We start from the raw sequence: 112,018 nt of genomic DNA, 5'->3' as shown, positions 1-112,018 counted from the left end.
AATCCGGATTTGGAAATCCAGATCGTTGCCTTGCCGCGCGTCTTCAGCCTGTCAAAGCGCGAAGCCGATCTCGTGGTTGCGGTCAGCCCGCCAACGGCGGGGCGGTTGATGGTGCAAAAGATCACAGACTACAAACTGCACCTTGCGGCGGCGCGCTGGTATCTCAAGTCGCATCCGCCAATCACGTCGCTTGACGATCTCAAGGATCACAAGATTATCGGTTACATTCCCGACATGATCTTTGACAAGGAGCTTGATTACCTCAGCGAGATCGGTGTCGAGAAACCCTCGATCGGATCAAACTCCGTTTCCGTGCAGATCAACTGTGTCCGGATCGGCGGCGGTGTGGGAATCGTCCATGACTTTTCGCTACCCTTTCACAAAGGGGTTAAGAAAATCCTGACGGACCAGTTCAGCCTGACGCGCGGATTCTACTTGGTGCGCCACGAGGATGACAAGCGCCTTGAACGGCTCAACCGGTTTTCTGAGGCATTGTGTAACGGCATCCGCGAAGAAGTGGCGCGGTTGGAAGGGGGAACTTGACATTCCCGATTCTTGCGACGACGCTTGGGTTTAAGCAATATTCTTAATACGGGAGGATCGAATATGCTGGTTCATCAGATTCTGAAATCCAAAGGGGATCAAGGGGTTGTCACCGTCAAGCCCGGTACCTCGGTATCTGATGCGGCAAAGATCCTTGCGGAGAAGCGCATCGGTACCGTGGTGGTGTCGGAAAGCGGCAAGACGGCTGACGGCATCCTGTCCGAGCGTGATATCGTCCGCGAGCTGGCTGCGCGCGGTGCGGGGTGCATGTCGGACAAGGTGGACGACTACATGACCACCGAGCTTGTGACCTGCGCGATGGGTGATGATGCGACGTCTGTCCTTGAAAAGATGACAGAAGGCCGGTTCCGCCACATGCCTGTCCTGGAAGGCACGGAGATGGTGGGGCTGATCACCCTTGGCGACGCGGTCAAGGCGCGCCTGAGCGAATTGAAGATGGAAAAAGATGCCCTTGAAGGCATGATCATGGGGCACTGACCCCAGGTTTCTTCCCCCGTCTCATCCGTAAGACTACGGGTGAGACATTCCGGCCCTTGCATTTCCCCGCGCAATAATGTTGCGTACGCGCGAGCGACAAATTGTGGAGTGTTTCCATGCGTGTAGGCCTGTATCCCGGAACTTTCGATCCGATAACCCTTGGTCATATCGACATTATTCGCCGTGCTTGTGCGCTGGTGGACAAGCTGGTCATCGGGGTGGCCATCAACCGCGACAAGGGGCCATTGTTCACGTTGGAAGAGCGTGTGGCGATGGTGGAGGCGGAATGCGCCAAGCTTTCGGCCGAGACAGGAACCGAGATTGTCGCGCATCCTTTCGAGAACCTGCTGATCGACTGCGCCCATGACGTCGGGGCCCAGATCATCGTCCGCGGCTTGCGTGCGGTGACGGATTTTGAGTATGAATATCAAATGGTTGGCATGAATCGTGCGCTGGACGACAGTGTCGAGACCGTGTTCCTGATGGCCGACCTTCAGCACCAGGCGATTGCCTCGAAGCTGGTGAAAGAGATTGCCCGTCTGGGCGGCGACATTTCCAAGTTCGTGACCCCGCCCGTGAAAGATGCGTTGTTGGAGCGGTTCGGCTGAAACCCTCTTTGAGCAATGCAAAACCTGACAAACCCCGCCGGTTCGAGCGGGGTTTTTCGTTTCTGGCGACTCGGAATATGAACGTGTTCCAGGCGCGAAAACCGACGTCGGTGCAACGTCGGTATTACGTCGGTATTGCGACGGTGCGGTATCGGAAAACCCACCCGTTGCCCCATCGTGCGCAAGTGGCAACGGTTAAGGCAAAATGAACCGCCGGACGCTTGCCCAAACGGCCGGATCGGCTAGGGTGCCTGCAAATCCAGTTTCAGGAGATGCGGTATGAGTGGTTTGTTGGCGCTGTTGGATGACGTGGCAAGCATTGCCAAGGTGGCGGCAGCCTCGATCGACGACGTGGCGGCAGGGGCGGCCAAGGCCAGCGCCAAGGCTGCGGGGGCCGTGATCGACGACGCTGCGGTGACGCCGAAGTATGTGCAGGGGTTCGAAGCCAAGCGCGAATTGCCGATCATCTGGAAGATTGCCAGGGGATCGATCAAGAACAAGCTGCTGATCCTGCTTCCGGCGGCGTTGATACTGGCGAACTTTGCGCCCTGGCTGATTGCGCCACTTTTGATGCTGGGCGGGGCCTACCTGTGTTTCGAAGGCGCGGAAAAGATCGCCCATGCGCTGTTTCACAGCGACGCGGGCCATCATGTCTTTGAGGAAGATGATGTGGAAGGTGATCCTGCACACCTTGAGGAGCAAAAGGCGGCGGGGGCCATCAAGACCGACTTTATCCTTTCGGCAGAGATCATGACGATCATCCTGTCCGCCATCCCGGCGAGCAATTTCTGGATGGAAGCGGCGACGCTGGCGGTTGCGGGTGTGGGGATCACGGTTGTGGTTTATGGCTCGGTGGCGCTCATCGTGAAGATGGATGACTTTGGTCTGTGGGTCTATGCCAATGGCAAACTGTCGATAACCCGGACGCTGGGGCGCTGGCTGGTGCGGGGGATGCCCTATTTCATGAAACTCCTGACCATTGTCGGCACGGCGGCGATGCTGTGGGTTGGTGGGTCTATCGTTGTGCATGGTTTGGAAGAGCTGGGCTTTGGCTGGCTTGGTCATCACATCCACGACTGGGCCTATGCGGCGGGCCACATGGTGCCGGCCTCCTGGGAAGGGTTTGTCGAGTGGACTTCGAAGGCGGCGATGGACGGGGTGTTTGGTCTGGCGCTTGGGCTGGTGCTGATCCCGGTGGCCACCAAGGTAATCGTGCCCGTGTGGGGCGCGGTGTTCGGCAAGGCGGACAAGGCGCACTGAGCCTTACCTGTCCGTCCGAACAGGGAGAGAGCAAGGCAATGGAACAGGTTTCCGGCAGGTGCCAGTGCGGCGCGGTTTCGGTGGTGGCGCAAGGCGATCCATCGCGGGTCGGGATCTGCCATTGCCGAGATTGCCAACGACATCACGGTGCGCTGTTTTACGCGGCGGCGATATTTCCGGAAGACGCTGTGCAGGTGCGGGGGGAGACACGTGATTACAAGGGACGGCATTTCTGTCCGCTCTGCGGGTCTTCGGTTTTTGCACAAAGCGGGGATGAGATCGAAGTGCATCTCGGCATCCTGGAGGATGCCGATCATCTTGTGCCGAGCTATGAATGCTGGACGACGCGCCGCGCACCCTGGCTGCCGGAGTTTTCCGGTATGATCGGGTACGACAGGGACCGCGACGGCTACGGGTAGGGATCAGCCGAGGACGGTGCGTCGGTGGTCGGGGGCAAGCCGTTTCGAAACGGCTTGGCAAGGCCTTTGCAAAGGCCTTGTGACCACGAGGGATCAGCCGAGGACGGCGGGCCAGTTGGCGTGTCCCTTGGCGATGTTGCCGGGGATGTCCTGAAGCCAGAGTTCACGGGCACGCAGGTTGGCGTTGAGGTAGAGCTTGCCTTCGTAGACCGTCCAGGCTTCGGGTTTGGTCGGGGCGAGATAGCCCTTGGAGGCGGCATAGGCGCAGTAGCCGCCAAAGACCGGGGCATAGGTTTCAGGCGCTGCTTTGAAGGTCTTGGCGTTCTCCGCACTGGCGAAATGCCAGTCGGCGCCGTTCCAACTGACCTTGTGCGCCGAGTTGCCTTTCACGGGTTTGCCGTCGGTGAAATAGGCAACCGGATCATATCCGTTGATGGCGTTGGGGTTCTGGAAGACCTCGGGCTCGCGGGCCAGGGCGGCGTGCGGGGCAAGGGTCAGTGCAGCGGGGGCGGCGGCAAAAAGGCCAAGGGCGGCGCGGCGTGTCAGCATGGTGTTTCTCCTCTCGTTTGAAAGAAAGATACGATGATGCGGCGGCGCTGTAAGCCCGGCTGACCGTTGTGTGATGGCGGCGTGAGGTGGTGTGAGGCGATTGTAACAATCGGGGGCCGGTGCGGTGGCCGATGAAAAAAGGCGCCCCGGAGGGCGCCTTTTGAAAGCGTGTTGATCCGGGCGATCAGGCCAGCAGCGCCTTGACCTTTTCGGCCACGTTGGCGGCGGTGATGCCGAACTTTTCGAAGAGTTCGCCAGCCGGGGCCGAAGCACCGAACCGGTCCATGCCGACAAAGTCGGATTTACCCGGCTTGGCGCGTTCACCCAGCAGCCATTGATCCCAGCCCTGGCGCACGGCGGCCTCGATGCCGACGCGTACGGCGGCACCGGCAGGCAGAACCTTGCGGCGATAGCCTTCGGGCTGCTCGGCGAAGAGTTCCATGCAGGGCATGGAGACCACGCGGGTGCCGATGCCTTCTGCTTCGAGCAGGGCCTTGGCTTCCATCGCGATCGACACTTCGGAGCCGGTGGCGATCAGGATGGCCTGACGTTTGCCTTCGGCTTCGGCGAGGACATAGGCGCCCTTGGCGGTGAGGTTGACGTTCTTGGCCTCGGTGCGCACGGTCGGCAGGTTCTGACGGGTCAGGGCAAGAACCGAGGGGGTCTCTTTCGAGGTCAGGGCGATTTCCCAGGCTTCCGCGGTTTCGGCGGTGTCGGCCGGACGGAAGACATAGGTGTTGGGGGTCGCACGGCAGATGGCCAGGTGTTCCACCGGTTGGTGGGTCGGGCCGTCTTCGCCAACGCCGATCGAGTCGTGGGTCATGACAAAGACCGTCGGGATCTTCATCAGGGCCGCGAGGCGCATCGAGGGGCGGGCATAGTCGGTGAAGCAGAAGAAGGTGCCACCGTAGGGGCGGACACCACCGTGCAGCGCCATGCCGTTCATCGCGGCGGCCATGCCGTGTTCACGAATGCCCCAGTAGACGTAACGGCCCTTGCGGTTGTCGGTGTCGAATACGCCGAGACCTTCGGTCTTGGTGTTGTTCGAACCGGTCAGGTCCGCAGACCCGCCCACGGTTTCGGGCATGATCGGGTTGACCGCGGCCAGAACCATTTCCGAGGATTTGCGGGTCGCGACCTTGGGTTGCTCCTCGGCCACGGTTTTCTTGAGGGCCTTGATGACCGACGAGAGCTTTTTCGGGGCCTCAAGGGCCAGTGCGCGGTTGAAACGTTTTTGTTTCTGTTCCGAGATTTCCGCGAAGCGGGCTTCCCATGCGGCGCGTTCTTCACCGCCGCGGGCGCCGATGGCTTCCCATTGTGCCTTGATGTCAGAGGGGATTTCGAACGCGCCGTAGGTCCAGCCGTAGGCTTCCTTGGCGGCTTTCATCTGGTCTGCGTCGGTCAGTGCGCCGTGGCCCTTGGAGGTGTCCTGTGCAGCGTGACCCAGCGCGATGTGGGTCTTGCAGGCGATCATCGAAGGTTTCTTCGATTTCTTGGCTGCTTCGATGGCGGCGTCGATGGCCTCGGGGTCGTGGCCGTCGATATCCTGAACGTGCCAGCCCGACGCACGGAAACGCTGCAACTGGTTGGTGCGGTCGCTGAGTTCGACGGTGCCGTCGATGGTGATATTGTTATTGTCCCAGAAGACAACCAGCTTGCGCAAGGCCTGGCGGCCGGCAAGGGTAATGGCTTCCTGGCTGATGCCTTCCATGAGACAGCCGTCACCGGCGATCACGTAGGTGAAGTGATCAACGACTTTCTTGCCGAACCGGGCACGCTGCATTTCTTCGGCCATGGCGAAGCCAACGGCATTGGCGATGCCCTGACCCAACGGACCGGTGGTGGTTTCAACACCGTCCAGCAGGAAGTTTTCCGGGTGGCCCGCGGTGAGGGCACCCATCTGGCGGAAGTTCTTGATCTGGTCGAGGGTGACCTGCGCGTCGCCGACAAGGTGCAGCAGCGAGTAGATCAGCATCGAGCCGTGACCGGCCGACAGGATGAAGCGGTCGCGGTCGGGCCAGTTCGGGGCCGAGGCATCGAACTTGAGGTGCTTTTCAAACAGCACGGTTGCAACGTCGGCCATGCCCATCGGCATACCGGAGTGACCAGAGTTGGCGGCGGCCACGGCGTCCAGTGTCAGGGCGCGGATGGCGGCGGCTTTCATCCAGTGTTCAGGGTTCTTTTCGCGAAGTGCGGCGATATCCACGGCGGTCGTTCCTTTGAAAAGTCGCTCAGTTTGATTGCTCAATACCAGCCTTGGGGCCAAGATCAAGCTTGCTCACACTCTGTTTCCCGCCGAAGGGGGCGCAATTTGCGATTCCTTTGGATAGAATTGGCAAAACACAGTCATATGGCGATTCGTGTGGCGTTTGGTGGTGGTTCGTGACATTGAGCGAAACACCCAAGAACGGCGAGACCGCACAGAACGGTCCGCAAGGAAAGGATGAGGCTCATGAGTGAGATCAGCGATCTGGAAAGCAGGATCAGCGCCGCGATGGACCGGATCGGTCGCGGGCTTGAGGCCCTTTCGGCAACGCCCGATCCGATGCCTGAGGTCGATGACCGCAGCGCGGAAGTCGAGGCGCTTCAGAAATCTCTCGAAGACGAGAAAACCGCGAATGCCCAGCTGGAAGAACGGCTGTTGGCGTTGACGTCCCGGCAGGACGAGTTGGAAGCCGAGCTGGAAAAGGCAAAGGCGGATACCTCGGCGGCGGAGATTGCGGCACAGGTGGCCGAAGGGGCCGCTTCGGAGGCGCGCGAGGCGCTGGAGGCGGCAAATGCCAAGACCGAGGAGGCCGAAGCCGCGGCCGAGAAGGCAGCGGAAGAGGCCAAGGCGGCAGCGCCGACGGTGGATCTGGAAGCGGATGGCAAGTTGCTGGAGCAGCTGGCCGGACGCCTGCGCCGTCTGCGTCAGACCAGCCGGATGCTGCGCGCCAGCAACCAGGAGTTGCGTGATGCGGCGCAGAAGGCAGCGCCCGAGGCGTTGATCAGCCTGATCAACGAGTCGCTGAAGGCGGAACTGGCAGACCTCAAGGCGATGCGCTCTGCTGAACTGATCGAGATGGACGTGATCGCCGGGACCCTGCGCCCGATGCTTGAACAACCGGCCGACGTGGCCAAGGCCGAAGGAGACGCGTGATGCCTGAAGTCGAAATTCATATCGGTGGCCGGACGTTCGAAGTGGCCTGTCAGGAAGGCGAGCAGCACTTTCTGCAATCGGCGGCGAAGATGCTGGATGACGAGGCACAGGTGCTGACCACCCAGATCGGCCGTATTCCTGAAGCGCGGATGCTGTTGATGGCGGGGCTGATGCTGGCGGACAAGACCGCGGGTCTTGAGGATCGGCTGCGGGATCTGCAATCGAAGATGGATGCACAGACCGCCGAGCTTGAGGCGCTCAAGACTGCCGGACCGGAAAAGGTTGAGGTGGCGGTCATTCCGCGCGAGGTGAATGATACGCTGGCCGAACTGGCTGCGCGGGCCGAGGCGCTGGCGGAAACCGTTGAAGAGAAAGTCGCGGGCTAAAGCCAAGCGACTATTCTGAAAAGAAAAAGCCGGACCTGATGGTCCGGCTTTTTTATTGGGTTTGATCCTCGGGATCAGGCGTTGGCCGCGCGGATCTGATCGGCGGCTTCCTTGTTGTAGGCTACGCCGTTTTCGTCGAACATGCCGTCGAGTTCGCCCGAGAGGGTCATCTCGGTGATGATGTCGCAACCGCCCACGAATTCGCCTTTGACGTAAAGCTGCGGAATGGTCGGCCAGTCGGAATAGTCCTTGATGCCCTGGCGGATTTCCTCGTCGGCGAGAACGTTCACGTCGGTGTATTCCACACCCATGAAGTTCAGCACGCCGGCCACGCGGCTGGAGAAGCCACATTGCGGCATTTCCTTGGTGCCTTTCATGTACAGCACTACGTCGTTGCTTTTGACGGTTTCGTCGATGCGGGTCTTGGCGTCGCTCATGTTGCGTTTCCTTCGTATGTCCTTGGGCGCGTGGCCCATCGCGTTTTCAGCGGGTTTGCGCGGGACCCGCTTTGACTTTGGTCAACCGATCAGGGTTTGTCGCGCTGATCGGCGGCTTTGCTTCCCAGATAGGCCGTTACCCCGGCGGCGACAACCACCAAGAGGATCACGAGGCCCGCACCGAGAAGCAGGCCATCCATCAGTCCGGGGCCTTGGTGGTCAGGGCCAGCGCGTGCAGGGCGCCACTGTCGATGGCGGATTTCACGGTGGCGTTGACGGCGCGTTGCTGGGCAACGCGGCTCATGCCGCGAAAGCTCTCGTCGATGACTTCGGCTGAAAAATGCGCTCCGTCGTCACCCATCACGGTGATCTGGGCGTTCGGGAAGCCCTCGCGGATCATTGCTTCGATATCAGAGGCAAGCATGGCCATGAAATTCTCCTAATGGTCTTGTCCCTAGATGTAGGGCTGTGCGGGGGAACGTGCAAGCGTGATCAGCCCTGCCATTCGTCGCGCAGCATGCCATAGAGATGCAGGTCGGTGATGACGCCGTCGGGGCGTTTCCAAGTGGCGCGAATTCGGCCTTCGTGCTGAAAGCCTGCGCGTTCATAGGTGCGGATGGCGCGGGTGTTTTCCGGGGCGACATCAAGCCAGACGCGGTTCTTGCCAAGGGTCGAGAAACCGAAGGCTTTGAGATCGGAGAGGAAGGCCTGTCCCAGTCCGCGATCGGTGTGCAAAAGCGCGAGGCGGCGCAGTTCGGTCTTTTCGGACGGGTTGGTGAGTTGGCAGAACAGGGCAAAGCCCGCAGCCGCGCCGTCGGCCTCCCAGATCAGGAGGGCGCTGTCGGGGCTGTCGATGTGGGCTTGCAGCTCGGCGTCGGTTTCGTCGGCGATGAAGGCCTGATTGGCGGGATCGCCCGCGATCTGGTGGATCAGCGGGAAATCTTGCGGTGTCGCGGGGCGCAGGGTGGTGTGCATCAGAGGCTTTCTGGAAGGGGGACGGAGAGATAGACGCCGAATTCCTGACCGATGTCGGCGCTGACGCGGGCGTGGACGGCGCCCTGACGATCGAGGAACCGCTGTTGGTCGTGAACCGGAAAGATGCCCTCGTGCCAGATATTGGCGTGGATGTAGAGCCCTTTGGAGCCGTCACACCAGAAGGCCACCACCTTGTCCGGTGTCAGGTCATCACCGGGCAGGGCCAGCGGGACGACAAAGGGTTTGCGTTCGAGCGGGAAGAACAACTGGCCGCCGTCGGGGTGGTAGTTCATGTGCCACAAAAGGATGCTGTCGCGCGGCGCGGTCTGGGTGTCGGTGCGCGCCTGTTGCGGGTCGGCGGACCAGCCCAGAACGTATTCACCGTTCACCGCTTCGTTTTCGCCGTAGAGGACATCGCCTTTCCAGTCGCAGCGGAAGGTGCCTTCGACCCAGCCACCTTCGTCGCCGGTGCCTTCGTCGACCGGTCGCCAGCCCTGTGCCGGCCAGCGGGTGATCTCGATTTCGAAGCCTTCGGGGTCGTCCACGAGGTAGCCATAGCCTTTGAGGGCCTCATCGGTGGCTTGGACAATCGGGACGGTGTGCAGGGGCAGGGAGGGTTTTTCGGATGCGTCGAACATATAGACGGGGGTGTTCATCGCGTGGCTCCGTTCGTGGTTGTTGGTGTCGTGTGAGCCTAGGGGGGCTGCGTGACAAAACAAAGACAAAGTGGTCTGGCCTTGGAATTCTCTTTTCCAGACAGAAAATAACGGGGTGTAGCGCTGCCACAAAGAAAAAGGGCGCACCAGATTGGATGCGCCCTTTGGAAGTGATCTGGCGGGGTTTGCCTTAGGCGATGGCCTCTGCAAAGGCACCGCGGAAGGTGGCGGCCAGTTCGGCCAGAGGCGCGGACGCGCCGCCGAAGGAAACGCTGTCGCCCGAGAACTTGCCGACGCTGGACACCGGTACACCGGCCTGACCGGCGGCGATCATCAGTGCCTCGGCCTGATCGAAGTTGCAGGCCACGAGGTAACGGGCCTGATCTTCGCCGAACAGGGTGGCGGTGTCGTCGCTGTCGATCTGGACGCCGACGCCGGCCGCTTCGGCCATTTCGAAGGCGGCGAGGGCAAGGCCACCGTCGCCAAGGTCGGTGCAGGCCTTGATCATGTCACGGTTGGCGCGGATGAATTCGCCGTGCTTGCGCTCGGTTTCAAGATCCACGGCGGGGGCGTCGCCTTCCTCGCGGTTGAAGACCTCGGCAAGAAGCGCCGACTGGCCAAGGTGGCCGGTGGTTTCGCCAATGAGGAGCGCAACGTGGCCTTCGCGGGCTTCGCCGTTGATCGGCTCTTCGTCGGCGGCGATCAGGCCAACCGCGCCGATGGTCGGGGTCGGCAGGATGGCCGAGCCGTCGGTCTCGTTATAGAGCGATACGTTGCCCGACACGATGGGCATATCGAGCGCGCCCACGGCTTCGCCGATGCCTTTGATGGCGCCGACGAACTGGCCCATGATCTCGGGCTTTTCGGGGTTGCCGAAGTTCAGGTTGTCGGTGGTAGCCAGCGGCTTTGCACCAACGGCCGAGAGGTTGCGGAAGGCTTCGGCCACGGCCTGTTTGCCGCCTTCAACCGGGTTCGCCTTGACGTAGCGCGGGGTCACGTCGGAGGTGAAGGCCAGCTTCTTGTCGGTGCCGTGGACGCGGATGATGCCCGCGCCCTGACCCGGCAGGCGGGCGCTGTCGGCCATGACCATGGTGTCATACTGTTCGTAGACCCACTGTTTGCCGGCATAGTTCGGCGAGCTGATCAGGGCCTTGAGGCCGTCGATGGCGTCGATGGAGGGCACGTCGCCCAGCTCTTCTGCGGCCGGGGTTTCGACCCACGGACGATCGTATTCGGGGGCGCGACCGGACAGCGGCGACAGCGGCAGGTCGGCTTTGACCTCGCCGTTGTGCATGATCAGGAAGCGGTCTTCGGCGATGGTTTCACCGACGATGGCAAAGTCGAGGTCCCATTTTTCAAAGACGGCGCGGGCTTCGGCCTCAAGCTCGGGCTTGAGAACCATGAGCATGCGCTCCTGGCTTTCCGACAGCATCATTTCATAGGCCGTCATGTTGTCTTCGCGCTGCGGCACGTCTTCGAGGTTCAGCTTGACGCCGAGTTTGCCCTTGTCGCCCATTTCCACGGCCGAGCAGGTCAGGCCTGCGGCGCCCATGTCCTGGATCGAGATCACGGCGCCGGTCTGCATCAGTTCCAGCGTGGCTTCCATCAGGCGTTTTTCGGTGAAGGGGTCACCCACCTGAACGGTGGGGCGTTTTTCTTCGATGGTGTCGTCGAATTCCGCCGAGGCCATGGTTGCGCCGCCCACACCGTCACGGCCGGTTTTCGCGCCGAGGTACACCACGGGCATGCCGACGCCGGAGGCCGCCGAGTAGAAGATGCCGTCGGTCTTGGCGATGCCTGCCGCGAAGGCGTTGACCAGGCAGTTGCCGTTGTAGGCAGGGTGGAAACGGACTTCACCGCCGACGGTGGGAACGCCAAAGCAGTTGCCGTAACCGCCGACACCCTCAACCACACCGTTCACCAGCTGGCGGGTTTTGGGGTGTGCGGTTTCACCAAACGACAGCGAGTTCATCGCCGCGATCGGGCGGGCGCCCATGGTAAAGACATCGCGCAGGATGCCGCCAACACCGGTGGCCGCGCCCTGGTAGGGTTCGATGTAGGAGGGGTGGTTGTGGCTTTCCATCTTGAACACCACGGCGTCGCCATCGCCGATGTCGACAATGCCCGCGTTCTCGCCGGGGCCGCAGATGACTTGCGGGCCGTCGGTGGGCAGGGTGCGCAGCCATTTCTTGGAAGACTTGTACGAGCAGTGCTCGTTCCACATGGCCGAGAAGATGCCGAGCTCGGTAAAGGTGGGCTCGCGGCCGATGATCTCGAGGATCAGTTCGTATTCATCGGGCTTCAGGCCGTGAGCTTCGATGAGATCGGTGGTGATGGCCGGTTCCTGCATGTCGCGTAGATTCCCCAAGAAAACTTTGGGCGTCTCTTAAGGGAAAAGGTCAAGCGGGGAAAGGGGGCGTGTGTGGGCTGCGGCATGTTATGCAGGGGGATGGGCGTGCGGCACATCAGCCTTTCACCCTGCGGGCAAAAAAAAGGCCGAGCAATAAGCTCGGCCGAAGTCCAACAGGGAGGTATGAAGATGATGCGCAAATGTGCAATCACCGTCTTCGAGAGATGAAATAGGCGGCGGTTTGGAATCATTCAAGAAAAACAATGTCGCACCTGCAGCATGGCCGCTATGCAGCCAGTGCATGACTTAGAGTTTTCCCTGATCTCTCAATTGCTTGCGATGTGCAATGATCTCTTCCTGGACGAAGTCGCGGAAGGCCGCGATGCGCTTGGATTGGCGCAATTCCTCGGGATAGGCAAGAAACACAGGGATATCGCCAGATTCAACCTCGGGCATGACGCGCACAAGATTCGGGAAATCGTGGGTCACATAGTCGGGTAGAACACCAATGCCGAGGTCGTGCAGAACCGCCTGCAGCACGCCGAAGTAGTTGTTCACATAAAGAACCGACGGAATGTCGTGGCTGAGCAGGTTGCGTACGAAGTTGGAGCCGGAGCTGACCTGCGCGGAATTCTGGTTCTGGCAGATCAGGCGGTGATTGGTCAGATCCGAGAGCTGTTCAGGGGCAGGCCGGCCCGCAAGGTATTCGGGGGTCGCATAAAGGCGCATGTGCACGCTCATCAGGCGCTTGCGGATGAGATCGGCCTGCGAAGGTTCTTTCATGCGGATCGCCACGTCGGCCTCGCGCATGGGCAAATCGAGCACCTTTTCCTCGAGCATCAGGTCGATGTTGAGGTCGGGATACTTTTCATAGAGGTGCGGCAGGCGCGGGGCGAGCCAGAGCGTGCCGAAGCCGATGGTGGTGGTCACGCGCAATTCGCCAAAGACTTCTTCCTCGGAGTCGCGAATGCGGGCGGCGGCGGCATCCAGGCGTTTGATCATCGCGCTGGTGGCGTCGAACAGGAGTTCGCCCTGTTCGGTGAGAATCAGTCCGCGGGCATGGCGGTGAAACAGGGTGGTGTTCAGGCTTTCTTCAAGCGCGCGAACCTGCCGTGAGACGGCAGATTGCGACAAATGCAGCGTGTCACCCGCATGAGTCAGGCTGCCCGCATCGGCAACCGCATGAAAGATTCTGAGTTTGTCCCAATCCATATCCGCAACTTTCGCTTCCCTGAATCCTATCTAGGCGAAACCATCGAAAAACGGAACCGGACTTCCGGAAAATGGTGTTGGAGTGATGTAAAAATTCCTTGTTAGGTAAGAATTGATGACCTAATATTGACCTATATTGGAAGTAAGAGAAAGTCTGGCGAGGGGAGGCGCGTGATGAGTATCCAGCACGTATCACTGAATGACCGGTTTGACCTGGAGAAGTCCCAGGTTCTGTTGAATGGCACCCAAGCGCTTGTGCGTCTGATGCTGATGCAAAAGGCGCGCGATGGCGCGGCGGGGTTGAATACCGCGGGGTATGTCACGGGTTATCGCGGATCGCCGCTTGGCGCGGTCGACAGCCAGATGATGCGGGCCGAGAAGGAACTCAAGGCGGCAGACGTCCTGTTCCAGTCGGGGTTGAACGAAGACCTCGCGGCCACGGCGCTCTGGGGCTCGCAGCAGGCAGAGTTGCGCGGCGAGGGCAAATTCGACGGTGTTTTCGGGCTTTGGTACGGCAAGGGGCCGGGCGTTGATCGCACCGGTGACGTGATGCGCCACGCCAATATGGCAGGCACCGCCGCCAATGGTGGTGTGCTGATGGCGATGGGCGATGACCACACCGGCGAAAGCTCGACCGTGCTGCACCAGTCGGAATGGGCGCTGGTGGATGCCTATATGCCGGTCGTTTCTCCGGCGGGTGTTCAGGAAATTCTGGATTACGGTCTTTACGGGATCGCGCTGTCGCGGTTTGCCGGGGTCTGGGTTGGCCTCAAGACCATGAAAGATACCATCGAGGCGACCTCGGTGGTGAATGGCGATCCGCACCGCCTGTCGTTTGTGACGCCGGAATTCGACATGCCGGACGGAGGATTGAACATCCGTCTGGCCGATACGCCACATGCGCAAGAAACGCGGATGATCGATTACAAGCGGTTCGCGGCTGAGGCGTTTAGCCATGCCAACAAGATGGACAAGCGCGTCTGGGGCAAGCCTGGGGCCAAGATCGGCTTTGTTGCGGCGGGCAAGAACTGGCTCGATCTGGTACATGCGCTGTCGCTTCTGGGGATTGATGAAGACGAGGCCGAACGCCTTGGCATCACCACCTACAAGATCGGTCAGACCTTCCCGCTGGATATGAAGGGCTTCAACGATTGGGCGGAAGGCCTTGATTTGATTGTGATTGTTGAAGAAAAGCGTAAGCTGATCGAGGTCCAGATGAAAGAGGCGATCTTTGATGATCGCCGAGGCCGCCGCATCTATGGCTGGTACAAGGGCGGCGCCGGCCTGATGGGTCGCGAAGAGCTTTTCCCGACGCGCGCGGCGCTTGATCCGATCATGATCGCTGAGAAACTGGGCGAAATCCTGATCGAGGAAGGGCGTGGAACAGACGCGGTGAAGGCGGGCCTTGCCACGATCACCGAGGCCAAGCGCGCCGACAATGCCGAGGAAATCGCGACGCGTATTCCGCATTTCTGTTCGGGCTGTCCGCACAATTCGTCGACCAAACTGCCGGAGGGCAGCCGCGCCTATGCCGGGATCGGCTGTCACTACATGGTGCAGTGGATGGATCGCGAGACCACCGGTTTCACCCATATGGGCGGTGAAGGGGCCAACTGGATTGGCGAGGCGCCGTTCTCGAACCGCGATCACGTGTTCCAGAACCTTGGCGATGGCACCTACAACCACTCGGGCGTTCAGGCGATCCGCGCGGCCCTCGCCGCTGGCACCAACATCACCTACAAGATCTTGTTCAACGACGCGGTTGCGATGACCGGCGGTCAGCAGAATGATGGCGATCTGTCGCCCCAGCGCATTGCCGATGAAGTGCGTGCGATGGGTGTGCAGCATGTCGCCGTGGTCTATGACGAGAAAGAAGACATCGACCAGTCGGCCTTCCCGGCGGGCATGGAGTTTCACGAGCGTTCCGAACTGATGAGTGTTCAGAAGAAATATCGTGAAATCAAGGGTGTGTCGGTCATTGTTTACGTGCAGACCTGTGCCAATGAAAAGCGTCGCCGCCGCAAGCGCGGGGCTTTTCCCGACCCAGATCGCCGCGTGTTCATCAATACGGATGTCTGCGAAGGCTGTGGCGATTGTGGTGTTCAGTCGAACTGTATCTCGATCGAACCGGTTGAAACCGAACTGGGCCGCAAGCGCAGCATCAACCAGTCGTCCTGCAACAAAGACTTCAGCTGTCTGAACGGATTCTGCCCGTCCTTCATCACGGTGGAGGGGGCGAAGATCCGCAAGGAAGCCACCGCAAGTCTCGAGATTGCGGACCTGCCGGAGCCGAGCATCGGCAAGATCGACGGCACGCATAATGTGGTGATCACTGGTGTTGGCGGCACCGGCGTGGTGACCATCGGCGCGGTGCTGGCGCAGGCGGCGCAGATTGATGGCAAGGCCGCGGGCATGATGGAGATGGCCGGTCTGGCCCAGAAGGGTGGCGCGGTGCATATCCATTGCCGCCTGGCCGAAACGCCCGAAGACATCAGCGCGATCCGTGTTGCGACCGGGGAATGTGATGCGCTGATCGGAGGCGACCTTGTGGTGAGCGCAGGTGCCAAGACGCTTGGCCTGACTTCGACCGGGCGCACCGGTGCGGTAGTGAACAGCCACGAGATCATCACAGGCGAGTTCACGCGCGATACGGAATTCAAGTTGCCTACCAGTCGCTTGGAGGTCTCTCTTGAAGCGCGTATTCGCGACGGGCTGACCATGTTCGATGCCTCCGAACTGGCGCGGGTTGTGATGGGAGATTCCATTTTCTCGAACATGATGATCTTTGGCGCGGCCTGGCAGAAGGGCCTTTTGCCCCTGAGCCTTGAGGCGATCCGTGCGGCGATCGAGCTGAACGGGGCGGCGGTGGAACGCAACCTGCGGGCCTTTGAGGTTGGTCGTTGGGCGGTGGAACATCCGCAGGAGGCCGCCAAGATGGTGGTGCCGAATGTGGTGGCGATGCCGAAGAGCCTTGAAGAAAAGATCGCCTTCCGCGCCGATCATCTTGTCAAATACCAGGGCAAGGGGCTGGCCAAGAAGTACCGCAAGCTGGTGGACAGCATCGAGGATGCACGTCTGAAAGAGGCGGTGGCCTTGGGCTATCACAAGCTGCTGGCCTACAAGGACGAATACGAGGTGGCGCGTTTGCATCTGGAAAGCCGTGCCAAGGCCGAAGAGGTGTTCGAGGGCGATTTCAAGGTGAAATACCACCTTGCGCCGCCGCTCATGTCGAAGATGGGGCCGAATGGCCGTCCGCTGAAGACTGAATATGGCGCGGGCATGGAGCGCTGGTTCCGGATGCTGGCCAAGATGAAACGTCTTCGCGGCACGCCGCTGGATGTGTTCGGACGCACCGAGGAACGCCGGATGGAACGCGCGCTGATCAAGCAGTACGAGGGCGACATCAAGGCGGTGATCCGCGATCACGGCGCAAATGCACCGGATGCGGCTGTGGCTCTGGCGGAACTTCCGCGCCAGATCCGGGGCTTTGGTCCGGTGAAGGCCGCGAATGAGGCCAAGGCGGCAAAACGTCGTGAAGAGCTGTTGATTGCTCTCAAGACAGGCGAAGACTTGCCCAAGGCGGCGGAATAAGGCGCACCCGGCAGCAAACTGTTGCTGCCGGGTAATATGTTTGTCGCATTCGTGTCATACTGACTGGTCAGAGGCCCTGAACCTTCTTAAGACACCGGCAAACCGGAGAATGCCGCCATGAGCCGCCAAAAAGAGCAAAAACACGTCGCCCGCGAAATCAGCTATGCCCATTCCGCCAGCACCAAGAGCGGGCGGGCGATGATCCGCGTGATGGAAAACGCCACGGGCCGTATCGGGCTGATCAAACGCGCGAAGGGCTATGAGGAAGAGGTGGCCGCGGGGCGCGATTTCTGGGCGGTGATGAAGGAACGCTATGGTCTTGAGCTGGACGTGGTGGGCGGCTCTCTCGACAATATTCCCAAAGACGGCCCGCTGATCGTGATTGCCAACCATCCCTATGGCATTCTCGACGGGTTGATGCTCGGCCATATCCTGAGCGAGACGCGGGGTGATTTCCGCATTCTGGCGCACCAGGTGTTCCGCAAGGCCGAAGACCTGAACCGCATCATCCTGCCGATCTCGTTTGACGAGACCAAGGAAGCGGTGAAGCTCAATCTCAACACGCGCAAGGTCTCGCTCGACTATCTCAAGGCGGGGGGCGCGATCGGGATTTTTCCGGGTGGGACGGTGTCGACGGCAGAGAAACCCTTTGGCAAGCCGCTTGATCCGGGCTGGCGCGGGTTTACGGCGCGGATGGTGGCGAAATCGGACGCCACGGTTGTGCCGATCTTCTTTGACGGCACCACCAGCCGCCTGTTCCAGGTGGCCAGCCACCTGCATTACACGCTGCGCATGGGCTTTTTGATCCGCGAGTTCAAGAAACGCGTCGATACGCCGGTGCGGGTGGTGATCGGCAATCCGATCGCGCAGGATCTGATCCGTGGAAAGGCCAAGGACACCAAGGCGTTGATGGATTTCCTGCGGATGCAGACCTATGCGCTGTCACCGACGCCGATCCCGGCCAATGGCTATGGGTTCGAGTTCGAGGACAAGTACCGCGCCTGACAGCTGAGTGCTTCGAGTTCCGCAGGTAAAATCGCCCAGTTCGTCGGAAACGGGGGATTTGCTGTCGGGGGTGAAAGGCCTTATGGACTTCCAGAAGCGGCAAATCTATCTTCGGGCCAAGGAACCGGCCCTGATTTTGCGGGTGAGTCCGCCGGGCGGCAAGGGCTGGTACAGCATCGAGGCGACAAGACAATGGCAGTAGGGATTTTCGACAGTGGCCTTGGCGGGCTGACGGTTCTGGACGCGGTGACCAAGCGGTTGCCGGATGTGCCCTTCGTCTATTTCGGTGACAATTCGCACGCGCCTTATGGCGTGCGGGATGCCGATGATGTCTATAACCTGACCACCGCCGCGGTTGAGCGGATGTGGGAGGCGGGCTGTGATCTCGTGATCCTTGCCTGTAACACCGCCAGTGCGGCGGCGTTGCGGCGGATGCAGGAGAGCTGGATTCCCAGCGACAAGCGGGTGCTTGGGGTGTTTGTGCCGCTGATCGAGGCGCTGACCGAACGCAGCTGGGGCGACAACTCGCCGCCGCGCGAGGTCGAGGTCAAGCATGTGGCGCTTTTTGCGACGCCGGCCACCGTGGCGAGCCGTGCCTTCCAGCGCGAGCTGGCGTTCCGCGCGATTGGTGTGGATGTCGAGGCGCAGGCCTGTGGCGGGGTGGTGGATGCCATCGAGGATGGTGACATGATCCTTGCCGAGGCGCTGGTGCGCAGCCATGTGGACGCCTTGCAGCGCAAGATGCCCGATCCGCAGGCGGCGATCCTTGGGTGTACCCATTATCCGCTGATGCACGACACGTTCCAGGACGCCTTGGGGCAGGATGTGAAGGTCTATAGCCAGGCCAATCTGGTGGCAGAGTCGCTCGCCGATTACCTGCAGCGCCATCCCAAGATGATTGGGGAGGGGACGGACTCGATGTTCCTGACAACCGGTGATCCGGCCAAGGTGTCGAACCGGGCAACTCAGTTTCTCCGACGAAAAATCACCTTCCAGAAGGCGTGACAAAACGCGCCTCTCGCATTTCCCAAGTCCAAGAACTACATTTCGCCCCGAAGAGGGGCTGCGCGCACATGAGCGTGCCTGAGAAAGGAAGAGGTCCGAAATGACCCACAAGATCGCTATTCTGGGAGCCAGCGGATACACCGGTGCCGAGCTGGTCCGGCTGATTGCCACCCATCCGAACATGGATATCGTTGCCCTGTCGGCCGACCGTAAGGCCGGCATGGAGATGGCGGCCGTGTTCCCGCATCTGCGTCACCTTGATCTGCCAACCCTTTGCAAGATCGACGAAATCGACTTTGACGCGGTGGACCTGTGTTTCTGTGCTTTGCCGCATGCCACCAGCCAGAAGGTCATCAAGGCGCTGCCCGGCAACGTCAAGGTTGTCGACCTGTCGGCGGACTTCCGTATCCGTGATCCGGAGGAATACGCCAAGTGGTATGGCGGTGAGCATGATGCCATCGAATTGCAGAAAGAGGCGGTCTATGGCCTGACTGAATTCTACCGCGACGAGATCAAGGATGCGCGTCTGGTGGCGGGCACGGGCTGTAACGCGGCGACCGGGCAGTACATCCTGCGGCCGCTGATTTCGGCCGGGGTAATTGACTTTGATCATATCATCCTCGACCTCAAGTGTGGTGTATCGGGCGCGGGCCGGTCGTTGAAGGAGAACCTGCTGCATGCCGAGTTGAGCGAGGGCTACCATGCCTATGCCATCGGCGGCACGCATCGTCACCTTGGCGAATTCGACCAGGAGTTCAGCCTGCTGGCTGGTCGGGATGTGCGGATCCAGTTCACGCCGCATCTTGTTCCGGCGAACCGCGGTATCCTGGCGACGGCCTATGTGCATGGGGATGCGCAGGCAGTTCACGACACCCTGGCCGCGGCCTATGCCGACGAGCCCTTTGTCGAAGTCTTGCCGCTGGGTGAAGCCCCGAGCACGAAACATGTGCGGGCCTCGAACTTCTGCCATCTTGGCGTTGTCGCGGACCGGATCGAAGGGCGCGCGATCGTGGTCGCGGCGCTTGACAACCTGACCAAAGGCTCGAGCGGGCAGGCCTTGCAAAACGCGAACCTGATGCTCGGCGAAGAGGAGACGACGGGTCTGATGCTGGCACCGGTCTTCCCGTAAGGAAACGGACCCGAAAGGGATTGAAAATGAAGAACCTGAAGAAGAAACGTCGTGTCCAGGTGATCCTGGTGGCTTTCCTGGCCCTGGCGATATCGACTGCGCTGATCGGCTATGCGATGCGCGACGGGATCAACTTTTTCCGCTCGCCCAGCCAGGTGGCGGAAGAACCGCCCCAGCCGAACGAGGTGTTCCGGATTGGTGGTCTGGTCGAAGATGGCACGCTGGTGCGTGGCGAAGGCGAGACAGTGCGTTTCAGCGTGACCGATGGCGGTGCGTCGATCCCGGTTGAGTACACGGGCGTGTTGCCTGACCTGTTCGAAGAGAACCAGGGCATGGTGGGTACCGGCAGCTATGTCAACGGGGTGTTCGTGGCCAAGGAGATCCTTGCCAAACACGACGAGACCTACATGCCGAAAGAGGTTGTGGACGCGCTGAAAGAGCAGGGCGTTTACCAGGAGCCCGAGAGCTAAGCCTTTCGCATCGCTTTGAAATTCTGCACCCCGTGGCGCCAGGCTGCGGGGTGTTTTCGTTGTGGCGTACGGTGGGGTGAGGCGGCGTTAGGGGCGGTGTGGCAGCCTTTTGGCCTGGAGGTGGGCCATGTTGGATGTGACGGCGATAGCGCGTGAAATTCTGGAACGGGAAGGCGGGTATGTGAACGATCCCGATGATCCGGGCGGGGTCACGAAATACGGGGTGACGGTGCATACCATGCGTCGGCTTGGACTGGATCTGGATGGGGACGGCGATGTTGATGCGCGCGATGTGCAGCGTTTGAGCGTGGAGCAGGCCGAGGATATTTTCCTTGAGCATTACTTTCACGGTCCGGGCATTGCCAAGCTTCCTCCGGTGCTCTGGGCCGGGGTGTTCGACATGTATGTTAACGCGGGCAGCAATGCGGTGAAGATATTGCAGCGGCTGTTGGGCGAGATGGGCTGGCCCGTGTCTGTGGATGGGGTGATCGGGCCGGTGACGCTGCGGGCGGCGGCAGAGGCGGCAGCTGCGGCGCCGGACCACATCGCCGATGCCTATGCGGTGGCGCGGCGTAGTTACTATTTCCGACTGGCAGACCGTCGACCTGCCTCGCGTAAATACGCGCGGACGCGGGCTGGCGGCAAGGGCGGGTGGATCAAACGCGCCGAGGATTTCATGGCACAGCGGTACCGGATGAGTGACGCGGCCTTTCAGAAGAGGGTGGCGGCATGGGGTTGATCGCGCGGATTTTCGGAGTGTTGTTCGGCGGGGATCGCAACGTGGTGCGCGAGACGGTCGAGGTGTTTCGCGAAAACGCCGAGGCGGGGGCCGAGCGTGGCGTGCATGTGCAACTGGCGGCGATGGCGGCACAAAGCGCCGAGTTTCGCCAGACCGGTCGGTCGCGGTTTGACCGGATCATGGATGCGGTGAACCGCCTGCCGCGCCCGATGATGGCGCTTGGCTGTCTTGGGCTTCTGGGGGCGGCGATGGTTGACCCGGTCTGGTTCAGCGCGCGGATGGCGGGAATCGCCCTCGTGCCCGAGCCGCTTTGGTGGCTTTTGGGGGTGATCGTCAGCTTCTATTTCGGGGCGCGACATCAGGCCAAGGGGCAGGCGTTCCAGGCGTCGATTGCCGAGACCATCGCACGGGTGCCGGGCGTGGTGGAAAATATCAAACAAATTAGGATATTGGACGAAGAGTCTGTGCCAGATGACGGGAACCCGGTGCTGGCGGACTGGCGGAAAAATCAGCGTCGCTAGCGCAGAAAAGTGAAGAGGTATTTGACTTAAAGCATTTGCCCCCGCGTGCGCGCGAACTATACATCAGCGCATGATTACAGAGCTTGGCCACTTCGCCCTTATCCTCGCCGCCCTCACCGCACTGGTGCAGGCGGTGGTTCCGTTGATTGGTGCCTATAAACGCTGGCCCGGCTGGATGGCCGTCGCCGAGCCGGCCGCAGGCATGCAATTCCTTCTCACGGCTTTCTCGTTTCTCGCGCTGACCTATGCCTTCGTGGTCTCGGACTTCTCGGTGCAGCTTGTGGTGAACAACTCGCACTCGCTCAAGCCGATGCTCTACAAGGTGTCGGGCGTCTGGGGGAACCACGAGGGATCAATGCTCTTGTGGGTGCTGATCCTGACGATCTTTGGCGCGACGCTGGCCTGGCGCGGGGGCAACCTACCGCCGACGCTTCGGGCGCGGGCGCTGGCGGTTCAGAGCTGGGTGGCGCTGGCGTTCTTCGCCTTCATCCTGTTCACCTCGAACCCGTTCCTGCGCATCGGGATGCCGCCCTGGGACGGGCGTGACCTGAACCCGCTGCTGCAAGACCCCGGTCTCGCCTTCCACCCGCCATTCCTGTACCTCGGCTATGTCGGCCTTTCGATGGCCTTCAGCTTTGCCGTTGCCGCCCTGATGGAAGGGCGCGTTGATGCGGCATGGGGCCGTTGGGTGCGCCCCTGGACGCTGGCGGCATGGGTGTTCCTGACCATCGGGATCGCGCTTGGCTCGTGGTGGGCCTATTACGAACTGGGCTGGGGCGGTTTCTGGTTCTGGGATCCGGTTGAGAACGCCTCCTTCATGCCGTGGTTGCTGGCGGCGGCGCTGCTGCACTCGGCGATCGTGGTGGAAAAGCGCGAGGCGCTGAAAAGCTGGACCATCCTGCTGGCGATCCTTGCCTTTGGCTTCTCGCTGATCGGGACGTTCATCGTGCGCTCGGGCGTGATCACCTCGGTGCACGCCTTTGCCAATGACCCCGAGCGGGGTGTGTTCATTCTTGCCATTCTTGCGGTGTTCATGGGCGGGGCGCTGACCCTGTTTGCCGCCCGCGCAAGCGCGATGGAGGCCAAGGGCATTTTCGGCATGGTCAGCCGCGAAAGTGTGCTGGTGCTGAACAACGTGCTGCTGGCGGTGGCCTGTTTCGTGGTCTTCATCGGTACGATCTGGCCGCTGGTGTCCGAGATGTTCTTTGCCCGCAAACTTTCGGTTGGGGCGCCGTTCTTCAACATGGCCTTCACGCCCTTCATGGTGGTGCTTGGGATCATCCTGCCCGTGGGCGCGATGCTGCCGTGGAAGCGGGCCAACGTGGTGCGCGCGGCGAAACCGCTGGTTCCGGCGTTTATCCTTGCCGTGGCGATTGCCGGGCTTGCCTGGTCGATGCAGACGGAAAAGTCGCTTCTGGGGCCGGTTGGCCTGTTCCTTGGGGCGTGGCTTGTGTTTGGCGCCTTGGTGGATGTCTATTCGCGCACCGGGCGCGGGGGCTTTGGCCAACGTCTTGGCCGCCTGAGCCGCTTGCCGCGTGCCGATTGGGGCAAGACCATCGCGCATGGCGGTCTGGGTATCACCATGCTGGGCATTGCCGGTCTGATGGCCTGGGAGATCGAGGACATTCGCGTGGCCTATAAGGGGCAGTCCTTTGAGGTTGGTGCCTATGAGTTCACGCTGGACGATGTGCGCGAGGTGGCGGGGCCGAACTATACCTCGACCATGGGGGATGTGACGGTGCGCCGGAATGGCGAGTTCGTGGCGCTGGTGAACCCGGAAAAGCGGGTCTATCCGGTGCAGGCGATGCCGACCACCGAAGCGGCCATCGACTACCGTATCCTGCGTGACGTCTATGTGGTGATCGGGGATGCGCAGAACGATGGCGGCTATACCATGCGCGTCTATATCAAGCCGCTGACCAACTGGATCTGGATGGGCTGTTTCCTGATGTCGCTTGGTGGCGTGGTGAGCCTGTCTGACCGCCGCTATCGTGTGGCCGCAGGTGCGCGCAAGGCCCCGAATGCAGGAGTACCGGCAGAATGAAACGTCTTCTGATGATCCTGATGCTGGTTGCGGCGCCCGTCTGGGCGGTGCAGCCGGATGAGATCCTTGATGATCCGGCGCTGGAATCGCGGGCGCGGGAATTGTCGAAGGACCTGCGCTGTCTTGTGTGCCGCAACGAGAGCATCGACGACTCGAACGCCGAACTGGCGCGTGACCTGCGGTTGCTGGTGCGCGAACGTCTTGTGGCGGGGGACAGTGACGATGAGGCGATCAGCTTTATCGTGGATCGTTACGGCGAATACGTGTTGCTGAACCCCAAGACCAGCGGATCGAACCTTGTTCTGTGGCTGGCCGGGCCGGCGATGCTGCTGATCTCGCTGGGCGTGGCGCTGGTCTACCTGCGGCGGCGGTCTTCCGCGCCGAAGGTGGCGGATGCCGGCCTCAGCGCGGAAGAGGAAGCGCGGCTCAAGGAAATCCTGAAGGATTGAGCAGGGGCGCAAGACGTAAGAGAAAACCCGGCGGAGACGCCGGGTTTTTTGTTTGGATTGGAGTGAAACTTACCCTTGCCATCTGGATGCCGCGGCAGGGGAAGAATATTTGTGACGTGGGGTTTGCCTTTCCCCGCGTCATGCATAGGTTAAGCTGCGTCGCAGCAGAGGATGGAGACAAACGCCATGGACTATCAAACCCTTACCTATGACGCGTCGGATGGGATCGCTGTCGTGACGTTGAACCGTCCTGACGTTATGAATGCTTTTTCCAGTCAGATGCGGGCCGAGGTGGCACATGCGGTGATCGAAGCGGGCAAGGCTGCGCGGGTGGTTGTTCTGACCGGGGCCGGGCGGGCGTTTTGCTCGGGGCAGGATCTTGGGGACGGTGCCAGCGCCGAGAGCCTGGATCTGGAACGGACGCTGCGCGATGAATATGCGCCGATGCTGCGTGCCATCCGCGATTGTCCGGTGCCGGTGATTGCGGCGGTGAACGGCGCGGCGGCCGGGGCAGGGGCGAACCTTGCGCTGGCGGCGGACGTGGTGATCGCGGCCGAGAGTGCCTATTTCCTTCAGGCGTTTTCGCGGATTGGTCTGATCCCGGATGCCGGTGGCACCTATGTATTGCCGCGGCTCGTGGGCAATGCGCGGGCGATGGGGGCCTCCCTGTTTGCCGACAAGATCACCGCGCGGCAGGCGGAAAGCTGGGGCATGATCTGGGAAGTGGCCCCGGACGCAGAGTTCGAGGCCACCTGGAAGGCGCGGGCGGCGCATCTGGCCAAGGGGCCGACGCAGGCCTATCGCCATATCAAGGCAGCGCTTCAGGCCTCGCCGGAAAACGATTTCGAAGAGCAGATCGCGCTGGAAGCCCGGTTGCAGGGCAAATGCGGCAAGACCCGCGATTTCAAGGAAGGCGTCGTGGCCTTCCTTGACAAGCGACCGGCAAGCTACGAAGGGCGTTAACCCGCCGAACGGGCTTTCAGCCTTTGAAACAGGGCCAATGCCTCGGGCGTTGGCCTTTGTTCTATGCGGCGATAGACCCGGCCGTCGATCGTGCGTTCTGCCAGCTTGTGATCGATGAGAGAGCGGCGCAAAAGCACGTGGTCGTCAAAGGCCATGCCCTCTTGCAGGATGGCGTTGACTTCTTTCTCGGTCAGGTCGCGATGTGCCGGCAAGCGCGCCCAGAAGGGCCAGAGGCACAAACCTTGCACCTTGGTCTGCTTGGGCCACCGCGCCATTTTGCCTTTTCCGTCGAAGACCCGCATCGCCCTTTTCAGGGCAAGTTCATCTAGCTGCGATGGTGTTTCGGCCTTGAGGTGCTGGTGGTTGCGATAGCCCGCGGCCTTGGCAATCAGGGCCAGCATCGCGGCCTGACCGGGGGTGGCGGGCTGATCGTCAAGCGACTTGCGCAGGGATTTGGAGAAGGCCGAGACATCGGCAATGAACAGGGGTGTCAGCTGTTGTGACATGGAACCATCCTCTGAGTGTTCCGTGCATCCCGGATCGGGGTCGATGGCCGCCCTTGTCGACGGCACGGTCAGAACATGCTGTCGGTCTTGATACTGGCAGGTTTAGCGAAGTCTTGCGACCGGCGGCGCCTGGGTGAACTGCGGACCCTGTGCATGAGCTAGCGCGATTCGGGCGGGCAGTACCAGTGCCAAGAAAAACGCGCCCGCAGAAGAGGCGGGCGCGTTGTTTTTAGGTTTCAATGGAACGTGGATCAGACCGCGCTGGCCACCGAGACGTTTGCCAGAACCTTGGTCGCGTCGGCGTTTTCGACTCTCAGGACGGTTTTGCCATCCAGCAGCACGTTGGTGTGATCGCCATCCTGAGCGGTCGTGACAACGGGGGCAGGGCCCTGGTACAGAACCACGATTTCTTCGCCCGCGTCCTCGTCATAGTCGGTGATGGTGCCCACATCGGAGCCATCGAAGTGATCGTCGTAGATGGTGAAGAGGTCTTCACCTTCGCCACCGGATGCTACGTCACCCATACCCAGCAGCAGAAGGTCTTCGCCTTCGCCACCTTCCATCGTGTCCGCACCGCTGCTGTCTTCGGACAGGTCAAGGATCAGGTCACCGATGGTGTTGATGTCGCCGGTTTCAAAGAGCTGGATCAGGTCGTCGACGTTGATGTCGCGGTTCAGGAAGTCGGCGCCAAGCAGAACATCGTCACCTTCACCGCCCTGCATGAGGTCGGAGCCGCCTTCGCCGATCAGTTCGTCATCGCCAAGGCCGCCAATCAGGGTGTCGTCGCCGTCGCCGCCTGCAAGGCCGTCGATTCCGTCACCGCCGTCCATGCTGTCGTCGCCCGCGCCACCAGCCAGGGCGTCGGAATCTTCGCCGCCAAGCAGGGTATCGTTGCCGCCTTTTCCGGAGAGGGCGTCGTTGCCCGCGCCACCGGAAAGCAGGTCACTACCGGAGTTGCCCACCAGGAAGTCGCTGTCAGCGCCGCCTTCCAGAGTGTCATCGCCCTTGCCGCCGGTGAGATAGTCGGCGCCTTCATCACCTTGAACGAGGTCGTCACCGTCCTGGCCAAAGAGCCAGTCAACACCAACGCCACCAGAGAGGGTATCGTCGCCCGCGCCGCCAAGGCCAGTGTCATCGCCAAAGCCGCCGCTGAGGATGTCATTGCCGTCGCCACCATCCATCAGATCCTGGCCGGACCAGCCACGCAGGTCATCGTCGCCAGCGCCGCCGCCAAGAACATCATCGCCGCCGGCACCGATCAGAAGATCAAGGCCGTCATCGCCGGTCAGTTCGTCGTCGTCGTCGCCACCCTTCTGGACGTTGTATTCGGGATCATCGTCCTCGTCGGAGGGATTGGAGTCATCATCATCACCAATCTCGGTGATGGCCCAGCCAAGGACCGCAATCCCAAGAAGGGAAGCAAGAATGAGCATGACACGTACTCCCGAAACCACAATATTGCCTCAATTTCTCCTTGAATCAGGAAAAAGTCAAATAATTCAGTGTATTGTGTGGGATTGGAAAACAGTTAACGGCGAAACCTCGATACCGTTTCCGAAATGGTTAACAATAAATGAAAAACGCGCCCGCGGCTTGGCCGGGGCGCGTTTTGCAAGGTTTGAGAGAATCGCCTTTAGCGGGTCTCGATGTCAGTGTAGTCGCGCAGGGTGTCGCCAAGGTACAGCTGACGCGGACGGCCGATCTTGTGCGCCGGATCCGACAGCTGTTCCTTCCACTGCGAAATCCAGCCGACGGTGCGCGACAGCGCGAAGATCGGGGTAAACATCGAGGTCGGGAAACCCATCGCTTCGAGAATGATGCCCGAGTAGAAGTCGACGTTCGGGAACAGTTTCTTCTCGGCAAAGTAGGGATCTGCCAGAGCCTGTTTTTCCAGTTCCTTGGCGGTTGCCAGGATCGGGTTGTTTTCCACGCCCAGAAGATCAAGCACTTCGTCGGCCGACTGTTTCATCACGGTCGCGCGCGGGTCGAAGTTCTTGTAGACGCGGTGGCCAAAGCCCATCAGGCGGAACGGATCGTTCTTGTCCTTGGCGCGGGCGATGAACTCGGGAATGCGATCCGGCGAGCCGATTTCCTTGAGCATCTCGAGGCATGCCTGGTTTGCACCACCGTGGGCCGGACCCCACAGACATGCGATGCCGGCTGCGATACAGGCGAACGGGTTGGCGCCCGAGGACGAGGCGAGACGCACGGTCGAGGTCGAGGCGTTCTGCTCGTGGTCGGCGTGCAGGGTGAAGATGCGGTCCATGGCGCGGGCCAGGATCGGGTTCACCTGGTACTCTTCGGCCGGAACCGAGAAGCACATGTGCAGGAAGTTCGACGCGTAGTCGAGATCGTTGCGCGGATACACGAAGGGTTGGCCGATCGAGTACTTGTAGGCCATCGCGGCGATTGTCGGCATCTTCGCGATCAGACGGTGCGATGCGATTTCACGCTGGGTCGGATCCGAGATGTCGGTCGAGTCGTGATAGAAGGCCGACATCGCACCGATCACGCCCACCATGGTGGCCATCGGGTGCGCGTCACGACGGAAGCCACGGAAGAAGTTGTGCATCTGCTCGTGGATCATGGTGTGACGGGTGATGGTGGTCTCGAACTCTTCGAGCTCGGATGCCGACGGCAGGTAACCGTAAAGCAGCAGGAAGCAGACTTCGAGGTAGTGCGATTTGCCAGCCAGTTGGTCGATCGGATACCCGCGGTGCAGCAGTTCGCCTTTGTCACCGTCAATATAGGTGATGGTCGAGTCGCAGGATGCGGTCGAGGTGAAGCCGGGATCATAGGTGAAGACGCCCGCCTGGCCGTAAAGCTTGCGGATGTCCAGAACGTCCGGACCCGCCGTCGGCGAATAGATCGGCAATTCGTAGGTCTTGTCGTCAATCGTCAGTGTTGCGGTCTTTTGGGTATCAGACATTCGTGGTCCCTTCCTCGTCGTTTCTGCAGGGCAGGTCCCCGCAGGCGTTTAAACAGTCGGTTTGGCGCAGGTTCTCAGGCGTCCTGTGCCTCCGGCTCAAATTCTGCTGCTTCCTCCAGGCGGGCGATGGTTTCATCGCGTCCCAGAACAAGCATCATATCGAATACGCTGGGTGTCACCGCGCGCCCCGCAAGCGCAGCCCGGAGGGGGCCAGCCATCTTGCCGAACTTGATTTCCTTCGCTTCCGCGTAAGAGTTGGTGACAGCCTCCAATCCGTCTCGGGTCCAGCTAACATTTTGCAACTGCGGCGTCAATTCTTTCAGTATACCACGGGATACAATATCAAGGTTCTTTTGTGCCTTGGCATCCGGCTGCAAGGGGCGGTCCGCCAAAACAAAGTAAGCCTTTTCAATGAGTTCAGGGAAAGTTTTGGCGCGATCTTTCAGGCAATACATTGCCCGCGACATACCGTCCTTTTTACTTTCCGTGAGGGCAGGCGCCTCGGCGGCGGCGAGGTAACCCTCAAGTTCTTGCAGCAGCGCAGCGTCATCGCTAACAGCGATGTGCTGTCCGCAGAGGTTTTCGAGCTTCTTGGTGTCGAAACGGGCCGGGCTTTTGCCGATTCCACCGAAATCGAACCACTCCTGGGCCTGGGCATCGGTAAAGAATTCGTCGTCACCGTGGCTCCAGCCCAGACGGGCAAGGTAATTGCGCATCCCGGCTGCCGGATAGCCCATCGCCTGGTATTCCTGTGCGCCCAATGCGCCGTGGCGTTTCGAGAGCTTCTTGCCGTCCGCACCATGGATCAGCGGGATATGCGCCCAGACCGGAACATCCCAGCCCATGGCCTCGTAGATCATCATCTGACGGGCGGCGTTGTTGAGGTGATCGTCACCGCGGATCACGTGGGTCACGCCCATATCGTGATCGTCCACGACAACGGCCAGCATATAGACCGGCGTGCCATCCGAGCGCAGCAGGATCATATCGTCGAGCTGATCGTTGCGGATGGTCACGTCGCCCTGAACCTGATCGCGGATCACGGTTTCGCCGTCTTGCGGGGCCTTGATGCGGATCACGTAGGGCGCATCGGGATGGGTGGCGGCATCGGCATCACGCCAGGGGCTGCGATAGAGGGTTGATTTGCCTTCGGCGCGCGCGGCGTCACGGAAGGCTGCGATCTCGTCCTGGGTGGCGAAACACTTGTAAGCCTTGCCCTCGGCCAGAAGCTGCAGTGCCACTTCGGCGTGGCGGGCGGCGCCTTCGAACTGGCTGACCACCTCACCGTCGTGGTCAAGGCCAAGCCATTCCATGCCTTGCAGGATGGCGGCGGTCGCTTCGGGGGTCGAGCGTTCGCGATCGGTATCTTCGATACGCAGCAGGAACTTGCCGCCGCGGCCACGGGCAAACAGCCAGTTGAACAGCGCCGTGCGGGCGCCACCGATGTGAAGGAAGCCGGTGGGCGAAGGGGCGAAGCGGGTGACGACCTGGCCTGACATGGGGGATTTAACCTTTCGGTAACGAAGAGTGAATTAGCGTTGGGGCCTGTCTAGCGACCTGCCCGAGAGAGGACAAGGCTTGCGCATATTCACGGGGATCGGTTTGGCCCTTCAGGGCCAGCGGGGATTTCTGTTTCCCTGGGTTCCGGTGCTGATTGCGATAGGCATCGGCGGTTACTTTTTGGTGAAACAGGAACCTTCGGTCGTGATGCTGGCCGGTTTCGGGGCAGGGGGGCTGTTGGCTCTGGCCTTCGGGGCGGTGCTGCCGGAAGCGGCGCGCCCCGTGGCTGTTGCCGTGGGGCTGTGTTGCCTCGGGTTTGCGGTTGCCGGGGGGTGGGCGCATCGGGTGAGCGGGCCGGTGATCGATTGGCGGTTCTATGGTGCGATCGAGGGGCGCGTTGTGGGCATGGACCGTTCGGTCAGCGACCGCGTGCGCCTGACACTGGATCAGGTGGTTCTTGAGCGGGTTGCACCGGAGAGGGTGCCGCGACGGGTGCGGGTGTCGTTGCACGGGGATCAATTCGGGTTTCGCCCTGCACCACATATGCGGGTCATTCTTACGGGGCATCTGGCGCCACCTTCGGGGCCGGTTGAACCTGGGGGCTTTGATTTCCAGAGACATGCCTGGTTTCAGGGGATCGGCGCGATGGGGTATACGCGTACGCCGGTTCTCGTGCTGGAGCCGCCGCCTGCGGGTGTTTCGGTTCTGGGGCTGCGCATGGGGCTTTCCGAACATATCCGCGCCACCCTTGGCGGCGAGGCTGGCGGGTTTGCGGCGGCGGTGACAACCGGAGATCGCAGTGGCGTCTCGAAACAGACGCTTGAGGCCTTGCGGGCCTCGAACCTTGCGCATTTGCTGGCGATTTCGGGGTTGCACATGGGGCTGTTGGTGGGGTTTGTCTTTGCGGCCCTGCGCTATGGCATGGCGTTGTCCCCCTCGGTAGCCTTGCGGTTGCCGACCAAGAAGCTGGCGGCGGTGTTCGCGATGGGCGTGGCGGGGGCCTACCTGATGTTGTCGGGGGGCAATGTGGCCACCGAACGTGCCTTCGTGATGGCGGCCGTGGCGCTGGCCGCGGTGGTGTTTGACCGCCGCGCAATCAGTCTGCGGGCGGTGGCGATTGCAGCGGTCGTGATCCTTTTGGTGCAGCCCGAAGCGATGTTGGGGCCGGGGTTCCAGATGTCGTTTGCGGCGACCACGGCGCTGGTTGCGGTGTTCGAGACGCTTCAGAAACGCGGGCCGCTGGAGATGCCGCGCTGGGTGCGACCGGCCTTTGCCCTGTGCGTCTCGTCCTTTGTTGCCGGTGCGGCCACGGCGCCGTTCGGGGCGGCGCATTTCAACGCGGTGGCGGCCTATGGTCTGCCCGCGAACCTGATGGCGGTGCCGATCATGGGTGTGGTCGTCGTGCCTTTTGCCGTGGTGGCGGCTTGCCTTTCGCCGTTTGGATTAGAGGTGGTCGGGTTGGTGCCGATGGGCTGGGGGTTGGAGGCCATCCTGCGGGTGGCGCATTTCTTTGCAGGGCTGGAGGGCGCGCGGCTGCATGTGCCGAGCCCGACGGCGGTTGTGTTGCCGCTGTTCGCGCTTGGGGCGCTGTTCCTCGTGATCTGGCAGGGGCGGTTGCGGGTGGTCGGCATCCTGCCGGTGATCCTTGCCGCTGGGGTGTGGGGGCTGGCAGAGCGTCCCCATGTCCTGATCGCGGATAGCGGGGGACTGGTGGGCGTTCTACAGGACGGGGGGCGGGCGCTGAGCAAGGAGCGCGGGCAGGGATTCGTGGCGCAGAACTGGCTTGAGAATGACGGCGATGGTGCGACGCAGGCCGAGGCGGCGCTGCGGTGGCAGGTGGCCCATGTCGTGGGGGGACGCAGCATTCGCCACCTGTCCGGCAAGCGGCAGGTAGCAGGCTTTGACGGGTGCAAGGCGGGTGAGATCGTGGTTCTGAGCCATGCGCCGGTGCAGGAGGTTGTGGGCTGCGATGTGCTGCATCCCGAGATCTTGAAAGACACGGGATCTGTCGCGCTAAGCTGGCGGGGCGGCGTGTTGCAAAAGAAAACCGCCCGCGAGATCAGCGGGCGGCGTCTTTGGAATACAAGGGACTTGCGTCAGTAAGTGCGGATCAGGCCGACGAGGGTGCCCTGAACCTTGACCTTGTCCTCGGGGAAGACACGGGTTTCATAGGCGGGGTTCGCCGCCTCGAGCGCGATCGAGGTGCCGTTGTGGTGGAAGCGCTTCAGCGTGGCTTCCTGATCCTCGACCAGCGCGACGACGATCTCGCCGTTATCGGCCACTTCGGTTTCGCGGATGATCACGACATCGCCGTCGTTGATGCCCGCGTCGATCATCGAGTCGCCCTTGACCTCAAGCGCATAGTGGCTGCCGGCGGTGCGCAGCATCTGGCCGGGGACGGCGACGTGGTGATGGACGTGGCTGATCGCCTCGATCGGGACACCGGCGGCGATCTTGCCCATGACAGGCAGTTCGCGGGCATGCAGCACGACCTCTTCCGGGGTGATGTTGGCGGGTTGGGTTGGCGAGGGGTGCGGGCCTTCGATGACCTTGGGTTTGAAGCCCCCGGTGCTTGGCTCACCGCCCATGGATTCGGGCAGTTTCACGATTTCGATGGCACGGGCGCGGTGGGCGAGGCGGCGGATAAAGCCCCGTTCCTCAAGCGCGGTGATCAGGCGGTGGATACCGGATTTGGAGCGCAGGTCGAGCGCATCTTTCATCTCGTCAAAGCTGGGCGGGACGCCATCGCGTTGCAGACGTTTGTGGATGAACTCCAAAAGGTCGAGTTGTTTCTTGGTCAGCATGGGCTTGCCTCCCCTGTCTTCCCGTGGTGATTTTCTTTTGTTCTACCGTTGTTCCCCTTTTGTGTCAACAATTTCGGAACATAGCAGAAACAAAAGCCCCCGAAGCGGCGCTGCGGGGGCTTTGGGAAGGTCTGGATCAGGGTCAGATCGGCAGGTAGGCCATGGTTTCGCCTGCCTCGCGCGCGCCGTCAGAGGGCGGACGGATCAGGAGGGCATTGGCCGCGGCCAGAACGGTCAGGAGCGAGCTGTCCTGATTGTCGAAGGCGGTGATCTGCCCGTCTTCGATGCGGGCGCGCATATAGTGTTGGCGCGGGCCATTGGGCGTAAGCGGCGCGGCCAGTGTCGCGTGGCGTTCCTGAACGGCCGCTTGGCCAAGGCCCAGCATGGCGCGGATCACCGGCGTGACAAAGACGTGACCGCAGACCATGGCGGACACCGGATTGCCCGGAAGGCCGATCATCATCGCGCCCGACGCAAGGCGACCGGCCATCAGCGGTTTGCCGGGGCGCATGGCGATCTTGTAGAAGCTGCGCTCCATGCCAAGATCGACGGCCACTTCGCCAACAAGATCGTGGTCGCCCACCGAAGCGCCGCCGATGGTGATCAGGAGATCGGCGTCATCGGCCAGCGAAAAGGCGGTTTCCAGAGAGGCGCGGGTGTCACGGGCGATGGGCAGAAGGCGGGCTTCGGCACCAAGATCGCGCAACATGGCCTGAAGGCCAAAGCTGTTGGAGGCAATGATCTGGTCGGGGCCGGGGTTTTCACCGGGCATCACAAGTTCGTCGCCAGTGGACAGGATCGCAACGCGCGGGCGGCGGGTGACGGGCACTTCGGCAATGTTCATCGCGGCCAGAAGCGCGATGTCGGAGGGGCCAAGCAGGCGGGGCGCGGTCACGTCGCTGCCGTCGGCGAAATCCGCGCCCTTGGGGCGGATGTGGGTGCCCTGATCAAGATTGTCTCGCAGGGTAATGGTGTCGCCGTCGCGGATCACGTCTTCCTGAATGACAACGCGTGATGCGCCTTGTGGCACCGGGGCACCGGTGAAAATGCGCACGGCCTGGCCCTTGGCGACCTCGCCGTCGAAACCGTGGCCTGCGGCCGCTTCGCCAATCACGGTGAAGGTAGCACCGGGCTGCACCTCATCACCGATGACCGCATAACCATCCATCGCCGATCCCGCAAAAGGCGGCTGGTCGCGACGGGCCTGAACGGGGGCGGCAAGCACGCGGCCATTGGCCTGCGAGAGGGGCACGGTTTCGGTGTCCAGCGGACCGGCAAGGGCGAAGAGGTGGTCGAGGGCCTCGGAGACGGAGATCATTTTGCTTCGTACCGTCCGGATTTGCCGCCGTCTTTCAGGATCACGCGGATGCCGCCGATTTCCATGGCCTTGTCGACGGCTTTGGACATGTCATAGACGGTGAGGGCGGCGACGTTCACGGCGGTGAGGGCCTCCATTTCGACGCCGGTCTGGCCGGTGGTTTTCACGGTGGCTTCGATGCGGACGCCGGGCAGGGTTTCATCGGGGGTGAGTTCGACCGACACCTTGGTGATGGGCAGCGGGTGACACAGCGGGATGAGGGTCGAGCACTGTTTCGCGCCCATAATCCCGGCAAGGCGGGCCACGCCCAGCACATCGCCCTTCTTGGCGCGGTTGTCGCGGATGATCTCGTAGGTTTCCCGGGCCATTTTGACCCAGCCCTCTGCGGTGGCGATGCGCGAGGTCACGTCCTTGTCGGAGACATCGACCATATGGGCATCGCCCTTGCCGTCAAAATGGGTGAGGCCGGACATTCAGAGCCCCCCCGAACGCAGGGGATTTGCCAGCAACTCGCGGGTGGCGGCGGTGACGTCCTCCTTGCGCATCAGGCTTTCGCCGATCAGGAAGCAGCGCGCGCCGTAGCGGGCCATGTCGGCCAGATCTTGCGCGGTGTTGAGGCCGCTTTCCGACACCAGCATACGGTCAGCCGGCACCAGTTTCGACAGCTGGCGGGTGGTGTCGAGGGTGGTCTCGAAGGTCTTGAGGTTTCGGTTGTTGATGCCGATCAGCGGGGATTTCAGCAGGGTGGCGCGCTCGAGTTCCTCGGCGTCGTGGACTTCGATCAGCACGTCCATGCCCCAGCCGAAGGCCGCATCTTCGAGTTCCTGCGCTTGGGCATCCGAAACCGAGGCCATGATGATCAGGATACAGTCGGCGTTGAGCGCGCGGGACTCGGCCACCTGATAGGTGTCATACATGAAGTCCTTGCGCAGCGCGGGCAGGTTGGTGGCGGCGCGGGCCTCGACTAAAAACTCCTTTGCGCCCTGAAACGAGGGGGTGTCGGTCAAAACCGAAAGGCAGGTCGCGCCACCGTCCTCATAGGCCTTGGCCAGCACCGGCGGGTTGAAATCTTCGCGGATCAGGCCCTTGGAGGGCGAGGCTTTCTTGACCTCGGAAATCAGACCATAGCCTTCGCGGGTCGCAAGGCGCAGGGCCTCGGCAAAGCCACGAGTGGGCGAGGCGTCGCGGGCTTCGGCCTCGACCTCGGCAAGCGGTTTGGCAGCCTTGTCGGCGGCAACCTCTTCGAGTTTGTAGGCCTTGATCTTGTCGAGAACGGTGGCGGTCATGCGTTGGTCCAGTTTATTTCGGGCCGGCCTTGGGCGGCGAGCCAGGTGTTGATCCGTGAAAACGGGCGCGAGCCGAAGAAACCGCGACGGGCCGAGAGCGGCGACGGATGCGCGGATTCGATCAGCAGATGGTTGGCGCCATTTTTAGGCGATGAAATGTGGCGTGCAAGGGCCTGTGCCTGTTTGCCCCAGAGCACAAAGGCGGTTGGCTGTTGGCTGACCTCGTGCAGCACCTGTTCGGCAAGGCGCTGCCAGCCAAGTTTGGCATGTCCGTTGGCCTCGCCCGACGGGACGCTGAGGACGGTGTTTAAAAGCAGAACACCCTGTTTTGCCCAGGCGCGGAGATCGCCGTTCATGGGCGCAGCGCCAAGGTCTTCGACCATTTCCTTGTAGATATTGTTAAGGGACCGCGGCAGCGGGCGCACGTCTGGTTCGACCGAGAAGGACAGCCCGTGCGCGTGGCCGGGGGTCGGGTAGGGGTCTTGCCCGAGGATCACGACCTGCACCTCGTCTGGCGCGCAGGCATCGAGGGCTGCAAAGCGTTGATGCTCGGGCGGCAGGATCACGCGTGGTTCGGCAGCGAGGGCCGAGGCGATGGTCGGGAAATCCGTTGTGAAAAAGGGCAGGTGGGCCCATTTCGCGGGCGGGATCATACCGGGACGCGTTGCGCCCCGGCTGGTGTCTTGCAGGTCAGTTGTCACGCTGCCGAGGTGATCCGTGCCAGCGCCTCGACCTTGTCGCGGGCCTTGCCGCTGTCGATGCTGTCGCGGGCTTTTTCAACGCCGTCGCGCAGATCGCTGGCCGCGTCGGCCACAACCAGAGCCGCCGCCGAATTCAGCAGAACCGCATCGCGGTAGGCGCTGACCTCGCCATTCAGAAGGGCGCGGAAGGCATTGGCGTTGTCTTCGGGCGTGCCGCCAACGATGGCCTCGAAGGGGTGAACCGGCAGGCCTGCGTCTTCGGGATGCAGTTCGACATCCTTTACGCTGCCGTCCGCCTCAAGCGCCGAGACCCAGCTGACGCCGGTGATGGTGAGCTCATCGGTGCCGTCCGATCCGTGCACCAGCCACGCGCGTTCGCTGCCCAGACGACCAAGGGTTTCCGCCATCGGGCGGATCAGGTCGCGGGTAAACGCACCGGTCAACTGGCGTTTCACGCCGGCGGGGTTGGTCAGCGGGCCCAGGATGTTGAAGATGGTCCGGGTACCAAGTTCCTGACGGGTCGGCATTACGTGGGCAATCGCCGGGTGGTGCATCGGCGCCATCATGAAGGCGATGCCGCATTCTGCCAGCGCCTTTTCCACCACGTCGGGGCCAACCATGACGTTGATGCCCATCTGCGATTGCACGTCCGCAGTGCCGGATTTCGAGCTGAGGTTCCTGTTGCCGTGTTTGGCGACGGTGACCCCTGCGCCAGCCGTGACAAAGGCGGTGGCGGTCGAGATGTTCAGCGTGTGTTTGCCATCGCCGCCGGTGCCGACGATGTCCATGGCCCCTTCGGGGGCTTTGACGGCGTTGCACTTGGCCCGCATCACGGCGGCGGCCGCGGCGTATTCATCCACGGTTTCGCCGCGTGTGCGCAGGGCCATCAGCAGACCGCCGATCTGGCTTGGCGTGGCTTCGCCGTCAAACAGAATCTGGAAGGCGGCCTCGGCCTCTTCGCGGGTCAGGGGGCGGTCGGCGGCAGCGCCGATCAGGGGTTTGATCGCGTCGCTCATGCCGGCACCTTCATCATGTCGATAAAGTTCTGGAGCATTGCGTGGCCGTGTTCCGAGGCAATGGATTCGGGGTGGAACTGAACGCCCTGGATGGGCAGTTCGCGGTGTTGCAGCCCCATGATGGTGCCATCTTCGAGTTCGGCGGTGATCTCGAGACAGTCCGGGAAAGTCTCGCGATCCACGACGAGCGAATGATAGCGGGTGGCCTCAAACGGGGTTGGCAGGCCTTTGAACACGCCCTTGTTGGTATGGTGCATGGTGCCCATCTTGCCGTGCACGATCTCGTGGCAGCGCACGACGTTGCCGCCAAAGGCCTGGCCGATGGTCTGGTGGCCAAGGCAGACCCCCATCAGCGGGGTCTTGGTTTCGGCGGCGGCTTCGGTCAGGGCAAGGCAGATGCCGGCCTGATCGGGATCGCAGGGACCGGGCGACAAGAGAATGCCTGCCGGGTTCATGCCCATCGCGTCCTGAACGGTGATGGCGTCGTTGCGGTGCACCTGCACGTCGGCCCCCAACTCGCCCAGATAATGCACGAGGTTGTAGGTAAAGCTGTCGTAGTTGTCGATCAGAAGCAGCATATTCGTGTTTCTTCGTCCAAAGTTGCGAAACGGGGTAGAGACCCCGGGGCTGGTCGCGGTATACATGCTCAGGCTTGGCGCAGAGGGTCAAGGGGGCGCAGGCAGTATCGGCCCCTTGAGGCGGCTATTCCGGGGCAAATCCGGAAGATCGCAACCCGATGGCGCGAAAAAGCAAGGACTAGGGGGCAAGCAGATGTTGCGAGGGTTACTTTCGGGTGTTTTCTGGGGGCTGATGGCCGTTCTGGTTGTCGCCGGCGTCGGGTCATTGCTTGCGCCACTTCCCGCGACTGTGGTGCCGCAGACAACGGCGGTGGATGCAACCTCTGGATCGCGTGACGAAAATGGCGGTGGCGTCGACACCCCGAGCCAGGCCGATCAGGCGGTGGAAGAGAATGTCAGTGCGCCGGTGGATGCACCGAAAGAGGACGACGCGTCGCCGCTCGCTGATACCGCGTCCGCGCCCAAGCCGGATGTTGCCGAGCCGGAAGCCGATCTGCAGGCCCCGGCGGCGGCAGAGGAAAGCGGTGTTTCGGTGGATGCGGGCACGCCCGTGGCACCAGCCCCTGCCGATGCACCGGAGCTGAGCGCGCCGGAAGCGCCGGAGATTGATCCGGAGGCGGCGGAAGAGGCCGAACTGTCGATCACGACAAATCCCGAACAGCCGGTTGCGCCCGAAGTGCCGCTTGTGGGCAGTGCTTTTGAGACACCGCCCGCGGTTGAGCCTGTTGCTCCCGAGGCACCGTCGGAAGAGGCGAGCCCTGCGCCCGAGGCACCGTCGGAAGAGGCGAGCCCTGCGCCCGAGGCAGAAGAGACGGAGGTCCCTGTTGCGGAGGTGGGCGGGGAACAGACCTCGATGCTGAAACCGGCGGGCGATCTCAAGGACAGTTTCCCGCAGCACAATTCTTCGCGCCTGCCGACGGTTGGCGAGGAAGAGGTGGAAGAGATCGTCATCAAGCCCATCGACCAGAACGCCGAGGCCTTTGCCGACGAGGCGGGGCGGCCGCTGATGTCGATCCTGCTGATTGATGATGGCAGCGCGCCGGTTGATCTTGCTGGGCTGAGCAGCTTTCCCTATCCGCTGAGCTTTGCGGTCAGCACTCTTGCCAAGGACGTTTCCGAACGGGTCACGACCTACCGCGAAAACGGTTTTGAAGTTTTGGCGCTGATCGACATTCCCGCCGCGGCCGCGCCTGCCGATGTGGAAGTGGCGATGGCCGCGCACCTTGCGGCGATGCCCGAGGCGGTTGGCGTTCTCGAAGGCGGCGGCGACGGTCTTCAGGGATCAAAGAGCGTGTCGGATCAGGTGACGGATGTGCTTCTGGCGTCCGGGCATGGGCTGGTGATGCTGCCCAAGGGGCTCAATACCGCGCAAAAACTGGCCAGTCGTGAAGGCGTGCCGTCAGCAACCTTGTTCCGTGATTTTGACGGCAAGGGGCAGAACGCCTCGGTCATTCGCCGCTTCCTTGATCAGGCGGCGTTCAAGGCGGGGCAGGAAGGCGGGGTTATCATGCTTGGGCGGGTGCGCGAAGAGACGATTGCCGCGCTTCTGGTCTGGGGCTTGCAGGACCGCGCCAGCAGCGTCGCGGTGGCGCCGGTATCGGCGGTTCTGAAATTGGGCCAGTAGAAAAGCGAAAGGGCAAAATCTTCTGAAAGATTTTGCCCCTGCACATTTTTCGAGAAAAATGTTGATGCGTCAGGAGTTGCCGTTGCCTGTAAACCGCGCCGCGTCGGCGGCCGCGCGCCGGATCGCGTTCGATTTATGCACGGTTTCCATGTACTCGGCTTCGGGGTCGCTGTCGTAGACGACGCCACCGCCAGCCTGGATATAGAGCTTCTGGTCTTTCACGATCGCGGTGCGCAGGGCGATGCAGATGTCCATGTCGCCGCCCGAGCTGAAATAGCCCACGCCGCCGCCATAAATGCCGCGTTTTTCCGGCTCGAGCTCGTCGATGATTTCCATCGCCCGCACCTTGGGCGCGCCGGACACCGTGCCTGCGGGCATACCGGCAAAGAAGGCGTCGAGCGCGTCTTTGTCTTCTGCCAGTTCGCCCACCACGTTCGAGACGATGTGCATCACGTGGCTATAGCGTTCGATGATGAATTTCTCAGTCGGGCGCACGGTGCCGATCTTGGAAACGCGGCCGGTATCGTTGCGGCCCAGATCCAGAAGCATCAGGTGTTCCGCCAGTTCCTTTTTGTCGGCCAGCAGATCTTCTTCGAGGGCCTTGTCCTCTTCCGGGGTCGCGCCGCGCGGACGGGTGCCGGCAATCGGGCGAATGGTGACTTCGTCGCCGAAGACACGCACCAGGATCTCGGGGCTTGCGCCCACGACCTGGAAACCGCCGAAGTTGAAATAGAACATGAAGGGCGACGGGTTGGTCCGGCGCAGCGAGCGGTAGAGCGCGAAAGGCGGCTGGCGGAATTCCTGGGTCCAACGCTGGGCGGGGACAACCTGGAAGATGTCACCGGCGCGGATGTATTCTTTGGCCTTTTCAACGGCCTGCATGTAGCCGTCCTTGGTGAAGTTCGAGACCGGCGGGGCAATCTCGTGGGCGTCGCCAAGATCGCGGGCGGCCTGTGGCATGGCACGTTCGAGATCGCGAACCGCATCCATCACACGTTCCGCAGCCTGCGCATAGGCGGCCTTGGCCGACATGCCGTCGCTGATCCATGCCGGGCTGACCACGGTGACTTCGCCTTTGACACCGTCGAGCACGGCAACCACCGAGGGGCGCATCATGCAGGCATCGGGCAGGCCAAGCGGATCGGGATTGACGTTGGGCAGGTGTTCGACCAGCCGGATCATGTCATAGCCGAGGTAGCCAAAAAGGCCCGCCGAGGCCTGCGGCAGGTCGTCGGGAAGGTCGATGCGGCTTTCCTCGATCAGGGCGCGCAGGCCGGCTAGCGGCTCCATGCCCTGCGGCTCAAACCCTTCGGGGTCAAAGCGCGCATTGCGGTTGATACGTGCTTCGGCATCGTGGCACTGCCAGATCAGATCGGGTTTCATGCCGATGATCGAATAGCGGCCACGCACCTCGCCACCGGTGACCGACTCGAGCATGAAGGCGTCTTTCTGGGCGCCGGTCAGCTTGAGCATCAGCGACACGGGCGTGTCGAGGTCTGCAGCAAGGCGAGTGTAGACAACCTGGTTCTGGCCCTTGTCATAGGCCGAGGCGAAGTCTTCGAAGGAGGGGGTCAGTTCCACGTTTGGCCTCTTGAACCGGAGTTACTGGAATTGCGCGTGCACGGCGTTGACGGCCTGCTGGTTGATCTGCACTTCGTGAATCGATTGCAGTTCAAGCGCGTAGGCTTCGAACACGTCGTTCGACAGGCCGCTGGCTGCCTGTTGCAGGATCAGGTTGCGCAGCTGGATGACCTCGGGGTTGGACAGGTCCGGGGCCTGAACCGCATCAAGGCGCACGATCAGCAGGCTGTTGTCATGCGCAATCGCAATCACGTCGCCTTTGTTCATGTCGAACACCTGCGGGATGAAATCGGCAGGAACGTCCGCGACAAAGCCGTTGCGGATGATGTCGACCTCGGTGCGGGGCGTCAGGGCGAAGGCGCTCCAGTCTGCGGCGCCCTTGAGTGCGGGCAACATGCCGTCGGCCATGGCTTGCAGGCGGTCAACGGTGGCCTGGGTTTTCCAGGCTTCGGCCACGGCGTCCTTGACCTCGTCGAACGGGGCCGGTGCCGCAGGGGTTTCACCGTCAAGACGCAGGGCGAACACGCCGCCGTCTTCGAGGTTCTCGATCTGCGGGAAGTCGCTTTCGGTGACGGTTTGCGCAATCGCGCGGAAGCTTTCGTAACCGGCGATCGAGCCGTAGATGTCGGCGTGGAAGCCGATGTTGCCAAGCTGCATGTCGGTTTCGGCGGCCAGTTCCTCAAGTGTCGCACCGGCGGCCAGAAGGTCGTCGATGTCGTTGATCTGGGCGTCGATCACGCGGCGTCCGCGCTCGGCGGCCAGCTCTTCGCGCAGCTGCGGCAGCGCGTCTTCAAAGCTGGTCGAACGTGCGGGCAGGACACCGTTGACGCGGAACAGGGCCGGGCCAAGGCTCGACGGGGCAGGGCCAGCGATCAGGCCTGGGCCGGTTGCGAACACGGCATCCGCAGCAGCGCCCAGTTCGGCGGCCGAGACATCGCCCATGTCGGTGTCGGACAGTTCAAGGCCGCGCTCTGCCACGAGACCCTCGAAGGTGGTTTCGCCAAGGTTCAGGCGTTTGAAGGCGTCCAGTGCAGCGGCCTCATCGGCAAAGGCGAGGCGTTCCACAAGGCGGCGCTCGGGCTGGTTGAACTCGGCGTCACGTTCTTCGTAAAGCGCCTTCAGCGCCTCTTCGTCGATCTCGACGCTGTCGATCAGCATGGCGGGCGTCAGCCAAGCATAGGTGATGTCGCGGGTGGCCGGACGGGTGAAGCGATCGATGTTTGCGTCGTAGAAGGCGCGCAGATCGGCATCACTCGGCGCGGCAACCGGATAGGCGAGGTCGCCTTCCTCAATGCGGGCCAGCGTGACGTTACGCTGTTCGCCAAGGAAGTTCAGAAGCGTAGTGGCATAGACTTCCGGCATGGCGACACCGGAAACGATGGCCGCCTGAAGCAGGCCACGGGCGCTGTCTTCGCGGATGCTGTCTTCGAAATCGGATTCGTTGAGGCCCGTCTGGTCGAGCGCATAGCTATAGGCTTCGCGATCAAAAGACCCATCGGGACGCTTGAAGGCGGAAATGTTCACAAGTTCGCTGCGCAGGCGTTCATCACCGATCGACACGCCCATCCGTTCGGTCTCGGCGTCCATCGCGCGCGACACCACAAGGCGGCCGAGCACGAGACGGTCAAATCCGGCTGCCTGTGCTTCGGCAAAGGGGATCTGGCGTCCGGCCTGTGCTTCCAGTGCGCGCAGCTCTTCCTGCATGGCGCGGGCATATTCATTGATGTCCAGATCCTTGCTGCCGACAGACCCGACGCTCTGGACCGATCCGCCAAGGTTGGTGATGCCAAATCCACCCAGCCCGAAAATGAGCATGGCCATGAGGATCCAGACCAGCGACTTTGACACGTTACCCTTGGACATGAGCTTTCCCTGCTTGCGGCATTCTATTTCAGTTGCGGTTGTCTACGACGGGCGGGCAGGAGGAGCAAGTGGCGACGCCCGCCGCATCGTCACAATTCTACGGCGGCCAGCCGCTCAAACAGCGTGCGGATGCCGGAACGGTCGACATTGGCAAAGGCAATGCGCAACTGCCGGGCCCCGTCGGCATCGGTTTCGGGCATGAACATCGTGCCGGGCAGGGTCAGGACATGGGCCTGTTTCACCAGCGCAGGCGCAAGTTCATTCGAGGGCAGCTCGAAAGGATGGCGCATGTAGGCGAAATAGGCCCCGACGCCCATCAACTCCCAGCCCTTGTCGGCCACCAATGGCAGGTGGTCCGAGATCGCGGCGCGCCGGTCAAGGATCTCTGCCCGTTCCCCGGCAAGCCATTGGGCAAGGTTCTGCATCCCCCACAGCGCGCCGTGCTGGCCAAGCTGGTTGGGGCAGATAGTCACCGTGTCGAGGAACTTCTCGACCTCGGCCAGAAGCGGTGCGCTGGTCACCATGGCGCCGACGCGGTGGCCGGTCAGGCGGTAGGCCTTGGAAAAGGAATAGAGCTGGATCAACGTATCTTGCCAGTCAGGATCCTTGAAAAGATCGTGTGGCGCACCGGTGCGGGAATCGAAGTCGCGATAGGTTTCATCGACGATCAGGCGCAGACCTCTGCGGCGGGCCAGATCAAAGAAGGCCTGAACAAGATCGGCAGGGTATTCGACACCGCCGGGGTTGTTGGGCGTGACAAGCACGATTGCGCGGGTGCGATCGGTAATCAGGGCTTCGGCGGCCTCCGGATCAGGCAGCAGATCCCCCTGCGTGGCCAGCGGCACCGTCCTGACGCCCATTATATCAAGCCACATTTTATGATTGAAATACCAAGGCGTTGGCAGGATGACCTCGTCTCCTTCCCCGGCAATCGCGGTGATCGCGGCACAGAAGGCCTGGTTGCAGCCCGAGGTGATGGCGACCTGCGCGGCCGCGATGTCACCGCCATAGGCCGCGCCGAACTGGCGGGCGACTTCCGCCCGCAGGTCTGGCAGGCCCAGAACCGGCCCGTAAAGATGCGCATCGGCCACATTGAGCGCGGTTTCCGCGATATGGCGGCGCAGGCCCTCGGGTGGGGGATCAACCGGAGCGGCTTGGCTGACGTTGATCAGCGGGAAGTCCTCGCTAAAGCTCACCCCGTCCAGCCAGCGCCGCGCCTCCATCACCGGAGGGGCAAATGTGGTGGCGGTGCGGGGTAGGGTCATGGGGCGCTCCAAGGAATCCAAAACAACAAAAGCGACCCTAGAGGCCGCTTTCGCATTGGGCAATCCGCCCTGTCTTCAATGCACCAAAAATACTCCCGCCGGAGGCGTCCGCGCTTTCGGTAAGGGAAGGGCAGAAGTAGCGGTGCGCGAGGGAGGGGCGTCTTGAAGGTCCGCGCGTTCCGGGTGATACAACGGCTATGTGAGCGAGACAGTTCATGCGCAACCATCGTGATTGCCCTGCTTGACATTCTGTTTGACGATTACGAATTTTAATTCCGGAGATTGATTAAATGATTGAAGATATTTTCCTGTTTCTTGCCGGTTTGCTCGTGATTGGCCTCATGGTGGCCTTTTTAGTTGCCCTTTTTGTGTTCGTCTATGACATGGCCAAGGCGCGAAACCGCGATCCGCGTTTTTGGGTGATCGTGGCGCTGATCATCGATCCGTTTGCAGCCATGATCTTGCTTTGGCTATTGGGACCTGCATCGCTTCATCAGGCAAAATAAAAAGAGCGTCCCCGAAGGTCGCTCTTTTGCAATGTTCGTTTGCCGTCGGGTGGGCGGATCAATCGGTGCCGCGGTAGGGTTCGACGTATTGCAGCGCCATGTCCCAGGGGAAGAAGATCCAGGTGTCCTGGCTGACTTCGGTGATGAAGGTATCCACCATCGGGCGGCCCTTGGGTTTGGCATAGACGGTTGCGAAATGCGCCTTGGGGTACATTGCCCGCACCAGTTCGAGGGTTTTACCCGAGTCCACCAGATCGTCGATGATCAGCACGCCTTCGCCATCTTCCCCCATCAGGGACGCGTCCGGGGATTTCAGCACTTCGGCTTCACCCTGTGCCTGGTGGTGGTAGGATTTCACGCTGATGGTGTCGACGGTGCGGATGTCCAGCTCGCGGCTGACGATCATCGCAGGGGCCATGCCGCCACGGGTGATGGCCACCACGGCGCGCCATGCGCCATCATCGGGGCCCTGTCCGTCCAGACGCCACGCCAGCGCGCGGCTGTCGCGGTGGATCTGGTCCCAGCTGATGTGGAAGCCCTTTTCGTGTGGCAGACGGTCGGTCATGGCTTGTCCCTCGCTCGTGTCGTCGTCAGGTGGCTGCGATCTTGACACCCAGCGCGGCAAGCAGGCCGCCAAAGGCGCGGTCGATCAGGTGTTTCAGGTTGATATAGCCGCGGCGGGTCTTCTCAAAGGAAAAGATGCGCGCGACGATGGCGTTCCATGTCATTTCACCGATGAAGATGCAAGCCAGCAAAGCCATAAGAACCCACATGGACGCGGTTTCCGGCACGGTTCCAACAAAGACTGCGCCAAAGAAGACGGCGGGTTTGGGGTTGGCTAGCTGCGTGAAGAGGCCCAGCTTGAACGCCGAAGCAAGGCTGCGCGGGGCTGCGGGTTCTTCGGTGTCTTCAAGGGGCGCGTCGGCGCTGCGCCAGATTTTGAGGGCCATATAGATAAGATAGGCTGCGCCGCCGAACTTCAGCGCCAGCAAAAGGGTCGGGGCGTATTCGAACAGGAGCGACAGGCCAAACAGGGCCGCGGCGGCCCAGGTGACCGCGCCAGCGCCGATGCCCGCGGCCAGGGCCACGCCGGTGCGCAGACCTTCACGCAGGCCGATGCGGGCGGCCATGAGAACCGCAGGGCCGGGGCTGATCGCCGCCATCAGGCACAGCAGCCAGGCCGCAAGAAAGGCTGTCAGGCTCATTTGCGACCGACAACCGCGTCGATGTCGGGGGCGTCGACCGCCTTCATGCCGACCACGTGGTAGCCTGCATCAACGTGCAGGTTTTCACCGGTCACGCCCGAGCCGAGATCGGACAGGAGATAGAGGGCCGAGTTGCCGACGTCTTCGGTGGTCACGTTGCGCCGCAGCGGCGAGTTCAACTCGTTCCACTTCATGATGTAGCGGAAATCGCCGATGCCCGAGGCTGCAAGTGTCTTGATCGGACCGGCGGAGATCGCGTTCACACGGATGCCGTCTTTGCCGAGGTCTTCGGCAAGGTATTTGACCGAGGCCTCAAGTGCCGCCTTGGCGACGCCCATCACGTTGTAATGCGGCATGACCTGTTCGGCACCATAGTAGGTGAGGGTCAGGGCAGAGCCGCCATCCTTCATCAGCTTCTCTGCGCGCTGCATGACGGCGGTGAAGGAATAGACCGAAATGTCCATTGTCATCAGGAAGTTGTCTTTCGACGTGTCGACATAGCGGCCGCGCAACTCGGTCTTGTCGGAAAAGCCGATGGCATGCACGATGAAGTCCAGCTTGCCCCATTTTGCTTCGATCTCGGCAAAGGCGGCGTCGATCGAGGCTGGATCGGACACGTCGCAGTCGATGAGCGTGTCGACGTTCAACTGTTCGGCCAGAGGGGCCACGCGTTTCTTGAAAGCCTCGCCCATATAGGAAAAGGCCAGCTCGGCCCCGGCATCGGCGCAGGCCTTTGCAATGCCCCAGGCAATCGACTTGTCATTGGCAAGCCCCATGATCAGGCCGCGTTTTCCCGCCATCAGATTGTTTGACATCCGTCCCACTCCGTCCCAATTCTCAGTCAAAGGACGTTTAGGCGATCCGTAACATCGCATCAAGTGCGGCTAACCAGCGAGATGAGAGACCGAACCATGGCTGACAGAACCGGAATTTTTGCAGGCGACGATCCATTCGAGATTGCACGACAGTGGTTGGCCGAGGCGGAAAAGACCGAGGTGAATGACCCCAATGCGATTGCCCTGTCGACAGTCGACGCGGACGGATTGCCCAACGCGCGTATGGTGCTGTTGAAGGACATCGAGGATGACGCCTTTGTGTTCTATACCAACTATGGCAGCGCCAAGGCGCGCGAGATCGAACAGGCGGGCAAGGCGGCTTTCGTGATGCACTGGAAAAGCCTGCGTCGGCAAGTGCGGGTGCGTGGCATCGTGAGCCGCGAAGAAGGCGAGCAGGCCGATGCCTATTATGCCTCACGTTCCCTCAAGAGCCGTCTCGGCGCCTGGGCATCGCGCCAGTCGGAACCGCTGAGCTCGCGCGGGCACCTGATGGCCGAGGTTGCAAAGGTGACCGCAAGCCACGGTCCGTCCCCGTCGCGCCCGCCATTCTGGGGTGGATTTCGGATACAACCGGTCGAGATTGAATTCTGGGCCGATGGGGCCTTTCGGCTACACGATCGCTTTGTCTGGCGGCGCGCAGGCATCGGAAATCCTTGGGAAATTACCCGTCTCAACCCGTGACATTCACGTTACGTAAGCTGCAAGTGGTTGAAAATTCGTTAACTTTTGCTTGCTGCCGAAGGCGATTTCACGCAAGATCGCCTGCGTGTATGGGAATATCGCTTACGTAAGGTTAAGGTGTTGAGCGACAATGAAAAACAGGCGACTCGAGTCGTCGGAGAAGTGAAGTGGTTTGACCCGGTTAAGGGATTCGGCTTCGTCGTGAGCGACGAAGGCGGGCCGGACATCCTGCTTCATGCTAATGTTTTACGCAATTTCGGTCAGAGTTCGGTGGTGGATTCCGCCCGGATCGAGATTGACGTGCAGGAGACAGACCGAGGCGTTCAGGCCATCGAGGTTCTGCGGATTGATCCCCCGATTGCAACGGCGGCCAACACTCTGGCCGACTTTGCCGATCTGGCGGAAGAAGATATCCGGAGTGCCCCTTTGGAGCCTGCGCGCGTCAAATGGTTCGACAAGGGTAAGGGCTTTGGTTTTGCCAATGTCTTTGGTCGGCCGGAAGACGTCTTTGTGCATATAGAGGTTCTGCGCCGTTCCGGCCTTGCCGATCTGCAACCCGGTGAAGCGCTGGCGCTGCGGGTGATCGACGGCAAGCGTGGGCGCATGGCCACAGAGGTCTGCGCATGGGAAAGTGCGCTCGGGAAGGGCCTTATCTGATGCGGCTGTGGCTGTCGGCGCTTTTGATGGTGATCGGCAGCATGGCCATGGCGGCGGAGACCGCCTGTCGCGCAGATCGCATAGAACTGCGTGGAGATTTTGGCTTGGCTGCATTCCGGATCGAAGTGGCGCAGACGCCGGATGAACGGGCGCGCGGATTGATGTTTCGCGAATACATGGCGCCGGGTGCGGGCATGCTGTTTGTGTTTGAGCGCACCGGGCCGGTTGCCTTCTGGATGGAGAACACGCTGATCCCGCTCGACATGATCTTTGTCGATGAGGCTGGCACGGTTTCCCACATACATCACAATGCCATCCCCCATGACAGAACCCCGATTCCGGGCGGCGACGCGGTGCGGTATGTGCTCGAAATCAATGGGGGAATGGCGCGTGCGTTGGGTATCGATGTCGGGGCCGAACTGCGTCATCCAGCAATTTTGCAAAAAGCTGCGGTTTGGCCTTGTTAGCGTCGACACAAGCGGCTAAACCGCGTCCACGGTCCGGGGCGTAGCGCAGTCTGGTAGCGCACCTGTTTTGGGTACAGGGGGTCGCAAGTTCGAATCTTGCCGTCCCGACCACTTCCACAAGTAAGTATTACTTTCCCTATGGGAGCACGGCGGCACAGGCGTCTTTGCCTCGTGGCGACGCCCGCTTGTGGTAGCGAGAGGGAAGGCTGATGGCTGGAAGCGAGGGCTCACTATATATTGGGGCTCTTTTGGGAAAGCCCTACAACCTGCGGGCGCGTGCCGTGCTGTGATTTGGGGAAACGTGCCGTGTCGCACATCGGTTCATTTTCGAATAACGGGGGGCATTTCGGGGCGGATCACGTCCCCGAGCGACAAAAGTAAGCGATTTCTTTTTGGGTAACTCTCCTTAACGTTGAATTAACCTCTGTTAATCCGCATCTTTTGCAAGGCAGTCCCGAACACCGGCAGCCACCAGCAATTTCTATAGAGAAAATAACGGCTTCTATTGGCTACCTGATTTCAGGCCCAATGAAACAAGGTGGTTAACGATCTGGTCAGGAATCGGGCAAGCCGTTTGACCCGCCAAACCGGCCATGTCGGTCAACAGCAAAAATCGACAAAAATCTCAAATAAATCGTTTGACCCCCTATGGGCAAATACGTCAGATTGTGTGGGAAGATCGAAATTGCCACAACATATAGTGGTAAAGAGCTTCGAGCGGGGACAGTAACCAAACAGATGCTCCGGGGGCCACCCTGGACACCTGCGGCGCCGATTTGGCCGCCGCACGGGGGAGTTTGTCTGCTTCTTGAGGCGTGATCTGGAACACCGCGACAAGCGGGATTGGGACGGAACAGCTGGTACTAAGAGGCAGCGCATGAAAATCGAACGCACTTTCACCAAGCCAGGGCAGGACGCTTACGCAGAACTGGACTTTCTGACCACCGAGTCCGAAATCCGCAATCCCGACGGAACCATCGTGTTCCGTCTTGATGCTTTGGAGGTACCGTCGTCCTGGAGCCAGGTTGCAAGCGATGTGATTGCGCAGAAGTATTTCCGCAAGGCGGGTGTCCCTTCCAAACTCAAGCGGGTCAAGGAAAAGGGTGTTCCCGAATTCCTGTGGCGCTCTGTTCCGGCAGAGGGTGCTGAGTTTGGTGGCGAGACCTCGGCGAAACAGGTGTTTGACCGCCTCGCAGGCGCGTGGACCTACTGGGGCTGGAAGGGCGGCTATTTCTCGACCGAGGAAGACGCGCGCGCCTATTTCGACGAGATGCGCTATATGCTGGCCACCCAGCGTGCCGCGCCGAACTCGCCGCAATGGTTCAACACCGGCCTGCACTGGGCCTATGGCATTGATGGTCCGGCGCAGGGCCACCACTATGTCGACTACAAGACCGGCAAGCTGACCAAGTCGAAGTCGTCTTATGAACATCCCCAGCCGCACGCCTGCTTTATCCAGTCGGTCAGCGATGATCTGGTGAACGAAGGCGGCATCATGGACCTCTGGGTGCGCGAGGCGCGTCTGTTCAAATACGGCTCGGGCACCGGCACCAACTTTTCCAGCCTGCGGGCCGAAGGCGAGGCGCTTTCAGGTGGCGGCAAATCCTCGGGCCTGATGGGCTTTCTCAAGATCGGGGACCGTGCCGCGGGTGCGATCAAGTCGGGTGGCACCACCCGTCGCGCCGCCAAGATGGTGATTGTCGATGCCGATCACCCGGATATCGAGGAATACATCAACTGGAAGGTCAAGGAAGAGCAGAAGGTTGCCTCGATCGTGGCCGGCTCGAAGATGCACGAGCAAAAGCTGAACGCCATCTTTGCAGCGATCCGCGCCTGGGATGGCGCCGAGGCGGATGCCTATGATCCCAAGATCAACGACGCCCTGAAGGCGGCCGTGCGCGATGCGAAAAAGGTCGCGATCCCAGAGACTTATATCAAGCGGGTGCTGGATTACGCCAAGCAGGGATATGACAGCATCGAGTTCCCGACCTACGACACCGACTGGGACTCGGAGGCCTATGCCAGCGTATCGGGGCAGAACTCGAACAACTCGATCCGTGTGACCGACGCCTTCCTGAAGGCAGTTGAGGAAGACAGCGACTGGAACCTGATCAACCGCACCAACGGCGAGGTGGCCAAGACCATCAAGGCGCGTGCGCTGTGGGAAGATGTGGGCCACGCCGCATGGGCCTGTGCCGATCCGGGTATCCAGTTCCATGACACCGTGAACGCCTGGCACACCTGCCCGGAAGACGGCGAGATCCGTGGCTCGAACCCCTGTTCCGAGTACATGTTCCTCGACGACACCGCCTGTAACCTGGCGTCGATGAACCTGCTGACCTTCTACAAGGACGGCAAGTTCCAGGCCGAAGACTATATGCACGCGACCCGTCTGTGGACCGTGACGCTGGAAATCTCGGTGATGATGGCGCAGTTCCCGTCGAAGGAAATCGCGCAGCTGTCTTATGACTTCCGCACGCTGGGACTTGGCTATGCCAACATCGGCGGCCTGCTGATGAACATGGGCTACGGCTATGACAGTGACGAGGGCCGGGCGCTGACCGGTGCGCTGACCGCGATCATGACCGGTGTGGCCTATGCTACCTCGGCCGAGATGGCATCGGAACTGGGCGCCTTCAGCGGCTATGAGCGCAACGCCAACCACATGCTGCGCGTGATGCGCAACCACCGTCGCGCGGCCTATGGCGAGGCGGACGGCTACGAAGGGCTGGCGGTCAAGCCGGTGGCGCTTGATCACGGCAACTGTCCGGACCAAACCCTTGTCGCGCTTGCAAAATCCGCTTGGGATGAGGCGCTGGAACTGGGCGAGAAACACGGCTACCGCAACGCGCAGACTTCGGTGATTGCACCGACCGGCACCATCGGTCTGGTGATGGATTGCGACACTACCGGTATTGAGCCGGACTTTGCGCTGGTGAAGTTCAAGAAGCTGGCCGGTGGCGGCTATTTCAAGATCATCAACCGCTCCGTGCCGGCGGCGCTTGAGAACCTTGGGTATTCCCCGGCCGAGATCGAAGAGATCGTATCCTACGCGGTGGGCCACGGCAGCATCGGCAATGCGCCGGGCATCAACACCACATCGCTGGTGGGTCATGGCTTTGGTCAGGCCGAGATCGACAAGATCGAAGCGGCGCTCGCCTCGGCCTTCGACATTCGGTTTGTCTTCAACCAGTGGACGCTGGGCGAAGATTTCCTGACCAAGCAACTGGGCATTCCGGCGGCCAAGCTGGTTGATCCGAGCTTTGACCTGCTGCGCCACCTTGGCTTTACCCGCGCGGACATCGAAGCGGCCAATGACCACGTTTGCGGCACCATGACCCTTGAGGGCGCGCCGCACCTGAAGGAAGAGCACTATGCGATCTTCGATTGCGCCAACCCCTGCGGCAAGAAGGGCAAGCGTTATCTGTCGGTCGATAGCCACATCACCATGATGGCGGCGGCGCAGTCCTTCATTTCGGGCGCGATTTCGAAAACCATCAACATGCCGAACGATGCCACCATCGAAGACTGCCAGAAGGCCTATGAGCTGTCGTGGTCGCTGGGTGTGAAGGCCAACGCGCTTTATCGTGATGGATCGAAACTGTCGCAACCGCTGGCGGCGGCGCTGGTTGAAGATGACGACGAGGCGGCAGAGGTTCTTGAAAGCGGAACCCCGCAGCAGAAGGCGGAAACGCTGGCCGAGAAGATCATCGAGAAGGTGGTTATCAAGGAAGTTGTGAAATCCCACCGCGAGAAGATGCCGGAACGCCGCAAGGGCTATACCCAGAAGGCGAATGTGGGTGGCCACAAGGTCTATCTGCGGACGGGTGAATATTCGGACGGTTCCCTTGGCGAGATCTTCATCGACATGCACAAGGAAGGCGCTGGCTTCCGGGCGATGATGAACAACTTTGCCATCGCCGTGTCGGTTGGCCTGCAATATGGCGTGCCGCTGGAAGAGTTCGTGGATGCGTTTACCTTTACCAAGTTCGAACCGGCGGGCATGGTGCAGGGCAACGATTCTATCAAAAATGCAACATCTATTCTCGATTATATCTTCCGGGAGCTGGCTGTTTCTTATCTAGATCGAACAGATCTGGCACATGTGAAGCCCGAAGGCGCGAGCTTTGATGACCTTGGTCGCGGCGAGGAAGAGGGCGTTTCCAATGTCAAGGAACTGAGCGAAAGCGCGGCGTCGAAGTCGCTTGAGGTGCTCAAGCAGATTTCCTCGACCGGCTATCTGCGCAAGCGTCTGCCGCAGGAGCTGGTTGTGCTGAACGGCGGCCAGACGGGTGGCGTGGCCCTTGGTGGTGCCGATCCGGTGGCAACGCTCCAGACGCTGGTTCCGGAAACGGCAACCGGAGACGCGGCGGCGATGGTGGCGACCTCGACAACGACAATCGCCAGCGGTGCGGTCAGCATGGATGCGCGCGCCAAGGCCAAGATGCAGGGCTATGAGGGCGATCCTTGTGGTGACTGCGGAAACTATACGCTGGTGCGCAACGGCACCTGCATGAAATGCAACACCTGCGGCGCGACCAGCGGGTGCAGCTGATCCCGGGGGGACCTGGGTAGGGGGCCCTCGTGCCCCCGACGAAACACCGGAGCGAGTGCGCTCGCTCCGCCACGACGCTCAGGCCGCAGGCAAATAAACCGGGCGGTACTAATGAGTGAGCCTGAGCGGCGAAACTGGGGGGCCTCGTGCCCCCCAATTTTCTTGCCGACCAGCGCGGAAACCTAAAAAACATTGCCAACTCGGCCTTTGGCGGTCAGTCTGTGTCTCGGATTTGCGGTTAAGGGAGACAGGACATGGCAATTAATTTCACGTTCCCGAAGACGTCGGGTTACACGTTCGAGAACATCGCCGACGTGGTGGATTTTGCGGCGATTGACGCGACGATTAACCTGGGGAGTGTCTCGGCGAGCGGGTTCACCGGCAGTGGACTTTTTAACGGACAGTCGGCCTCGTTGGTCGTGACGGGGACAAACCTTGTTTACGGCCTGATTGGTGGCGAAAACTATATCACCGGCGGCACGCTGGATACGGTGACCGTGACCGTGGGTGGCGAGGTGATCACCATGACCAACCTCGACATCGACATGTCGGTGTTTTCGCTGATCGTTTACAATGACGAGAACGGCACCGCGCCTCTGGGTATGGAAAACTACCTCATGAGCCGGACGTGGAATATCGAACTGTCGAACGCGAATGACATTGCGCCGTTCAATGCCCAGATCGGTGATGGCGCTGATTTCAACCTGACGGGCAACGACACGATCAAGGCCTTTGGTGGCAAAGACTTTATTTTCAGCGGCGATGGCAACGACCTTGTGCTTGGCGGTCTGGGAAATGACACGCTGCTGGGGGGCAACGGTGCCGATACGCTGAAGGGCGGAAATGGCGCGGACGTCCTGCAAGGTGGTGTTTTCAAGGATCTGCTTGAAGGCGGTGGTGGTAATGACACCCTGCAAGGGCAAGCTGGCAATGACACGCTGAAAGGTGGCGGCGGGAAGGATTTCCTTGTCGGTGGTGCCGGTGCTGACAAGGTTGATGGCGGGGCTGGAAATGACTCGATCCAGGGCAATGACGGCAATGACAACCTGTCTGGCGGTAACCTGAACGACCGAATTTCAGGCGGCAAGGGTTTCGACAAGCTCTTTGGTGGCAACGGTGATGACGAGCTTATAGGCGATAAGGGCAATGACAGCCTTTATGGCGGCAACGGGAGTGACACCCTTAATGGCGGTCAGGGCAACGACAAGATCTGGTTCGGCGGAGGCGTTTTTGATCAGGCAAACGGCGGTGCCGGTGCGGATACGTTCTTTTTCACAGATGTGTCGGGTGGCAGGGGTATTTCCGACTTCGACTCTGCCGAGGGCGATAAGCTCAACTTCAAAGGAGTGAGCAGCATCAACGCGTTTAGCGACCTTATTGATGGTGTGAACATGGTGACCAGCGGAGGTAACACCACGATCACGATCTCTGCCGTGAACCAAACCATTGTTCTCTATGGCGTAGAGGATCTGAGTGCGAGTGACTTTATCTTCTAAGGTCCGCCCCGTTTGAAAACGAAAGCCCCGGCCAATGAGCCGGGGCTTTGCGTTTCCTGAAGTGGTTATCCCAGGTGGATATTGAACCGTTCGCGCAGGGCCATATCCAGCGCCGGATCAAGGCGGGCGGCCGAGGGTTCCGACAGGATTTCCTCTTTCCGCTCAATGGCTTTCTGGACGAGGTTGGGTTTGCCCACTTCGACCCACTCCTTGGGCGAGGTGCGGTCGCCAAGTGCTGGATAGACGTAATCGGATTCCATCCGCGCCAGCGTTTCGCTGGTGCCAAGATAGTGACCCGGCCCGCCAAGGCAGACTTCGCGCATCTGGTCGAGGGCGAGGGTGGTGTCGTCCACCTCGATCCCGCGCAGCACCCGTTGGGCATGGCCCAGCATGTCATCACCGAGGATCAGCGATTCATGGCAGAACCCGAGAAGCGAGGCGTGCATGCCCACGGATTCATAGACCATGTTGAGACCCGCGACACCGGCCAGAACGTTCGAGCACATCTGCTCCCATCCGGCCTGCATGTCGGGCAGTTTGGCATCGGTCATGCCGGCGGCGGCACCGCCGGGCAGGCCATAAAAGCTGTGCATCTGGGCGCAGCCTGCGGTCAGCAGGGCCTGTTCGCCCGACCCGCCGGTCATCGCACCGGTCCTCAGATCAAGGCCAAAGGGCCAGGTGCCGAAGATGGCCGGATGGCCGGGGCGCACGGCATTCACATAGACCAGACCGGCAAGGCATTCCGCGACCGCCTGAACGATGGCACCGGCCACGGTTGAGGGCGCGGTTGCCCCGGCCATGCCAGCCGATAGCAACAGCACGGGCATGCCGCCCTCGATGCAGCGTTCCATCACTTCGCAGGCTTCGGTGGCGAACTTCATTGGCGGCACAACGAAGCAGTTCGAGTTGGACACGAAGGGACGCGCGCGCCACTTGTCTTCGCCACCAGCGATCATGTGCAGCATCTCGAGCGCGTCGGCCACGAAGTCCGGTTCGGTGAACGAGGTGCCGATGTGTTTCGTGGTGCCCGAGCAGGAGGCGTAGATGGTGTTATAGTCCATCTCGCGGTTGTCCGCGATGTCACGGCAGACCATGGGCCGTTGCAGGAAGTGCACGTTGTCGAGGCGATCCACGATGCGAGCGGCGTCATGCAGGTCCTGCACCGTCGAGTCGCGGTATTCCTTGCCGAGCACATCGACCATGCTCACGGCGGCACCGGCCGTTCCAAAGTGAACCCGGTCGCCGTTCAGGTGCAGGTCATACTTGGGATCGCGGCCATATAGAGTGATGTCGCGGCAGGCCTTGCCAAGCGCGTCTTCCACCACGGCGCGGGGGAAACGGACACGTCCGTCTTCGCCATGGATCGCGCCGGCCTTGACCATGTAGTCGATGCCGGACTGAGGCGCATCGGCAAGACCGATTTCTTCGAGTGCAGTAAGGGCTGCCTCGTGAATCTGGTTCACCTGACTGTCGGACAGGGGTTTGTAAAAGCCGCCGGACATACCGGGGCGGATGGAGCGTGCTTCTTCCGAGGCGGGTGCTGCGCGGGCTGCGCGACGCGCGGCGCGGCCGCCGGAACGGCGGGTGGAGATTTCAGCCATGTAGTCTAGTATCCTGTTTTAACGCTGATTTTCTTGAGTGAAGGGTCAGGCGTTAAAACATGGACGGCCACGGGCAGCGCGGCCGCGTTCGGCCCCGATGGTCACGATGACCAGCTGTATCTTGCTGCGAATGCCCTGCAATGCGCGTCCTCCTGTATACCACAGTATGTCTTTGGAAGATTCGCGCAAGTCTGGGCGGAAAGCGACCAGATGTCGTTTTCAGGCTGCGGATGCTCGATTATTGGCAAGATCAGCGGCAAATTCACAGAGCGTACGCAGGGCTTGGGCAAAACGATCGTCGTCGATGGTCATGGCAACGCGGATGTGACCCGCCGCCGCCTGACCAAAGCTTTCGCCCGGCATGACGGCAATCTTGTGGGTGTCTAGAAGCTGGTTGGCAAAATCTTCACCCGAGAGGCCGGTCGCGCGCATATCCAACATGATATACATCGCGCCCTGGGCTGGAATTGGTTTGACGACGTTCTGCGCATCAAGGATATCCATTGCCAGAAGGCGGCGGCGCCGGAAGGGTTCCGCGATCTTTTCCTCCAGTGCGCTGCCCTGGTTGAGGGCGAAATCGGCGGCGTCCTGGATGAAGCCTGCCACGCCGTAAGTGGTGTGCGTGGCGAGGTTGATCAGGTGCTCGATCGCGTCCTTGGGGCCGCAGATCCAGCCAACGCGGCTGCCGGTCATGGCGTGGGATTTCGACATCGACCCAACCACCAGCGTGCGCTCGGCCATGCCGGGCAGAGCGCGGGGGCTGATGTGTTCACCCTCCCAGATCTGGGTGTCATAGACTTCGTCGGAAATCAGCCAGAGGTCGTGTTCCTCGCAGACACGGGCCACGCCTTCGAGGGTTTCACGGCTATAGACCGTGCCCGTCGGGTTGTTGGGCGTGTTGATCAGCAGCGATTTCGCGCCTTGGGCATTCTCTGCGATGTCCTCGGCACGGGGCTGGAAGGCATCCTCGGCGCGGGTCTGGATGGCGCGGGGAATGGCACCGACACCGCGCAGCACGCCGGGGTAGGTGGCATAGTAGGGATCAAGGTAAAGCGCCGTGTCGCCCTGATCGCAGGCCGCCATATGCGCGGCAAACAGAGCAGACTGGCCGCCGGGGGTGATCAGGATGTTCTCGAAGGTTGTCGGCACGCCGGTGCGGGCCTCGATGCGGGCGGCCACGTTCTCGCGCAGGGATTTGATGCCCGGCACCATGGCATAGCCCGTGTGGCCGCTGAGGGCGGCGCGGTCCATGGCTTCGAGGATCACCGGATCGGTGCGGATATCGTGTTCACCAATGGTCAGCTCCACCACCGGAACGCCCTCGGCCACCATGCGGCGCGCCTTGTAGAACACGTCCCAGCCGTCCGAGCCGCCACCGGTGAGATGGGTGATCCGTTGTGAAAGCTGCATGTGGTCCTCCTGCGCGTTAATCGGTGGCCATCGGGCCAAATCGGGCAGGGCAAGTCAAACCCTATTCCGGGTTTGTCGGAATTTCCGAATGCCATTCGGGTGAATGTGGGGGAACCCCGTTCCTGTTCGCATCGGGACACCGAATGCCATCAAGGTCCGAGAGATTGCAGGAGCGTGTCCTCCGGTCAAATCACGGCGTATCGGGCGAGTCACCCAAGAGATATCGCGGCCCCTTGCCCTTGCGGTTGGCGCGGTCTTCGGGGTTGTAGAGCTTGCAGTTCTGAAGCGAGAGACAGCCGCAGCCGATACAGCCGTCCAGCTTGTCACGCAGGGCGTTCATCTGGGCGATGCGCTGGTCAAGATCGCGCCGGAACCGCGCCGAGATGCGCTCCCAGTCGCGTTTGGTCGGGGTGCGCCCCTCGGGAAGGGTGGCAAGTGCGGCCCGTATCTCTTCGATGGAAAAGCCAAGGCCCTGCGAGATCATCACGAAAGACAGGCGCCGGATGTCCGCGCGATCATAGCGGCGTTGTCCGCCGGCGTTGCGGAACGGGAAGACAAGGCCGCGTTCCTCGTAGAATCGGATGGCAGAGGGGGCAAGGCCCGTCCGTTCGGCAATATCCCCGATTGTCAAACCTGCGCGTGCAAGTGGTTTGGTTTTCATTGAATAATTCCGTTTGACCTCAAGTTAACTTGAAGAATTAGGATGGTTTCAAGTCAATTCAACCCCCAAGGAAAGGGCACATCATGAAACTTGAGCACGTCAACATCACCGTTCCCAACCCCAAGGCCAGCGCCGCGATCCTGTGCGAGCTGTTCGGATGGCATGTGCGGTGGGAAGGAGAAGCCAAGGACAACGGGTTTACCGTGCACGTCGGCGACGACGAGAGCTATCTGGCGCTTTACGCCCCCAACAAGAGGCTTGAGCCGACCGGCAATACCTATGTGCGCATTGGTGGCATGAACCACATCGGTGTGGTGGTGGCGGATCTTGATGCTGTTGAGGCCAAGGTCAAAGCCGCAGGATACACGCCACACAGCCATGGCGACTATGAACCCGGTATCCGGTTCTATTTCGACGGTCCGGATGACATCGAGTTCGAGGTGGTCAGCTATGCGTAATCTGAAGGATCACCCTGTTGGACTGTTGTTGTGGACGGGCATGCTGCTTGGGGCGACGTTTCCCTTGGGCAAGATGGCCGCCGCCGCCGGGGTGCCGCCGCTGATCTGGGCGATGGTGGTGTCGGGAGGGGCGAGCCTTGTTTTGTTGCCGCTTGGTCTGGCCAAGGGCGTTCTGTCAGTCCCGCGTGGACAGGCGTTGCGCTACGTGGTGATTTCGGGGTCGGTGAGCTTTGCCCTGATCAACGTGATGATCTTTGCGCTGGTGCCATTGGTTGGCGCAGGGCAGGTGGGGATGATGTTTGCCCTGTCGCCGGTGACTACCCTTGCGCTGTCGGTTCTCGCGGGGCTGCGGGGGCCGGGACGATTGGGCGTTGCGGGTATCACGCTTGGCATGGTTGGCGCCTTGCTGGTGGCATGGGGCAGGGGCGGCCTTGGCGACGGGGCCATGACATGGTCGCTGGTCGCGCTGCTGATCCCTGTGGTTCTGGCCGTTGGTAACGTCTACCGGACCCTTGACTGGCCCGAGGGCGTGCATCCTCTGGCGCTCGCGTTCTGGAGCCATCTTGCGGCGATCCTTGGCCTTGTGGCCGTCCAGCTTGCGATGGCGGGCGACTTGCCGTTGGGCAGGCTGGTCGAGGTGCCGGGCCTTGCGATCATACAGGCGATTGCCGCGGGTCTGACCTTTCCGGCCTACTTCCGCCTTCAGAAGGTGGGCGGGCCGGTCCTGCTCAGCCAGATTGGCTATGTCGCCGCGGCGGTTGGTCTGGTCTCGGCGGTTGTGTTTCTTGGCGAACGCTATGCGGCGCTGGTCTGGTGCGGTGCTGGTATCATCGGCGGCGGGATCGCCCTGACCATCCTTGCCCAAACCGGCCGTCGCCCCGCGTTTCCGGCGATTTTCCTTGGGCGCAGGACACGTGCGCGTCTCGTCGTGCGCGAGACCGCGCGCGAAGACGGGCAAAGGATCTATTGCCAGACCTGTTCACGCAACACGGCCTGATCAAAGCAAAACAGCGCGGCGCAATCCGCGCTGTTTCGCGCTTCAAGCAGGCGCTTGACCGCCCGCAAACCGCTGGCTATGGTCGCCGCCATGAACACTGCACGCATCATCATTATTTGCTGCATTCCCTGCTGAGACAATCTGGCGGGCCGTTCTTCTATTCCAAACATCAGCTGAAGTTGTTAAGCCCGCCCCGAGCGTAACCGTGCCTTTTGGCCGCCCGAGGATGAGACATGACAACGATCAAGCTCCACAACTCCAAGACCCGCAAAAAAGAGGTCTTTTCGCCGATCGATCCCGACAATGTGCGGATGTATGTCTGTGGCCCCACGGTTTATGACCGCGCCCATATCGGTAATGCGCGTCCGGTGGTGGTGTTTGACGTGCTCTATCGCCTGCTGCGCCACGTCTATGGGCCGGATCACGTGACCTATGTGCGCAACTTCACCGACGTGGACGACAAGATCAACGCCCGCGCCGCCGAGTCCGGCCGCGAGATCGGCGAGATCACGGCAGAAACCACGCAGTGGTATCTTGATGACATGGGCGCACTGGGTGCGATGGAGCCCAACGAGATGCCCCGCGCGACGCAGTACATCCCGCAGATGATCGAAATGATCGAAGGGTTGATCGCGGATGGGTTCGCCTATGCCAAGGATGGCCACGCCCTGTTTCGCGTGCGCGCCTATAAGCATTACGGTGCACTGTCCGGGCGCTCGGTCGATGACATGATCGCCGGTGCACGGGTCGAGGTGGCGCCCTATAAAGAAGACCCGATGGATTTCGTCCTGTGGAAGCCCTCTACCGACGATCTGCCGGGGTGGGACAGCCCCTGGGGGCGCGGGCGTCCGGGCTGGCATATCGAATGCTCGGCCATGTCCAAGGACCTGCTGGGCGAGTCCTTTGACATTCACGGTGGCGGCAACGACCTGCAATTCCCGCACCACGAAAACGAGATCGCGCAAAGCTGCTGTGCCTCGGGTCACGCCGAGGACGGGGGCGGATTTGCCAACTACTGGCTGCACAACGAGATGCTTCAGGTCGAGGGCAAGAAGATGTCCAAAAGCCTTGGCAACTTCTTTACCGTGCATGACCTTCTGGAACAGGGCATTCCGGGCGAGGTGATCCGCTTTGTCTTCCTGTCGACGCATTACGGCAAGCCGATGGACTGGACCGCCAAGAAGGCGGCGGAGGCAAAAGAAGTCCTGAGAAAGTGGGCAGGTGTCGCCGTCGAAAGTGAACGTGTTGGCCCGGACGAAGAAGTGGTTGATGCCCTTAGCGATGACTTGAATACTTGGGGAGCAATAGATCGTATGCATGAGCTCTTCGAATCTGATGAGCGAGAGTTGCTCTCAGCATCTGCGAAGTTGCTAGGATTTGATTTGCTATCGATTGCTTCTTCAAACTGGGCAAAACCTTTTGCTTTCGAAACCGAAGATGGGCGTTTTTTAGAAGAAGGAATCGACTATCTTCCCACCGTCGCGGTCTTCGGTTGGGGGACTATTTCAGATGATGTACGAGATTCTGCCCTCGCCATCGTCCATAGATGGCTCAAGCACCGTCGTGAAAAGGCTTGGGCTGAGGCGGATGCATTGCGAGATGCTGCTCTACAAGCCGGGGTCGAGTTACGTGCTACCCGTTCTCCAAATGGAGTGAATGGCGGTACGGCGTCTCTATTGAGTGAAGTGAGTATTGCAAAGCTGGAAAGTCTTCTGTGATGCAAAAGAACAAAAGGGCTGTGCCCGTCCGCGGGGGGGCGTGTAGCGCCCGCCCGGGGGGGCGGACGGGCGCTGCCCGTGCCGCAAGTGCTACGGGCAAGGAGCAGGACCAATGACCAAAGAACGTCTTTATCTCTACGACACCACCCTGCGGGATGGGCAGCAGACGCAAGGGGTTCAGTTCTCGACCCCCGAAAAGGCGCAGATCGCGGCGGTTCTGGACGAGTTGGGCGTGGACTATGTCGAGGGCGGCTGGCCCGGTGCCAATCCGACCGACAGCGAGTTCTTCGAGACCCGGCCAAAGATGAAGGCCACCTTCACCGCCTTTGGCATGACCAAGCGGGCGGGCATGTCGGCCGAGAATGACGATGTGCTGGCCGCCGTCATGAACGCGGGCGCGCCTGCGGTGTGTCTTGTCGGCAAGACCCATGATTTCCACGTCGATACCGCGCTTGGCATCACGCTTGAGGAAAACACCGTAAACATCCGCCGTACAATGGAATATCTGGTGGCGCAGGGACGCGAGGCCCTGTTTGACGCCGAGCATTTCTTTGATGGCTACAAGTCGAACCCCGACTACGCGCTGGAGGCCGTAAAAGCGGCGTATGAGGCCGGTGCACGTTGGATCGTGCTGTGTGACACCAACGGTGGTGCCCTGCCGCGCGAGGTCTATGAGATCACCAAGGCGGTGATCGCGGCGGGCATTCCCGGTGATCATCTGGGCATCCACACCCACAATGACACCGAACACGCGGTGGCCAACTCTCTCGCCGCCATCGACGCAGGGGCGCGGCAGGTGCAGGGCACGCTCAACGGGCTTGGCGAACGCTGTGGCAATGCCAACCTGACGACCCTGATCCCGACCTTGCTGCTCAAGGAGCCCTACGCAAGCAAATACGACATCGGTGTCAGCATGTCGGCGCTGGAAGGGCTGACCCGCGCCAGCCGTCTTCTGGATGACATCCTGAACCGGGTGCCGATGAAACAGGCGGCCTATGTGGGGGCCTCGGCCTTTGCCCACAAGGCGGGTCTGCACGCCAGCGCGATCCTGAAAGACCCAAGCACCTATGAACACATCGAGCCGTCGGTGGTGGGCAATGAGCGGGTCATACCCATGTCGAACCAGGCCGGACAGTCGAACCTGCGCAAGCGGCTTGCTGATGCCGGTCTGGCGGTCGAAAAGGGCAACGGCGCATTGGGGCGTATCCTCAACCGCATCAAGGAGCGCGAGGCGGAAGGCTACAGCTATGACAGTGCGCAGGCGAGTTTCGAACTCTTGGCGCGGGATGAACTGGGGCTGCGGGAAACCTTTTTTGACGTAGAGCGCTATCGCGTGATTTCCGAACGCCGCCGCAATGCGCGGGGGCATATTGTCGTGGAATCCGAGGCGGTTGTGACGGTTCAACTGACGGGCGGTAAACAGACCACCAGCTACTTCAAGAACGAAAACGCCGACGAGTTGCACGACAAGGGGCCGGTCAATGCGCTCTGGCAGGCGCTCAAGATGGACCTTGGCGCTTATCAGGCCGAAATCGACGGCGTGAAGCTTGTCGACTTCAAGGTGCGCATCACCAATGGCGGCATAGAGGCGGTGACCCGCGTGATCATCGACTTCGAGGACGAGGCCGGGCGGCGGTGGTCGACGGTTGGTGTCTCGGCCAATATCATCGATGCCTCGTTCCAGGCGCTGGAAGACGCGATCAACTGGAAACTTGTGCACAACCGGATGGTGGCCGCGCAATGAAGGAAGAAGACCTCAACGCCTGCGCAGAGATCGTCCACCGGGGCGATCCGGACCGGTTTCTGGCGGTGATGGCCGCCAAACCCAGTGCGCGTGAGGTCCTGTTTCCGATCTTTGCCTTCAATGTCGAGGTCGCGCGCGCGCCCTGGGTGACGCAGGAGACCATGATTGCCGAGATGCGCCTGCAATGGTGGCGGGATGCGCTGGACGAGATTGCCGAGGGTGGCGCGGTGCGTCGCCACGAGGTGGTGACACCATTGTCCGAGATGATCACTGCCGAAGAGGCCCGTCTGCTTGATGCGGTGGTTGTGGCGCGCCGGTGGGACATCTACCGCGACCCGTTCGAAGATGCCGCGCATTTCGAGGCCTTCATCGACCAGACCTCGGGCAATCTCCTGCTGGTGGCTGCGCGGGCACTTGGCGAGGCCGACGAGGGTGTGGTGCGTGATTTCGCCTATGCCTCGGGGATCGCCAACTGGCTGCGGGCCATTCCCGAACTGGAAGCGCGCGGCCGTGTGCCGCTGGTGGACGGGCGGCCAGAGGCCGTGTCGGCGCTGGCAAAGGGGGCATTGGTGCGTCTCAAGTCAGCACGGGCGCAACGGGGCAGGGTGTCCCGCATGGCAGGACAGGCGCTGTTGTCCGGCTGGCAGACGGCGGCGGTTCTCAAACAGGCTGCGGCCGCGCCCGAGCGTGTGGCACGCGGAGAGCTTGCGATCAGCGAATTTGCCAGGAAATCCAGTTTGATGCGCCGTGCCCTGACTGGGCGGTGGTAGGACATCCTTCTCGAAGGATTTCACGACAACAGAGTTTTCTAGAAAACTCTGGCTCGCTTACTCCTCGGCCGGGCGCAATGTCAGCCAGATCAGCGCGCCACCGGCCAGCATCAGGAAGGGGGCCATCGCGAGGTTGACCGACATCCAGCCATCCACCGGATTGCCGCCGGAACAGTTCATCAGCCCACCCGAGGCCAGCGAAGCCACCGTCACACCGCCAAAGACCAGGAGATCGTTCAAGCCCTGCATCCGTCCGCGCTCGTGTGGCTCGTGCGCGCCGGCAAGCATGGTGGTCGCGCCGATGAAGCCAAAGTTCCAGCCCACGCCGAGCAGGATCAGCGCGATAAAGAAGTTTTCGAGTTCGACGCCCTGAAGGGCAACCGCCCCTGCGCCGGCAAGGATCACGAGACCTGCAGCCACGATCTTTTCCACGCCGAAACGTGCGATCAGGTGGCCGGTAAAGAACGAGGGCGCAAACATCGCCAGAACGTGGGCCGTGACGACATCGGCGGCCGAGTTCTGTTCAAAACCGCAACCGACAACAGCCAGCGGGGTCGAGGTCATCACGAGGTTCATCAGGGCATAGCTGACCATGGCGCAGATCACGGCCACTGCGATGCGTGGCGTGGTGATCAACTGCCAGCGGGTGCGTCCCTTGGGGGCGTCGTCCTTGGGCGCTTCCGGTTTCGGAATGTTGATGAACAGGAACAGCGCCGAGCCCACCACGTTGATCGCAATCACCGCAAGGTAGGTGCCAAGGAAGGGGATCACCATCGACTGCGAGGTGACCTTGACCAGTTGCGGACCGATGATGGCCGAGGCCAGACCGCCAGCCATCACGTAGGAAATCGCCTTGGGACGGAAAGCGTCAGAGGCCGTGTCGGCGGCGGCAAAGCGATAAAACCCCTGCGCGCTCATGTAGATACCGGTCAGGAAACTGCCGACCAGGAAGATGGTAAAGTTGTTGAGGTAGAGCCCGTAAGCCCCGATTGCCCCACCGATTGCGCCGCCGGCAGAACCGACCATAAAGCCGACGCGACGGCCAAAGCGCTGCATGATGGCAGAAAGCGGTGTCGCCGAGAGCATCGAGCCCACCACGATCAGGGAGATCGGAAGCGTTGCAAAGCAGACGTTGGTGGCCAGCGACTGTCCGGCCAGCCCCCCGATGGTAAAGATCATCGGCATCTGGGCGCCCAGGAAGGCCTGTGCGAGGACGAGGATAATCACCGTGCGTTTGGCGCGGCTGTCATCTACGGTGGACGAAATGTCGGTGGCTTGGGTCATGCAGCAAGCGTTATCTTGTTAAGAATGAGAGGTCCAGCACCTGTGGACATCATTTGATGCAATAAGATCATGAAGCCGTGAAGGGGAAACAGGGTGGCGGTTGGCAGGATAATCGAAACGTCCGATTGCGTGGCGGAAGGTGCGGCGTGGCTGGCAGCGCAGGATGCGCGCTTTGCCAGGGCGCTTGAACAGACGGGGCCACTGCCTTTGCGTCTGCGTCCGGACGGGTTTGCCCAGCTTCTGAGCGCCATTGTCAGCCAGCAGGTCAGCGTCGCTTCTGCCAATGCGATCTGGACGCGCCTGAAAGACGCACGGATGACCGGGCCGCGCAAGATCATGTGGGCCAGTGACGAAGACCTGCGCGCACTTGGTCTCAGCCGCCAGAAGGTGCGCTATGCCCGGGCGCTGGCCGAGGCGCGGATCAACTATGCCGCCCTGCGTGATGCCCCGACGGATGAGGTGATCGCGACGCTGACCGAAGTCAGTGGCATTGGCGTATGGACCGCCGAGATCTATGCGATGTTTTCGCTGGGGCGGGCGGATGTGTTTGCCCCCGGTGATCTTGCCTTGCAGGAAGCGGCGCGCATCCTGTTTGATCTTGAGGCCCGCCCGAAGGAACGCGACCTGCGGCAAATGGCCGAAGACTGGGCGCCATGGCGATCGGTTGCGGCGCGGCTGTTATGGGCCTACTACCGTGTTGCAAAGGACAGGGAAGGAATCCGATGACACGCGTTTTGACCACCGGCCGCAAAGAGCCGAAATCCGGCACCACCCGTTCGGTGGTGATTTTCCTGCACGGCTACGGTGCGAACGGGGCAGACCTTCTTGGCCTGGCCGATCCCTTGTCGGATCACATGCCCGATACGCTTTTCCTTGCGCCCGATGCGCCCGAAAGCTGCGCAGGGGCGCCGTTTGGGTACCAGTGGTTCCCGATCCCGTGGATCGACGGCTCGTCCGAAGAGGAATCCATGCGGGGCATGCAGGCCGCGGTGGATGATCTCAACGCCTTTCTTGATGCGGTGATGGTGGACGAGGATGTCCTGCCGGAACAGGTTGTGTTGTTCGGCTTTAGCCAGGGCACGATGATGAGCCTGCATGTGGCCCCGCGCCGCGAAGACGAGGTGGCAGGGATCGTGGCCTTCTCGGGCCGTCTGCTTGCGCCCGAGTTGCTTGCCGACGAGGTGGTCAGCAAGCCACCGGTTCTGCTGGTGCATGGCGATGCAGATGACGTGGTACCCGTGCAGTCGCTGCCGGAAGCTGCGGAAGCGTTGCAAGGGGCAGGGTGGACGGATGTCTATGCCCATATCATGAAAGGCACCGGCCACGGTATCGCGCCGGATGGTCTTTCGGTGGCGCTTGCCTTCATGCGCGACAAGCTTGGCTTCTGAGCGTGACATTTCTGCATAAATAACACCCATGCCGCCCCCCAAGGGCGGCATTTTTGAAAAAGCCTTTCCGCAATTCGGGGCGACCGCCTATAGATGGGGGATAGCCCTAGGAATTCAAAACATTGGAGCCCGCCCGTGCATTGCCGTAGCGCCAAGACCCATAAATCTCCCCGACGCAACGCAACTTTCGCGGCAGCCGTGGCCGCTGCTTTCGTCTCCGGTGCTTCTGCGGCCGTCGCTGAAAGCAGCACGGTTCCCCTGCACAACCATCCCACCCGCCTGATCTCGCTCGAGACCGCGAATATGAACCCTGCGGGGACGGTCGAGCTTTCGGTTGGCACCATGCAGACCGATCCCAGCAAGGGTTCCGGCACCGGCAACCAGCTTTACTTTGGTGGTGGTAGCTATTCGCCCACCGACCGTCTGACCTTTGGTTTCGACCTGCAAACCTATCAGGATCCGACGATCAGCCCGATCAGCGGCGCTTTCCCGGATATCAAGATGCACACCGGCGCGCTTTGGGCCAAGTATCAGGTTTACAAGGGCAGCCGCGTTTCGATGGCGGCGCTGGCCTCGGTTGAAAACCTCTTTGCACTGGAAGGCCCGCTTTATGGCGGCCGTAACGAACATGTGCTGATCGGCGCGCTCAAGGCACCGATCACCATCAAGGCTTCGCAACAGCTTGAATTCCACATCACACCCGGGGTTTCCTTCTTCCCCAACACGGTTGGCGGTCAGCCTTACTACGGCACCGTTGGCAGCATTGGTTTGGGCGCAAGCTACAAACCGTCCGAACGGCTGGCGTTCTTTGCTTCTGCCGAGACTGCAGTGAGCGGTGCAAACAATGTGGATAGCACTGCGGCCTATACCAAAGATACGGTTCTAACCATTGGTGGCCGCTACAACGTGACCCCGAAAGTCGCACTTGAGGCCTTTGTAACGAACGGCGCAGGGCTTACGCCTGCAACAAGCGTTCTGACGCACTGGCCGGATGGGGATGATATCCTTGCCGGTCTTCGCCTTGTCTATACCCCAGGTGCAAACCTCCCGATCAGCTATCGTGGTCAGCCCGCGCCCGTGACCCGCAGACAGGCCAACCTGCAATATGACGGGTTTACCCTCGGCAGCGCCGATGTTCTTGATCCGGGCATGGTACGTGCCACCGTTTGGGGCGGCAGCGACAGCAACAGCGGTGTCGGGATCTCGTTCAGCCCCGATCAGGATGGCGAAATCCAGCTGTTTGTCGAAAAATATTCGGACAGCCCGTCCGCGCCTGCGGCCCTCGTGCCAACCACCGAAGTGCGTTACATGATCGGTCCGAAGCTGCGCTTCATGGATCAGAACAACGGCGATGCGTTCTCGCTCAGCGGGCGTATGCTGTTTGGTCGTCACAAAGAGCCGCTGGTTGGTGGTGTCGGCGTGTTCTACGTTGACGCGATGGCGAGCTATAAATCGAGTGATCGTTTCGTGTTTACGGTTGCGCCCAAGCTGGGGGCGTTTGGCAACATCGAAATGGCGGGTCTTGGCCTTGGTGTGAACTATCAGGTGAGCGAAAATCTTGAGCTGATCGCCGAGGCGACGCCGGTTGGTCTTGATGGCGATACGGCCACCTGGGCGGCGGGGCTGCGCTACAACATCGGCAAGTCCGGTTTCAGCATTGATGCCAGCGCGACCAATGCCGTTGGTCGTCAGGGCATCGGTTCGATGATTGCCCAGGACGATACGCGCTTTACCATCGCCCTTTCCAAAACCTTCGATGGCCGGGGCCTGAAGTTCTGGTAATGCCCTGAAGGCAGACGGTGATTTCTAATTTGGCCGGTCCTGCAGGACCGGCCTTTTTGTCTGCGTGTGTAGGACTGCCTGTCATATGGGCGTCACGGAATCAAACTAGCCCTTTATGTGTGGTCACATATATCGTGAGGCTTGCCAGAAAGCGGCTACGATATATAGTGGGTATAAGGCTGGGGCGGGTGCGTCCGCCTCGATGCTTCAACAACAGGCAGACGAGGCGAAGGACGACTCGAACCATGGATGGCGATTTCAGGACAGAATTTGTAAGGGCACCCGCCGGGGCACGTAACCACCCGGCTTTGGTTTTGAATGCGGATTACAGGCCACTATCCTACTATCCGCTGTCCCTCTGGCCCTGGCAGGATGCGGTCAAGGCGGCGTTCATGGACAGGGTGGATATCGTCGCCGAATATGACCAAGTGGTCCGAAGTCCTTCCACGGAAATTCGCATTCCCTCTGTCGTTGTCCTCAAAGATTATGTTCGACCTCAAAAGCGCGTGGCCTTCACGCGCTTTAATTTATTTCTGAGGGATGAATTCCGCTGCCAATACTGCGGCAGCAAGGGCGATCTGACCTTTGACCACGTGGTGCCCCGCGCGGCAGGTGGCGTGACAAGCTGGGAAAACGTGGTGGCGGCCTGTAGCCCGTGTAATCTCAGGAAGGGATCAAAATCGCTGCGACGGGCCGGAATGCGCCTGTACAAGGCGCCGCGCCAGCCAAGTTCAGAAGAACTGCGCAACATGGGGCGCCGGTTTCCGCCGAATTACCTGCACGAAAGCTGGCTCGACTTTCTCTACTGGGACGCCGAACTCGACGCCTGATGCCCGAAGACCCGCAGGTCTCCGAGCCAACTGTTCCGATTAGCGCTTGGGCGGTGTCAGATAGGTTTCCGATGCCCCGCGATTGCTTTCGCGCAGTTCCATCTTGGCAATGGATTGCAGGTGGACTTCATCCGGCCCATCGGCAAACCGCAGGGCGCGACCCCAGGTATAGTGATCGGCAAGCGGGGTGTCGGGCGTGAGGCCCATTGCACCGAACAGCTGCATGGCCCGATCCGTCACACGTGTGTGCAGGGCAGGGGCGACCACCTTGATCATCGAGATTTCCTTGCGCGCCTCCTTGGCCCCGACATTGTCGATCATCCAGGCTGCTTTGAGGGTCAGCAGGCGGGCCTGCTCGATCTCGATCCGCGATTTCGCAATCCATTCACGGATAACACCCTGTTGAGACAGGTGCTTGCCAAAGGTTTTGCGCTCTTGCGAGCGGTCGACCATCAGCTCAAGCGCCAGTTCCGCCGCCCCGATCGAGCGCATGCAGTGGTGGATACGACCCGGCCCAAGCCGTGCCTGTGCCAGCGCAAACCCGCTGCCTTCTTCACCAAGGAGGTTCGAGGCAGGGACACGCACGTTGGTGAACAGGATCTCGGCATGGCCTTCCGGCGCGTGGTGGTTGAGAACCGTCGGGTTGCGTACGATCTCTACACCGGGGGTGTCGCGCGGCACGATAATCATGCTCTGCTGTTTGTGGGTGTCGGCCTCGGGGTCGGTCTTGCCCATGACGATGAACACCTTGCAGTTCGGATGTGTCGCATTGGTGATAAACCACTTGCGGCCATTGATGACGTATTCATCACCTTCACGCCGCATGGATGTCGTGATGTTCGTGGCGTCAGACGAGGCCACATCGGGTTCCGTCATCGCAAAGGCCGAGCGGATTTCGCCATTCAGCAGCGGCTCAAGCCATTGCTCGCGCTGTTCGGGCGTCGCGAACATGTGCAGCAGTTCCATGTTGCCGGTGTCAGGCGCGTTGCAGTTGAACACCTCTGCCGACCAAGGCACGCGCCCCATGATTTCCGCCAGCGGGGCATAATCAAGGTTGCTAAGCGGCGTGCCGGGTTCGTCTTCTTTCAGGCTCGGCAGGAACATGTTCCAAAGCCCTTCCTCACGGGCTAGTTTCTTGAGGTCTTCCATGAAGGACACCGGGAATTGTCCGGCGTGGGTTTCCTCGTGGTGCTGGCGTATGCGGGGCAGGATGTGAGCGTCCATAAAGCCTTGAAGCTTTTGACGCATTTCCTGGCTGCGGGGGGAAAAGGCAAAATCCATCTGTGCTCTCCTGTCGGCCTTGCGTGCGGGCGGTTTGCGGTGATCTTCGCACAGGATTTGACATTTCAGAACTTTGGAATTTCAATGAACGCCATTCATGGTGTGAATGGTATAGAATGAAACTCTCGCAAGTCGATATGAACCTCTTTCTCGTGTTCGACGTGATCTATGCCGAGCGCAATCTGACACGGGCTGCCGAGGTTCTTTCGGTGACGCAACCGACCGTGAGCAATGCGCTGGCCCGCATGCGGGCACAGTTCAACGATCCCCTGTTCGTGAAAACCAGCCGCGGCATGACGCCAACCCCCTTTGCCGAAAGCCTGTCGGGCAGGATCGGCGAGGCGATGGGCCTTCTGGCGTCCTCTGCCCATGCGCGGGACGAGTTTCGCCCGGACACCAGCCAGCGGGTGTTTCGGCTAAGCATGAACGACTGGCTGGAGGTTCGGATCATGCCCGATCTGGCGGCCGCGATCAGCCTGTCTGCACCAAACGTGGGGTTGCGAAGCCATCGTGTGTCACGCTCGGATATCCTGCGCGATCTGGCGTCGGGGGCGCTTGATCTGGCCATCGACGTGCCGCTCGAGAACGCCGCCGATCTTGTGCATGTGCCGCTTGTATCGCAACGCTATGTCTGCGCGGTGCGCCGCGGGCATCCATTGGCGGGGCAGGCGCTTACGATCGAAGAGTACCTGGCCCTTGGGCACGTACACGTCTCCGGGCGGCGCAGAGGGGGCGGATTGGTCGACTATGCCCTGCAGCGGATCGGCAAGCGGCGGGCTCTGAAGCTCAGGTTGCAACACTACCACTCGGCCGCGCCGGTGATCCGCAATAGCGATCTTGCCCTGACGATTACCGAAGACCTTGCCCGTGATCTTGATTTCGAAGTCCTTGAGTTGCCGTTTGATGTGCCGGAATTGGCCTTCAATCTCTATTGGCACCGGCTGCTGGATGAAGATCCGGCGAACCTGTGGATTCGCAATCAAGTCATAGGCTTATTTGCCAATGTGAATGTGAATTATGAAACCTAAATCGGCGCCATCAGCTGCAAGGCTTCTTCGCTCAGGGCGGATGCCAGAATGTCGCTGCCCAGACGGGCCTCGAAGGCGGCGGGTTGGATGAGGGAGATCGCCCGTTCCGCCTTTGGCGTGTCGAGGCGGCGCAGAACGATGTCATCGCGACGCCGCGCATCGGTCGCCGCATAAAGGCGCGGCAGGATCGCGATGCCGGCTCCGGCGGCGGCCATCAGGAGAATGGCCGCAAGGCTGGTGCCTTCGTATTCATCCGGCACCCGCGCATTGGCGAGGGCGGCAATTTCCGAAACCATGCCCGACAGCCTGTGTCGTGATCCCAGCGCAAGCAGGTTGCGTCCCGCAAGCGACGCCAAGGGCAAGGGCCCCGCATCACCGGCAAGCGGGTCGTCCTTGGGGATGGCCGCCCACAGGGTTTCGCGAAACAGGGGAATTTGCAGGGTGCCGGGGTGATCCTCGGGGGTGGACAGGATCATGTCAAAGCGGCCACTGCGCAGCCCCAGTTCCAGATCGGCCGTGCTTTCCTCGCGGACGACCAGCCGGAAATTGGGGTGATCGACGTGCAGACGCCGGACCACACCCGGCAGCAGGTAGGGGCCGATCGAGGGCAGGACACCAAGGCGCAGGCGGCCATCAAAGATGCCATCCCCCGTCACGCAGGCGCGCAGGTCTTCCATCTCGTGCAGTATGCGACGGGCGCGCCGCACGATTTCCGCCCCCTGTTGGGTCATGACGGCCCCATGACGCCCGCGATTGAAAATCCGTACGCCAAGATCGGTCTCGGCCTCGACAATTTGTGAGGACAGGCTGGGTTGGCTGATGCCGAGCTTTTCCGCCGCCATTCCAAAGCGGGCGGTGTCGGCGACGGCAACGATGTATTCGAGTTGTCGGAAGGTCGGGCGCATTAGATAGATAAAGGCTATGGAAAGTTAAGTTACAATATATTGGACCTAAGCTGGTTGGCAAGCGATACCCCGCCTTCAGAAAATACCATCCCTGGAGACGTCTGATGGAAAACGCGATTGCCATGCTGGCCAACAACCTTCTCGTGCCAACGATCCTGTTCTTTGCGCTGGGTCTTGTGGCGGCGGTGATGCGAAGTGACCTGTCGATACCGGAAGGCGCAGCCAAGGTGATGTCGATCTACCTGCTGTTTGCCATCGGGTTCAAAGGCGGTGTGAGCATTTCGGAATCAGGTGGCTCCGGCAAACTTTTCGCAACGCTGGTGGCGGGGGCGGTCCTGTCGCTGTTGATGCCCTTCCTTGCCTATGGGCTGTTGCGGGTGATGACGCGCCTGTCGCAACTGGATGCCGCAGCCGTTGCCGGACACTATGGATCAATCTCCATTGTTACCTTCGTAACCGCTGCCAACCTTCTGGAAACGCAAGGCATTTCTTCGGAAGGATATATCGTTGCCGTGGCCGCCGTCATGGAGGTTCCCGCGATCCTCTCGGCGCTCTGGCTTGCGGCGCGCAGCCGCCCTGGCACCAAGTTGGATGCACATCTTCTGCGCGACATCCTCGCCAATGGCTCGATTGTGCTTCTGGTGGGGGCCTTTGTCATCGGTGCCATCACCGGCAAGGACGGGCTTGAGCAGATCGACCATTTCATCATCGTGCCCTTCACCGGCGTCCTGTGCCTGTTCCTTCTGGACATGGGGCTTTCGGCCGGGCGCAGCCTGATGGAAAACCGTCGCGACTTGAGCGTGGGTCTCTTTGCCTTTGGCTGTCTCATGCCGCTGATCGGCAGCCTGCTGGGTCTGGGCCTGTCGATGGTCATCGGCCTGTCGCAGGGCGGCACCTTCCTGTTCATGACGCTGGCGGCCTCGGCTTCCTATATCGCCGTGCCCGCCGCCATGCGCATCGCGCTGCCCGAGGCCAAGTCGGGGGTCTACCTCTCAGCCTCCCTTGGTATCACCTTTCCCTTCAACCTCACACTCGGCCTGCCGCTTTACGCATGGCTGGCCGGGTGCGCGGTCTGAGGCCGGTTACTTGGCCCGCTGGAGCATCCCGAAAAGATCACGCGGATCATCGGGATCGGCCAGCAGGTCGAGATCATAGTGGAAATCGGTGTCCTTCACCTTGTCGCGGATATAGCGAAGGGCACTGAAATCCTCGATGGCAAAGCCGACGCTGTCAAACAGGGTGATCTGGCGGGCACTGGTGCGGCCCTGTTTGGCACCGGTGACAACCTGCCAGAACTCGGTCACCGCGAAATCCTCGTCCATTTGCTGGATTTCGCCTTCGATCCGGGTTTGCGGCGGGTATTCTACGAAAACGTCGGAACGTTCCAGAATGCCCTTGGCCAGTTCGGTCTTGCCGGGGCAATCGCCGCCAATCGCGTTGATATGCACGCCGGCGCCAACCATGTTGTCGCTCAGGATCGTGGCATATTGCTTGTCGGCGGTGCAGGTGGTCAGAATCTGCGCGCCTTCGATGGCCTCTTCGGGCGTGGCGCAGATCACGGTTTTCAGCCCGGTACCTTCAAGGTTCGCAGCACACTTGCGGCTTGCAGCCATGTCCTTGTCATAAAGGCGGATGGTGTCGACACCGCAGATCGCCTTCATCGCCAGCGACTGGAACTCGGATTGTGCGCCGTTGCCGATCATCGCCATGGTGGTTGACCCTTTGGGGGCGAGGTATTTTGCCACCATCGCAGAGGTCGCCGCCGTGCGCAGCGCGGTCAGCATGGTCATCTCGGTGAGCAGCACGGGATAGCCGGTATAGACATCCGCCAGCAGGCCAAAGGCGGTCACGGTTTGCAGACCTTCAGAGGTGTTCTTGGGGTGGCCGTTCACATATTTGAACCCATAGGCTTCGCCGTCCGAAGTGGGCATCAGCTCGATCACGCCGACGTCGGAATGCGAGGCAACCCGCGGTGTCTTGTCGAACAGTTCCCAACGCTTGAAGTCGGCCTCGATATACTCCGCGAGGTCGCGCAGCATGTCTTCGACGCCGATATGGTGGATCAGGCGCATCATGTTGTCGACGCTGACGAAGGGCACAAGGGCTTTGTCGGAAGGGGTGCTCATCAGTGGGTCCTCTCGGTGCGGCGGGTCAGGTGGACACCGGCCAGCATGCAGCGGACAGAGCCGCCGGCAGTTTCGATTGTCGGGATGTCCAGCGGCAGGGGCTGGGCTGTTTTTTCAATGATCGCAATCTGTTCCGGGCGCAGCGACGCCAGCGCCCGGGAGGAGAGCGCAAGGATACGGCGATCACCGGTCAGTTCGATGGCGTTGCCGGCAAATTCGCCGATCTGGGCATGGCTCAGGTCGATGACCTGTCGGCCGGAGTCCTCAAGGCGCTGTGCGACCGTGCGGCGGCGCTCGGGGTCGACGATCATATCAAGGCAGATCAGCGCATAGCCCGTTCCGATGCCCATCAGCACGTTGGTGTGATAGACATCGCGGCCTTGCGCGTCGCGGGCCTCGAAGGCAATTGGTTCAAAGTTGAAGTGGGTGCAGAACCGTTCCAGCAGGATCGGATCAGCGCGGTTGGAGTGTACGGTATAGGCAATGCGCCCGATGTGATCGAGAACCATCGCGCCGGTGCCCTCCAGGGCCAGGCCATCCTGTTCGAGGCCGGAATAGTCGATCACGTCCTGCACGCGATAGTCGCGCTTGAGCATTTCGATCACGTCCTGACGCCGTTCCTTGCGCCGGTTCGGGGCGAACATCGGATAGATCGCAACGTGACCACCGGTATGCGTCGAGAACCAGTTGTTCGGAAAGACACTGTCGGGGGTTTCGGTGCTGGTGTCTTCGAAAACATGCACCCTAACGCCAGCCTTGCGCAGTTTGGCAACGGCGGCGTCGAATTCGCTGCGCGCCGCTTCTGAAGTGGCGGCGGCACTGTGGTTCGACAATGTCTGGAACGCGTTGTCGTCGCGGGTTTCCGGGTTGGAACAGAAATGATGCGGGCGGATCATCACCACCGCGTCGGGGGCTTGCAAGAGTGTCATCAATAGCTCCGGGTGGGACGGTCAAAGATCCGGCGACCAAGGGCCGAGGCGGCGAGATCGACCATCAGCTTCGTGGTGCGGCCGCGGGTGTCGAGAAAGGGGTTCAGCTCGACCAGATCCATTGAGGTCATCAGGCCGCTGTCGTGGAGCATTTCCATCACGAGATGCGCTTCGCGGACCGTGGCACCACCCGGCACCGTGGTGCCGACAGCGGGGGCCACGTCGGGATCAAGGAAATCCACATCCAGGCTGACGTGCAACATGCCATTGGCGGCGGCGACCTTTTCGAGGAAGGCAGACAGGGGCCGCGCGATGCCATGCTCGTCAATCTCGCGCATGTCGTGGCGGTGGATGTTGCTGTCCTGAAGCGCCGCGCGTTCGGCATCATCCACCGACCGCAGACCAATGATGCAGATGTTGTCCTGTGGAACGGGATGGGGGACGCGCGGAAAGCCGTCAAAGCCGTCGAGGCCCGCGAAATAGGCAACGGGCGTGCCATGCAGGTTGCCGGAATCGGTGCTGCCGGGGGTGTGGAAATCGCTGTGGGCATCCAGCCAGAGGACAAACTGCGGGCGATCGATCCTTGCGGCGTGGTTGGCGACACCGCGCACCGTCCCGGCCGACAGCGCATGATCACCGCCAAGGAACACCGGCAGGCCATCATCCATCGCCTTTTCCGCCGCATCCGAAAGCGCCTCGGTCCAGGCGATGGTTTCGTTCAGGGCGTGCAGGTGGGTGTCGGGCGCATCAGCCTTGTGGTCCGCAGGGGCGAGGTTGCCGCGGTCGATCACGGTGTGTCCAAGCGCGCTCAGGCTTTCGGCCAGACCGGCGGTGCGATAGGCATCCGGGCCCATCAGACAGCCGCGGCGTCGCTTGCCGGAATCCACCGGTGCCCCGATCAGGATGCAGGTTTTGGGAATCATTTTCTTGTCCGTCGCATTTCGATTGTTTTTCAAGATGCGTTCGATTTGTGTTGATTTGGACCCAACAATTTGCTCAATACGGTCGCCATTAAGGCAAATCGGAAATGGAAATCGTCAAAGTGGATGATCTGGACCGCAAGTTGATCTCGACCCTGCGCCATGATGCGCGCGCGTCCCTGTCGGATTTGGCGATTCTTCTGGGGGTGTCGCGCACCACCGTTCGCGGCCGGATCGAACGGTTGCGCGACCAGGGGGTGATTGTCGGATTTACCGTTGTCTTGAAAGAGGATGCCCACCGCGACGCGGTGCGCGGCCTGATGATGATCGGTATCGAGGGGCGGGGCGCGGAGCGTGTCACCCGCCAGCTCGGCGGGCTGCCTGCGGTGCGGGCGATTCACTCGACCAACGGGCGGTGGGACCTGATTGTCGAACTGGGCACCGCGACCCTTGAGGAACTCGACGAGGTGCTGGGCCGGATTCGCCGTTTCGAAGGGGTGAGCACCTCGGAAACCAACCTGCTGCTGGCCACGAAAAAGTCGGGCTAGACAATCTTCGAGAAGATTGTCGGGCCACAGGATTTTCTAGAAAATCCTGTGCTTACCTTCCGGCAGGCGGGCCGCCCAGAACCACAGAACGGCCACAACAAGCGATCCGATGCCGTTCAGGTTGGCCATTGTCAGCCCCAGCATCTGCCAGGGGATTTCGTCACACAGCACCGGCGCCGCGCCTTCAAAGCTCAGCAGGTTGTCCATGTCCGAGGACAGCCCGCGCCCCGTGCACGAGGCCGGCCCAGGCCACCATTTGCGCTCAACGCCGGAATGATAGAAGCCGATGAAGGATGTGGTCAGCGCGGCAAGTCCTGCGAGATAGGGCAGGATACGGGTGCCGAAAAAGACTGCCGCGATCCCGATCAGGGAGGCCGCCCAATGCGGCCAGCGCTGCCAGTAGCACATGGCGCAGGGCGCCAGTCCGCCGATGTATTGAAACGCCCAGGCCCCGAGGATCGAGGCAATCGAAAAGGCGGTCAGGCCCATCAGGATGGCACGGCGGGACAGGGTCATAGGTACCTCACGAGAAGGAAACCTCCGAACAGGAGGATCAGGAACAGCGTTGTCATAAGTCCAAGACGACGCTCGATAAAGTCACGAATTGGTGCGCCGAATTTCCACAAAAGCGCCGCCACGAGGAAAAACCGGATGCCGCGCGCGATGATCGCGGTGCCGACAAAGGTTGCAAGCGGCATGCCGGTCCAGCCCGACATGATGGTGATCACCTTGAAGGGGAAGGGGGTGATGCCCGCGCCAAGAACTGCCCAGAAGCCGAAATCGTTGAACCGGCTGTTGAACTCGCTCATGGCGTCGGCCTTGCCGAGGCTGGCAAGGATCGGCTGGCCGATCTGGTCAAAGGCAAAGGCGCCGATGGCATAGCCTAGCAACCCGCCCAGAACCGACGCGACAAGGGCCACGGCGGCAATCAGCCAGGCCCGTGACGGCCGGGCAAGGATCATCGGGATCATCAGGACATCCGGCGGGATCGGAAAGACCGAACTTTCCGCAAAACTCACCAATGCGAGAACCCAAAGCGCGCGCGGATGATCGGCCATGCGCAGGGTCCAATTATAGAGATTGGTCAGCATACTGCCCGCTTCCCGTTTCTTTGTTGCCGGAATCAGAAACTATCCGGATGAAGATTTCACACATAAAGTGCGTGACTTATGGGGGGCTCCTATGGTTGCCTTGACGAACAGGGCATTCAAGGGAGGTTGGTGCCCAAGATGTATTGCGAACTGGGAGGATACGCAATGAAACTCACGCTCAAGGCGGCGCTTGCAGGTGCCGTGGCCCTCACGCTCACGGCGGGAACGTCCTTTGCACAGGAGGTGACACTGCGCTGTCAGCATTTCCTGTCACCCAAGGCCTCGATTCCGAAGTACTTCATCGCGCCCTGGGCCGAGAAGGTTGAAAAGGACAGCGGTGGTAGGATCAAGGTGGAAATCTATCCGGCGATGCAGCTGGGCGGCAAACCGCCCGCGCTTTACGACCAGATCCGTGATGGCGTGATCGATTGTGGCTGGGCGCTGCCGGCGTATACGCCGGGTCGTTTCCCCGAAACCGAAGTGTTCGAACTGCCCTTCATGACCTCGATGAGCGCCGAGGCCTCGTCCAAGGCGTTCTGGGAGTTCTATGAGAAACACGCAACCGCCCGTCTTGGCGATATCAAGGTAATGGCGCTGCATGTGCATGGCCCCGGCGTGATCCACAAGAAGGGCGATCCGATCACCTCGACCGCGGATTTCAAGGGGTTGAAACTGCGCGGCCCGTCGCGTCAGGCCAACGCGCTTCTGGAAACCCTTGGGGCAACGCCGGTGGGGATGCCTGTGCCGGCCTTCCCCGAAGCCCTGTCAAAAGGCGTGGTGGATGGCGGTGTGATCCCGTGGGAAATCGTTCCGCCGCTCAAGGTGCATGAACTTGCCGACAGCCACACCCAGATCGGTGGCGATCGTGCGCTTTACAACACCACCTTTGTCTGGGGCATGAACAAGGCCAAATACGACAGCCTGCCTGATGATCTGAAAGCGGTCATTGATGCCAACTCGGGCCTTGAGGTCTCTGGCCTTGCCGGTCGCGGCATGGACACCGGCGATACCGGTGGCGAGAAGGCGACGGCTGCCAATGGCAACACCATCGTAACGCTTGATCCCTCGGTGGTGGCCGAGCTGCGCGCCATTGGTGATGCCCAGACCGAGGCCTGGATTGCCGATATGTCCGGCCGCGGGCTTGAGGCTCAGGCCATGGTGGATGACGCCAAGGCGCTGGTCGCCAAATACTCGCAGTAAAAGCATGGGGAAGGGCGCGTCCGGCACAGTTCGGGCGCGCCTTTGTGACGTTTCATGACCGTATTGATCGCCGGGGCCGGAATTGCCGGTCTGACACTGGGGCTGAGCTTGCATCAACTGGGCGTTCCGTTCCGCATTTTCGAAGCGGTGCGCGAGATCAAACCCCTGGGGGTCGGGATCAACCTGCAACCGCACGCAACCCGCGAACTCATGGAGCTGGGGCTCGAGGACGGGCTGGACCTTGTGGGGCTGCGCACGCAGGAAGTGGCCTATTTCTCGCGTCAGGGCGGGCTGATCTGGTCCGAGCCGCGTGGCATGAGTGCCGGCTACAAGTGGCCCCAGTTCTCGATCCATCGCGGCGGCTTGCAGATGTTGCTTCTGCGCAGCCTGCAGGAACATTGCGGCATGGACGTCGTGCAGATGGGAACTGCCGTGACCGGCTGGACGGACACGGCGGATGGTGTTGAAATTAAATTGGAAAACAGGAAGTCTGGCGAGGCGCTGGGAACTGAAAAAGGGGCCGTCCTGATTGCCGCTGACGGGATCAATTCGGCGTTGCGGGCCAGCCTCTATCCCGATGAAGGCCCGGCTCAGTGGGGCGGGACGATGATGTGGCGCGGTGTCACCAAGTGGCCGCGTTTCCTGACAGGGCGTTCGATGGCCATGGCCGGTGAGAAGCGCCGCAAGTTCGTGATCTATCCGATCGCCGATCTGCCGGATGGCGGCAGCCTGCTCAACTGGATTGCCGACCTGACCATGCCGCCCGACTATCAATGGCGTCAGCAGGATTGGAACCGTGGCGGCAATATCGAGGATTTTCTGCCTGAGTTCGCCGACTGGACGTTTGACTGGCTGAACGTGCCCGAGATCATCCGCAGCGCCGAGGCGATTTACGAATTCCCGATGGTGGATCGCAATCCGCTGGACCAGTGGACCTTCGGGAACATGACCCTCATGGGCGATGCGGCGCATGCGATGTATCCGATCGGCTCGAACGGCGCCAGCCAGGGCATCATTGACGCACGCATCCTTGCCCGCGAACTCAAACGCCATGGCATGGGGCCAAAGGCCCTGAAGGCCTACGAGGCGGAGCGGCGGGAGAAGGTCAACAAGCTGGTGCTGATGAACCGTGGGGACGGGCCGGACAAGATCCTCGACATCGTGGCAGACCGTGCGCCGGACGGGTTTGAAGATATTGAAACCGTCATGCCCCTTGCGGAGCGGCAGGCTTTCGCAGATGGCTACAAGAAGGTGGCGGGCATGGATATGGCGGCACTGAACGCACGTGGCCCCCTGATCGCGGTCTGACAGGAGACATCAATGACACTTGCACCCAATGCACAGCGGCGGATCGGCCGCGTGATCGAGGCAGCCTCGCGCTGGATGGCCTATGGCGGCGGTGTGCTGCTGACGGCCATGGCGGGCATGACGGTGGTGTCGATCATCGGGCGGATGTTCACGGAATACGGGTTGGGGCCTGTGCCGGGCGACTATGAATTGGTGGCCAATGGCTGCGCGCTGGCGGTGTTTTCCTTCCTGCCGTTCTGCCAGCTCAAGCGCGGGCATGTGACTGTCGATATCCTGACGGTGAACTTTCCCAAACGCATCCAGGCGCTGACCGGCCTGATGGGGGATCTGCTGATCGCGGCCGCCGCGCTGGTGATCCTGCGCCAGCTCTGGTTCGGGTTCGGCGAAAAATTCCCCTATGGCAGCGATGGCCTGCGCGACAGCCTTGGTATGGGCTATAAACCCTTCTTTCCGGAAACGACCTATGAATTGGAGATCCCCGTGTGGATACCCTATGGCTTTGCCCTGATCGGCGCGGTGATGTTTGCGCTGGTCGCCCTCTATACCGTCTGGCGCAGCCTCAACTGGGTGCTGGCGGGTGAGGAGGGCGCGCTATGACCGGCCTGACACTTGCCCTGACCGGCTTTGCCCTCATGCTGGGCGGGATTTTCCTGCGGGTTCCAATTGCCCTTGCCATGGCGCTAACGGGGTTCTTTGGCACATGGTACGTGCTGGGCACGCCGAATGCGCCGATGGCGCAGCTAAAGACCCTGACCTATGAGACCTTTTCCAACCAGGGGCTTTCGATCGTGCCGCTGTTCCTGCTGATGGGACAGTTCGCAACGCGCACAGGCATGTCCTCGGCGCTGTTCCGGGCGGCAAGCGATTGGCTTGGCCACCGCAAGGGGGGCGTGGCGATGGCCTCTGTCGGGGCCTGCGCGGGCTTTGGCGCGATCTGCGGCTCGTCGCTGGCAACCGCCTCGACAATGGGGCAGGTGGCCCTGCCGGAAATGCGCCGCCGTGGCTATTCCGACAGCCTCTCGACCGGTGTGCTGGCCGCCGGTGGCACCCTCGGCATCCTGATCCCGCCGTCGGTGATCCTCGTGATCTATGCCATCATGGCCGAGCAGAATATCGTCAAGATGTTCATGGCCGCCATGGTGCCGGGCCTGCTCGCGGCACTTGGCTATATCCTGACCGTGGCGATCTACGTGCGTCTCAAGCCCGACAGCGCCACCACGGCTGAGCGTGTTCCGATGCGCGAGCGGCTCAAGACCTTTGCCGCGACCTGGCCGGTGATCGCGATCTTTGGTCTTACGATGGGCGGCATCGTGGGCGACTGGAACTGGTCCAAGCCCGGGCCGCAGGCGCTCTTCACACCCAACGAGGCGGCGGCCTTCGGGGCCACGGCAACAGCCCTTTACGGTATCGTTGTTGGCAAGCTGACGTTTCAGGGCTTTCTGAACGCAATTCTCGAGACGGCCAAGGCCACGGCGATGATCTTTTTCATCCTGCTCGGGGCCGAGATCTTCAAGGGCTTCCTTGCCCTGACGCGTGCGCCTGATATGCTGGCCGACTGGGTGCTCAGCGCCGGGTTTGCGCCGCTGATGGTGCTGACCGTCATGCTTCTGGCGTACCTCGTCTTTGGCTGCGTGATGGATTCACTTTCGATGATCCTGCTGACCATCCCGATCTTCCTGCCGGTGATCGAGGTTCTGGATTTCGGCATGAGCGCCGAAGACACGGCGATCTGGTTCGGCATCATTGCCCTGATCGTGGTCGAGGTGGGATTGATCACGCCACCCGTGGGGATGAACCTTTTCATCATCAACGGCGTGGCCCGCGACATCCCGATTTCGCGCACCTATGCCGGCGTTGCGCCCTTTGTTCTGTCCGACCTGATCCGCGTTGTGATCCTCGTGTCCTTCCCGGCGATTACGCTGTGGTTGGTCGGCGTGATGTTTTGACAAAAACCGCGCGTTTGGGGCTGGACCTCGGGCGCGCGCTTGGCTAGACGTTTCGGACGGAGCCCAAGTGGCGGAATGGTAGACGCAGGGGATTCAAAATCCCCCGCCTTTGCGGGCGTGCCGGTTCGAGTCCGGCCTTGGGTACCAAGCTCCTCAAACGATTGACTTTGCCTTCGGGTCCACGTTTCGCGCGGGCTTGATGTCCGCGTTTTGAAGGACTGCATGGTCCCAAAAGAAAAGCCCCGGAGTCGTGGTGACTTCGGGGCTTTCTGTTTGTTTATCGGATCAGGCCTTGGCGGTTTCGCTGGTCTTGATGCGGAAGAAGACCATGTAGAGCGCAGGTACCACCAAGAGCGTGAGAATGGTTGCAAAGCTGAGGCCGAAGACCAGAACCACCGCCATCGAGCGGAAGAAGGCATCGGCGAACAGCGGGATCACGCCGAGAACGGTGGTCAGGGACCCCATCATCACTGGCCGAACACGGCTGGCTGCAGAATCCACCACCGCATCGAACCGCGGCATGCCTTCGGCGATTTCGATGTCCATCTGGTCAACCAGAACGATGGCGTTCTTGATCAGAAGACCCGAAAGCGAAAGCACCCCGAGGATCGCCATGAACTCCATCGGCAACCCTGTCGTGACAAGGCCGAAGGTCACGCCGATCATCGCAAGCGGCACGGTCAGGAAGATGATGAGCGGTTGTCGGATTGCGTTGAACAAGAGGACAACCGTCAGCACCATCGCGGCAAAGCCCATCGGCACTGTCGAGAACACGTCGGCATTGGCTTCGGTGCTGTCGCCATATTCACCCTTCCACTTGAGCTTGTAGCCCGCTGGCAACTCGATCGCCTCGATTTCGGGGCGCAACTCGGTGAACAGGTCGCCGGAAAGGACGCCGGCAACCGGATCGGATTGTGCCTTGATGGTCCAGACACGATCAACGCGGCGATACTTGGCCGAGCGCCACTCGGTCTTGAAGCCGTCCACCAACTGCAACAGGGGCACCGTTCCGCCGGTCACCGCCGAGGCCACCTGAACGGTTTCAATGTTGTCGACGCCAAGCCGTTCGCTTGCCGGGGCGCGTTGCATGATCGGGATCAGATAGTCTTCCTCGCGGTAGATCCCGACCTGCCTTCCGGTGAAGTTGATGTTGATTGCATTGGCCACATCCTCGCGGGTGATGCCAAGACGCCGTGCGCGGGTTTCGTTCATGATCGGTTCGATCACCGGCACCGGCTGACGCCAGTCATCCTTGATCGAGGTTGCGCTCGGGTTCGAGGCCATGATGGCCTTGGCCTGATTGGCCAAATCCCGCAGCACCACCGGATCGGGGCCAGAGAATTGGGCTTCGATCTTGGAGCCGCCGCCGGGGCCAAGCTGGAAGCGCCAGACCTTGGCTTGCACGTCGGGATAGGTGTTGTCGACATGGGCCTTGATCACGGGGATCATCGCATCGATCTGGGTGTAATCGTCGACCTTGAGAAGCAACTGCCCATAAGACGAGGTCCGGTCCTCGGGGCCGTAGACCAGCATGTAGCGGATTGTGCCTCCACCGGTCAGAGACAGAACGTCGACCACGTTTTCGCGCCCCTTCATCTCCTCTGCCAGTTCCCGGATAATGGTATCGGTTTCCTCAATATCAGTGCCTTCAGGCAGGAAGACATCCACCACGATCTGCGGTGTCGTGGAGGCGGGGAAAAAGCCTGGCGCAATCAGCGACATCCCCATCACGGCCAGGGCAAAGGCGCCAAAGGCACCGGCGATCACCAGAACACGGACCTTCAGCAGAACCACCATGAAGCGCTTGTAGAGCCGCATCATGGTGCCTTCCTTCTGCTCTTCGGCCTCGCCCTTGTGCTCCTTGAACAGGAGGTCCGCGAAAAGCGGAACGGCGGTCAGGGCGAAAATCCACGAATAGGACAGCGAAATCATCACAACCCAGAACAGGTGGCCGGTGAATTCGGCCACGTCACCGGGCGCAAAGCCGATGGGCGCAAAGGCAATGATTCCCACAACGGTGCCCCCCAGAAGGGGCCACTTGGTACGGGTCACGATGTCCTTGGCCATCGCCAGCTTGCTCTTGCCCTGACGTACGCCAACGAGGATGCCCTCGGTCACCACGATGGCATTGTCCACCAGCATACCAAGCGCGATGATCAGCGCGCCAAGCGAGATGCGGTGCATCGGAATGCCCATCAGGTTCATCGTTGTAAGCGTCGCCGCAATGGTCAGCAGAAGCACCCCGCCGATAACCACGGCCGAGCTGATCCCCATGAACACCCCAAGCGTGATCAGAACGATCACCAGCGCCATGAGAACGTTCAGGGCAAAGTCCTTTACCGACACGTCCACGATGTCACCCTGATGATAGTAGGTCTCGATCTCGAGGCCGATCGGGCGTTCGCTTTCCAGTTCGGCAATCTTGGCGGTGATGTTGTTGCCGACTTCGACGATGTTCTCACCCGGCAGAGCAGCCACACCGATGGCCAGGGCAGGCAAGCCGTTGTAGCGCATGATCTTGGTGGCGGGATCCTTGTAGCCCCGCTTGACCGATGCGATGTCGCGCAGACGCACAACGCGCGAGTCGTTGCCCGTGGTCACAACCGTGTTTTCCAGTGCCGTGACCGAGTCGGTGGTTTCAGGCAGCTGGATGGTGATCCGCTGCCCGTCGACCTTGACGTTCCCGGACGACACCACGGAGGTGTGTTTTTCCAGCTGGCCAAAGACCTGATCCAGCGTCACGCCGGCAACGGCAAGTTGCTGCTGGTTGAACTCGAGATAGATCGCTTCATCCTGAACGCCGTCAATAACCACCTTGGCCACGCCATCAACCGTCAGAAGCTCGGTGCGCAGCGACTTGGCATAATCCTGCATCTCCCGGGGCGAGAAACCGTCACCGGTCAGGGCATAGAACAGGCCATAAACGTCGGCATAGTCGTCATTGACCAGAGGCTCTGCCGCGCCGGGGGGCAGGTTGCGCGCAGCATCCCGCGCCTTGTTGCGCAGCTTGGTGTAGACAATATTCAGGTCTTCCTTGGTCTGCGAAAACTCGAACAGGATATCGACGGCGATGGTCGAAAGGCCTGCTTCGGACGTGGACCTCACTTCGTCGACCTCGATCATCTCCTGAAACGCGGTTTCCAGCGTTTCCGTGACCTCGTTGGCCACTTCAAGCGGCGTGGCACCCGGATAGAAGGTGATGACCTGCGCGGTTCTGATGGTGAACTCGGGGTCTTCGAAGCGTGGCATGGTCTGATAGGCCGACCAGCCCCCGAACAGCGAGATCAGGATGACGATCGCGCCGATCAGGCGGTTCTTGATTGAAAACTCGGCAATGCTCATGGTGATGACCCTTAGTTGCCGAAGCGGCGGATTTTCGTACCTTCAAACAGGTAAGAAGCACCGGCACCAACAATTTGATCGCCTTCACGCAGGCCGTCTGTGACCGCCAGCTTGTCGCCGACTTCATCCGCCACGGTGATGTTGCGGCGGCTTACGGTCATGTCGCTTTCGTTGACCAGCCAGACATAGGCGGTTGCACCGTCGTGCTGGATCGCTGCCGTGGGGATCTCGATGACGGGAGTATAGGGTTTGGACGCGTCAAGAATGACCTCGGCAATCAGTTCGCCGGTCATACCCGGGAGAACCGAAAGTTCCTCCGGACGGGTAAAGCTGAACTGTGCTTCATAGGTCTGGGTCGCCGGGTCGGCCTGAAGCGCGATGGCGCGGAATGCGGCGGGGATGGCTTCCAGCGGGGCGACGTCGAGGACAATGTTACTGCTGATGACCTGGAAGTCAGAGGAATCCACCATGCGGCTTGCCGGAACGTTGGCGAGGGCCTTGAAGGCGATTTCACTTTGCAGCGTCACGATTGACTGTTGGTTCGAAACCGTCTGGAACTGGTCTACTTCGACAAGGGCCACAACACCGTCGAACGGGGCAAGAAGCGTGGCGTCGCTCAGACGCTTTTCCGCAGCTTCCAAGCTAAGGGCCGCCAGGTCCCGCGAGGTTTTACGGCTGTCGTAGGAGCTCTGCGAGATATTGTCCTGCTGCAAGAGGCGTTCGGCGCGTTCGAACTCTTGTTCCGCCTGTTCCAATTGCGAACGTGCCTGCATGACATTGTTTTCAAGGATACGGGTGTCGACGCGCGCGATCAGATCGCCTTCCTTGACAACACTTCCCTCGATGACGGGAAGCTCCTGAAGCACGCCGCCTTCCTGCATGGTCAGAACTGCGGATTGTTCGGGCTCGACGACAATCGGGATTTCAACCCGCTGAACCCGGTCTCTTTCAGTGACCGTTAAGATTTTGGCGGGCCGCGCGGGTTTCGCGGCGTCCTGAGCGATCAGAGAGGTTGGCAAGGGGGTGACCAAGCTGGCCACAGCGGCCAATACAAAGGGGGTAAGCAAGCGGGTCCGCATTGGGTGTCCTCTCGAATCCGTACATATTATTATTGGGTATCGTAGCAGACGCCATTTAGTGTTGGCGTGAGAAATTAAAAGAGTGACGTCAGGGGCTTGGAGAAAAAATCTTTCTGGCTGGCCGCGCTTTTGTCTCCTGCGGGTCAAAATCCTGCCCTGATTGCGGAAGAGAACGGGACGACCGGAAATTTCGCCGGTTTTGTGTTTCTCTAGTCTCCAGGTTTTCGATGTCGACTGCCAAACTTCTCGATACGCAAATCGCGCCAGTGAGCGAAGCGCGGAATGTAGCGCCCGATTTGGGTGATCTCACCGAGATCTCTCCACCAGAAACGGTTGCAAAGACGCAGGTCGAGTCTTGTATGGCCCATGACGCAATTGTCGTAACGCTGCGCGGTCGTTGCATGGCGCGTGACCTGGTTGTCGGTGATCTGGTTCTGACGCGCGACAACGGTTACCAGCCGATCCTGTGGATCGGGCGCCCGGAAGGTGCGTGCTCCGCGAACGCCCGTCTGCGCCTCTCCAAGGATTGCATTGATGAAGGGTGCCCCGACCGAGATCTCGAACTTTCGGCGCGTCAGCGCATCCTCATGACCCTTCGGGGCAGTATGGCCGAGGCCTTTTCAAACGATGCACCGGTCGAGGCCTTCGTTCGTGCACGCGATCTCGCCAGCCTGAACGGGGTGGTCGAGGTGCAGGCTACAGAGGAAAAGGACGTTCAGATCCTCACTCAACGCCATGAGGTGATCCTTGTGAATGGCGTCTGGACCGAAACCTTCCAGCCGGACTGCATGCAGCTGAAGACGCTTCCAAAAGATCAGCGCGATGCGCTTGAGCGGGTGCTGCCGCAGGTCCGTGAGCAAGGTGAGGGCAAGGCCTTCGCGGCGGCCCGCGCAGCCATGCCAGTGCCAATCCTTCAGGAAATCCTGCGTCAGCGCAGTTCCTGAGCCGCGCGCCAGGCGTGCCAGTCTTCCGGCGTGTCGAGATCGGTGAGCGCATGCCGGTCGGGCAGGGCGACAAGGTGCGGCTTTTCCCCGGACAAGACGGAACGCGCACCCTGATCCTCTGACAGCGCTTTCAAGTCCTCGAAACACCGCCTTGGGAAAATCACCGGATGGCCGGGTTTGCCATCTTGCGACGTGGCCCGGAGCAAACCGTCCTGCGGCGCGTCCTCCCATGCCGTGCAAAGCGTGGCTATGTCCGCGCTTGTGATCTCGGGCATGTCCGCAGGCAGGATCATGACCGCACCAATACCGTCGGGCAGGGCGGCTACGCCACCTGCAATCGAATGTCCCATGCCTTTTGCGGCGTCGGGAACGTTTACCAAAACCGCACCGGAATTTGACAGCGCCTGCCATCGTGCGGGGCGATCCGGGGGCAGGGCGGCATAGACCGGACTGCCGGATGCCCTGGCCCGCGCCACCATCGTCGCAACAAGCGGCGCGCCATCAACCACCTGCAACAGCTTGTCGTCTTCTCCCATTCGCGAGGAACGACCGGCAGCAAGGATCAGGATGGCAAGCATGAACGCCCCGTGGAAATGAAAACCGCCAGCGGACAGAAGGCCCGCTGGCGGTTGCATTAAATCTCAGATCGCATCCGAGAGGAAGATCAGCCGCGCATCCGCGCGCCGTCTGCATCGAAAAGCGGTTCGGAAATCAGGCGGGCCTTGCGCATGCTGCCAAGGATTTCGATCTCCACCTCAAGCCCGTCCTCCACGCGATCCACCGGCACGAACCCCTGTGCGATGGATTTCTGCGCATAGTGGCTGTAGCCGCCCGAGGTGCAGAACCCGACGACCTTGCCATCCAGCCAGATCGGTTCATAGGCGTTCACATCCGCATCATCGGCATCAACCTCGAAGGCACAGAGCTTGCGTGCCGGACCCGCTTCCCGTTCCGCCTCGGCAGCGGCGCGGCCGATAAAGTCCACGTTTTTCTTGAAGCTGATGAACCGATCAAGACCGGTCTCGGCGGCGGTATAATCCGGCGAGAATTCCGCCAGCCACGAACCGAAGAACTTGTCGAGGCGCAGGCTCATCATGGCGCGCATCCCGAAGGGCTTCATGCCGTGCGGCTGACCTGCCGCCCAAAGGACATTCCAAAGCGCCCGCTGCGAGGGCAGATCACAGTAGATCTCATACCCAAGGTCGCCGGTATAGGACACGCGCTGAACGATGCAGTCCGCCATGCCAACCGTTATCCGGCGCACATCCATGAACTTCATGTCGCTGATGTCCGTACGGGTGCAGGCTTGCAGCACGTCGCGCGCCTTGGGGCCGGCGATCTGGAAGCCGTTGCGCGTGTCCGAGACATTGATGACCTCGACACCATCGTCCAGGTTCTGCTGGAACCAGCGCATGTGATAGGCCTGCGATCCATAAGAAGCCGTCAGCTGGTACTCGGTTTCGCTAAGGCAGGAGATCGTGAAATCACCGATCAGACGCCCCTTGGGCGACAGCATCGGCGTCAGAGACAGTCGGCCCGGTTTCGGCACGCGCCCTGCCATGATGCGATCCAGCCACGCGCGGGCGCCGTCGCCCTTGATGACGTATTTTCCAAAGTTGTGGGTTTCGTTGATGCCCACCGCAGAGCGCACCGCGTTGACTTCACGCGCGGTGGCCTCAAAGGCGTTGGAGCGGCGGAAGGACGGCGTCTCGAAACGCGGCTCATCCCCTTCGGCAAAATAGTTCGGCACTTCAAGGCCGTATTGCTGGCCCCAGACCGCGCCCATGCTGTCGAAGATGTCGTACATCGGGGTGGTGCGGAATGGACGTGCAGCGGGAAGCTCTTCGTTCGGGTAGGAGACCGAGAAACGCTTCTGGTAGTTCTCAATCACCTTCGGCAGCGTATAGCCGGGGGTGATCCAGTCACCAAAACGCGCGATGTCCATCGCCATCGTGTCGCGTTCGCATTCGCCTTCAATCATCCACTGCGCCAGCATCAGGCCAACCCCGCCGCCCTGGCTAAAGCCCGCCATGACGCCACAGGCCGACCAGTAGTTGCGCATACCCGGAACCGGACCGACCAGCGGGTTGCCGTCAGGTGCAAAGGTGAACGGTCCGTGGATCGACGACTTGATACCTGCCGCTTCCAGCGCGGGAAAGCGTTTGTAGGCGAAATCGATCGAGTCCTCGATCTTGTCGAAATCGTCGGGCAGAAGTTCGTGGCCAAAGTCCCAGGAGGTGCCGTCCACCGCCCAGGGTTTGCAGGGCTGTTCATAGAACCCGATGCAGAGGCCGCGGCCTTCCTGCCGCAAATAGCTCTCGCCGGCCGGGTCCATCACGTGCGGGTGTTCGCCACCGCCGTCGATGATCTCGGCGATCATCGGCACCTCATCCGTCACCAGATAGATGTGCTCCATCGGGTGCAGCGGCATGTAAACGCCTGCCATTGCGCCCACTTCGCGCGCCCAGAGGCCACCTGCGTTGACGATATGCTCGGCGTGGATCGTGCCCTTGTTGGTCACCACGTCCCAGCTGCCATCGGGGCGCTGGTTGGTTTCCTTGACCATGCAATGCGTCTCAATGGTCGCGCCGCCCATGCGCGCGGCCTTGGCATAGGCGTGGGTGGTGCCCGAAGGGTCAAGGTGCCCGTCCAGAGGATCGTAGAGACCGCCGATGATCCCGTCGACATTGGTGACAGGCGCGATCTTCTTGATCTCTTCCGGGCTCACGATTTCCGTCTCGAGCCCCATGAAACGGTGCTTGGCCCGTTCCGCAACCAGCATGTCAAAGCGTTCCTGGTTGTCCGCCAGCGTCACGCCGCCAACGTGGTGCAGGCCACAGGACATGCCGGTGATCTCTTCCAGTTCCTTGTAGAGCTTGATGGTATAGCCCTGAAGGGCCGCCATGTTGGTATCCCCGTTCAGCGTGTGAAACCCGCCTGCCGCGTGCCATGTCGAACCGGATGTCAGCTCCGACCGCTCCAGCAGCATCACATCCGACCACCCAAGCTTGGTCAGGTGATAAAGGACGGAGCAGCCGACAACGCCGCCGCCAATAACAACAACACGGGTGGTGGTTTTCATGGGGAACCTCTGATGTGATTTTTGTCGACCTTGACAGATGTGTCCAATGCGGCTTGTCCGTTTTCGACAAAGGGTGACGTTTTTGTGTTTTCGTCTTTCTTGCCCTCAGGTCACGCGAACGTAGTGTGCATGTGATGTGTGCACTGGTAATCTGGACGGTATGAAGAGACTCGCTTTTTTCCTGACCAGCATTTTGCTGGCTGTTTTTGTGTCGGTCGCCCATGCAGCACCGCAGGCCTATGTTCTCGCGCAAGGATCAAAGGTCGAGTTTTTCTATTCCTCCGGCCCCGAGCCGACACGCGGCACCTTTCCCATTACCGGTGCCGACATCGTGGTGGATCTGGAAAACGTGCGTCGTTCGCGCGTCGACGTGGATGTCTCAACCGCGCGAGTGCGGGTTGCCGATCCCTTTGGCATGGTGGCCCTGAAGGGCGAGGATATGCTCAATACCGGGCGCTATCCGACCGCCCGTTTCCAAAGCCGCAGAATCACGCGCACGCGTGACGGCGCCCAGATCGAGGGCGATCTTACCCTCAAGGGCATCAGGGTGCCTGTGGTGCTACAGGCGATTTTCCTGCGCAAAAGCACGGCTCCGGTCGATAATTCCGAACTTATCCTGCGCGTGTCGGGCGAAGTCTCGCGCAAGGCCTTTGGCATCACCGGCTTCCCCAACCTCGTCAAGGACATGATCCGCCTCGACTTTGTCGTGAACATCGCTAGACCCATCTAATACTGGTCAACAGTGGGCTCTCTTCACGCTAGAGCGTCGTGAATACGATCGGCAGGTTGCTTGTGATTGTTGGGGGGGGGCGCGTGTCGTCGTAGGCGGCAACAGTCTCGCCGGTGTTGGCATTCTCGCCGCCGTCATGGGATTCACCAAGGTCAACAGTCCCGATAAGGCGGATACCGCCAAAGTCTTCTGCTGTCAGACCCGGTTTCCAATAGAAGGCATAGCCATAGTCATCGGGCGAATTTTCATCCAGCAATCCCTCAAGGCTTTCGCCTTCCGGTACATAAAAAATGACCTGGCTGCTCACCTGGCTGGGCGGAAGCGTATTGCCCCAGTTGCCATAGTCGGTCTCAAGCTCCACCACTTCCAGATGGCCACCTGTGCCGTCTTCGAAATTGATCTCAAGGCTGTCACCTGACCCCATTTGCAGGAAACTCTCGGCCTCGGCTTCAATTGCGGGAACAGTTCCTAGGGAGCCGGGAACGGGCAGGCCTTCCAGCCCCTCCGCGGTCACTGTCAGCGATACGTGATCGCCGCCTTCTCCGGCCACATCATCGGCGGTTTCCGTGCTGTCGGACAGGGTGTCGACATCATCACCGACCCCGATCTTGATCACATCGGTCCCGTCGCCCGCATCGACAGATTGGGTCACATCATCGTGGATATTGGTTTCGATGACCTGATCGATGTTCTGGCCGTCCTGCGCCACGCGGGACACCGCTTCGACGTCGAATAGCTGCGGGTCTTGTCCGTCAACGGATATCTGTACGCGATCATCTCCCCAGTTATCTGAAACCTCTGTATCCGGCGTGTCCGGCGTATCGGGATTGTCTTCTGTTGATGTCTCGTCTGACGAATCCGAGACCAGTATCGGAAGGGTTGCCACGCCAAGCATAGCTAAAACGCTCCAAAACAACATCGCGTAAATGTCCCACGTAAGAATGAATTGCTTTTGACTAGGTATTTCCCACGCATTCTCCCCTTTGAACGTGAAATTGCAAGGACGGGTCAGCCCGAAAGAGGCTGGCTTACGACCGAAAGTGTCGCAAAGGGGCATTTTTGGCGCAGCGCTGCAGGTCAGTCTTGGGATCAGACATATGAAACCTGACACGGGAACAAGAACCTATGCGGACCCAGGCACGGGCCGTCGTGATCGGCGGCGGCGTCATCGGATGCTCGATTCTCTACCACCTCACCAAGCTCGGCTGGAGCGACGTTGTCCTTCTTGAGCGCGATGAACTGACATCGGGCTCGACCTGGCACGCGGCAGCCAACATACACGGCCTGCACGACAGCGCCAACATCAGCCGCCTGCAGCACTATACCATGCGCCTCTATGACGAGCTGGAATCCGAGACCGGCCAGTCCTGCGGCGTCTTCCGCCCCGGTTCGCTTTACCTCGCGCAGACCGAGAACCGCGAGCACCAGCTCAAGCTGCAGGCCGCCAAGGCCAAGCTCTACGGCATGAACTTCCACGAGATCAGCCGCGACGAGGCCGAGCGCCTGCACCCGCTGGTCAATTTCGACGGTATCCGCACCATCATGTGGGAACCCGATGGCGGCAACGTCGACCCGTCTGGCGTGACCAACGCCTATGCCGTGGGCGCACGTCAGCGCGGGGCCGAGATCAACCGCTTCACGCCGGTCATCGGCACCGAACAGCAGCCCGACGGAAGCTGGATCGTGAAGACCACCAAGGGCGACATCCACACAGAGTGGGTCATCAACGCCGCCGGTCTCTGGGGGCGTGAAGTTGCCAAACTGGCCGGCATCGAGGTGCCGCTCCAGCCCACTGAACACCAGTATTTCGTGACTGAAACCATCGCCGAGATCGACGCGATGGATCGTCGCCTGCCATCCGTGGCGGATCGTGACGGCGAATACTACCTGCGCCAGGAGGGCAAGGGCCTGCTGATCGGTGCCTACGAAAAGGACATGCGATTCTGGGCCGAAGACGGCACGCCGCTTGATTTTGCCCACGATCTCTTCCCCGATGATCTCGAGCGGATCGAGGAAAACATGATGCGCGCCATCGACCGGGTTCCGGCGGTGGGCACCGCAGGCATCAAGCGCGTGATCAACGGCCCGATGATCTGGTCGCCCGACTCGAACGTGATCCTTGGCCCGGTGCCGGAACTGAAGAACTATTTCATGTGTGGCGGTATCATTCCGGGCTTCTCGCAGTCGGCGGGGATGGGCCTCATGGTGGCGCAGTGGATCATCGAAGGCGAGATGCAATACGACATGTTCCCCTGGGACGTGGCGCGCTTTGGCCATTGGGCGAACAACCCCGATTTCGTCAAGGCCAAGGTCCAGGACGTCTATGCCCACCGCTTTGCCATCCACTTCCCCAACGAGGAACGCGCGGCAGGCCGTCCGCTGCGCACGCGTCCGGTCTACGAGATGCAAAAGGACATGGGCGCGGTCTTTGGCCTGAACTACGGCTGGGAGCATCCGCTCTGGTTCGCGAAAGAGCCCGGCACCGTCGATACCAACGGGTTCACCCGCCAGAACTGGTGGGGGCCGGTTGGCGAGGAATGCCACATGTTGCGCGATCGTGCGGGCATCATCGACATTTCGAACTTTGCCAAGTACCGCGTAAAGGGGGCAGGGGCCGAAGACTGGCTGAATGCCGTCTTTGCCAACACCATGCCGAAAACCGTGGGCCGCTCGTGCCTGACGCCGCTGATTGGCGTGCGGGGTGGCATTGCGGGCGACGCCACCGTGACGCGCGTGGCCGAGGACGAGTTCTACGTGATCTCGTCAGGCATGGCAGAACGCTATCACAAGCGGTTCTTCGACATGGTCCCTCTACCAGAAGGCACCACCTTCGAAAGCCTGACCGACACCATGTGCGGCTTCAACGTGGCAGGACCGCAGTCGCGCGAGTTGCTGCAACGCCTGACCAACACCTCGCTTGGCACCGAGGATTTCCCCTTCATGCGGTCGCAGTGGATCGACATTGCAGGCGTGCGTGCCCTTGCGCTGAGGGTGTCCTTCACCGGTGATCTTGGCTGGGAACTGCACTGCGCGGTGGAGGATCAGAAACGCCTCTATGAGGCCCTGCTCGACGCGGGCAAAGAGTTCGGCGCCGGCCCCGTTGGCGGACGTGCGCTGATGTCGCTGCGGGTCGAGAAGGGCTATGGCTCGTGGAGCCGCGAATACAGCCCGGAATACTGGCCGCAGGAAGTGGGGCTTGAGCGGCTCTGCAAGCTGGACAAGGACTTCCTCAACAAGGCGGCTGTCGAAGAGGTGCTAGCACAGGAGCCGCGCGAGCAGTTGGTGCTGATCCATATCGACGACGCGGCGGTCAAGGCGTCAAACGCCGACGCGACGGGTGGCGAGCCGATCTTCAGGGATGGCGAAGGCATCGGCCGCGTGACCTCGGGCACCTATGGCTACACCGTCGGCATGTCGCTGGCGCTTGGCTATGTCAAACACGGCAAGGCCAGCCCCGGAGACTGCGTCGAGGTGATGGTTCTGGGCCAGCCCCACAAGGGTGTGATCCTGTCCGAGCCGCCGTTCGATCCCAAGGGCGAAAAACTGCGCGCCTGATCGCCAAAGCAAAAGGGACATTCTTCTCGAAGAATGTCCCGCCGCAAAATTTTTCCAAAAATTTTGGCCGCCCGGCCGTGAGGGGGCCTATTTCTTGATTGGCACGCCGTAGAGTTCGAGCTTGTGGCCCTTCAGCGTGTAGCCCAGCTTGGCCGCGATCTTTTCCTGCAGGGCTTCGATCTCCGGATCGACGAATTCGATCACTTCGCCCGAGTTGATATCGATCAGGTGATCGTGGTGTTCGCGCTCTGCATCCTCATAGCGCGCACGGCCATCGCCAAATTCCAGCTTGTCGAGGATGCCGGCCTCTTCGAACAGCTTGACGGTTCGGTAGACCGTCGCCAGCGAGATCCCGGCGTCCCTTGCAGAAGCACGTGCATAAAGCTCTTCCACATCGGGGTGGTCCGCGCTTTCCTGCAAAACCGCGGCAATCACACGACGTTGTTCTGTCATGCGCAGGCCCTTGGCCTCGCAGCGGGAAATGATGGTGTCCGGCATTTATGCTGTCCCTGCTTGTGTTGGAGAAGGTTTTTAACCGCTGAAAAGGCCGCATTCCACCTCTTTTCACTGGGGATAAGCCACCTTTCGCGCTTGACAGCAAAGGCGCAACACCCCATGTGCAACCCCAACCGCCTTCTGCCGCGTGAGCATCAAATCAAGACCGAAAGTGAATTTCGGCCAAGGCGTTCATCCCGATCCCAAGATCACGCGTGGGCTCAGGGGCGTGTTGACCGCGACGTGAAAGGCGCGGGGCAAGCGGCCCATCCACCTGAGGCTCCGCGATGCGGGGCGATGCAAGGCGTCGTTCACATGCGGCGTCGGAAAGCTGTTATGACGACATTCAACGATCTTGGCCTGCCCAAGAAATTGGTCGAGAAGCTGGTGAAAACCGGTATCGACAAACCCACCCCGATCCAGGAACGCGCCATTCCTCTGGCGCTGGAAGGTCGCGACGTGATGGGCCTTGCCCAGACCGGCACCGGCAAGACGCTGGCCTTTGGCCTGCCGCTGATCGCGCGACTGCAATCCTATGGCCGCAAGCCCGAACCCAAGACGGCACGCGCCCTGATCCTTGCGCCGACTCGCGAGTTGGTGAACCAGATCAAGGAAAACCTTGCGGTTCTGGTTGATGGCACGCCGTTCAAGGTTGGTCTTGTTGTTGGCGGTGTTTCGATCAACCCGCAGATCAGCCGCGTTGCCAAAGGCACCGACATCATTGTCGCTACGCCGGGCCGCCTGATCGACCTGTTGGAACGCGAAGCCATTGACCTCTCGGCCACCGATTTCCTCGTGCTGGACGAAGCCGACCAAATGCTTGATCTCGGCTTTATCCATGCCCTGCGCAAGATTGCGGAATTCCTGCCCGAGAAGCGCCACACGATGCTGTTCTCGGCCACCATGCCAAAGCAGATGTCCGAGATCGCGGGCGCTTATCTCGACAATCCCGAACGGGTTCAGGTCTCGCCTCCGGGCAAGGCGGCTGACAAGATCACCCAGGGTATCCACTTTATCGCCAAGGCCGAGAAGACCAGCCTGCTGATCGAACTTCTGGATGCCCACCGCGACGAGGCCGCAATTGTGTTTGCCCGCACCAAGCACGGGTCTGACCGCCTGATGAAGGCGCTGGACCGGGCGGGCTATGCCACGGCGGCGGTACACGGCAACAAGAGCCAGGGCCAGCGGGAACGTGCGATCAAGGCGTTCCGCGAAGGCGAAACCATGGTTCTCGTGGCCACCGATGTGGCGGCGCGGGGCCTTGATATTCCGCAGGTGCGCCATGTCTATAACTACGATCTGCCGAACGTGCCCGAGAACTATGTGCACCGCATCGGCCGCACCGCGCGGGCCGGGATGGATGGTGCCGCTGTCGCCTTCTGTTCGCCCGATGAGGTGGACGAGTTGAAAGCGATCCAGAAGGTCATGAAGATGACCATTCCGGTTCTGTCCGGTCGTCCCTGGATGGGTCTGGAAGACCCCAAGCAGAAATCCAAGGGCGGGCAGGGGCGTCGTGTCTGGCAAGGCGGCGAAAAGCCAAAAGGGGGCGGCAAACCTTCGGGTGGGCCGCGCCGTCGCCGCAAGGGGCCGCCGCGCGGCAAGTCGCGTCGGGCCAACGGATAAGACACACGCAAAAGCGCCGCACCCGTTGCGGCGCTTTTTGCATCAGTAGGTCAGCCGGCCTTCCATCACCTTGCAGGCGCTGCCGCTGATCGTGACCGCCCCATCAAGCGTGGTAACGCCAATCACGCTGGGCCGTCCCATGTCGTCGCCCTGATGCACGCGCAACGTCATGTCCTGGCCCTCAACCGAAGCCAGCAGGGCGCCCAGCGCGGCACATGCGCTGCCCGTGGCCGGGTCTTCGGGGATGTTGTCGAGAGGGGCGAACATGCGGGCGTGGATCACATCGCCTTCGCGGACATACGCGAACTGGGCAAAGTCCATGCCCGACGGAAACTGTGCATTGCCCTCGCGAAACGCCGCCACGTCGGTTTGCAATGCCGCCAGCGTATCGCGGCAGTCGAGTTCGGTGATGGTAAACGGCAAGCCAAGAGAGGCCATTGTCGGCGCGTGTAACGTTGTGAGGATGGCATCTTCGCTGATGCCCAGCGCCCGCGCCACCAAGGCGGGATCAGGGGTCGCCAGAACCTCAAGCGGCACCTCGGTGGTGAACTGCGCGCCGCCATCCGTAACCTTGCAGACAAGCGGCCCGACCCCGAGTTCGAGAACCATGTCGCCGCCATGTCCCAGATCGGCCAGCGCTATTGCGGTGCCAATCGTGGGGTGGCCGGCAAAGGGAACCTCTGTCGTGGGTGTGAAAATCCGGACCCTGGCCGTGTGACTGGCATCCTCGGGCGGATAGACAAAGGTCACTTCGGAAAAGTTGAACTCGGCCGCGATCTTCTGGAGATCGGCTTCGGGCAGATCGCCAGCTTCCGGGAAGACGGCCAACTGGTTGCCGCCAAACGGCGTTTCGGTAAAGACGTCATAGACGACATAGGTGCGCATCACATCAACTCCGGTTCACGGCCAACCTTCTTGGCCAGCGGTGCAATGGTCAGACCCTGCACGATGATCGAGAAGATCACCACCACGTAAGTGGCCGTCAGGATCAGCGGCTTCCAGTCTCCGTCCGGTAGCGACAGCGCAAGCGCGACGGAAATCCCGCCCTTGAGGCCGCCCCATGTCATGATCGGGATCACCCCGCGGCTGAATTCGCGGAACGGATTGAGAATCAGAACCGGCACCGCCACCGCCGCAAGCCGCGCCACCAGCGCCAGCGCAATCGCCATGACACCGGCCATCAGGAACTGCATGTCGAAGGCGACTGCAAAGACTTCAAAGCCGATCAGAAGGAACAGCACCGCGTTGAGGATTTCGTCGATCAGTTTCCAGAAGGCATCCACGTATTCGCGCGTCTCGACACTCATGCCATGTTTGGCCCCGATGTCACCGATCAAAAGCCCCGCGCAGACCGCCATGATCGGGGCGGATACATGCAGCGCCACCGCCAGTTCATAGCCGCCAAAAGCCAGGCCCAGAGTCAGCAGCACCTCAAGGGAATAGTCGTCGATCAGACGCATCACGCGGAAGGTGAGCCAGCCCAGCACAAGGCCCAGAACCGCGCCCCCGAAGGCCTCCTGCACAAAGAGGATCGCGGCCCCTTCCAACTCGTTGTCATGGATGCCGTGACCGCCGCCCGAAAAGGCAATGCCGGTCAGCACGAGGAACACCACATAGGCCACCCCGTCGTTGAACAGGCTTTCGCCCGCAATCTTGGTCTCAAGGCTCTTGCGCAGATTGGCTTCGCGCAACACCCCGAGAACTGCCACCGGATCTGTGGGCGAGATCAGCGCCCCGAAAACAAGTGCCACCATCAGCGGCATTCCCGTGATCCAGCTGAAGCCGACACCGATGATGGCCGTCGACAGGCCTACGCCCACCGTCGCCATCAGGGCAATCGGCAACCACTGTGCCCGCAGGTCCGCCAGCTTGACATGCAGCGCGCCTGCAAACAGCAGGAGGCCCAGCATCCCTTCAAGAAGCGCATCCGAGAAATCGATGCCGATGATCATATGGCGTGCGGCCTCGGCGATGCCGAACTGCGGCGCAACCATATCCACCGCCAAGAGCCCGAAAGAGGCAAACAGCGCCACCACGAGGATGCCGATGGCCGAAGGGAGCTTGAGGAAAAGGTAATTGATCGCTCCGAAGGCACCGGCAAGTACGATGAGCAGGGAAGTGATTTGTAGGAAATTCATGACGCGCCTCAATAAGATACGCGCTTGGGGTAACACGCAGCGGGGCCTTGCCTCAAGCGCCCGGTTCCAGACGTCGGGTGAGATGCGCTCATTGCTTGACTTGTGAATGAAAATGACGGCCTCTGCCCCTATGGAACGGAAAACTCACATAGACACCTTTGGCACCATCGCGCTGACGGTCTTCGCGATTGCGCTGTCGTTCAATCAGGTCGTGATCAAGGTCACCAACGGTGGGTTTTCGCCGGTCTTCTCTGCTGGCATCCGGTCGTTGATCGGCCTTACCGCAGTCGCCCTCTGGATGGCCTATCGCAGGAAAGCCTTTGGCCGCTCTGCACCAGTTGTCCGCGCGGGTATCCTTGCCGGCATCCTGTTCTCGCTCGAGTTCATCTGCCTCTACATCGCGCTCGACCTGACCACCGTGTCGCGCGCCTCGATCATCTTTTACTCCATGCCGGTCTGGCTGGCGCTGGTGGCCCATGTGTTCCTGCCCGGAGAACGGTTGAATGCCGTGCGCCTGCTGGGTCTTGTCCTCGCCATGACGGGGGTGATCGTGGCGGTCATGGACAGGCAGGGGGGCGAGGCCTCGCTCTGGGGGGATCTGTTTGCCCTTGGGGCCGCGATCTTCTGGGGCGGCATTGCGCTTGTCGTGCGCCTGACACCGCTGTCGCAAGAAAAGCCCGAAACCCAGCTGATCTGGCAACTCATCGTGTCGTCCATCGTTCTGATCGCGGTGGCGCCGCTGTTCGGGCCACTGCTGCGCGATCCACAGGCGATCCACGTTGCGGGCCTGATGTTTCAGGCCATCGGGATCGTCGCCATTGCCTACCTGATCTGGTTCTGGCTCCTGACGATCTATCCGGCCTCGGGCGTGGCCTCGTTCAGCTTTTTGTCGCCGGTGTTCAGCGTTCTTCTGGGCTGGTGGCTCCTGGGCGAACAGGTTGGCCTTTCGATCTGGCTGGCGCTGGTTCTTGTCGCGCTTGGCATCATCCTGATCAACCGGCGCTGATCTAGGTGCCGCAGAATGTCTGCTGCACCCGCTCGCCCTCGCTCGGCGGACGGGTGAGATCAGCGAACTCCGGATTGTGCTCAAACGGGTTGGCCAGGGCCTGCGACAGGCGCAGGAACGGGGCCATGTCCCCCTGAACCGCAGCCTGAATCATCTCTTCAACCCGGTGGTTGCGCGGGATCAACACAGGGTTGGCCCGGCGCATCACCTCTTCGGGGGCATCTTCACCGGCAATCCGCTCCTGCCAGTCACGGGCCCAATCGTCAAAACTGGAGGGATCGACAAACTGATCACGCGCCTTATCACCCGACAGGGCCGCGAAGGTGTTGGTGAAATCAGCACCCTGATCGCTCATCAGTTTCAACAGGCGCGCGGCCAGTTGCAGGTCATCCGCCTGCGTCTCGACAAGGCCGATCTTGCGCCCAAGCGCCTCGCGCCAGAGCGTATGCACCCGCTCCGGCATGGCGTTGATCGCCTCGGTATACCCGGCAACCGCCTTGTCGGTGTCCGCCTCAAGTGGCACCAGCGCCGTCGCCAGCTGGGCCATGTTCCAGACGATGATGTCGGCCTGCGCCGCATAGGCATAGCGCCCGCGCCGGTCGATCGAAGAAAACACCATCATCGGGTGGTATTCGTCCATAAAGGCGCAGGGGCCATAGTCGATGGTTTCGCCCGAAATGGCACAGTTGTCGGTGTTCATCACGCCGTGGATAAAGCCGACCGACATCCATTTTGTCACCAACTGCGCCTGACGCTCGATCACGGCCTTGAGGAACTCAAGCAGCGTGCTGACATGTGGATAGTGGCGCGCCACCGCGTGTTCGAACAGGGCCTTCAATCCGGCGGTGTCGCCTCGCGCGGCCAGAACCTGAAACGTGCCAACGCGGATGTGGCTCGAGGCCACACGGGTCAGAACCGCGCCGGGCAGGGCGGTTTCACGGTGGATCGTTTCACCCGTGGCCACGGCGGCCAATGCGCGGGTTGTGGGAATGCCAAGGGCGTGCATCGCCTCGCTGACCACGAACTCGCGCAGCACTGGCCCAACCCAGGCCCGCCCGTCGCCATTGCGCGAATAGGGCGTCGGGCCGGAGCCCTTGAGCTGGATGTCAAATCCACCTGCTTCGCCCAGAAGAATGGCGCGCCCGTCGCCTAGTTGCGGGTTCCAGTGGCCGAACTGGTGGCCGGAATACAATTGCGCCAGGGGTTCTGCGCCTTCGGGGACATCGTTGCCGCCAAAGACCCTTGCCAGTTCGGCCAGATCGTCGGTGCCCGTGATCCCGAGGTCATTGGCCAGCGCATGGTTGAACGCCAGAACCTCCGGCGCCTTCACCGGCGTCGGTTCAATGCGGGAGTAAAGATGCTCCGGCAGGCGGGCATAGCTGTTCTGAAAGGGGATATGCAGGGTCATGACAGGCCTAAAGTTCGCGCGTCATCAACATATAGCGATCCCGTGCCTTGAAACCAGTGCGCGCATAAAGCCGCTTGGCAGTTTCATTCTCGCGGTCCACTTCAAGGTGCAATGCGCGCACACCGGCCTGACCCAACATCTTGGACAGGGTCAGGAGCGTTTCGCTCCCCATCCCCCGACCGCGCACCGCAGAGCGAATGAACAACTCGTCCACGAAAGCGTCCATTCCGCCGAACTCCACGCTCCACCCGAACGTAAGGACAATATAGCCCACCGGCGCGCGCGTCGGCCCGATGATATAGATCGCGCCCAGCGGCGATCCCTCCAAGAGCGGCAAAAGGGCATTGCGGCGCGTAGTGTCGTCCTGTGTGATCCCTTCTTCGGCGTGGAACGCCGCAACAAGCGGAAGAAGCCGATCAAGATCTTCGGGTTTCGCGAGGTGCAGCGCCGCGCTCATAGACGCGCCAGGCGTTCGGTCAGCAGGTCAAAGAACCCGTCTGCATCCACATCACCGATGAAAAGCGCATTCGCCTCGCGCCCCGACACGCCCCACCAATCCGCGACGGTCATCCCCATTGTCAGTTCCGAGTGGGTTTCGATCTCGACATTGATGTAGCGCCCCGAGAACAGCTCTGGCCGGATCAGATAGGCGGTTACGCAGGGATCATGCAGCGGCGCACCGTTCGAGCCGTATTTTTCCTTGTCAAAGCGCTCAAAGAAATCCGTCATCTCGGCCACCGCGATCCCGACCTTGGTGCCAAGGGCGCGGAAGGCATCATTGCGCGGCTTCGTCACCAGCGCCTTGTGCGTCACGTCAAGTGGCATCACGACTTTAGGAGCAGGAGATTTGAAAACGATATGAGCGGCTTGCGGGTCGACGTAAATGTTGAACTCCGCCGCCGGTGTGATGTTGCCCACCTCGAAATAGGCGCCGCCCATCAACACGATCTCCTGCACCCGGTCCATGATGTCGGGGGCCTTTTCGAAGGCCATCGCGATATTGGTCAGCGGGCCCAGCGGACAAAGCGTGACCGTTCCCGGCTCATGGGCGCGCAGGGTGTCGATGATGAAATCCACCGCGTGCTGTTCCTGAAGCGGCATTTGCGGGTCAGGCAGCACCGGCCCATCAAGGCCCGTCTTGCCATGCACGTGTTCCGCCGTCACCAGATCGCGGCCCAGCGGACGGTCACAACCCGCATAAACCTTCACATCATGCTTGCCTGCCAACTCACAGACAATACGCGCATTTTTGCTGGTCAGTGGAAGCGGTACATTGCCCGCCACGGCCGTAATCCCCAGAACCTCGATCTCCTCGGGGCTGGCCAGCGCCAGAAGTATGGCAACCGCATCGTCCTGTCCGGGGTCTGTATCAATGATGATCTTTCGCGCGCTCATGGGGGCCTCCTGTGGTCGCGGCGACCTTGGGCAAACCACGTGACCTTGTCCAGCCAAAAGCAAAAGGGCGGCAGACCATCGCCTGCCGCCCCAACGCCTTTTCCCGAACGATTAGTCGTTCGCGGTTTCGTTCAACTCCATATGCCCGCCCGATTTCGAGAACACCCGCCGCAGCATCGGTTCAAAGAACTCCAGCGGCTTGGAGGGGTAGTTCGGATCAAAGGCGTTCTGGTCGTAGTTGTGGCAGAAATAGACCGCGTCGTCGTAATACGGGCTGTCCTTGTACTTGTCCCGCGCATTGCGATCCCCGCCCAGCATGTGGTTGTAGTAATACCCCTGGAACACGCAGTGATGTTCGATGATCCAGCGGGCTTTTTCACTCATGTAGGGGCGCACCATGGCGGCGGCGAGTTCGCCGTGATTGTAGGGCGACAGGATATCGCCGATGTCATGGATCAGCGCGGCCACCACGATTTCCTCATCCGCGCCATCCGCATGGGCACGTGTCGCGGCCTGCAGACAGTGCTGGTAGCGGTTGATCGGGTAGGGCGTCCACTCTTCGTCCAGCGATTTCAGCATGGCGATGATGCGGTCGACCAGTTCGGCGTTGAACTGTTCTTCATAGTCCATCACCGCGTCCCAATCGGCCTGTGTCGCCTCTTCAAAGCTGGTCCATGTGGGTTTGTGCGATTTGTCGAGCATGGCTTGTCTCCTGATCTGCGTTTGCAGGAAGCCTAGCGAAGTTCATCTGATCGGAAAAACGTATTGTTTTTATCAATCTGATAGTCTTTTGTTTTCACATGGACGAAAAACACCTGCGCACCTTTCTGGCAATCGCCGACACCCACAGCTTTCACCGCGCCGCCGCGCGTCTGAACATCACGCAGGCCGCAGTAAGCAGCCGGGTCCGCGCTCTTGAAATGCAGCTGGATGTCGACCTCTTCACCCGTGGCCCCGGCGGCACCGCGTTAACCGAGGCGGGCCACCATCTTCGCCCCTATGCCGAACAGATGCTGAGCCAGTGGCACCAGATTCGCCAGGGTCTTGGCCAGCAATTCGCCAATCGCATCGCGCTTCGGATCGGCTGTCAGCTGTCGATCTGGGATACATTGCTGGTGGACCTGACAATCTGGGCCGAAGAAGAGTTGGGAAAGCTGCCGCTGACCTTGAATTTTGATCACGAAAGCAATGCGTTGGAGCTGCTTCGCAATCGGATGCTTGATATTTCGATCACCCACGAAATGCCCGCCGGAAACGATCTGACAGTGCACGAATTGCCACCGGAACGTATGATCCTGATGGCGGCCGAGCCCTGTGATCTGAATAATCGCGATCTGCCGCTGTTCCTCAATCTTCAGCTGGGTCCGGCCTATGATGCCGCCGTGCGGGAACAGCTTGCTGGCCGATCTGGTCACCTGTTTCTTGGCAACGCCGCCATGGCGCTGCACTACATGCAGAACAGGGGTGGCATGGCCTTTCTGCCAGAGCGGATGGCAGCCCCCCTGAGGGCAAGCGGCCACCTGTCCCCCGTGTCTGGCGGGCAGGATTTCACCGTGCCCTGTCTGGCCGTCTATGAACCCGGCGGTCCTGCGGCAAGCACGGTCGCGCAGGTTCTGCCTGGCCTCGATCACGTTCTGAAATAAAGAAAGGCGCCCCATGCGGGACGCCTTCCAGACGCAATATCAACTGGCGGATCAGCCGTCGAAATCAACCGTTTCGGTGATTTTCAGAGCGGCGGGGCGGTTGCCAGCCAGGGTCATCAGGTTCACGTCGTCCGCGGTGAACTCACCCCAGCCCTTGACCAGCGGGTCGGGCGAGGTGCCCGGTGCGATCGGGTATTCATAGTTGGCCTTGGCATAGATTTCCTGCGCTTGCGGCGAGGTCAGGAATTCCATCATCTTCAGCGCCGCTTCCGGGTTCGGCGCGTTTTTCGCCATCGCAACGCCCGAGATGTTCACGTGGGTGCCCGCGTTTTCAAAGGTCGGGAACAGCACGTTCACGCTGTCGGCCCAGGCCTTTTGTTCTTCATCGGCCAGCATCTTGCCCATGTAATAGGTGTTGCCGATCGCGATGTCGCATTCACCGGCCCAGATCGCCTTGACCTGCGCGCGGTCGTTGCCCTGCGGTTTGCGGGCGAGGTTGGCCTTGATGCCTTCCAGCCACTTCGCGGCACCTTCTTCGCCGTGGTGATGCACAACTGCCGAGGTCAGCGCAACGTTGTAGGCATGGGTGCCCGAGCGGGTGCAGATACGGCCTTTCCATTTCGGGTCCGCCAGATCTTCGTAGGTGGTGACTTCACCCTCGGCAACGCGCTCTTTCGAGGCATAGACGATGCGGGCGCGGGTGGTCAGGCCGTACCACTGGTTGTCGGGGTCGCGGTATTGGGCGGGCACGTTGGCGTTGAGCGTGTCGCTTTCGACGGCTTGGGTCAGGCCCGCGTTCACGACGGCAGCCAGGCGCGAGATGTCAACGGTCAGAACGAGGTCTGCCGGCGAGCGCTTGCCCTCGGCCTGCATCCGCTCAACCATACCCTTCTTGAGGTAGGCGACATTCACCTTGATGCCGGTCTCGGCGGTGAAGGCATCGGTCAGCGGCTTGATCAGCTCGGGCTGACGGTACGAGTAGACGTTGACTTCTTCGGCAACGACAGGCGCGGCAACGGTGATTGCGGACGCGGCAAGGAAGGCAGATTTGAGACGTGCAAACATGGGACTCACTCAGGTGATTGCTGTTTCGATTGGCGAAGCAATTACCTGAGTGTTTTTATAGGGTCAATACCTGAATAAAATATTCAGGTATCCGAAGCCTTGGCCTTTTCCTCGATTTTGACCGCGTCCCAAAGGCCATCCATTTCTTCAAGGGTCGACTCTTCGGGACGCTTGCCGCGCTTGGACAGTTTTGCCTCGACCGCCTCAAACCGGCGAATGAACTTCTGGTTGGTTGCCCGCAGCGCGGCCTCGGGATCAAGATCAAGATGGCGGGCAAGGTTGGCCATGACGAACAGCATGTCACCGAACTCTTCTTCGATCTCGGTCTGGCTCATGGTGTCGCGCGCTTCGGCCAGCTCGCCGGCTTCCTCGACGATCTTGTCGACCACGTGGCGAATGTCGGGCCAGTCGAATCCCACCCGAGCGGCCCGTTTCTGAAGCTTCACCGCGCGCAGCAGGGCAGGCAGGCCAACCGCGACGCCATCCAGCGTGCCCTGCTGTTTCTTGCTGGCGCGTTCGGCCGCCTTGATGGTTTCCCAGTCGCGGGTCTGCTGGTCGGCGGATTTCTGGTTGCTTTCATCGCCAAACACATGCGGATGCCGCGCGACCATCTTGTCCGACATGGTGTCGGCCACTTCGTCAAAGGTGAACAGGCCCCGTTCGGTCGCCATCTGCGCGTGGAACACCGATTGAAACAGCAGATCGCCCAATTCGCCTTTCAACTCGTCCCAGGCCTCGCGTTCGATCGCATCGGCCACCTCATAGGCTTCCTCGATGGTATAGGGCGCGATGGTCGAGAAATCCTGTTCGATGTCCCACGGGCATCCGGTTTCGGGATCGCGCAGGCGGCGCATGATTTCCAGCAGGCGCGGCATGCCCCCCTTGGGATCGTGGATCAGGTCGTCGGCCATTGCACATCTCTCCTTGGCGGTGTTCACATGCATATCAGATAAACGCGAACCCGGAGTCCACCCCATGCCCGTCCTCAACAGCATTGCCGCCAACGCCGAAGAGATGAAAACCTGGCGTCGCCACCTGCATATGCACCCCGAACTGGAATTCGACTGTCACGAGACCGCCGCCTTTGTTGCCGCGCGTCTGCGTGAGTTCGGCGTCGATGAGTTGCACGAGGGAATCGCGACCACCGGCCTTGTCGCCATCATCAACGGCAAGGGCGAGGGCGGCACCATCGGGCTGCGCGCTGACATGGACGCGCTGCCGATGCCCGAGACCACCGGGCTCGACTATGCCTCGACGGTTGACGGCAAAATGCACGCCTGCGGTCACGACGGCCACACCACCATGTTGCTTGGGGCGGCGAAATACCTTGCCGAGACGCGCAACTTTTCCGGCCGTGTCGCGCTGATCTTCCAGCCCGCCGAAGAAGGCGGCGGCGGGGCCGGCGTGATGGTGGAAGAGGGGATCATGGATCGTTTCGACATCGATCAGGTCTATGCCCTGCACAACGTCCCCGAGATCGCCGTGGGCAATTTCTACACCACGCCCGGCCCGATCATGGCAGCGGTTGACGAGTTCCACATCGACATCAAGGGGCGTGGCGGTCACGGCGCCTATCCGCATGAAACGGCTGATCCGGTCATGGCCTCGGTCGCCATCGCCCAGGCCATCCAGACCATCATCAGCCGCAATCACGACGCCCGGCAAGAGGCGGTGGTCTCGGTCACCCAGATCCATACCGGCAGCACCGACAACGTGATTCCCGATACGGCCTATCTCAATGGAACCGTCCGCACGTTCGAGCCCGAAGTGCAGGATATGATCATATCTCGCATGGAGGCCATCGTAGCAGGGCAGGCGGCCGCCTATGATGTCGAGGCCACCCTGCGCTATGAGCGCGGTTATCCCGCCACCGTGAACGACGCCGACAAGGTTGCCTTCGCCGCCGAGGTCGCACGCGAGATTTCCGGATCCGATGCGGTGCAGGATGATACCGGAAAAGAGATGGGCGCCGAGGATTTTTCCTACATGCTCCAGGAACGCCCGGGGGCCTATCTGTTCATTGGCCAGGGGCCGGGGGCCGCGCTGCACAATCCGAACTACGACTTCAACGACGACATCTCTCCGATCGGCGCGTCGTTCTTTGCGCGTGTCGTGGAAAAGGCCCAGCCACTGTAGGAATTTTACGCTGCACGGCAGCACCGTCGCGATACCGACGTAATACCGACGTGATGCAGACAGCGGTTTTTGACCGTCATTCTGCGTCGCGGCGGATTTCCTGCTTGACTTGCAAGGCCGGATTATCAATTTTTTGATCAAATTTCTTGATCACGGAAATCCGCATGGCACTGGAAGATGCAAAAAAGGTCGTGGACGAAGCCTTTACCCGCGACAACAACCTCGGACCGAGCTTTGAAAACACCTTTGGCGGTGCGACGTCCTTCCTGCGCCGCCGCTATAGCAAGGATCTGACGGGTGTTGATGTCGCCGTGACAGGGGTTCCCTTTGATCAGGCGGTGACCAACCGTCCCGGCACGCGCCTTGGGCCACGCTCAATCCGCGAGGCCTCGGCCCTGCAAAGCCCCGACGCGCCTTATGGCTGGGGATTCAATGTGTTAGAAGAGTTTTCGGTGGTGGACTATGGCGACCTGGCGTTCGACTATGCCAACGTCCCCGCGTTTCCTGCCGCACTGACCGAACACATCCGCACGATCCTTGATGCGGGGGCGGCCAGCATCGTTTTGGGCGGGGACCACTATATCACCTTCCCGATCCTGCGCGCCTATGCCGAAAAATTCGGCCCGCTTTCGCTTTTGCAGTTCGACGCCCACACCGATACGTGGCCCGATGACGATATGGACCGGATCGACCACGGCACCATGTTCTACAAGGCGGTCAAGCTTGGACTTGTCGATCCCAAGCGGTCGGTGCAGGTGGGCATCCGCACGACCAACGAAGACACGCTGGGTGTGAACATCATCGACGCGCGCGAAGTGCATGAGGCCGGGCCGGGTGCTACGGCTAAGAAAATCAAGGAAATACTTGGGGATAACCCTACATACCTCACCTTTGACATTGACGCGCTTGACCCGGCATTCGCACCGGGCACGGGCACGCCGGTCTGGGGGGGACTGACCTCGGCGCAGGCGTCGATCATGCTACGTGATCTGGAAGGCATCAACATGGTGGGCGGCGATGTGGTCGAAGTTTCTCCGCCGTTTGATACGACGGGGGCCACGGCAATCGCGGGCGCACATGTCGCCACTGAACTTCTGTGCATCTGGGCCTCCAGCCGCCGTACAAAAACCTGACGTGACGCCACGCAAGCGTTTACACGGCAAACCTTCAATGCAATCTTTCGGGACGGGCCGGTAAAGCCCGGTTCCTGTCGAATTGCGGAGTGTGTGATGAAGTTCCTTGCGGTGTTGATTGTCCTGTGTGTCGCGTTGATTGCCTATATTCGCTTGTCACCCAACTCGCCCGAAAAATGGCATGTCGCGCCCGAGGTGGATCGCGATAAAGCCTATTCGAACGGGGTGTTACGGCGGATTGAAAACGCTCCCAACGGTCTTGAGAAACTGCATGAAGTGATTGGAAAAGATGTTTCAACACAAGTTCTTGCGGGCGATGTTGCAAGCGGCATGGTGACCTATGTTTCGCGCACGAAACTGATGGGATATCCGGATTTCACGACGATCAAGCAGGACGGCGACACCCTGTTGATCCACGGTCGCTCACGTTTTGGGCGGCGTGATTTTGGTGTCAATGCGCAGCGCGTCGATGGCTGGATTGCGGCTTTGTCCACCAATTGACGGTGCCGCGTCAGACGACAGGCAGGCAGGTGAAATCTCGCGCCACATCGGGACGTTCAGCGACATCTGGCATTGCGCCATGAACATGCGCCCGTCGACATGTAGGCAGATCATCTCGCCAAGTTCCACGCGATTGCCAGCGGTGTCGGTGCAATAACAGTCGATCGTCTTGCCATTGAGGTTGTAATCGGCAAGCGCGGCGCCCGGAACGAGCATGGCCAGAAGAACAAGATATCGCATAGAAATAGTATATCCCAACCACGGCTCTTGACCAAGTCTCCGGTTTGTCCCACTTAGCCTCATGGTTCCTATAGAGCGTCTAGAACAGATCACCCAGCGTTTCGAGTTTCTCGAAGCCAAGATGGCAGAAGGGGCAGCGGGCGAGGATATCGCCGCGCTGGCCAAGGAATATTCCGACCTGCGTCCGGTTGTTGAGCAAATTCAGGCCTATCGCCAGTTACTTGGCGACCTCGAAGAGGCCGAACTGATGCTGGATGATCCGGACATGAAAGAGCTGGCGGAAGAAGAACTGCCAGGTTTGAAGGCGCAACTTCCCGAGGCTGAACACGCGCTGCAACTTGCGCTTTTGCCCAGGGACGAAGCGGATTCCCGCCCAGCGATGATCGAGATCCGTCCCGGCACCGGCGGGGATGAGGCTGCGCTTTTTGCCGGTGACCTGTTGCGCATGTACCAACGGTTCGCCGACTCCAAGGGGTGGCGGATCGAGATCATCGAGGAACAGCAGACCGAACTGGGCGGCATCAAGGAAGTGGTCGCCCATATCAAGGGCGAGGATGTCTTTGCCCGTTTGAAATACGAATCCGGCGTACACAGGGTGCAACGTGTGCCGGAAACCGAATCCGGTGGCCGCGTTCACACCTCGGCCGCGACCGTGGCAGTTCTGCCCGAGGCCGAAGATGTGGACATCCAGATCGATGCCAACGATCTGCGCATTGATACGATGCGATCGTCCGGGGCCGGGGGGCAGCACGTCAACACCACCGACTCGGCTGTGCGCATCACCCATATTCCGTCGGGGATCGTGGTCACGAGCTCCGAGAAATCCCAGCACCGCAACCGGGAGATCGCGATGCAGGTGCTGAAGACGCGGCTCTATGACATGGAGCGCCAGCGCATCGATTCCGAACGTTCGGCAGACCGGAAATCCCAGGTCGGCTCTGGGGACCGCTCTGAACGTATCCGCACCTACAATTTCCCGCAGGGGCGCATGACGGACCACCGGATCAACCTCACGCTCTACAAACTTGATCAAATCATGAACGGTGATCTGGACGAAATCGTGGACGCCCTCACAGCTGACGATCAGGCCCGTCTCCTCGCCGAAATGAACGCATGATCCTCCAAACCCTCCTAACCCAAGCCACCCGCCAACTGCGCGAGGCGGGGATTGAGGGGGCGCAAAGGGATGCGCGGGTCCTGGTTGCGCATGCAGTCGGGATACCGGCAGATCGGGTCACCTTGGAAGCGCAAATGGATGTGAGCGCGGAGCAGGCGTCTGTTTTCAAAGGATTTTGTGCGCGTCGTATCGCACGTGAGCCGGTTTCCAAAATTGTAGGAAAACGGCAATTCTGGGGGCGTGAGTTCAAGGTGACGCCGGATGTTCTTGACCCGCGTCCCGAGACGGAAACCCTGATCGTGGCGGCGCTTGAGCATCGTTTTGAACGGCTATTGGATCTAGGTACGGGGACAGGGTGTATACCAATCACCCTTCTTGCAGAGCGCCCAATGGCGCAGGGCCTTGCCGTAGATGTTTCCCAAGCCGCGCTTCAGGTCGCACAGGAAAATGCGAGGGTCCATCAGATAGACGAGAGATTGGGCTTTGGCGTTTCCGACTGGTTCTCGGCTGTTGAGGGGCGTTTCGATCTGATCGTTTCCAATCCGCCCTATATCACGGACGACGAGATGGAAGAGCTTTCCAGAGAAGTGCGTGAACACGACCCTCACCTTGCTTTGACACCGGGTGGCGATGGCCTCGATCCCTATCGGACTATCGCGCGGGATGTGGCCGCGTTTCTGGAACCCGGAGGACGCCTTCTGGTAGAGATTGGCTGGAAGCAAGGTCCGGATGTGAAAGCCATTTTCGAAGCGGCTGGCCTTTGTGATTGTGCGGTTTTGCCCGATCTTGATGGGCGCGATCGTGTCGTGAGTGCACGAAGCCCCGTGTGAAGTGCCCAATAGACACGGTTTTTCAAGGTTTTTTCATAGAACCCCTTGTATACGAAGCGTGACCGGATTACTCAGGAGGTGTCCTTGCAGAGACCGAACGCGAATTCTGTCACGAAGGACATCAAGCCCAAATGTCGGAACCCGGGTTCTTTTGAGCGCAAGAGGCGCGAAACGGGTTCATCGACCGACAACGGTTCAAGGCTGGATTACTGAAGATATGAGATCGTCCAAATCCCGTTCGCGGAACAAGAATAATAGAAATCGTCCTTCCGGGAACGTCGTCAACCGCGTGTTCGACAGCTCCGGTCC

At 60.9% G+C, this 112,018-nt stretch carries 105 protein-coding genes and 2 tRNA genes (2 of these 107 cut by a window edge); 56 read left to right on the top strand and 51 right to left on the bottom strand.

Features of this window, described 5'->3' with window-relative positions:
* From NNA36_RS14315 to NNA36_RS14295, 5 genes are all read left to right on the top strand, one after another.
* Positions 1-543, top strand: the 3' portion of a protein-coding gene (locus tag NNA36_RS14315; protein WP_255108180.1) for a LysR family transcriptional regulator. 354 nt of this gene lie to the left of the window's left edge; 543 of the gene's 897 nt are visible here — the last part of the coding sequence; its start codon lies beyond the left edge, outside the window; it ends in the stop codon at positions 541-543.
* A 63-nt stretch (positions 544-606) separates the two neighbouring features.
* Positions 607-1,041, top strand: a complete 435-nt coding sequence (locus tag NNA36_RS14310) for a CBS domain-containing protein (RefSeq protein WP_255108178.1) — start codon at positions 607-609, stop codon at positions 1,039-1,041.
* A gap of 116 nt (positions 1,042-1,157) precedes the next feature.
* The gene (coaD, locus tag NNA36_RS14305) at positions 1,158-1,649 is read left to right on the top strand and encodes a pantetheine-phosphate adenylyltransferase (RefSeq protein ID WP_255108175.1); all 492 of its coding nucleotides are present in this window, start codon (positions 1,158-1,160) and stop codon (positions 1,647-1,649) included.
* A 279-nt stretch (positions 1,650-1,928) separates the two neighbouring features.
* The gene (locus NNA36_RS14300) at positions 1,929-2,909 is read left to right on the top strand and encodes a DUF808 domain-containing protein (protein WP_255108172.1); all 981 of its coding nucleotides are present in this window, start codon (positions 1,929-1,931) and stop codon (positions 2,907-2,909) included.
* A gap of 38 nt (positions 2,910-2,947) precedes the next feature.
* Positions 2,948-3,328, top strand: a complete 381-nt coding sequence (locus tag NNA36_RS14295) for a GFA family protein (protein ID WP_255108170.1) — start codon at positions 2,948-2,950, stop codon at positions 3,326-3,328.
* Positions 3,329-3,421: 93 nt separating this feature from the next.
* Here the strand turns inward: NNA36_RS14295 and NNA36_RS14290 are convergent, their stop codons facing one another.
* Positions 3,422-3,877, bottom strand: a complete 456-nt coding sequence (locus NNA36_RS14290; protein WP_255108169.1) for a YHS domain-containing (seleno)protein — start codon at positions 3,875-3,877, stop codon at positions 3,422-3,424.
* Between the two features lie 184 nt (positions 3,878-4,061).
* Positions 4,062-6,083, bottom strand: coding sequence for a transketolase (tkt, locus tag NNA36_RS14285; protein WP_255108167.1), 2,022 nt, complete (start codon positions 6,081-6,083; stop codon positions 4,062-4,064).
* 246 nt (positions 6,084-6,329) lie between these two features.
* Between tkt and NNA36_RS14280 the strand changes: the two genes are divergently transcribed.
* Positions 6,330-7,016 (top strand): hypothetical protein, encoded by a 687-nt coding sequence (locus NNA36_RS14280; RefSeq protein ID WP_255108165.1) that lies wholly within the window; start codon positions 6,330-6,332, stop codon positions 7,014-7,016.
* Positions 7,016-7,402, top strand: coding sequence for a cell division protein ZapA (locus tag NNA36_RS14275; RefSeq protein WP_255108163.1), 387 nt, complete (start codon positions 7,016-7,018; stop codon positions 7,400-7,402). The genes NNA36_RS14280 and NNA36_RS14275 overlap by 1 nt, the downstream gene beginning before the upstream one ends.
* Before the next feature lie 74 nt (positions 7,403-7,476).
* Here NNA36_RS14275 and grxD read toward each other — a convergent pair whose 3' ends face one another.
* The 6 genes from grxD to NNA36_RS14245 all read right to left on the bottom strand — a co-directional run bounded on the left by grxD (position 7,477) and on the right by NNA36_RS14245 (position 13,032).
* Positions 7,477-7,839, bottom strand: a complete 363-nt coding sequence (gene grxD / locus NNA36_RS14270) for a Grx4 family monothiol glutaredoxin (RefSeq protein WP_255108161.1) — start codon at positions 7,837-7,839, stop codon at positions 7,477-7,479.
* A gap of 199 nt (positions 7,840-8,038) precedes the next feature.
* Positions 8,039-8,269 carry a BolA family protein gene (locus NNA36_RS14265; protein ID WP_255108158.1) on the bottom strand — a complete coding sequence of 77 codons (231 nt, stop codon included), beginning with the start codon at positions 8,267-8,269 and terminating at the stop codon, positions 8,039-8,041.
* A 62-nt stretch (positions 8,270-8,331) separates the two neighbouring features.
* Positions 8,332-8,814 carry a GNAT family N-acetyltransferase gene (locus NNA36_RS14260; protein ID WP_255108156.1) on the bottom strand — a complete coding sequence of 161 codons (483 nt, stop codon included), beginning with the start codon at positions 8,812-8,814 and terminating at the stop codon, positions 8,332-8,334.
* On the bottom strand, positions 8,814-9,470 hold the full coding sequence (locus tag NNA36_RS14255) for an ureidoglycolate lyase (RefSeq protein ID WP_255108154.1): 657 nt from the start codon (positions 9,468-9,470) through the stop codon (positions 8,814-8,816). Before NNA36_RS14255 ends, NNA36_RS14260 begins: the two co-directional genes overlap by 1 nt.
* A gap of 190 nt (positions 9,471-9,660) precedes the next feature.
* Entirely contained in the window at positions 9,661-11,820 is a 2,160-nt protein-coding gene (gene purL, locus NNA36_RS14250) for a phosphoribosylformylglycinamidine synthase subunit PurL (protein ID WP_255108152.1), read from the bottom strand.
* Positions 11,821-12,126: 306 nt separating this feature from the next.
* Positions 12,127-13,032, bottom strand: a complete 906-nt coding sequence (locus NNA36_RS14245; RefSeq protein WP_255108150.1) for a LysR family transcriptional regulator — start codon at positions 13,030-13,032, stop codon at positions 12,127-12,129.
* A 174-nt stretch (positions 13,033-13,206) separates the two neighbouring features.
* Here NNA36_RS14245 and NNA36_RS14240 point away from each other — a divergent pair, with 174 nt between their 5' ends.
* From NNA36_RS14240 to NNA36_RS14195, 10 genes are all read left to right on the top strand, one after another.
* Entirely contained in the window at positions 13,207-16,623 is a 3,417-nt protein-coding gene (locus NNA36_RS14240) for an indolepyruvate ferredoxin oxidoreductase family protein (protein WP_255108148.1), read from the top strand.
* 117 nt (positions 16,624-16,740) lie between these two features.
* Positions 16,741-17,628 carry a lysophospholipid acyltransferase family protein gene (locus NNA36_RS14235; RefSeq protein WP_255108146.1) on the top strand — a complete coding sequence of 296 codons (888 nt, stop codon included), beginning with the start codon at positions 16,741-16,743 and terminating at the stop codon, positions 17,626-17,628.
* Between the two features lie 192 nt (positions 17,629-17,820).
* Complete coding sequence (gene murI / locus NNA36_RS14230; protein ID WP_255108143.1) at positions 17,821-18,633, top strand: glutamate racemase; 813 nt, start codon at positions 17,821-17,823, stop codon at positions 18,631-18,633.
* Between the two features lie 100 nt (positions 18,634-18,733).
* The gene (gene argC / locus NNA36_RS14225) at positions 18,734-19,762 is read left to right on the top strand and encodes an N-acetyl-gamma-glutamyl-phosphate reductase (RefSeq protein WP_255108140.1); all 1,029 of its coding nucleotides are present in this window, start codon (positions 18,734-18,736) and stop codon (positions 19,760-19,762) included.
* A 26-nt stretch (positions 19,763-19,788) separates the two neighbouring features.
* On the top strand, positions 19,789-20,232 hold the full coding sequence (gene ccmE / locus NNA36_RS14220) for a cytochrome c maturation protein CcmE (RefSeq protein ID WP_255108137.1): 444 nt from the start codon (positions 19,789-19,791) through the stop codon (positions 20,230-20,232).
* A 127-nt stretch (positions 20,233-20,359) separates the two neighbouring features.
* Positions 20,360-20,971: a holin-associated N-acetylmuramidase gene (locus tag NNA36_RS14215; protein WP_255108135.1), complete on the top strand. Its 612-nt coding sequence runs from the start codon at positions 20,360-20,362 to the stop codon at positions 20,969-20,971.
* Complete coding sequence (locus tag NNA36_RS14210; protein WP_255108132.1) at positions 20,962-21,492, top strand: holin family protein; 531 nt, start codon at positions 20,962-20,964, stop codon at positions 21,490-21,492. The genes NNA36_RS14215 and NNA36_RS14210 overlap by 10 nt, the downstream gene beginning before the upstream one ends.
* Before the next feature lie 70 nt (positions 21,493-21,562).
* Positions 21,563-23,536: a heme lyase CcmF/NrfE family subunit gene (locus NNA36_RS14205; RefSeq protein ID WP_255108130.1), complete on the top strand. Its 1,974-nt coding sequence runs from the start codon at positions 21,563-21,565 to the stop codon at positions 23,534-23,536.
* The gene (locus tag NNA36_RS14200; protein WP_255108128.1) at positions 23,533-23,985 is read left to right on the top strand and encodes a cytochrome c-type biogenesis protein; all 453 of its coding nucleotides are present in this window, start codon (positions 23,533-23,535) and stop codon (positions 23,983-23,985) included. The genes NNA36_RS14205 and NNA36_RS14200 overlap by 4 nt, the downstream gene beginning before the upstream one ends.
* Before the next feature lie 186 nt (positions 23,986-24,171).
* Positions 24,172-24,948, top strand: coding sequence for an enoyl-CoA hydratase-related protein (locus NNA36_RS14195; protein ID WP_255108126.1), 777 nt, complete (start codon positions 24,172-24,174; stop codon positions 24,946-24,948).
* Here NNA36_RS14195 and NNA36_RS14190 read toward each other — a convergent pair.
* The 4 genes from NNA36_RS14190 to gltX all read right to left on the bottom strand — a co-directional run bounded on the left by NNA36_RS14190 (position 24,945) and on the right by gltX (position 29,882).
* Positions 24,945-25,454, bottom strand: coding sequence for a DUF2087 domain-containing protein (locus NNA36_RS14190; RefSeq protein WP_255108124.1), 510 nt, complete (start codon positions 25,452-25,454; stop codon positions 24,945-24,947). The genes NNA36_RS14195 and NNA36_RS14190 overlap by 4 nt on opposite strands.
* A gap of 251 nt (positions 25,455-25,705) precedes the next feature.
* Positions 25,706-26,887 carry a calcium-binding protein gene (locus tag NNA36_RS14185; protein ID WP_255108123.1) on the bottom strand — a complete coding sequence of 394 codons (1,182 nt, stop codon included), beginning with the start codon at positions 26,885-26,887 and terminating at the stop codon, positions 25,706-25,708.
* A 200-nt stretch (positions 26,888-27,087) separates the two neighbouring features.
* On the bottom strand, positions 27,088-28,383 hold the full coding sequence (gene gltA, locus NNA36_RS14180; RefSeq protein WP_255108121.1) for a citrate synthase: 1,296 nt from the start codon (positions 28,381-28,383) through the stop codon (positions 27,088-27,090).
* 74 nt (positions 28,384-28,457) lie between these two features.
* A complete protein-coding gene (gene gltX, locus NNA36_RS14175; RefSeq protein ID WP_255108119.1) occupies positions 28,458-29,882 on the bottom strand; it encodes a glutamate--tRNA ligase in 1,425 nt (474 codons plus the stop codon).
* A 79-nt stretch (positions 29,883-29,961) separates the two neighbouring features.
* Between gltX and NNA36_RS14170 the strand changes: the two genes are divergently transcribed.
* Positions 29,962-31,986, top strand: coding sequence for a ComEC/Rec2 family competence protein (locus tag NNA36_RS14170; protein ID WP_255108117.1), 2,025 nt, complete (start codon positions 29,962-29,964; stop codon positions 31,984-31,986).
* On the opposite strand, the gene lexA is transcribed toward NNA36_RS14170, so the two are convergent.
* From lexA to NNA36_RS14135, 7 genes are all read right to left on the bottom strand, one after another.
* Complete coding sequence (gene lexA, locus NNA36_RS14165) at positions 31,980-32,687, bottom strand: transcriptional repressor LexA (protein ID WP_255108114.1); 708 nt, start codon at positions 32,685-32,687, stop codon at positions 31,980-31,982. The genes NNA36_RS14170 and lexA overlap by 7 nt on opposite strands.
* A 142-nt stretch (positions 32,688-32,829) precedes the next feature.
* On the bottom strand, positions 32,830-34,005 hold the full coding sequence (gene glp, locus NNA36_RS14160) for a gephyrin-like molybdotransferase Glp (RefSeq protein ID WP_255108112.1): 1,176 nt from the start codon (positions 34,003-34,005) through the stop codon (positions 32,830-32,832).
* Entirely contained in the window at positions 34,002-34,478 is a 477-nt protein-coding gene (gene moaC / locus NNA36_RS14155; RefSeq protein ID WP_255108109.1) for a cyclic pyranopterin monophosphate synthase MoaC, read from the bottom strand. Before moaC ends, glp begins: the two co-directional genes overlap by 4 nt.
* Positions 34,479-35,291, bottom strand: a complete 813-nt coding sequence (gene trpC, locus NNA36_RS14150) for an indole-3-glycerol phosphate synthase TrpC (protein ID WP_255108107.1) — start codon at positions 35,289-35,291, stop codon at positions 34,479-34,481. It abuts the gene before it with no gap.
* A complete protein-coding gene (locus NNA36_RS14145; protein ID WP_255108332.1) occupies positions 35,288-35,944 on the bottom strand; it encodes a uracil-DNA glycosylase in 657 nt (218 codons plus the stop codon). Before NNA36_RS14145 ends, trpC begins: the two co-directional genes overlap by 4 nt.
* 44 nt (positions 35,945-35,988) lie before the next feature.
* Complete coding sequence (gene trpD / locus NNA36_RS14140; protein ID WP_255108104.1) at positions 35,989-37,008, bottom strand: anthranilate phosphoribosyltransferase; 1,020 nt, start codon at positions 37,006-37,008, stop codon at positions 35,989-35,991.
* Entirely contained in the window at positions 37,005-37,586 is a 582-nt protein-coding gene (locus NNA36_RS14135) for an aminodeoxychorismate/anthranilate synthase component II (RefSeq protein WP_255108102.1), read from the bottom strand. Before NNA36_RS14135 ends, trpD begins: the two co-directional genes overlap by 4 nt.
* Before the next feature lie 193 nt (positions 37,587-37,779).
* Between NNA36_RS14135 and NNA36_RS14130 the strand changes: the two genes are divergently transcribed.
* Positions 37,780-39,210, top strand: a complete 1,431-nt coding sequence (locus NNA36_RS14130; protein WP_255108101.1) for a divergent polysaccharide deacetylase family protein — start codon at positions 37,780-37,782, stop codon at positions 39,208-39,210.
* 69 nt (positions 39,211-39,279) lie between these two features.
* On the opposite strand, the gene trpE is transcribed toward NNA36_RS14130, so the two are convergent.
* From trpE to NNA36_RS14115, 3 genes are all read right to left on the bottom strand, one after another.
* Positions 39,280-40,791, bottom strand: a complete 1,512-nt coding sequence (gene trpE, locus NNA36_RS14125; RefSeq protein ID WP_255108100.1) for an anthranilate synthase component I — start codon at positions 40,789-40,791, stop codon at positions 39,280-39,282.
* Positions 40,792-40,812: 21 nt separating this feature from the next.
* A complete protein-coding gene (locus NNA36_RS14120) occupies positions 40,813-42,654 on the bottom strand; it encodes a peptidyl-prolyl cis-trans isomerase (RefSeq protein WP_255108099.1) in 1,842 nt (613 codons plus the stop codon).
* An 89-nt stretch (positions 42,655-42,743) separates the two neighbouring features.
* Positions 42,744-43,919, bottom strand: coding sequence for an aminotransferase (locus NNA36_RS14115; protein ID WP_255108098.1), 1,176 nt, complete (start codon positions 43,917-43,919; stop codon positions 42,744-42,746).
* Positions 43,920-44,209: 290 nt separating this feature from the next.
* On the opposite strand from NNA36_RS14115, the gene NNA36_RS14110 reads away from it, so the two are divergent.
* A complete protein-coding gene (locus NNA36_RS14110; protein ID WP_255108097.1) occupies positions 44,210-44,425 on the top strand; it encodes a hypothetical protein in 216 nt (71 codons plus the stop codon).
* A 58-nt stretch (positions 44,426-44,483) separates the two neighbouring features.
* Here the strand turns inward: NNA36_RS14110 and gpt are convergent, their stop codons facing one another.
* The 3 genes from gpt to fabI are packed head-to-tail and all read right to left on the bottom strand — an operon-like array spanning position 44,484 to position 46,445.
* The gene (gene gpt / locus NNA36_RS14105; RefSeq protein WP_255108095.1) at positions 44,484-44,990 is read right to left on the bottom strand and encodes a xanthine phosphoribosyltransferase; all 507 of its coding nucleotides are present in this window, start codon (positions 44,988-44,990) and stop codon (positions 44,484-44,486) included.
* Between the two features lie 25 nt (positions 44,991-45,015).
* Positions 45,016-45,630 (bottom strand): LysE family translocator, encoded by a 615-nt coding sequence (locus NNA36_RS14100; RefSeq protein WP_255108094.1) that lies wholly within the window; start codon positions 45,628-45,630, stop codon positions 45,016-45,018.
* Positions 45,627-46,445, bottom strand: coding sequence for an enoyl-ACP reductase FabI (fabI, locus tag NNA36_RS14095; RefSeq protein WP_255108091.1), 819 nt, complete (start codon positions 46,443-46,445; stop codon positions 45,627-45,629). The genes NNA36_RS14100 and fabI overlap by 4 nt, the downstream gene beginning before the upstream one ends.
* A 96-nt stretch (positions 46,446-46,541) precedes the next feature.
* Between fabI and pdxH the strand changes: the two genes are divergently transcribed.
* From pdxH to NNA36_RS14065, 6 genes are all read left to right on the top strand, one after another.
* Positions 46,542-47,147, top strand: coding sequence for a pyridoxamine 5'-phosphate oxidase (gene pdxH, locus NNA36_RS14090; RefSeq protein WP_255108089.1), 606 nt, complete (start codon positions 46,542-46,544; stop codon positions 47,145-47,147).
* A 120-nt stretch (positions 47,148-47,267) separates the two neighbouring features.
* The gene (locus NNA36_RS14085) at positions 47,268-47,804 is read left to right on the top strand and encodes a cold-shock protein (protein ID WP_255108330.1); all 537 of its coding nucleotides are present in this window, start codon (positions 47,268-47,270) and stop codon (positions 47,802-47,804) included.
* Complete coding sequence (locus tag NNA36_RS14080) at positions 47,804-48,271, top strand: DUF192 domain-containing protein (protein WP_255108087.1); 468 nt, start codon at positions 47,804-47,806, stop codon at positions 48,269-48,271. The genes NNA36_RS14085 and NNA36_RS14080 overlap by 1 nt, the downstream gene beginning before the upstream one ends.
* Positions 48,272-48,305: 34 nt before the next feature.
* Positions 48,306-48,382: transfer RNA gene (locus tag NNA36_RS14075), tRNA-Pro, on the top strand.
* 766 nt (positions 48,383-49,148) lie between these two features.
* Complete coding sequence (locus NNA36_RS14070; RefSeq protein WP_255108086.1) at positions 49,149-52,826, top strand: vitamin B12-dependent ribonucleotide reductase; 3,678 nt, start codon at positions 49,149-49,151, stop codon at positions 52,824-52,826.
* A gap of 254 nt (positions 52,827-53,080) precedes the next feature.
* Positions 53,081-54,322: a calcium-binding protein gene (locus NNA36_RS14065; RefSeq protein WP_255108085.1), complete on the top strand. Its 1,242-nt coding sequence runs from the start codon at positions 53,081-53,083 to the stop codon at positions 54,320-54,322.
* Between the two features lie 65 nt (positions 54,323-54,387).
* Here NNA36_RS14065 and NNA36_RS14060 read toward each other — a convergent pair whose 3' ends face one another.
* The 3 genes from NNA36_RS14060 to soxR all read right to left on the bottom strand — a co-directional run bounded on the left by NNA36_RS14060 (position 54,388) and on the right by soxR (position 57,994).
* The gene (locus NNA36_RS14060) at positions 54,388-55,923 is read right to left on the bottom strand and encodes a trimethylamine methyltransferase family protein (RefSeq protein ID WP_255108084.1); all 1,536 of its coding nucleotides are present in this window, start codon (positions 55,921-55,923) and stop codon (positions 54,388-54,390) included.
* 219 nt (positions 55,924-56,142) lie between these two features.
* A complete protein-coding gene (locus tag NNA36_RS14055; RefSeq protein WP_255108083.1) occupies positions 56,143-57,333 on the bottom strand; it encodes a pyridoxal phosphate-dependent aminotransferase in 1,191 nt (396 codons plus the stop codon).
* A gap of 190 nt (positions 57,334-57,523) precedes the next feature.
* Positions 57,524-57,994, bottom strand: coding sequence for a redox-sensitive transcriptional activator SoxR (gene soxR / locus NNA36_RS14050; protein ID WP_255108082.1), 471 nt, complete (start codon positions 57,992-57,994; stop codon positions 57,524-57,526).
* Between the two features lie 83 nt (positions 57,995-58,077).
* On the opposite strand from soxR, the gene NNA36_RS14045 reads away from it, so the two are divergent.
* The 6 genes from NNA36_RS14045 (at position 58,078) to NNA36_RS14020 (ending at position 63,681) form a co-directional block, all read left to right on the top strand.
* Complete coding sequence (locus tag NNA36_RS14045) at positions 58,078-58,452, top strand: VOC family protein (protein ID WP_255108081.1); 375 nt, start codon at positions 58,078-58,080, stop codon at positions 58,450-58,452.
* Entirely contained in the window at positions 58,445-59,449 is a 1,005-nt protein-coding gene (locus NNA36_RS14040; protein ID WP_255108080.1) for a DMT family transporter, read from the top strand. The genes NNA36_RS14045 and NNA36_RS14040 overlap by 8 nt, the downstream gene beginning before the upstream one ends.
* Positions 59,419-59,652 (top strand): hypothetical protein, encoded by a 234-nt coding sequence (locus NNA36_RS14035; RefSeq protein WP_255108339.1) that lies wholly within the window; start codon positions 59,419-59,421, stop codon positions 59,650-59,652. The genes NNA36_RS14040 and NNA36_RS14035 overlap by 31 nt, the downstream gene beginning before the upstream one ends.
* Before the next feature lie 30 nt (positions 59,653-59,682).
* The gene (gene cysS / locus NNA36_RS14030; RefSeq protein WP_255108078.1) at positions 59,683-61,167 is read left to right on the top strand and encodes a cysteine--tRNA ligase; all 1,485 of its coding nucleotides are present in this window, start codon (positions 59,683-59,685) and stop codon (positions 61,165-61,167) included.
* Between the two features lie 112 nt (positions 61,168-61,279).
* Complete coding sequence (cimA, locus tag NNA36_RS14025) at positions 61,280-62,911, top strand: citramalate synthase (RefSeq protein WP_255108075.1); 1,632 nt, start codon at positions 61,280-61,282, stop codon at positions 62,909-62,911.
* Positions 62,908-63,681 carry a squalene/phytoene synthase family protein gene (locus NNA36_RS14020; protein ID WP_255108073.1) on the top strand — a complete coding sequence of 258 codons (774 nt, stop codon included), beginning with the start codon at positions 62,908-62,910 and terminating at the stop codon, positions 63,679-63,681. Before cimA ends, NNA36_RS14020 begins: the two co-directional genes overlap by 4 nt.
* A gap of 57 nt (positions 63,682-63,738) precedes the next feature.
* Here the strand turns inward: NNA36_RS14020 and NNA36_RS14015 are convergent, their stop codons facing one another.
* The gene (locus NNA36_RS14015; protein ID WP_255108071.1) at positions 63,739-64,965 is read right to left on the bottom strand and encodes an MFS transporter; all 1,227 of its coding nucleotides are present in this window, start codon (positions 64,963-64,965) and stop codon (positions 63,739-63,741) included.
* A gap of 93 nt (positions 64,966-65,058) precedes the next feature.
* Here NNA36_RS14015 and NNA36_RS14010 point away from each other — a divergent pair, with 93 nt between their 5' ends.
* The 4 genes from NNA36_RS14010 to NNA36_RS13995 all read left to right on the top strand — a co-directional run bounded on the left by NNA36_RS14010 (position 65,059) and on the right by NNA36_RS13995 (position 68,965).
* Entirely contained in the window at positions 65,059-65,691 is a 633-nt protein-coding gene (locus NNA36_RS14010; RefSeq protein WP_255108069.1) for a DNA-3-methyladenine glycosylase 2 family protein, read from the top strand.
* Positions 65,688-66,353 carry an alpha/beta hydrolase gene (locus tag NNA36_RS14005; protein WP_255108067.1) on the top strand — a complete coding sequence of 222 codons (666 nt, stop codon included), beginning with the start codon at positions 65,688-65,690 and terminating at the stop codon, positions 66,351-66,353. The genes NNA36_RS14010 and NNA36_RS14005 overlap by 4 nt, the downstream gene beginning before the upstream one ends.
* 198 nt (positions 66,354-66,551) lie before the next feature.
* The gene (locus NNA36_RS14000; protein ID WP_255108065.1) at positions 66,552-68,135 is read left to right on the top strand and encodes a hypothetical protein; all 1,584 of its coding nucleotides are present in this window, start codon (positions 66,552-66,554) and stop codon (positions 68,133-68,135) included.
* Between the two features lie 245 nt (positions 68,136-68,380).
* Entirely contained in the window at positions 68,381-68,965 is a 585-nt protein-coding gene (locus NNA36_RS13995; protein ID WP_255108063.1) for an HNH endonuclease, read from the top strand.
* Between the two features lie 39 nt (positions 68,966-69,004).
* Here the strand turns inward: NNA36_RS13995 and NNA36_RS13990 are convergent, their stop codons facing one another.
* Positions 69,005-70,246: an acyl-CoA dehydrogenase family protein gene (locus tag NNA36_RS13990; RefSeq protein ID WP_255108062.1), complete on the bottom strand. Its 1,242-nt coding sequence runs from the start codon at positions 70,244-70,246 to the stop codon at positions 69,005-69,007.
* A 116-nt stretch (positions 70,247-70,362) separates the two neighbouring features.
* On the opposite strand from NNA36_RS13990, the gene NNA36_RS13985 reads away from it, so the two are divergent.
* A complete protein-coding gene (locus NNA36_RS13985) occupies positions 70,363-71,274 on the top strand; it encodes a LysR family transcriptional regulator (protein WP_255108061.1) in 912 nt (303 codons plus the stop codon).
* Here NNA36_RS13985 and NNA36_RS13980 read toward each other — a convergent pair.
* Positions 71,271-72,179: a LysR substrate-binding domain-containing protein gene (locus NNA36_RS13980; protein WP_255108060.1), complete on the bottom strand. Its 909-nt coding sequence runs from the start codon at positions 72,177-72,179 to the stop codon at positions 71,271-71,273. The two genes, NNA36_RS13985 and NNA36_RS13980, sit on opposite strands and share 4 nt — an antisense overlap.
* 104 nt (positions 72,180-72,283) lie before the next feature.
* Between NNA36_RS13980 and NNA36_RS13975 the strand changes: the two genes are divergently transcribed.
* Entirely contained in the window at positions 72,284-73,255 is a 972-nt protein-coding gene (locus NNA36_RS13975; protein WP_255108058.1) for a sodium-dependent bicarbonate transport family permease, read from the top strand.
* A gap of 6 nt (positions 73,256-73,261) precedes the next feature.
* Here the strand turns inward: NNA36_RS13975 and NNA36_RS13970 are convergent, their stop codons facing one another.
* From NNA36_RS13970 to rocF, 3 genes are read right to left on the bottom strand one after another with little or no spacing between them, the layout of a single operon-like run.
* Positions 73,262-74,305, bottom strand: a complete 1,044-nt coding sequence (locus tag NNA36_RS13970) for an ornithine cyclodeaminase (RefSeq protein ID WP_255108057.1) — start codon at positions 74,303-74,305, stop codon at positions 73,262-73,264.
* Complete coding sequence (gene ctlX, locus NNA36_RS13965; RefSeq protein WP_255108055.1) at positions 74,305-75,234, bottom strand: citrulline utilization hydrolase CtlX; 930 nt, start codon at positions 75,232-75,234, stop codon at positions 74,305-74,307. The genes NNA36_RS13970 and ctlX overlap by 1 nt, the downstream gene beginning before the upstream one ends.
* Positions 75,234-76,157 (bottom strand): arginase, encoded by a 924-nt coding sequence (gene rocF / locus NNA36_RS13960; RefSeq protein WP_255108053.1) that lies wholly within the window; start codon positions 76,155-76,157, stop codon positions 75,234-75,236. Before rocF ends, ctlX begins: the two co-directional genes overlap by 1 nt.
* A 119-nt stretch (positions 76,158-76,276) precedes the next feature.
* On the opposite strand from rocF, the gene NNA36_RS13955 reads away from it, so the two are divergent.
* Complete coding sequence (locus NNA36_RS13955) at positions 76,277-76,702, top strand: Lrp/AsnC family transcriptional regulator (RefSeq protein ID WP_255108327.1); 426 nt, start codon at positions 76,277-76,279, stop codon at positions 76,700-76,702.
* A 36-nt stretch (positions 76,703-76,738) separates the two neighbouring features.
* Here the strand turns inward: NNA36_RS13955 and NNA36_RS13950 are convergent, their stop codons facing one another.
* Complete coding sequence (locus tag NNA36_RS13950) at positions 76,739-77,218, bottom strand: disulfide bond formation protein B (RefSeq protein ID WP_255108051.1); 480 nt, start codon at positions 77,216-77,218, stop codon at positions 76,739-76,741.
* A complete protein-coding gene (locus NNA36_RS13945) occupies positions 77,215-77,793 on the bottom strand; it encodes a YqaA family protein (RefSeq protein WP_255108050.1) in 579 nt (192 codons plus the stop codon). The genes NNA36_RS13950 and NNA36_RS13945 overlap by 4 nt, the downstream gene beginning before the upstream one ends.
* A 165-nt stretch (positions 77,794-77,958) precedes the next feature.
* On the opposite strand from NNA36_RS13945, the gene NNA36_RS13940 reads away from it, so the two are divergent.
* The 5 genes from NNA36_RS13940 (at position 77,959) to NNA36_RS13920 (ending at position 82,394) form a co-directional block, all read left to right on the top strand.
* Complete coding sequence (locus NNA36_RS13940) at positions 77,959-78,993, top strand: TRAP transporter substrate-binding protein (protein WP_255108048.1); 1,035 nt, start codon at positions 77,959-77,961, stop codon at positions 78,991-78,993.
* A 54-nt stretch (positions 78,994-79,047) separates the two neighbouring features.
* On the top strand, positions 79,048-80,301 hold the full coding sequence (locus tag NNA36_RS13935) for a flavin-dependent oxidoreductase (protein ID WP_255108046.1): 1,254 nt from the start codon (positions 79,048-79,050) through the stop codon (positions 80,299-80,301).
* Positions 80,302-80,313: 12 nt separating this feature from the next.
* Positions 80,314-80,898: a TRAP transporter small permease gene (locus tag NNA36_RS13930; protein ID WP_255108040.1), complete on the top strand. Its 585-nt coding sequence runs from the start codon at positions 80,314-80,316 to the stop codon at positions 80,896-80,898.
* Positions 80,895-82,247 (top strand): TRAP transporter large permease, encoded by a 1,353-nt coding sequence (locus NNA36_RS13925; RefSeq protein WP_255108039.1) that lies wholly within the window; start codon positions 80,895-80,897, stop codon positions 82,245-82,247. The genes NNA36_RS13930 and NNA36_RS13925 overlap by 4 nt, the downstream gene beginning before the upstream one ends.
* A gap of 61 nt (positions 82,248-82,308) precedes the next feature.
* A tRNA-Leu gene (locus NNA36_RS13920) sits at positions 82,309-82,394 on the top strand.
* A gap of 138 nt (positions 82,395-82,532) precedes the next feature.
* Here NNA36_RS13920 and NNA36_RS13915 read toward each other — a convergent pair.
* Both NNA36_RS13915 and NNA36_RS13910 read right to left on the bottom strand, forming a co-directional pair.
* Positions 82,533-85,589 (bottom strand): efflux RND transporter permease subunit, encoded by a 3,057-nt coding sequence (locus NNA36_RS13915; protein ID WP_255108038.1) that lies wholly within the window; start codon positions 85,587-85,589, stop codon positions 82,533-82,535.
* Positions 85,590-85,600: 11 nt separating this feature from the next.
* Positions 85,601-86,668, bottom strand: coding sequence for an efflux RND transporter periplasmic adaptor subunit (locus tag NNA36_RS13910; RefSeq protein WP_255108037.1), 1,068 nt, complete (start codon positions 86,666-86,668; stop codon positions 85,601-85,603).
* Positions 86,669-87,027: 359 nt separating this feature from the next.
* Here NNA36_RS13910 and NNA36_RS13905 point away from each other — a divergent pair, with 359 nt between their 5' ends.
* Positions 87,028-87,612, top strand: coding sequence for a Hint domain-containing protein (locus tag NNA36_RS13905; protein WP_255108036.1), 585 nt, complete (start codon positions 87,028-87,030; stop codon positions 87,610-87,612).
* Here NNA36_RS13905 and NNA36_RS13900 read toward each other — a convergent pair.
* A complete protein-coding gene (locus tag NNA36_RS13900) occupies positions 87,597-88,247 on the bottom strand; it encodes an NTP transferase domain-containing protein (RefSeq protein ID WP_255108033.1) in 651 nt (216 codons plus the stop codon). The two genes, NNA36_RS13905 and NNA36_RS13900, sit on opposite strands and share 16 nt — an antisense overlap.
* A 29-nt stretch (positions 88,248-88,276) precedes the next feature.
* Complete coding sequence (locus NNA36_RS13895) at positions 88,277-90,694, bottom strand: FAD-dependent oxidoreductase (RefSeq protein ID WP_255108030.1); 2,418 nt, start codon at positions 90,692-90,694, stop codon at positions 88,277-88,279.
* A 160-nt stretch (positions 90,695-90,854) separates the two neighbouring features.
* Between NNA36_RS13895 and NNA36_RS13890 the strand changes: the two genes are divergently transcribed.
* The gene (locus tag NNA36_RS13890) at positions 90,855-91,424 is read left to right on the top strand and encodes a YceI family protein (protein ID WP_255108027.1); all 570 of its coding nucleotides are present in this window, start codon (positions 90,855-90,857) and stop codon (positions 91,422-91,424) included.
* Between the two features lie 28 nt (positions 91,425-91,452).
* Here NNA36_RS13890 and NNA36_RS13885 read toward each other — a convergent pair whose 3' ends face one another.
* A complete protein-coding gene (locus tag NNA36_RS13885; protein ID WP_255108026.1) occupies positions 91,453-92,319 on the bottom strand; it encodes a hypothetical protein in 867 nt (288 codons plus the stop codon).
* Between the two features lie 230 nt (positions 92,320-92,549).
* On the opposite strand from NNA36_RS13885, the gene NNA36_RS13880 reads away from it, so the two are divergent.
* Positions 92,550-94,979 (top strand): FAD-dependent oxidoreductase, encoded by a 2,430-nt coding sequence (locus NNA36_RS13880; RefSeq protein WP_255108024.1) that lies wholly within the window; start codon positions 92,550-92,552, stop codon positions 94,977-94,979.
* 87 nt (positions 94,980-95,066) lie between these two features.
* Here the strand turns inward: NNA36_RS13880 and NNA36_RS13875 are convergent, their stop codons facing one another.
* Complete coding sequence (locus NNA36_RS13875) at positions 95,067-95,477, bottom strand: Fur family transcriptional regulator (RefSeq protein WP_255108022.1); 411 nt, start codon at positions 95,475-95,477, stop codon at positions 95,067-95,069.
* A gap of 333 nt (positions 95,478-95,810) precedes the next feature.
* On the opposite strand from NNA36_RS13875, the gene NNA36_RS13870 reads away from it, so the two are divergent.
* Complete coding sequence (locus tag NNA36_RS13870; protein WP_255108020.1) at positions 95,811-97,097, top strand: DEAD/DEAH box helicase; 1,287 nt, start codon at positions 95,811-95,813, stop codon at positions 97,095-97,097.
* Positions 97,098-97,139: 42 nt separating this feature from the next.
* Here the strand turns inward: NNA36_RS13870 and NNA36_RS13865 are convergent, their stop codons facing one another.
* Both NNA36_RS13865 and NNA36_RS13860 read right to left on the bottom strand, forming a co-directional pair.
* Entirely contained in the window at positions 97,140-97,982 is an 843-nt protein-coding gene (locus NNA36_RS13865; protein ID WP_255108018.1) for a PhzF family phenazine biosynthesis protein, read from the bottom strand.
* Positions 97,982-99,235: a sodium:proton antiporter gene (locus tag NNA36_RS13860; RefSeq protein ID WP_255108016.1), complete on the bottom strand. Its 1,254-nt coding sequence runs from the start codon at positions 99,233-99,235 to the stop codon at positions 97,982-97,984. Before NNA36_RS13860 ends, NNA36_RS13865 begins: the two co-directional genes overlap by 1 nt.
* A 130-nt stretch (positions 99,236-99,365) precedes the next feature.
* Between NNA36_RS13860 and NNA36_RS13855 the strand changes: the two genes are divergently transcribed.
* Positions 99,366-100,241, top strand: coding sequence for a DMT family transporter (locus tag NNA36_RS13855; protein WP_255108014.1), 876 nt, complete (start codon positions 99,366-99,368; stop codon positions 100,239-100,241).
* 1 nt (position 100,242) lies between these two features.
* Here NNA36_RS13855 and NNA36_RS13850 read toward each other — a convergent pair whose 3' ends face one another.
* The 4 genes from NNA36_RS13850 to NNA36_RS13835 all read right to left on the bottom strand — a co-directional run bounded on the left by NNA36_RS13850 (position 100,243) and on the right by NNA36_RS13835 (position 103,746).
* Entirely contained in the window at positions 100,243-101,649 is a 1,407-nt protein-coding gene (locus tag NNA36_RS13850; RefSeq protein WP_255108012.1) for a YdiU family protein, read from the bottom strand.
* A 7-nt stretch (positions 101,650-101,656) separates the two neighbouring features.
* Positions 101,657-102,106: a GNAT family N-acetyltransferase gene (locus tag NNA36_RS13845; RefSeq protein ID WP_255108009.1), complete on the bottom strand. Its 450-nt coding sequence runs from the start codon at positions 102,104-102,106 to the stop codon at positions 101,657-101,659.
* Positions 102,103-103,044, bottom strand: coding sequence for a nucleoside hydrolase (locus tag NNA36_RS13840; protein ID WP_255108007.1), 942 nt, complete (start codon positions 103,042-103,044; stop codon positions 102,103-102,105). The genes NNA36_RS13845 and NNA36_RS13840 overlap by 4 nt, the downstream gene beginning before the upstream one ends.
* Before the next feature lie 111 nt (positions 103,045-103,155).
* A complete protein-coding gene (locus NNA36_RS13835) occupies positions 103,156-103,746 on the bottom strand; it encodes an HD domain-containing protein (protein ID WP_255108004.1) in 591 nt (196 codons plus the stop codon).
* A gap of 98 nt (positions 103,747-103,844) precedes the next feature.
* On the opposite strand from NNA36_RS13835, the gene NNA36_RS13830 reads away from it, so the two are divergent.
* Positions 103,845-104,687, top strand: coding sequence for a LysR family transcriptional regulator (locus tag NNA36_RS13830; protein WP_255108002.1), 843 nt, complete (start codon positions 103,845-103,847; stop codon positions 104,685-104,687).
* 51 nt (positions 104,688-104,738) lie between these two features.
* Here the strand turns inward: NNA36_RS13830 and NNA36_RS13825 are convergent, their stop codons facing one another.
* Complete coding sequence (locus tag NNA36_RS13825) at positions 104,739-105,752, bottom strand: Fe(3+) ABC transporter substrate-binding protein (protein WP_255107999.1); 1,014 nt, start codon at positions 105,750-105,752, stop codon at positions 104,739-104,741.
* Positions 105,753-105,835: 83 nt separating this feature from the next.
* Positions 105,836-106,663 (bottom strand): nucleoside triphosphate pyrophosphohydrolase, encoded by an 828-nt coding sequence (gene mazG / locus NNA36_RS13820; RefSeq protein ID WP_255107997.1) that lies wholly within the window; start codon positions 106,661-106,663, stop codon positions 105,836-105,838.
* 64 nt (positions 106,664-106,727) lie between these two features.
* Here mazG and NNA36_RS13815 point away from each other — a divergent pair, with 64 nt between their 5' ends.
* The 3 genes from NNA36_RS13815 (at position 106,728) to NNA36_RS13805 (ending at position 109,522) form a co-directional block, all read left to right on the top strand.
* Positions 106,728-107,888, top strand: coding sequence for a M20 aminoacylase family protein (locus tag NNA36_RS13815; RefSeq protein ID WP_255107995.1), 1,161 nt, complete (start codon positions 106,728-106,730; stop codon positions 107,886-107,888).
* 164 nt (positions 107,889-108,052) lie between these two features.
* Positions 108,053-109,021 (top strand): agmatinase, encoded by a 969-nt coding sequence (gene speB, locus NNA36_RS13810; protein WP_255107993.1) that lies wholly within the window; start codon positions 108,053-108,055, stop codon positions 109,019-109,021.
* Between the two features lie 96 nt (positions 109,022-109,117).
* On the top strand, positions 109,118-109,522 hold the full coding sequence (locus tag NNA36_RS13805) for a DUF1499 domain-containing protein (protein ID WP_255107991.1): 405 nt from the start codon (positions 109,118-109,120) through the stop codon (positions 109,520-109,522).
* Here the strand turns inward: NNA36_RS13805 and NNA36_RS13800 are convergent.
* Positions 109,445-109,762, bottom strand: a complete 318-nt coding sequence (locus NNA36_RS13800) for a hypothetical protein (RefSeq protein ID WP_255107990.1) — start codon at positions 109,760-109,762, stop codon at positions 109,445-109,447. The two genes, NNA36_RS13805 and NNA36_RS13800, sit on opposite strands and share 78 nt — an antisense overlap.
* A 61-nt stretch (positions 109,763-109,823) precedes the next feature.
* On the opposite strand from NNA36_RS13800, the gene prfA reads away from it, so the two are divergent.
* The 3 genes from prfA to NNA36_RS13785 all read left to right on the top strand — a co-directional run.
* Positions 109,824-110,879, top strand: coding sequence for a peptide chain release factor 1 (gene prfA / locus NNA36_RS13795; RefSeq protein ID WP_255107986.1), 1,056 nt, complete (start codon positions 109,824-109,826; stop codon positions 110,877-110,879).
* Entirely contained in the window at positions 110,876-111,709 is an 834-nt protein-coding gene (gene prmC, locus NNA36_RS13790; RefSeq protein WP_255107985.1) for a peptide chain release factor N(5)-glutamine methyltransferase, read from the top strand. Before prfA ends, prmC begins: the two co-directional genes overlap by 4 nt.
* A 217-nt stretch (positions 111,710-111,926) precedes the next feature.
* A protein-coding gene (locus NNA36_RS13785) for a DUF4167 domain-containing protein (protein ID WP_255107982.1) crosses the window boundary here: on the top strand, positions 111,927-112,018 show its beginning. 499 nt of this gene lie beyond the right edge of the window; only the first 92 of its 591 coding nucleotides appear in the window; its start codon is at positions 111,927-111,929; its stop codon lies beyond the right edge, outside the window.

The sequence above is a fragment of the Shimia sp. CNT1-13L.2 genome, from assembly GCF_024331145.1.
Lineage (GTDB): Bacteria > Pseudomonadota > Alphaproteobacteria > Rhodobacterales > Rhodobacteraceae > Shimia.
This window is presented reverse-complemented; position numbering and strand designations above follow the sequence as displayed.

What these genes read in the sequence shown, in the direction of transcription:
- NNA36_RS14310 (WP_255108178.1), top strand. Translation starts at nt 607, where the DNA reads ATGCTGGTTCATCAGATTCTGAAATCCAAAGGGGATCAAGGGGTTGTC.
- coaD (WP_255108175.1), top strand. Translation starts at nt 1,158, where the DNA reads ATGCGTGTAGGCCTGTATCCCGGAACTTTCGATCCGATAACCCTTGGT.
- NNA36_RS14300 (WP_255108172.1), top strand. Translation starts at nt 1,929, where the DNA reads ATGAGTGGTTTGTTGGCGCTGTTGGATGACGTGGCAAGCATTGCCAAG.
- NNA36_RS14295 (WP_255108170.1), top strand. Translation starts at nt 2,948, where the DNA reads ATGGAACAGGTTTCCGGCAGGTGCCAGTGCGGCGCGGTTTCGGTGGTG.
- NNA36_RS14290 (WP_255108169.1), bottom strand. Translation starts at nt 3,877, where the DNA reads ATGCTGACACGCCGCGCCGCCCTTGGCCTTTTTGCCGCCGCCCCCGCT.
- NNA36_RS14280 (WP_255108165.1), top strand. Translation starts at nt 6,330, where the DNA reads ATGAGTGAGATCAGCGATCTGGAAAGCAGGATCAGCGCCGCGATGGAC.
- NNA36_RS14275 (WP_255108163.1), top strand. Translation starts at nt 7,016, where the DNA reads ATGCCTGAAGTCGAAATTCATATCGGTGGCCGGACGTTCGAAGTGGCC.
- grxD (WP_255108161.1), bottom strand. Translation starts at nt 7,839, where the DNA reads ATGAGCGACGCCAAGACCCGCATCGACGAAACCGTCAAAAGCAACGAC.
- NNA36_RS14265 (WP_255108158.1), bottom strand. Translation starts at nt 8,269, where the DNA reads ATGGCCATGCTTGCCTCTGATATCGAAGCAATGATCCGCGAGGGCTTC.
- NNA36_RS14260 (WP_255108156.1), bottom strand. Translation starts at nt 8,814, where the DNA reads ATGCACACCACCCTGCGCCCCGCGACACCGCAAGATTTCCCGCTGATC.
- NNA36_RS14255 (WP_255108154.1), bottom strand. Translation starts at nt 9,470, where the DNA reads ATGAACACCCCCGTCTATATGTTCGACGCATCCGAAAAACCCTCCCTG.
- purL (WP_255108152.1), bottom strand. Translation starts at nt 11,820, where the DNA reads ATGCAGGAACCGGCCATCACCACCGATCTCATCGAAGCTCACGGCCTG.
- NNA36_RS14245 (WP_255108150.1), bottom strand. Translation starts at nt 13,032, where the DNA reads ATGGATTGGGACAAACTCAGAATCTTTCATGCGGTTGCCGATGCGGGC.
- NNA36_RS14240 (WP_255108148.1), top strand. Translation starts at nt 13,207, where the DNA reads ATGAGTATCCAGCACGTATCACTGAATGACCGGTTTGACCTGGAGAAG.
- NNA36_RS14235 (WP_255108146.1), top strand. Translation starts at nt 16,741, where the DNA reads ATGAGCCGCCAAAAAGAGCAAAAACACGTCGCCCGCGAAATCAGCTAT.
- murI (WP_255108143.1), top strand. Translation starts at nt 17,821, where the DNA reads ATGGCAGTAGGGATTTTCGACAGTGGCCTTGGCGGGCTGACGGTTCTG.
- argC (WP_255108140.1), top strand. Translation starts at nt 18,734, where the DNA reads ATGACCCACAAGATCGCTATTCTGGGAGCCAGCGGATACACCGGTGCC.
- ccmE (WP_255108137.1), top strand. Translation starts at nt 19,789, where the DNA reads ATGAAGAACCTGAAGAAGAAACGTCGTGTCCAGGTGATCCTGGTGGCT.
- NNA36_RS14215 (WP_255108135.1), top strand. Translation starts at nt 20,360, where the DNA reads ATGTTGGATGTGACGGCGATAGCGCGTGAAATTCTGGAACGGGAAGGC.
- NNA36_RS14210 (WP_255108132.1), top strand. Translation starts at nt 20,962, where the DNA reads ATGGGGTTGATCGCGCGGATTTTCGGAGTGTTGTTCGGCGGGGATCGC.
- NNA36_RS14205 (WP_255108130.1), top strand. Translation starts at nt 21,563, where the DNA reads ATGATTACAGAGCTTGGCCACTTCGCCCTTATCCTCGCCGCCCTCACC.
- NNA36_RS14200 (WP_255108128.1), top strand. Translation starts at nt 23,533, where the DNA reads ATGAAACGTCTTCTGATGATCCTGATGCTGGTTGCGGCGCCCGTCTGG.
- NNA36_RS14195 (WP_255108126.1), top strand. Translation starts at nt 24,172, where the DNA reads ATGGACTATCAAACCCTTACCTATGACGCGTCGGATGGGATCGCTGTC.
- NNA36_RS14190 (WP_255108124.1), bottom strand. Translation starts at nt 25,454, where the DNA reads ATGTCACAACAGCTGACACCCCTGTTCATTGCCGATGTCTCGGCCTTC.
- NNA36_RS14185 (WP_255108123.1), bottom strand. Translation starts at nt 26,887, where the DNA reads ATGCTCATTCTTGCTTCCCTTCTTGGGATTGCGGTCCTTGGCTGGGCC.
- gltA (WP_255108121.1), bottom strand. Translation starts at nt 28,383, where the DNA reads ATGTCTGATACCCAAAAGACCGCAACACTGACGATTGACGACAAGACC.
- gltX (WP_255108119.1), bottom strand. Translation starts at nt 29,882, where the DNA reads ATGTCAGGCCAGGTCGTCACCCGCTTCGCCCCTTCGCCCACCGGCTTC.
- lexA (WP_255108114.1), bottom strand. Translation starts at nt 32,687, where the DNA reads ATGCTGACCAAGAAACAACTCGACCTTTTGGAGTTCATCCACAAACGT.
- glp (WP_255108112.1), bottom strand. Translation starts at nt 34,005, where the DNA reads ATGATCTCCGTCTCCGAGGCCCTCGACCACCTCTTCGCCCTTGCCGGT.
- moaC (WP_255108109.1), bottom strand. Translation starts at nt 34,478, where the DNA reads ATGTCCGGCCTCACCCATTTTGACGGCAAGGGCGATGCCCATATGGTC.
- trpC (WP_255108107.1), bottom strand. Translation starts at nt 35,291, where the DNA reads ATGACCGCCACCGTTCTCGACAAGATCAAGGCCTACAAACTCGAAGAG.
- NNA36_RS14145 (WP_255108332.1), bottom strand. Translation starts at nt 35,944, where the DNA reads ATGATCCCGCCCGCGAAATGGGCCCACCTGCCCTTTTTCACAACGGAT.
- trpD (WP_255108104.1), bottom strand. Translation starts at nt 37,008, where the DNA reads ATGAGCGACGCGATCAAACCCCTGATCGGCGCTGCCGCCGACCGCCCC.
- NNA36_RS14135 (WP_255108102.1), bottom strand. Translation starts at nt 37,586, where the DNA reads ATGCTGCTTCTGATCGACAACTACGACAGCTTTACCTACAACCTCGTG.
- NNA36_RS14130 (WP_255108101.1), top strand. Translation starts at nt 37,780, where the DNA reads ATGTTGCGAGGGTTACTTTCGGGTGTTTTCTGGGGGCTGATGGCCGTT.
- NNA36_RS14120 (WP_255108099.1), bottom strand. Translation starts at nt 42,654, where the DNA reads ATGTCCAAGGGTAACGTGTCAAAGTCGCTGGTCTGGATCCTCATGGCC.
- NNA36_RS14115 (WP_255108098.1), bottom strand. Translation starts at nt 43,919, where the DNA reads ATGACCCTACCCCGCACCGCCACCACATTTGCCCCTCCGGTGATGGAG.
- NNA36_RS14110 (WP_255108097.1), top strand. Translation starts at nt 44,210, where the DNA reads ATGATTGAAGATATTTTCCTGTTTCTTGCCGGTTTGCTCGTGATTGGC.
- gpt (WP_255108095.1), bottom strand. Translation starts at nt 44,990, where the DNA reads ATGACCGACCGTCTGCCACACGAAAAGGGCTTCCACATCAGCTGGGAC.
- NNA36_RS14100 (WP_255108094.1), bottom strand. Translation starts at nt 45,630, where the DNA reads ATGAGCCTGACAGCCTTTCTTGCGGCCTGGCTGCTGTGCCTGATGGCG.
- fabI (WP_255108091.1), bottom strand. Translation starts at nt 46,445, where the DNA reads ATGTCAAACAATCTGATGGCGGGAAAACGCGGCCTGATCATGGGGCTT.
- pdxH (WP_255108089.1), top strand. Translation starts at nt 46,542, where the DNA reads ATGGCTGACAGAACCGGAATTTTTGCAGGCGACGATCCATTCGAGATT.
- NNA36_RS14080 (WP_255108087.1), top strand. Translation starts at nt 47,804, where the DNA reads ATGCGGCTGTGGCTGTCGGCGCTTTTGATGGTGATCGGCAGCATGGCC.
- NNA36_RS14070 (WP_255108086.1), top strand. Translation starts at nt 49,149, where the DNA reads ATGAAAATCGAACGCACTTTCACCAAGCCAGGGCAGGACGCTTACGCA.
- NNA36_RS14065 (WP_255108085.1), top strand. Translation starts at nt 53,081, where the DNA reads ATGGCAATTAATTTCACGTTCCCGAAGACGTCGGGTTACACGTTCGAG.
- NNA36_RS14060 (WP_255108084.1), bottom strand. Translation starts at nt 55,923, where the DNA reads ATGGCTGAAATCTCCACCCGCCGTTCCGGCGGCCGCGCCGCGCGTCGC.
- NNA36_RS14055 (WP_255108083.1), bottom strand. Translation starts at nt 57,333, where the DNA reads ATGCAGCTTTCACAACGGATCACCCATCTCACCGGTGGCGGCTCGGAC.
- soxR (WP_255108082.1), bottom strand. Translation starts at nt 57,994, where the DNA reads ATGAAAACCAAACCACTTGCACGCGCAGGTTTGACAATCGGGGATATT.
- NNA36_RS14045 (WP_255108081.1), top strand. Translation starts at nt 58,078, where the DNA reads ATGAAACTTGAGCACGTCAACATCACCGTTCCCAACCCCAAGGCCAGC.
- NNA36_RS14040 (WP_255108080.1), top strand. Translation starts at nt 58,445, where the DNA reads ATGCGTAATCTGAAGGATCACCCTGTTGGACTGTTGTTGTGGACGGGC.
- cysS (WP_255108078.1), top strand. Translation starts at nt 59,683, where the DNA reads ATGACAACGATCAAGCTCCACAACTCCAAGACCCGCAAAAAAGAGGTC.
- cimA (WP_255108075.1), top strand. Translation starts at nt 61,280, where the DNA reads ATGACCAAAGAACGTCTTTATCTCTACGACACCACCCTGCGGGATGGG.
- NNA36_RS14020 (WP_255108073.1), top strand. Translation starts at nt 62,908, where the DNA reads ATGAAGGAAGAAGACCTCAACGCCTGCGCAGAGATCGTCCACCGGGGC.
- NNA36_RS14015 (WP_255108071.1), bottom strand. Translation starts at nt 64,965, where the DNA reads ATGACCCAAGCCACCGACATTTCGTCCACCGTAGATGACAGCCGCGCC.
- NNA36_RS14005 (WP_255108067.1), top strand. Translation starts at nt 65,688, where the DNA reads ATGACACGCGTTTTGACCACCGGCCGCAAAGAGCCGAAATCCGGCACC.
- NNA36_RS13995 (WP_255108063.1), top strand. Translation starts at nt 68,381, where the DNA reads ATGGATGGCGATTTCAGGACAGAATTTGTAAGGGCACCCGCCGGGGCA.
- NNA36_RS13990 (WP_255108062.1), bottom strand. Translation starts at nt 70,246, where the DNA reads ATGGATTTTGCCTTTTCCCCCCGCAGCCAGGAAATGCGTCAAAAGCTT.
- NNA36_RS13985 (WP_255108061.1), top strand. Translation starts at nt 70,363, where the DNA reads ATGAAACTCTCGCAAGTCGATATGAACCTCTTTCTCGTGTTCGACGTG.
- NNA36_RS13980 (WP_255108060.1), bottom strand. Translation starts at nt 72,179, where the DNA reads ATGCGCCCGACCTTCCGACAACTCGAATACATCGTTGCCGTCGCCGAC.
- NNA36_RS13975 (WP_255108058.1), top strand. Translation starts at nt 72,284, where the DNA reads ATGGAAAACGCGATTGCCATGCTGGCCAACAACCTTCTCGTGCCAACG.
- NNA36_RS13970 (WP_255108057.1), bottom strand. Translation starts at nt 74,305, where the DNA reads ATGAGCACCCCTTCCGACAAAGCCCTTGTGCCCTTCGTCAGCGTCGAC.
- ctlX (WP_255108055.1), bottom strand. Translation starts at nt 75,234, where the DNA reads ATGACACTCTTGCAAGCCCCCGACGCGGTGGTGATGATCCGCCCGCAT.
- rocF (WP_255108053.1), bottom strand. Translation starts at nt 76,157, where the DNA reads ATGATTCCCAAAACCTGCATCCTGATCGGGGCACCGGTGGATTCCGGC.
- NNA36_RS13950 (WP_255108051.1), bottom strand. Translation starts at nt 77,218, where the DNA reads ATGACCCTGTCCCGCCGTGCCATCCTGATGGGCCTGACCGCCTTTTCG.
- NNA36_RS13945 (WP_255108050.1), bottom strand. Translation starts at nt 77,793, where the DNA reads ATGCTGACCAATCTCTATAATTGGACCCTGCGCATGGCCGATCATCCG.
- NNA36_RS13940 (WP_255108048.1), top strand. Translation starts at nt 77,959, where the DNA reads ATGAAACTCACGCTCAAGGCGGCGCTTGCAGGTGCCGTGGCCCTCACG.
- NNA36_RS13935 (WP_255108046.1), top strand. Translation starts at nt 79,048, where the DNA reads ATGACCGTATTGATCGCCGGGGCCGGAATTGCCGGTCTGACACTGGGG.
- NNA36_RS13930 (WP_255108040.1), top strand. Translation starts at nt 80,314, where the DNA reads ATGACACTTGCACCCAATGCACAGCGGCGGATCGGCCGCGTGATCGAG.
- NNA36_RS13925 (WP_255108039.1), top strand. Translation starts at nt 80,895, where the DNA reads ATGACCGGCCTGACACTTGCCCTGACCGGCTTTGCCCTCATGCTGGGC.
- NNA36_RS13915 (WP_255108038.1), bottom strand. Translation starts at nt 85,589, where the DNA reads ATGAGCATTGCCGAGTTTTCAATCAAGAACCGCCTGATCGGCGCGATC.
- NNA36_RS13910 (WP_255108037.1), bottom strand. Translation starts at nt 86,668, where the DNA reads ATGCGGACCCGCTTGCTTACCCCCTTTGTATTGGCCGCTGTGGCCAGC.
- NNA36_RS13905 (WP_255108036.1), top strand. Translation starts at nt 87,028, where the DNA reads ATGGCCCATGACGCAATTGTCGTAACGCTGCGCGGTCGTTGCATGGCG.
- NNA36_RS13900 (WP_255108033.1), bottom strand. Translation starts at nt 88,247, where the DNA reads ATGCAACCGCCAGCGGGCCTTCTGTCCGCTGGCGGTTTTCATTTCCAC.
- NNA36_RS13895 (WP_255108030.1), bottom strand. Translation starts at nt 90,694, where the DNA reads ATGAAAACCACCACCCGTGTTGTTGTTATTGGCGGCGGCGTTGTCGGC.
- NNA36_RS13890 (WP_255108027.1), top strand. Translation starts at nt 90,855, where the DNA reads ATGAAGAGACTCGCTTTTTTCCTGACCAGCATTTTGCTGGCTGTTTTT.
- NNA36_RS13885 (WP_255108026.1), bottom strand. Translation starts at nt 92,319, where the DNA reads ATGCTTGGCGTGGCAACCCTTCCGATACTGGTCTCGGATTCGTCAGAC.
- NNA36_RS13880 (WP_255108024.1), top strand. Translation starts at nt 92,550, where the DNA reads ATGCGGACCCAGGCACGGGCCGTCGTGATCGGCGGCGGCGTCATCGGA.
- NNA36_RS13875 (WP_255108022.1), bottom strand. Translation starts at nt 95,477, where the DNA reads ATGCCGGACACCATCATTTCCCGCTGCGAGGCCAAGGGCCTGCGCATG.
- NNA36_RS13870 (WP_255108020.1), top strand. Translation starts at nt 95,811, where the DNA reads ATGACGACATTCAACGATCTTGGCCTGCCCAAGAAATTGGTCGAGAAG.
- NNA36_RS13865 (WP_255108018.1), bottom strand. Translation starts at nt 97,982, where the DNA reads ATGCGCACCTATGTCGTCTATGACGTCTTTACCGAAACGCCGTTTGGC.
- NNA36_RS13860 (WP_255108016.1), bottom strand. Translation starts at nt 99,235, where the DNA reads ATGAATTTCCTACAAATCACTTCCCTGCTCATCGTACTTGCCGGTGCC.
- NNA36_RS13855 (WP_255108014.1), top strand. Translation starts at nt 99,366, where the DNA reads ATGGAACGGAAAACTCACATAGACACCTTTGGCACCATCGCGCTGACG.
- NNA36_RS13850 (WP_255108012.1), bottom strand. Translation starts at nt 101,649, where the DNA reads ATGACCCTGCATATCCCCTTTCAGAACAGCTATGCCCGCCTGCCGGAG.
- NNA36_RS13845 (WP_255108009.1), bottom strand. Translation starts at nt 102,106, where the DNA reads ATGAGCGCGGCGCTGCACCTCGCGAAACCCGAAGATCTTGATCGGCTT.
- NNA36_RS13840 (WP_255108007.1), bottom strand. Translation starts at nt 103,044, where the DNA reads ATGAGCGCGCGAAAGATCATCATTGATACAGACCCCGGACAGGACGAT.
- NNA36_RS13835 (WP_255108004.1), bottom strand. Translation starts at nt 103,746, where the DNA reads ATGCTCGACAAATCGCACAAACCCACATGGACCAGCTTTGAAGAGGCG.
- NNA36_RS13830 (WP_255108002.1), top strand. Translation starts at nt 103,845, where the DNA reads ATGGACGAAAAACACCTGCGCACCTTTCTGGCAATCGCCGACACCCAC.
- NNA36_RS13825 (WP_255107999.1), bottom strand. Translation starts at nt 105,752, where the DNA reads ATGTTTGCACGTCTCAAATCTGCCTTCCTTGCCGCGTCCGCAATCACC.
- mazG (WP_255107997.1), bottom strand. Translation starts at nt 106,663, where the DNA reads ATGGCCGACGACCTGATCCACGATCCCAAGGGGGGCATGCCGCGCCTG.
- NNA36_RS13815 (WP_255107995.1), top strand. Translation starts at nt 106,728, where the DNA reads ATGCCCGTCCTCAACAGCATTGCCGCCAACGCCGAAGAGATGAAAACC.
- speB (WP_255107993.1), top strand. Translation starts at nt 108,053, where the DNA reads ATGGCACTGGAAGATGCAAAAAAGGTCGTGGACGAAGCCTTTACCCGC.
- NNA36_RS13805 (WP_255107991.1), top strand. Translation starts at nt 109,118, where the DNA reads ATGAAGTTCCTTGCGGTGTTGATTGTCCTGTGTGTCGCGTTGATTGCC.
- NNA36_RS13800 (WP_255107990.1), bottom strand. Translation starts at nt 109,762, where the DNA reads ATGCGATATCTTGTTCTTCTGGCCATGCTCGTTCCGGGCGCCGCGCTT.
- prfA (WP_255107986.1), top strand. Translation starts at nt 109,824, where the DNA reads ATGGTTCCTATAGAGCGTCTAGAACAGATCACCCAGCGTTTCGAGTTT.
- prmC (WP_255107985.1), top strand. Translation starts at nt 110,876, where the DNA reads ATGATCCTCCAAACCCTCCTAACCCAAGCCACCCGCCAACTGCGCGAG.